A 112,276-nucleotide genomic window follows, 5' to 3' on the forward strand; every position below is an offset into this window, starting at 1 on the left:
CTGCATGATCGTCGCCTGCGGCACGCCGAAGCCACGGAAGGCGCCGGAAATCGGCCCGTGGGTGTGGATGGCGCGGCCTTCGGCGCGGTAGTTCGGCGTCGCATAGGGACCGGAGGCATGCACCGGCACGCGGTTGGCGACGGTCGGGCCCCAGCTGGCATAGGCGCCGGTGTTGAAATCGCCTGTGAAGACCATGCCGGTGACATGGCCCTCGGCATCTACGCCGATGGTCGCCTTCATCTCGGCGGGGTGGCGCTTGGTGGTCGACATCATCGATTCGGTGCGGGTGTAGGCAAGCGCCGCCGGCCGGCCGGTTTTCAGTGCCACAAGGCCGATGAGCGGCTGCAGCGACACGTCGAGCTTCGAGCCGAAGCCGCCGCCGGTCGCGGTCGGCACGATGCGCACCTTGTCGACGGCAAGACCGAGCACCTTTGCCGTTTCGTCACGGTCCATATAGGGGGCCTGGGTGCAGGCGACGACGACCAGCGTGTCGCCGTCCATGTAGGCATGGCCGGCTTCCGGCTCGATATAGGCGTGCTCGACATAGGAGGTGTCGATGGCACCGGACACCGTGTAAGCAGCCTCGCCAAGCGCCGCCTCGGGGTCGCCGCGCTCGACAAAGCCCTTGGTCAACAAATTGGCCGAGCGGTTCGCGTGGATGAGCGCCGCCCCTTCTGCCTGCGCGTCGCCGGGCTGCAGAAAATGCGGCAGCTCGGTCCAGCGGACCGGGAAATCCTGGAGGTCGAGATCGAGCATGGCCTCGCGCTCGCCGGCGACCAGCGCCACTGCCTCGCCGCGCAGCCGCGCAAAGCCTTCGGCCAGCGCCGGCTGGTCGGCAAACGGACCGATGACGCCGAAACAGTTTTTTCCCGGAATGTCGGCGGCGGTGAAGACGCCGACGGTGCCGGGATGCGACTTCACCCAGCCCTCCAGGTCGCCGAAGGCGAAGCCGGCATGATAATGCGGCGAGCGGACCACCAGCACAGCCAGCGCATCGGCGGGAAAGGAATCGCCGCCGAATTTTTCAGCGCCGGTGACTTTTGGCACGCCGTCGAGCCGGACCGGGGAGGCGCCTACAGCATTCCCTGTGGTTGGCATTCTACGTTCAAAGTTGAATTCCAACGAATGACGTTGGCGCTGCCCCTCACCCTTACCCTCTCCCCGTGAAGAACGGGGAGCGGGGAGCGTCGGCGCTGGAGCACTTCCCTTCTCCCCGTCACTATACGGGGTGAGGGTGCCGGCAGGCGGATGAGGGGCAGCGCCGTCGGTCGACGTCTCGAACCGTCCCGCATCCATCACTGCCGCGATGATCTTTCTGTAGCCGGTGCAACGGCAGAGGATGCCGCCCAGCGCATCCTGCACCTCGGTCTCGGTCGGATTCGGCGTGCCATCCAGCAGCGCCGTTGCCGCGACCAGCAGCGCCGGCGTGCAGATGCCGCATTGCGCGGCGCCATGCGCCAGGAAAGACGCCTGCAGCGCCGACAGCCGGCGATCGGCGAGGCCTTCGACGGTCGTTACGGACGTCCCGGCTGCGGAGGCCGCCGGCATCAGGCAGGCGCAGACGGCGTCGCCGTCGACCAGCACTGTGCAGGCGCCGCAATCGCCGGCATCGCAGCCAACCTTGGTGCCCGTCAGCTGCAATTCGTCGCGCAAAACCTGCGACAGCCGGCGCAGCGGCGGCACATTGACCGAGACGGCGGCGCCATTGACGGCGAAGGCGATCTCGGCGCGATCGAGGCCGACGCCCGGCACGAGGTCGGGCAGGGCTTCAATCATCTCGGAGTGGCTCATGCCGCCACCATGCTGTTGTCGTTCGTCAGTCCGCAAGCCCTCAGCACGGCGCGGGCGACAAGCTCGCGCGCTGCGTCGAGCCGGTATTCGGCGCTGCCGCGCACGTCGGCAATCGGCGAGAGCTCGGCCATCGGCGCGGACAGGAGAGCATCGGCGAGTGCCGGGCCGACAGGCTTGCCCACCAGCACGGCTTCGACAGCGGCGAGCCGCCTGGCGACGGCCGAGCAGGACCCGACCGCGACAGCGGCTTCCATGACCATGCCATTCTCGGCAACGAGGCGCGCCGCCACCATGGCGATGGAGATGACGAGGTAGCGCCGCGCACCGAGCTTGACGAAGGCCGACGTGCCGGCGGCCCTGGGCTTCGGCACCCGGATGGCGGTGACCAGCTCGCCCGGTAGCAGCGCGGTGCGGCGGTTGCCGAGAATGAACTCCTGCAGCGGCAGATTACGCGTCGCGGCTGCAGAGCGCAGCTCGACCTCGGCGTCCAGCACCAGCAGTCCCGGAACGCCATCGGCGGCAGGCGAAGCATTGCAGAGATTGCCGGCGATCGAGGCGACATTCTGGATCTGCAGGGAGCCCACTTCGCGCGCGGCCTGCTTCAGCGCATCGAAAGCCGCCGGCAATGGATGGCGGACAAGGTCGGTCCAGGTGGTGCGGGCGCCCAAAACCCAATGAGTTTCGGTCTCGGCAATGCCGCGCAGCGAGACCAGGCCGTTAATATCGAGAACATTGTCGCGGAACGGTTTGGCGCCCTGCGCCGGATAGAAATCGGTGCCGCCGGCAAGCACGCGCCAGGCGCCCTCGCCCAGCAGAGCGAGCGCCTCGTCGAGCGTGGTGGGTTTCGCGTAACGGATCACGCTTTGCCTTCCAAAAAAATCGGCCTTCCCATTGGGGCCTTCAAGGGTGGGGTCTTCCCGAACCCGCCAGTGTCTGATCAGGCCAAATTCATTCGTATGCAAATGATATCAAGCTGGCGGAAATTGTCAAAGCCGGAGTTTAAGGGAACCCGGCCGCCACGCATTTGTTACGTCCGCGCACGATCCCCAAAAATCGGAATCGATTTTCGGAAAGGATCCTGCGCAAGGTAAAGTGCTACAGCGTCCTTTGCGCGTCCGAAGGGGACGCGCGGCGCTGTAGGAGGTTGACGCAGGCGGCCATCCGGTCAAGTTTCTGCATCCGGTCGCATCAGCGGCGTATTTCACTCGATCCCCCGTTCGAGACGTAGAAGAGGAGAGGCGCCATGGCCGACGAAGCGCTTGTTGTCATCGACCTGCAAAACGACTTCTGCCCCGGCGGCGCACTGGCGGTTGCCGGCGGCGACGAAATCGTGCCGCTGGTCAACGATCTGATTCGGCATGCCGAGCATGTCGTGCTGACGCAGGACTGGCACCCGGCCGGACATTCGAGCTTTGCCTCCAGCCATCCGGGGGCGCAGCCCTTCAGCGCAATCGAGATGCCCTATGGGCCGCAGACTCTGTGGCCCGACCATTGCATCCAGGGCAGCCTCGGCTCGGATTTTCACTCGGGGCTCGCCTGGACCAAGGCCGAGCTGGTGATCCGCAAGGGGTTCCGCCCCGATATCGACAGCTACTCCGCCTTCTTCGAGAACGACCACAAGACGCCGACCGGGCTCGCCGGCTACCTCAAGGAGCGCGGCATCGGCACCGTGACCCTGGTTGGTCTGGCGACCGACTTCTGCATCGCCTTCTCGGCCCTCGACGCGGTCAAGCAAGGCTTCACGACGACGGTGCGGCTCGACGCCTGCCGCGGCATCGATCTCAACGGGTCGGTCGAGGCGATGCTGAAGCGGATGCGCGATGCCGGGGTGAGGCTCGAAGACCCGATCTCGGAGTGACTGGATCGTGGGGCATCGAGGGGGCTGCACACAGTTGGGGAAGGCTTTGGCGGCAGGTGTACTCGCTTCCGCTGCGTCTCCGCAAATGGCCTTCGCGGCCGAGGCCCGCGGCCTGCCCGATGCTGCCATGTCGCTGTGGTGGGCGCTGCCTTTCGCCGGCCTGCTGCTCTCGATCGCCACCGGACCGCTGCTGTTCCATCATGTCTGGGAGCATCACTACGGCAAGATCGCCGCCGGCTGGGCAGCGCTGGCGGTCATCCCCCTGATGGTTGCATTCGGCGTTCCGGTAGCCGGTGAAGCCGTGCTGCACACGCTGCTCACCGAATACATGTCGTTCATTATCCTGCTGTTCGCGCTCTACACCATTTCGGGCGGCATCCTTGTCGCCGGCAACATCCATGGCACGCCGCTGGTCAATGCCGGGCTGCTGCTCGTCGGGGCGATGCTGGCCTCGGTGATCGGCACCACCGGCGCCTCGATGATCCTGATCCGGCCGATGCTGCGCGCCAACGACAACCGGCAGTTCAACGCCCATGTCGTCATCTTCTTCATCTTCCTGGTGTCTAACATCGGCGGCTCGTTGACGCCCTTGGGCGACCCGCCATTGTTCGTCGGCTTCCTGCGCGGCGTCGACTTCTTCTGGACGTCGGCGAACCTCTGGCGCGAGACGCTGTTTACCGGTGGCCTGGTGCTGCTTGTCTTCCTGGCCATCGACATCATGCTGCATCGCCGCGAAGGCGGCGCGCCGAAGATCAAGGATCCGACGCCGGATACGAAGGTGCGCCTTCGCGGCCTGGCCAATCTGCCGTTGCTGGCCGGCGTCATTGCCGCGATCCTGCTTTCAGCTGCCTGGAAGCCGGGCGTGACTTTCTCTATCCTCGGCGTCGGCCTCGAACTGCAGAACCTGGTGCGCGATGCCATCATCCTGGCGCTCGCCGGGCTGTCGCTTGTCGTTTCCCTCAAGAGCCATCGCGAGGCCAACGGCTTCACTTGGGGCCCGATCGCGGAGGTGGCAAAACTGTTTGCCGGCATCTTCATCTGCATCGTGCCGGTCATTGCCATCCTTCGCGCCGGCCATGACGGCGCGCTGGCGCCGCTGGTGGCGCTGGTGACGTCACCCACCGGCCAGCCCAATGATCTCGCCTATTTCTGGCTGACCGGCGGGCTGTCGTCCTTCCTCGACAATGCGCCGACCTATCTGGTGTTTTTCGAACTCGCAGGCGGCGACGCGCGGCACCTGATGACGGAGGCGGCCTCGACGCTGGCCGCGATCTCGGCCGGCGCGGTGTTCATGGGCGCCAACACCTATATCGGCAATGCACCCAACTTCATGGTCTACGCCATCGCCCGACACCGCGGTGTGAAGATGCCGGGCTTCTTCGGCTACATGGCGTGGTCGGGCGTGGTGCTGATCCCGATATTTCTGATTACAGGTTTTGTCTTCTTTGCGTGATGCGAAGGGCGCTGGGCCCTTACCTCCCCCGTGTGGGGAGGTCGGACCGAAGGTCCGGGTGGGGGTCGGCGCCGCTCCCACCCGGCTGCTTCGCAGCCACTTGCCGGGGCGAGCCACGGGTCTCGCCCGTCCTTCGGACCCTCACAAGGGGGAGGGTAATCTTAGCCGACGCTTACATATCGGCGCACCGCCGACGGATCGGCGCGAAGCTGTTCGACATCCACCGTCTCGCGGTTACGGCCGTTTTCGATGAAGCAGACGCGGTCGGCGACCGACAGCACGGCATCGACGCGCTGTTCGACCAGAATGGTGGAGACACCAAGCTCACGCAGCTTGACCACCGTCTCGCGGATCTTGGCGATCATCGACGGCATCAGCCCTTCGGTCGGCTCGTCGAGCAGCAGAACCTGCGGCTCAAGGCAAAGCGCACGGGCCATGGCCAGCATCTGCTGCTCGCCGCCGGACAAGGTGCCGGAGCGCTGGCGCAGCCGCTGGCGCAGCAGCGGGAAGAGGTCGAGCACGCTCTCACGCGTCGCTCTTCCCTTGCCGCGCGCCATCAGGCCGATCTCGATGTTTTCCGCCACCGTCATCTCGGCGAACAGCCGCCTGCCCTGCGGTACATAGGCGACGCCGGCCTTGGGCACCTCGTGCGCCGGCAGGCCGGTCAACTCCTTGCCGGCGAGCCGGATCGAACCGGCGCTCGAGCGAACCAGCCCCATGATCGCTTTCAGCGTCGTCGTCTTGCCGGCGCCGTTGCGACCGAACAGGCACAGCACCTCGCCCTTGTTGAGCACTAGGTCGAGCCCATAGAGCACCTGAACCTCGCCATAGAAGCAGTCGAGCCTGGAGATGGTCAGCGCTTCAGTCTCGTGGGCCTCAGTCTCGTGGGCTTCAGTCTTGGGGGCCTCAGTCTTGGGGGCCTCAGTCTTGGGGGCTTCGCTCATGGCGCCGTCCCCAGATAGGCTTCCTGCACCTGTGTGTTGGCGCGAACCTGTTCGGGCGTGCCTTCGGCCAGGATCCTGCCGGCGTTGAAGACCGTGATGCGGTCGGCCAGCTGCATGACGACCGGCATGTTGTGCTCGATCAGGAGCACGGTGGCGCTCTTGGCAATCTCGCGCACCAGTCCGATGAAATTGTCGATCTCGCTGTCGGCCAGCCCCTGCGTCGGCTCGTCGAGGATCAAAAGCCGCGGCTTAAGCGCCAGGCCCATCGCGACTTCCAGCAGGCGCTGGTGGCCGTAGGAAAGCTGGCCGGCCGGCATATGGGCGCGGCCGGCCAGTCCGGTGCGTTCCAGCGCGGCCATGACGCCGGTGCGCACCGCACCTTTCGAGCGGGCATCGGTCAGCGTGCGCTGCACCGGCAGCGCGACATTATCGTAGGCAGAGAGGTTGGCGAAGACGCTGGTGATCTGGAAGGTGTAGGCGATGCCCCGGCGCACCCTGAGATAAGCCGGCTGGCTGGTGATGTCGGCGCCGTCGAAGACGATCATGCCGGACGATGGCTGAATGCGGCCGCTGACCAGACTCACGAAGGTGGTTTTGCCAGCGCCATTGGGACCGATGACGGCGCGGATCTCGCCCGGCATCAGCTGAAAATCGACACCGTCGACGGCACGCAGGCCGCCGAAACTGCGCGCCAGGCCTTTGGTGGTCAGCAACGGCATCATGGGAGCCACCCGAGCCAGCGCTGGCGGATGGTGCCCAGAATGCCTTTGGGGAAAAACAGCACCAGAAGGATGAGCGCAATACCGACGATCACGAGATAGGCGGAGGTGTAACCGCTGGCGGTGTCGATGACATAGTACATGAACACAGTGCCAAGCAGCGCACCCAGCGTCGTGGCGGCGCCGCCGAGCAGCACCCAGAGCAGCGGCAGGATGGAATACTGCACCGAGGCAAAGCTCGAGCCGACATAGCCGAACAGCAGCGCATAGGCCGCACCCGAGGCGGCGCAAATGGTGCCGGAGACGACGACGGCGATCAGCTTGTTGGAGAAGGTGTCGTAGCCCAGCATTTTCGTGCGCTCCTCGTTCTCGCGCACCGCGACCAGCACGCGGCCATAGCGGGAGCGGACGAGGGCGAGGGTGATCAGCAGCACGACCGAGAACAGCGCCAGCGCGCTCATGTAGCGCACGGTCGGGTTGGTTAGGTCGAGCGATGTCGCGCCGAAGGCCAGAACCCGCGCGGGCTGCGGCACCACCAGACCCTGGTCGCCGCCGGTCCAGGCGGCGAAATAGAGGATGACGAGGTAAAACACCTGCGCGAACATCATGGTGACGATCATGAAGGCGACGCCGGTGGTGCGCAGCGCCAGCAGGCCGATCACAACTGCCAGCAGCGCGCCGCAGGCGATGCCGGCGAGGAAAGCCAAAGGCACGCTCCAGCCGAGATGGATGACGGCGAGACCAGCGCCATAGAGCCCGGCGGCGAAGAACATGGCGTGGCCGAGGCTGAGCAGGCCGACATAGCCGAACAGCATGTTGTAGCCCATGGCGAACACCGCCAGCACCATGATGCGGGCGAGCAGGCCGTGATGATAATCCGGCAGGACGAAGCTCAGGGCGAACAGCAGCGCGATGGCGCCGATATGCAGAGCATAGGCTTTCGCCGGCGAAGCTTCGCTCATCGCGGCGCCTGCCCGAACAGGCCTTGCGGCCTGAACACCAGCACCATGGCCACCAGCAGCGTGGCGATGATCTTGGCCAAAGTCGGCGAGAAGAACACCGAGATGATGCCGTCGGACAGCCCGATCAGCACGGCGGCGACGACCGTGCCGCGCAGCGAGCCGAGGCCGCCGATGATGACGACGATGAAGGACAACAGCAGCGGGTCCTGCCCCATCAGGTAGTGCGCCTGACTGATCGGCACGATCAGCACGGCGGCGATGGCCGCCAGCATGGCGCCGAGCGCGAAGACGCCGGCATAGACGCGGGCGACCGGAATGCCGAAGGCCTGCGCCGTTTCGCTGTCATATTGGGTGGCGCGCATGATGAGGCCGATCTTGGTGCGCGTCAGCACCAGCCAGGTGGCGATGAGCAGAAGGGCCGAAGCGGCAATGATCGACAGCTTGTAGCCGGAATAGCCGAACCAGGGCAAAAGGATGCGGTAGCTGAAGGGCGGCTCCACCGGGCGCGCTTCCGGGCCATAGAAGCTCAACGCCAGCTGCTGGATGATGTAGAGCATGCCGATCGTGGCGACGATGGTGGCTTCCGGATTGTAATTGAGCCGGCGCAGCACAAGCCGCTCGGCTACCAGCGCAATGGCGCCGACAATCAGCGGCGCAATCACCAGCGCCGCCAGGAAGCCGAGCGTGGGATGGCCGGGTATCGCCGTCGAGATCGCCCAGGCCAGCACCGCGCCCAGCATGAAGAACTCGCCATGGGCGACGTTGACGACGCGCATGACGCCGAACACCAGCGACAGCCCAAGCGCCGTCAGCGCCAACACGGCGGAGGTGACAAGGCCTTCGAGGGCGGCGAGGAGGAGGTGGGGTCCGAAATGCATTCAGGGCGCCCTTACCCTCCCCTTGTGGGGAGGGTGACCGCGCAGCGGTCGGGTGGGGGTTGGGCACGGGCCGTCGCGACCCCCACCCCGTCTCGCAAGCTTCGCAAAAGTGCGAAGCTTGCGTGCCGACCCTCCCCACAAGGGGGAGGGTAAGGCGCCTCACAGCGCCTGCGTCGTATAATCCCCTTCGGCCTCGTAAAGCCCGTCCTCGATCTTGGTCTTGTGGACGACCTTCATCTTGCCGCCTTCGACCTTGGAGATGTTCTGGATGCCAAAACACTGGTGGATCTTGCCGTTGAAGGTCTTGGGGCCTTGCGGATGCTCCGGGCCTTCGGCGAATTCGGTCAGAGCCTCGGTCGCCTCGACCAGCTTGGCGCGGTCTTCCGGGCCCTTGTAGCCGGCGTCTTCCATCGCCTTCTTGACGACATAGAGCGTCTCCCAGCAGCCGAACATGTGGGCGGCGGTGGAGACGTCCTTGGGGTCGCCGACGGCAGCCCCATTGTCGTCGATGCCGACAGCGGCGCGGTAGGCTTTCTGGGCGGCCGAGTCATTGGCCTGCGCATAGCGCGGCGAACCTTCCCAGAAATGGCTGCCGTGCAAAAATTCGAGGCCGGGGCTGTTGATGTCGGTGGCTTCGAGCGAATCGATGAAGCCGAACAGTTGCGGCCGGTTGGAGCCGTAGAACTCGCCGAGTTCCTTGACGAAGGTGAGCACGGCCGGGCCGACCATCACGTGGTAGATGACTTCGGTCTCGGCGGGTATCTGCGGGAAGTATTTCGTGAAAGACGACTCTGTCGGCGGGATGGCGATCTGGGCGATGACCTCGGCGCCTTGCGCCTTCAGCGCCGGCGGCAGGTAGTCGCGATGGTCGTAGCCGAAGGCGAAATCCGGGAAGATCTGCGTCACCTTCTTGCCGGCATTGGCCGCGATCCACGGCGCCATCGACTGGATCTGGCTCTTCACATCGGTGATGCCAGGCTGGAAGACGTAGCGGTTGAGCTTGGTCGAAGCGACGTGGTGGCCTTCGCTGACGACGAAATACGGGATCTTGTTTTCGCCGGCGGCCGGCGCCGAGCCGATCACCACATGCGAGAACAGCGTGCCGAAGACGATGTCGGTCTTGTGCTGGGTGGCGAACTTGCCGACCACCTCGGCGCCACGGCCGGGATCGGTGCCGTCATCCTCGATCACCAGTTCGACAGGTCGGCCATTGATGCCGCCGGCGTCGTTGATCGCCTTGACCGCGGCGGCACTGGTCTTTTCATACCAGCGGCCATAGGCGGCGCCGATGCCGGTGCGGTGCGACTGGAAGCCGATCTTGATTGGCGCCGAACTCTGCGCCTGGCTGTAGCGGACGAAGCCGGGCGCGAGCGTCAGCCCGGCGCCGGCGGCGAGACCTTTCAGCGCGGTGCGGCGGCTAAGGGTGGATTTGGAGAGATCGAAAAACCCATTCTTGTCAGTCACGGCAGTTCCCCTGTTTTTGAGTTTTGACTGGCTGTAACGAGGCAAGGCCACTCCCTTGCAGGAGGGGCAGAAATTGCATGTGTACAAACTAAATCACCAAAGCACAGAGCTTGCAAGCGGGCTTTCCGCAAAGGCATGTGGATCAGCTTGTCTCATCCGGCCGTCGGCGTGGCAAGCAACCACAGGCCGAAGATCGTGTAGGCAATCATCAGCATGGTGAGCGGCAACTGGCTGAGGGCGGCGCGCGATGGCACCTGGTGCAGTCGCCAGGCCAGTCCATGGGCAACGAGCACCGCCAGCATGTGCCCGGCGATGATGATGCCGGCCTGCAGGTTCCACAGCCACCAGGCGGAGTGGGCCCCGGCGACGATGCCGGCCTCGATCTGCATGTCGGCGGCGCCGAACAGGTTCCATCCCAGCGCGAACGGGTCGGACAAAGCGGCAATCGCATACTGGCCGTCGACCAGCAGCGCCGTCAGATAGTGCGCGACATGATAGGCGAGCGCGATCGGTACGATCGACCAGACCAGCAGCCCGGCGGCCTCGCCGTGGGAATGTCGGCTGCCGGCAAGGCGCTGGCCGAGTATGACGGCCAGCAGGAATGCCGCCGCGAGCAGGACGAAGGTCAGCACGAGGCCAAAGCTGCTTATGCCGATGAGCGCGGTGCGGCCGGGATATTCCAGCGGGTTGATGCCGAACAGGCCGAGCCAGAAGAAGGTTTTCGACAGGCCGTCGAAGGACACCGATGACAGGCTGAGCAGCAGGAAAGCGATGCCGCTTGCCGGCAGGGGCGCTGCGCCGAGCAGTTGTGAGCCCGGCCAGCAGAGAGCGAGCCGCCCGTGTTCATCGCGCTCAACAAGGGCGAAGCGCGCCACCATGGCGAAGAACACCGTCAGGAATTCGCCGCGCCGGCTCCAATCGCGGTAGCCAAAGGCGAGCATGGCGATGAAGGTAAGCAACCAGTAGAGGCCGGCGACATAGGCAAGCCGCGCCGGGTCGTCGGGCGCCGGGTAGATCAGCTCGAACCAGGCGAAGGCGAAGAACAGGATAACGGCCGGCCAGCAGCCGAGCCATGAAGGCAAACGCGATTCCTGTCCCTCACGGCCACGAAACTTGAACAGGCGGCTTTCGATCCGCCGCGGGCCATACCATGGATTCAGCCACGACCAGAGATCGCCGAGCAGGCCTTGCGCGATGGCAAGGCCGACCCAGAGCAGCGTCCAGATGGTTAGCGACAGCGGATTGGAGAGCGGGTCGCGGCTGCCGAACAGGCCGGCGGCGATGAGCGTTGCGAAGCCGGCAAAGGAGATGAGGCTGATGATTGTGCGGGCGGTGTCGCTGAAGGTGAAAAGTTGTAAGCGGCGGCGCCAGAAGCGGTCGAGGGCGTCGGGTGGCAGCAGGGCGAGGACGAGAAAGCTGACCGCGACGGCAAGCGCGCCGCCGGCGATGTAGTAGCCGGTGGGAAGCAGGAGGACGTGGCCGCGGTCGGAGGCGTGGGCGAAGGCGGGGGTGGGGAGGAGTGTGAGGGTGGGGGAGCAGGCGACATATGTCAGCCTGACGCGATCCTTCACACCCCCCTCTGGCCTGCCGGCCATCTCCCCCGCAAGGGGGGAGATTGGATGTCGCCGGGGCTTTCGCCAACTTTCAAGGGTAAAGAAAGAGGCGCGGTACTCGACGCTGCCAATCTCCCCCCTTGCGGGGGAGATGTCCGGCAGGACAGAGGGGGGTGGTCGGGAACTCACGCTATCGCGATTTCCATTTCGTCCAGCAAGGCACCCGCCGACCCTCAAACCTTGACCAGCTGCTCCACGCGGTCCTTCGCCCCAAAAATCCGGAGATAGCGCTCGATCTCCTTCTTGTCGCCCGTCGCTTTCGCCGGATTGTCCGACAGCTTCACCGCCGGCCGGCCATTGGCCTCCGTCACCTTGCAGACCAGCGATATCGCATCCAGGCTGTTGGTTTCGGTCGGCGCGCAGCCTTCGAAATCGTTGGTGAGGTTGGTGCCCCAGCCGAAGGACATGCGCACCTTGCCCTTGAAGTGCCTGTAGGTCTCCTCGATGGTTTCGACCTCGAGACCGTCGGAGAAGATCAGCAGCTTCTGCCTGGGGTCCTTGCCCTTCTCGCGCCACCAGTCGATGATTTTTTCGCCGCCTTCGATCGGCGGCGCGCTGTCGGGGCGGAAGCCGGTCCAGTCGGCGACCCAGTCCGGGGCGTCGCGCAGGAAGGATGCGGTGCCGAAAGCGTCGGGCAGCACGATCAGCAGGTTGCCGCCGTAATAGCGCTGCCAGTCCTGCAGCACCTTGTAGGGTGATTCCTTCAATTCCTTTTCCGACTTGGCGAGGGCGGCAAAAACCATCGGCAATTCATGCGCGTTGGTGCCGAGCGCTTCGAGGTCGTTGTCCATCGCCAGCAGCACGTTCGAGGTGCCGGTGAAGGCTTCGCCAATGCCTTCCTTGAGCGCCTCGACGCACCAGCGCTGCCACAGGAAGGAATGGCGGCGGCGGGTGCCGAAATCGGAGATGCGGATGCCGGGCAGCGCCTTCAAGCGTTCGGTCTTGGCCCACATCTTCCCCTTGGCGCGTGCATAGAGCACGTCAAGCGCGAAGGGACCGAAGGCGCGCATGGCGGCGCGGGAACGAAGCTCATTGATGATCGCCAGCGCCGGGATTTCCCACAGGGTGGTGTACATCCAGGGACCGCTGAAGGAGAGCTCGTACTGACCGTCGCGCTTGGAGAGCTCGTAGTCGGGCAGCCGAAAACCTTCCAGCCAGGCGAGGAATTCCGGCTCGAAGATCTGCTTGCGGCCATAGAAATTGTTACCGCCAAGCCAGATCATCTCCTTCTTGGAGAAGCGCAGCGTGCGGGCATGGTCGAGCTGGTCGCGCAATTCGCCTTCGTCGATGTCGTCGGCAAGCCGCACCGAGGTAGTGCGGTTGATCAGTGAAAAGGTGGCGTCGACCTTGGGGTACATGCCCCAGATCATCTGCAGCATCAGAAGCTTGTAGAAATCGGTGTCGAGCAGGCTGCGGACGATCGGGTCCAGCTTCCAGGTGTGGTTGTAGACGCGCCGCGCTATATCGGTTCTTGCCATGTCCTGCCGTCGCCCTCGCTGCTCACGTCCTTCTTACGCAATTCCGGACGGGAAACCGCCGCACAGTTTTCCTGGAATTGCCCGGCAAGAGCTTATTAGCATTGAATTTTTGAAAGCGCCTCCCGCTTTCCGGGCTGGCCCGACAAAAAGCAGTCGCTCCGGTCCAGCCTCAACTCTTGGCGCCCACCACCCGCAGCGCCGGACGCTTCCGGCGGCTGCCGATGCGGCCGGCCACCGGCGCGTCGGCGCGGCTGTCGGCTTGTTCCTTTTCGGCAAACAGCCAGTCGACGAACAATTGCACGATCGGCGCCGAACGCATCTCGTTGCGGCAGACGACATAGAAATCGTCGACCGCCGGCACCGACAGGCTGAACGGCGCCACCAGCAGGCCCCTGGCGAGCAGCATGCTGGCGGTGACGGAATCGCCGAGCGCCACGCCATGGCCGTGCACCGCGGCTTCGATCGCGGTGCGGGCGTCGCCGAGATGGTGGCGGCGGCCACGTTCGAGGTCGAGCCCATCGGCGGCGGCCAGCCAGGTGTGCCATTCGCGGCCATCATCGCCATGCAGGATGACATGGCCAGCAAGATCCCGGCAGATGCGGAGCGGCCGGTTGTTGATCAGCGTCGGGCTGACCACCGGGAACAGTTCGAGGCCCGACCATTTGCGCATCCAGCAATCGGTCCAGCTGCCGTCGCCATAGAGCACGCAGACATCGACCTGTGGGGCGCGGATGTCCTTGGGGTCGTTGGACGGGATCAGCGTCAACCTGATATCAGGATATTGCGCCATGAAGCTGCCGAGCCGCGGCGTCATCCACAGAAGCAGCAGCGCCGGCACGCAGGAGACCGACAGCGTACCGGCGCTGGCTGGCCTGGTCATGCGCTGGGTGGCGGCGGCGATGCCGTCGAAGGCGGTCGAGACCGCCGGCAGCAATTCGGCGCCGTGCGGGGTGAGCTTTACCCGCTGTCCGGTGCGTTCGAACAGTTTTACGCCGAGTGATTGCTCGAGCGCCTTGATCTGGTGGCTGATTGCGCCGTGGGTGACGTTGAGCTCACTCGCCGCCTTGGTCAGCGAGGCATGCCGCGCCGTCGCCTCGAAGGCGCGCAAGGGATTCAAGGGGGGCAGACGCTTGGCCATGAGCAACCGGATACTCTGTGAGATTTTCTCACAATCAGCACCGTAACAATATCAATTGATTTTTCAATGCGGCTGCCGGACACTTTGGCAGGTCAACAGCATCAATGACGTGAAATCTACAGGCAGCCAGCGGGACAGCGACCCGGCCGGATGATGGTCAGTTCGCAGATGTCGCCACGGCCGCATGCATCAGCCCGCAGGAGGAGACCGACATGGGTTATGACAGAGGCAAGCTGGAAGCCTTGCGCCGCAAGTATGGCGAGAGCCATGGCGGCGAGATGTTCGACCCGAAGTTCCGCAAGGTCGCCGACAAGATCTTCTCCAAGAGCGGCACCCGACTCGCGCCCTACGCCGGCATCCCCACCTTCCTCGCCGCGCCCTATCGCGAAATCGCAGCCGACAATCCCGATTTCGGCGATTTGCAGGTGGCGATCATCGGCGTGCCGATGGATCTCGGCGTCACCAACCGGCCCGGCTCGCGCTTTGGACCCAGGGCGCTGCGCGCCATCGAGCGCATAGGCCCCTACAATCATGTGCTGGAATGCGCGCCGACGCATGAGCTTCGCGTCGCCGACATCGGCGATACGCCGTTCCGCAGCCGTTACCGGCTGGAGATCAGCCACGAAGACATCGAGCGCCGCACCAACCAGATCGTCGATGCCGGCGTGCTGCCGCTTTCGGTCGGCGGCGACCACTCGATCAGCCATCCGATCCTGAAGGCGGTCGGCAAGAAGGCGCCGGTCGGCATGATCCACATCGATGCCCATTGCGACACAAGCGGGCTGTTCGACATGACCAAGTTCCACCATGGCGGCCCGTTCCGCAACGCGGTGCTGGACGGCGTCCTCGACCCCACCCGCACCATCCAGATCGGCATCCGCGGCTCGGCCGAATATCTGTGGGAGTTCACCTACGAATCCGGCATGACGGTCGTGCATGCCGAAGAGGTGACGGGTCTCGGCATCCCCGCCATCATCGAGAGGGCGCGCAAAATCGTCGGCGACGGCCCGACCTACATTTCCTTCGACGTCGACAGTGTCGATCCGGCCTTCGCGCCAGGCACCGGCACGCCGGAGATCGGCGGCCTGACGACGCGCGAGGTGCTCGAACTGCTGCGCGGCTTGAAAGGCCTCAACATTGTCGGCGGCGACGTCGTCGAGGTGGCGCCGCAATATGACGCGACCACCAACACCGCCCATGTCGGCGCCCAGGTCCTGTTCGAGATCCTGAGCCTGATGGTGTTCAGCCCGGCGATCACCGGCAAGGGGGCCTGACGGATTTCACATGCAAAGGCGGCCGCCGCGCTGGAGCCGGCGGCCGTTTCCAAAACAAACAAGCTTCCAGAAGGGGAATACCAATGACAATCCATATGAAATCAACCATCGCCGCTGCGCTGATGCTCGCCGGCCTCGGCTTCGCCTCCCAGGCCAATGCCGACGCCGTCGACGACATCACCAAGGCCGGCGCCATCAATGTCGGCATCTTCTCCGACTTTCCGCCCTTCTCCTCGGCCAGCGCCGATATGAGCATCAAGGGTTACGACGTCGACGTCGCGCAGGCGATCGCCGATTCACTCAAGGTGAAGCTCAATCTGGTCAGCGTCACCGGCCAGAACCGCATCCCGTATCTCACCGACAAGCGCGTCGATATCCTGATGAGCGTCGGCTATTCCAAGGAGCGCGAGGAGGTGATCGATTTCGCCGCCGCCTATGCGCCCTACTACATCGCCGTCATCGGTCCGGCAGCGCTTTCGGTCAAAGGCAAGGAAGATCTCGCCGACAAGTCGATCGCCGTCAATCGAGGCACGCTGGAGGATACGTCGCTGACCGAAGCGGCGCCGGCATCGGCCGACATCAAGCGCTTCGACAACTACAACTCCGTCATCCAGGCCTTCATCTCCGGCCAGACCCAGCTGATGGTGGTCGGCAATGATGTCGGCGCCCAGGTGCTGGCCAAGCAGGACGCGCTGAAGCCGGAGCAGAAGTTCCAGCTCTTGACCTCGCCTTCGCATATCGGCCTCAACAAGAAAGAGGACCGGCTGAAGACGGCGGTCAACGACGCGGTTGCCAAGATGCTGGCCAACGGCAAGCTCGATGAGAGCTCGAAGGCCTGGCTGAAGACGCCGCTCAATCCCGACAACCTCAAGGATTGAGTTCTCGTGGCCTTTGCCTGGCTCCCAGGCGCTGTGGGCGACATCGCGCGCGGCGCGGCCACGACGATCCTGTTGATCGTCGTGACCACGCTCGTGGGCACGCTGCTCAGCATCCTGGGCGCTGCCGGCCGGCGCAACGGCCCGGTATTCGTGAAGCGCGCCATCGCGGTCTATGTCGAGGTGATGCGCAACACGCCGTTCCTGGTGCAGCTGTTCTTCATCTTCTTCGGCCTGCCCAGCCTCGGCATAAGGCTCGACCCGATCCTGGCCGCCATGCTGGCAATGACGCTCAACATGGCGGCCTACACCATTGAAATCGTCGGCGCCGGTCTCGATGCCGTGCCCGGCGGACAGACGGAAGCAGCGCTTTCACTGGGCTTGAGACCGCGCCAGGTCTTCATCAAGATCGTGCTGCCGCAGGCGCTCAAGGTGATCTACCCGGCGCTGACCAGCCAGATCGTCATCATGATGCTGGAATCTGCCGTGGTGTCGCAGATCGCCGTGCGCGAGCTGACCTATGAGGCCGACATGCTGCAAGCCCGCACCTTCCGGTCCTTCGAAACCTATTTTGTCGTGACCCTGGTCTACCTCGTCCTGTCCATGGCCTTGCGCCGGCTGCTGGTCACAGGCGGGCGCCGCGTATTGGGGGCAGGTGTCACATGATCGAATTCACCCTCTGGGACATCGTTCGCAATCTGCTGCTCGCCGCCCGCTGGACGGTGCTGTTGTCGCTGGCGGCCTTTGTCGGCGGCGCGCTGGTCGGGCTGATCGTGCTGTTCTTCAGGATCGCAGAGAATAAATGGAGCCAGCGGGTCGCTTCCGGCTACATCGCCCTGTTCCAGGGAACGCCGCTGTTGATGCAGCTGTTCCTGATGTTCTTCGGTCTGCCGATGCTCGGCCTGCGCATCGAGCCATGGACGGCAGCGGTGCTCGGCCTGACCTTCTTCGCCAGCGCCTATCTGGCCGAGATCTGGCGCAGCGGCGTCGATGCGCTGCCGCTGGGACAGTGGGATGCCGGCGCCAGCCTCGGCCTGCACCGCCTGCAGGAGCTCAGGCTGATCATCCTACCGCAGGCGTTCTCGATCACAAGGGCGCCGATCGTCGGCTTCCTGGTGCAGTTGATCAAATCGACGGCGCTGACCTCGATCATCGGCTTCGAGGAGCTGGTCAGAACCTCCAACGCCATCAACAACGCCACCTTCGAACCGTTCAAGGTCTACGGGCTGGTGGCGCTGATCTTCTTCGTCATGTGCTTTCCACTGACGCAATACGCCCGTACGCTCGAACAACGAGCGGCGGCCCACTGACGCCAGGCGGCGACAGTGCGTGAAGGGAACCTGCCGGAATAGAACGGCATCAACTGAGGAGAAACCAGATGAACAGACTGATTGGAAAATCCCTGACACGGCGCGGCGTGCTTGGTGCGGGCCTCGCTACAGCCGGCGTGCTCGCCATGCCGTCGATCCTGCGCGCGCAGGACAAGTCGCTGAAGGTCGGCGTCTATGGCGGCTATTTCAAGAAATCCTTTGACGAGCACGTCTTCCCAGATTTTACCAAGGCCACCGGCATTGCAGTGGAATCGGTCGCCGAGCCGACCGGCGAAGCCTGGCTGGTGCAGCTCGAACAGGCGTCCAAGGCAGGCCAGGCGCCGGCCGACCTTTCGATGATGTCGCAGACCTCGACGCTGAAGGGCCAGTCGACCGAATTATGGACGCCGCTCGATACGTCGAAGTTCAAGCACTACAACGACCTCTTGCCGCGCTTCGTCAACAAATATCCGGATGGCCGTGTTGCTGGCATCGGCGCCGTCGCCTGGTGGATCACGCTGGTCTCCAACACCGACGTCTACAAGGATGCGCCGACCTCATGGGAGACGCTGTGGGACAAGGCCAATGAGGACAAGCTTGGCCTGCTGGCGCTTGCCTCGAACTCGTTCCTGCTCGAAGTGACGGCCAAGACCTTCATGGGCGGCACCAATGCGCTCGACACCGAGGACGGACTGAACAAGGCATTCGAAAAGCTCGCCGAGCTCAAGCCGAATGTCCGGCTGTGGTATCGCGACGAGGCGCAGTTCGAGCAGGCGCTGAAGTCGGGCGAGATCCCGATGGGCCAGTATTATCACGACGTCACCGGCCTCGCGGTCGCCGACGGCTTCCATGTCCGCTCGACCTTCCCGAAGGAAGGCGGCATCCAGGATTCCGGCAATTGGGTGCTGTCGCGCGCCTCGACCAAGGTCGACGAGGCGCATGCCTTCATCGACTATATGAGCCAGCCGTCGATGCAGGGCCTGATGTCGCGCAGGGTCGGAACCACGCCGACGCTGAAGAAAGAGGTGCTCGACCTCAAGCCGGAAGAGTTCGCAGCCGTGTCGTCGGATATCGATCCGATCATCCCGCGCTACGACCTCTATACATCGAAGGCCGACTGGATCAACCAGAAGTGGACCGAGCTGATCGTCGGCTGAGCCGTTCGATCCGTCTGAACCACAGCGGCCGCCGGCATAGTCCGGCGGCCCCTTAGCAAACCCTCCAAGGGATGAGCATGTCCGGACTAGACATCAACGCCGTCACCAAAAAATTCGGCAACTTCGCCGCCGTCGACAATGTCCAGCTCAACGTGCCGCATGGCACGTTCGTGTGTCTGCTCGGCCCGTCGGGCTGCGGCAAGACCACGCTGCTGCGCATGATTGCCGGACTGGAGGAGCCGACCAGCGGCGCCATCGTGCTCGACGGCGAGGACATCACGCCTTTGCCGACGCACAAGCGCAATCTCGGCATGGTGTTCCAGTCGCTGGCGCTGTTTCCGCATCTCTCCGTCGGCGACAACATCGCCTATGCGCTGCGCATTCGCGGCGCCTCGAAGGAGGAGCAGAAGAAACGCGTCGACGAGTTGCTGGGCCTCATCCATCTGACCGGCTTTGCCGACCGTCCGGTGGCCAAACTATCGGGCGGTCAGCGCCAGCGCGTGGCAATTGCGCGGGCCTTGGCGCTGTCGCCGAAACTGTTCCTGCTCGACGAGCCGCTGTCGGCGCTCGACGCCAAACTGCGCGAGGCCATGCAGGTAGAACTGCGCCAGTTGCAGCAGCGGTTGGGCATCACCACCATCGTCGTCACCCACGACCAGCGCGAAGCCATGACCATGGCCGACCTGGTCGTCGTCATGGGCCACGGCAGGATCCTGCAGGCGGCGCCGCCAATCGAGATCTACCGCAAGCCGGCCGACGCCTTCGTCGCGGACTTCATCGGCATCACCAATCTGCTGCCGGCCGAGATCGACAGCACCGGGCGCACCACCATTCTGGGCACAGCCATTCCAGGTCTTGCCATGCCGGCGGGTCAGACTAAAGCGTCTGTATCGGTCCGCCCCGAGGATGTGCATCTCGGCAGCCCCGGCGGCTCGGCCATCACCGGCGAGGTGAGTTTCGTGCGCGATCTCGGCGGCACCATCGAGACCTTCGTCGACGTCGGCGGCACCAGCATCATTGCGGTGACGACGCCGCGCGAGCGGCATGACGTGCCGGTCGGCGCCAAGGTCGGCGTCACACTGCCGCCGGCAAGCTGCGTGGTGCTCGGCGCATGAGACGCGAAGCGCCGAAGTCGATAGCCGACTACACGCCGCTGTTCTTTTCGGCGCTGATGCTGATCGTCTTCTTCGTCGTGCCGTTCTCGACGATGATCGCGGTGAGCTTCTTCAAGCGCAACCCGTCCGGTTTCTACACGCCGGATTTCGTGTTCGACAATTACGCCCGCTTCCTGTCGGTGTTCTTCGGCGGCGTGCTCGGCTTTTCGCTGCTGCTGGCGGTGCTGGTCGCCGTCTGCTGCGTGGCCATCGCCTTTCCCTTCACCTACCTTTTGACCCGTCGGCCGCGCCGCGTGCAGACGCTGTGGCTGGTCGGCCTCCTGTCGGTGCTGTCGCTGTCGGAAGTCATTATCGGCTTTGCCTGGTCGACGCTGTTTTCGCGCACCGCCGGCATCACCAATTTGTTCGTGGCGATCGGGCTGATGGACAAGCCGGTGGCGCTGCTGCCGACCTTTGGCGCGGTGCTGACCGGCATGGTCTACCAGGCGCTGCCCTATACGATCCTGGTGCTGTACCCCGCCCTCGTGCGCCTCGACCCGACATTGCTCGAGGCAGCGCGCACGCTCGGCGCCTCGCCGATCCGCGCCTTCTTCAACGTCGTCGCGCCGGCGCTCCGCAACACCATCGTGGCGACGCTGATCATGGTCTTCGTGTTCGCCCTCGGCTCCTATCTGCTGCCGCAGATTCTGGGACGGCCTCAACACTGGACGCTGTCGGTGTTGATCACCGACCAGGCGATCTACCAGTCCAACATGCCGTTCGCGGCCGCAATGGCGGTGTTCCTGGTGCTGATCTCGCTGGCGCTGGTCGGATTGACACTGCTCGTCGGACGAAGGGAGAACGCCCTATGACCGCGACCTTGCTGCGCCGTGTCTATTTCACCATCGTCGCGCTGTTCCTGGCGGCGCCGCTGATCGTCGTCGCCGGCGTGTCGGTCAATTCGCGCCAGGAGCTCTCCTTCCCGCCGGTCGGTTTCTCGCTCGCCTGGTACGCCCAGATCTTCACCGATCCGGAATGGCGGCTGGCGCTGATCCATTCGGTGACGCTGGCCGTCTGCTCGGCGGCCATTGCCGTGGCGGTCGCGCTGCCGCTGGCTTGGTTCCTGTGGCGGCGCATCGCGCCATGGGCGAACATTTTTCAGGTGCTGGGCCTCGCGCCCTTCATCCTGCCGCCGGTCATCACCGCGCTCGGCTTCCTCTCCTTCTGGGCGACGGTCGGGCTGTTCGGCCAGTTCTTCACCGCCATAATCAGCCACGCCATCTTCTTCGTGACGCTGCCGCTGGTGACGCTGTCGCTCGGCTTTGCCTCGATCGACCGCTCGCTGGTCGAGGCCGCGGCGACCATGGGCGCGGATGACCGCACAGTGCTGAAAACCGTGGTGCTGCCGTTGATCCTGCCCTACCTCGTCTCGGGCTACGCCTTCGCCTTCGTCTTGTCGCTCAACGAATACATCGTCGCCTACATGACGATCGGCTTCACCACCGAGACGCTGCCCATCAAGATCTTCAACGCGCTGCGCTACGGCTACACACCGACCATGGCTTCGGTGTCGGTGTTCTTCGTCGCGGTGGCGGCACTGGTGTTCGGCTCGATCGCCAGGTTCGGCGATATACGCAGGCTGCTCGGCGCGATGTCGTCGGACGGGAGCTGAGCGCAATCATTCTAAGTAACAGCACCAGTACAGCACCCCTCGATCGCTGCTCAGACCACCAATGCCATGAAGGTGCTGAGTGCACCCTATGCACTCGCGCAGGCGGCAGCTTCGCGCCTCATCTCGGACTCAGGGGTGAACCTAAGTGCTCCTCGAAAGCGGACAACTGACTTCTTCGCCCGACTATTCGCCAGGGTCGAACTCACCTTTGAACAAGACTGTCTCCACCGGCCCGAGGGGATTGACGATCCGGCTCTCCAGGACTTCGACAAGTTTGCGTCCGACACCCGCTATGTCCACGAAATGAACGCCGATCTTCGCAGGCAAGAAGCGTGACAGCCGCGTGCTGTCCCGAGTGACAATGTGGATGTCACTCCCTGGCGCGAGACCTCTTCTGCCAAGAGCGTGTAGTGCCCCCAAAAGGCCCAGTTCGTTGGCGCAAGCCAAGCCCGTCGGCGGATCTGACCAGGCCAGCATGCGATCGAACCAGGCTGCGCTCGATTCCATGGTGAACATTCCATGACCGATCAGCGACTGGTCGATCGGAATACCAGCCTCGGCCATTGCCCTTCCATACCCGGAAAGACGCATGGCACTCGCCTGGTCGCCCGGAACGAGAAGTTGCAGCGCAATGCGTCGGCAGCCCTTGTCCATGAGCCGCCGGGTCGCCTCGTAGGCAATCTGTTCATTGTCGATGTCGACATAAGGATATGCTGTATCCAGGTCAGTTCTTCCAAACGCGACGAATGGCATGCCTCTATCCAGCAATAGCTTAACGCGCGGATCACCCGAGACCATGCGCGTGATAATCAGTCCGTCTGTGCTGCCCGCCTGAAGCTGTCGCTGCACACTCTCGATGGGGTCATCATCGGGCGTGGTGGAGTAGATGGATAGACTATAACCCGCTTGCCGCGCCGCCAGCGTCATGCCTTCGATTAACGGAAGCTTCAACAGATCGGACAGATGATCTTGTGTTTCCATCGGGTAGATTGCTGTCATCGTCAGCGTGCGGCCAGTTTTGAGCGCGAAGCCATGATGATTTGGTACATAGCCGACCCGCTGCGCCACTTCCTTGACGCGAGCGATGGTGGCGGGATGAACCTCCGGCCCATCCTTCAGCGCGCGGGATACGGTGGTCACCGAAAGGGAAAGTTCCGCCGCGATCTGTTTCAGGTTGGTCATGTCGCCCGACCTCATTTGCGAAAGCGCCGGCTGATTTGCTGACTTCCACTACGTGACCGAATTCCACCTCACGGTCAATCCAAGCTCTCGCTAAAGCAGCTTGACTCTCCTGCAATTGGATGCAATCGTAACGTTACGATTGGCGATAATTGGCCATTTTTAGCGCGTCTCAACAAATTCTAGGGAGGAGAACCTATGTCTTGGTTACGCATTTCATTGACGGCATTCGCATTCTCGGCCGCCGTGCCGGTCTATGCCCAATCAGTCACCATCACGACCGCGGGCGGCGATTATGGCAACGCCATGAAGGAAGCCATGTGGGCCCCCGCTGCAAAAGAGCTTGGCTATGCTGTCCGCGAGGAGACCCTCAGCGACGGCTTGGCCGCCCTGAAGATGCAGGTTACCTCGGGCGCGGTCACAACCGACGTCATTCACCTGGGCTCACCGGAGGGCGCGCAGGCCGCCGCACAGTCGCTGCTGGAGCCGCTCGACTACACGATCATCGACCCAAAGGCCGTGCCGGACGGCGCAAAGTCCGACTACTGCTATCCATTCGACTCCTATGGCACCGTCTTGTCGTGGAACACCAAGACCTATGGCGAAAACCCGCCGAAGACATGGGCGGAGTTCTGGGACGTTGCCAAATTCCCCGGCCGTCGTGCGCTGCGTGCCAATGCCCAGGACTCGATCGAGATCGCGCTGCTCTCCGATGGCGTAGCACCGGCGGACGTCTATCCCGTTCTCAGCACGCCAGAGGGTCTGGATCGCGCTATCAAGCGGCTCGAAGCACTCAAGCCAAATGTCGCCATTTGGTGGACCTCGGGAGCGCAGTCGGCGCAGTTGCTGAAAGATGGTGAGGCGGATTTGGTCGTTACCTGGAACGGGCGGGCCCAAACCGTAAAAGCAGATGGCGGCGCGGCCGACTACACGTTCAAGGGTTCCGTCATTGGCACCGACTGTCTTGCGGTGCCGAAAGGGGCGCCGAACAAGGAAGCAGCTATGAAGCTCATCGCAGCGATGACACAGCCCGCGCGCGTGGCGAAGCTGACCGACTTCATAGCCTATGGCCCGGTCAATCCTGCTGGCTATGAGGGTGGCCTTATCCCCGAGGACCGTCTCAAGACGCTGGCGACCGCGCCTGAAAATGCCGGCACTTCGGTGTTTTCGAATTCAGAATGGTGGGTCAGGAATGGCGAGGCTGCCCAAAAAGCCTTCGATGAGATGATGGCCCGCTGAGTCTTAGCTCTAAGGCTGAAGCACATGATGAAGTCGCTCCCGATCACCATCGACAGCGTGCGCAAGACCTATGGATCTTACGTCGCGCTGGACGATGTCTCGCTCGACATTCGGGCTGGCGAATTCCTCACGCTGCTGGGGCCATCGGGATCGGGCAAGACCACGCTGCTCATGGCGCTGGCCGGTTTTGTCCGGCCGGAGTCCGGTAAACTTTTGTTGGACAATCGGGACATTACCCGCCTGGCCCCCAACAAGCGCGACATCGGCATAGTCTTCCAGAACTACGCCCTGTTTCCCCACATGAACGTTCTCGCAAATGTCGAGTATCCGCTGGTGCTGCGCAAGACGCCGAAAGCCGAGGCCCGCCAGAGGGCACTCGACACTTTGGCCCGCGTGAAGCTCGAAGGTTTGGCGGAGCGCAACATTGCCGCTTTATCCGGCGGTCAGCGCCAGCGGGTGGCGCTGGCACGCGCAATCGTCTTCGAACCACGCGTGATGCTGATGGACGAGCCGCTGTCGGCGCTCGACAAGAATTTGCGCGAAACCATGCAGTATGAGATCCGGCGTCTGCACGATGATCTGGGGATTACTACGATCTATGTGACGCATGACCAGCGCGAAGCACTGATCATGTCAGATCGGATTGCGGTGATGAATTCCGGCCGTATTCAGCAGATCGACACGCCACAGCGGATTTATGATCGTCCATCGACCCGCTTTGTCGCGGAGTTCATGGGTGAGGCCAACATTGTGGCCCCGGGCGCGGCGCGCAGAATAGACGGCGCCGATGCATCAAGCGAAGCTCTGATGATCCGCGCCGAAAGCTTCCATCTTGATGCGAAGCTCGTCGGGCGAGACGGGGTGGCGCTCGAGGGAACGCTGCGCGCCAAGGCGTTTCGCGGCGAGAACTGGCTTTTGACGCTGGCGCTTGACGGCGGGCAAGAGATTCTTGTCTGCGTTCCGGCGGCGATGGCCAGCGGCTGCGGCGAGCTTGCGACCGGTCAGCGAGTGACCGCATATGCACCGGCAGCGAAAGTTCACGCGATACCGGGAGCAGGAGCGTGACCGTCATCGCCGATCCTGCGCTCGCGGCAGACGCACGACGCGAGCGGCGGTTCTTCCTGTCGCTTTCAGTGCCCGCGCTTTTGATCGTTGGGCTGGCGGCGATCCTGCCCATCGTCTGGATTATCCGGCAATCCTTCCTCACCACAGCGGGTGAATACACCGTCGGCAACTACGAGAAAGTGCTTTCGAGCGGACTGACATGGTCGGCACTCGTCACCACCCTTGAGCTGTCCGTGGGCACGCTGGCGATCTGCATTCTACTCGGTACCCCCTTGGCGCTCGCCCTGGCCAGCACCAGACCAAGGGTGGCCAATTTGCTGATGGCCTTCGTCATGCTGCCGTTGTGGACCTCCATTCTGGTGCGCACCTATGGCTGGCTCGTTCTGTTGCGACGCGATGGCCTGATCAACGCGGCTTTGACCGGTTCAGGCCTGACAGCTGAGCCCTTGCCGCTGGTCTACAACTTAACGGGAACGCTCATCGGCATGGTTCACTACATGCTGCCGCTCTTCCTGCTGCCCGTTTATGCGGCGATGCGCGATATCGATGCAAACCTCGTCCGCGCGTCGGCGAGCATGGGCGCCACTCTCGGGCAAACGATCCGCACGGTCATTCTGCCGCTTTCGGCCGGCGGCATCTTCTCGGGTTCGATCATCGTCTTCATTTACACCATAGGGTTCTTCATCACGCCCGCGGTGCTTGGCGGCGGCAAGGTAAACCCTCTTTCCACCCGGATCGAGCGCACGCTATCGACCTTCCAGGATTGGGGCTCGGCGAGCGTCCTGGGCATCCTGCTCCTCGTACTAATGGCGTTGGTGGGGGTGATGTTCCTGGCTGCGCGGCGGCTGATTGCCGGACGCAGCATCGGCACAGCCCATGCTTGAAGCCTATCCAGATAGCAGGCTGGCCCGCATCCTCCTGTGGAGCTTTTGCGCGCTCGTTATGGCGTTCCTGATGCTGCCGACGCTCGTCGTCGTGCCGCTCTCTTTTTCGGCGTCCAATCTTTTGGAGTTCCCGCCGCGCGCATACTCGTTGCGCTGGTACGAGGCTTTCTTCGGTTCGGCGGCATGGATGGCCGCACTCAGGACGAGCCTGATCCTTGGCACATTGACGGCGATGATCGCAGTGCCCCTGGGGCTGCTGGCCTGCATTTCGATAAATCGGCTCGGCGGAAAGGCCGCCATTGCCATTCAGGGTATTCTGCTAACCCCTTCTATCGTGCCGGGAATCCTGCTCGCGATTGGTCTCTTCTTTGTTCTGGCGGCCCAACGTCTGGTCGGAACGCTGTTCGGTGTCCTGGTCGGACATGTGGTGCTGGCCATTCCGGTCGCCTGCATTGTGTTGGTGCCCGCCTTGGCCCGCTTTGACTGGAACCAGGTTCAGGCGGCGCGCAGCCTGGGCGCAAACTGGGCAAGAGCCATTGGCGGAATAATTGTCCCCCAACTTCGGATAAGTCTGTTGTCGGCCACGCTGATGGCCTTCCTGACCTCGCTCGATGAATCCGTCATTTCGATCTTCGTCGCGAGTGGTCAAAACAGCACGCTGCCGAAGCTCATGTTCCTGTCGCTGCGCGATCAGATCGACCCGACCATTGCGGCGATCTCGACCTTGTGGACCGTCATCGTCGTGGTCGTTGTCCTCGTCGTGACCCTTCGCCAAAAATCCTGACCGAGATTGGAAACATGCCCAACAATCATCATGCAGCCGACGATCTGGCGGATCATTCAACGGACATACCCCAGGTGGGGTTGGCGATCATCACCGGCTCGGCGAATTGGGGTCTCGCCTTTCCGGAAGATGTCGAAGTCGATGGCGTCCGCACCTTGCAACGAGACATGAGTTTCGAAACCCCTTTCGGTCCCAGCGACAATTGGAAACTGCTCGAATTCGACGCATCTATTACCGTCGAGGGCAAAACGAAACGTGCCCTGTGCATGTATTCGCACGGCAATCCCCGAGACCATATCGACCATTCCTGTCATCGCCGCGCGTTCTGGGTCTTGATGAAAGCGGGTGTAAGGCAAGTGCTGGCCTGCTCGACCGTTGGCGCCGTCAACAAGGCGATCCAGCCCGGCGACATAGTCGTAAACGCCGATATCATCGAACTGTCGCAGACCCCGTTTTCACTTCTGCCTGGCCGCCAGAGCTTCGACTGCTCGGGCAAGCAGATCGTATGTCCAAGATGTGCGGCATTGTTGGCCGAGACCGCCCGGCGCCATTGGCCAGCCGGATGCCGCGTCCATGGCATCGAGCAGCAGCTGGTGGCTGCCCACTGCTACGGGCCGCGACTGACAACTCCCGCCGAAGCTCTGGCGTATCGAAACATGGGAGCGGACGTGCTCAACCACTCGATCGCCCCTGAGGCCACCTTATCGCGCGAGATCGGCGCCTGTTTCGTGCCCCTGGCGTTCGTCACGGCCGGCTTCAACGACTATATGGACCGCGAGCGCCAGAAATTGCTGCAGGAGCACGTGCTGCCGAGCCTCTCTATGACAGCCTCGCGGGTTGCGCTGGAGACCGCGGCGCGACTTCCGGCCAATCCGGAATGCTCTTGCCACGGCTTGAAGTCGCCCCAACCGGCAGAGCGTTCTACCCGGTTCTGAAAAGCAGCGAGAGTCTGGGATCGTTCACTCGCAACGATGCTCGCGTCGAACTGAGAGTCCGCTTTTGAAGATCCCACGCCCGAAGCGTTCGGCCGCTTCCGGTCCAAAAGGCGACAACCAGACATCTGCTCTGCAGTGACTGCTTCGGGCAGTTGGCGGACCGCTTGGTGCGTCTTCAATGGCTGAAGACGAGCGGCGGTGCGATGCGGTCCCGCCGCAGCCAGCGCGCGAGCAGCAGCACCGCCACCACGGCCAGACCCGACGCCAGGCCGATCCAAATGCCGACGCCGTGCAGGCCGAAATGGAAGGCGAGCAGCACGCCGAGCGGCAGGCCGATGCCCCAATAGCCGATGGCGGCATAGATCATCGGCAGCTTGGTGTCGTGCAGGCCGCGCAGCATGCCGGCGGCAACGGCCTGCGCGCCGTCGAAGATCTGAAACAGCGCGGCAAAGGCCAGGAACGACACGGCCAGCGCGATCACTCTGGCGTTCGCCGGATCGGTCATGTCGATGAAGGCGCTGATCAACAGATGCGGCCACAGCACCATCACCAGCGCCATCAGCGCCATGGACGAGACGCCGATGACGAAGGCGGTCCAGCCGGCGCGCGAAACGCCTGCCGGATCGCCGGCGCCGTGGGCCAGCCCGACGCGCACGGTGACGGCCTGGTTGAGACCGAGCGGCACCATGAAGGAGATCGAGGCGATCTGGATTGCGATAGCGTGCGCGGCGAGCGAATCCGCATCGATCAGGCCCATCAGCAAGGCTGCTGCATTGAAGATCGTCACCTCGAAGGCGAGGATGCCGGCGATCGGCATGCCGAGCCGCAGCAGACCCTTGAAACGCGGCCAGTCGGAGCGCCAGAAGCGACCAAACAGGCGGTAGCGGCGGAACTTCTTCTCCAGCATCACCACGGCTGCCAGGCCGCAGAACATCAGCGTGCTCGACAGGGTGGTCGCCAGCCCCGAACCGGCAATGCCCATTGAGGTGACGCCGAGATTGCCAAACATGAACACCCAGTTGAAGAAGGCGTTGCAGGCGACGGCGACGAAGACGATGATCAGCGCCCAGCCCGGCCGCTCCAGCGCCGAGATGAAGGAACGCAGCACGATATAGCCGTAGAAGGGCAGCACCGCCCATTCCAGCCAGCGCAGATAGATGCCGGCCTGATGTGCCAATGCCGGCTCCTGGCCCATGGCCAGCAGAATGGCCTCGCCATGCCACAGCACCATCCAGATCGGGATCGAGATCAGGATCGCCAGCCACAGCCCTTGCCGCACGGTGCGGCGCAAATCGCGCACCGAATAGCGGCGGCGGCCAAGCTCGGTGGCGATCATCGGCGAGGTCGCCAGCATCAGGCCGAGGCCGAAGATCAGCGGCATGAAATAGAGGTTGGCGCCGAGCGCGCCGCTGGCCAGCGTGTCCGCGCCTAGACGCCCCATCATCATGACGTCTGTGGCGGTCATCGCGGTCTGGCCGAGATTGGTGAGCACCATCGGCCAGGCCAGCGCCAGCGTCGCCCTGATTTCCTGACGCCAAAGATTTTCCGGCGCACGAGCGCCGGCTTCGATCGCAGACATTGTCCTGCTCTTTCCGATTGCGGCGCGTCGGCAACGAGGCCGGAAGCCGCACTTCCAAACGGCAAAACCTTCGGTTTCGCAGCGTTTGCGTCGTTCTATTGGACGAAATGCGGCATGAAGGCAAGGGAGGACGGGCAGCCGGCGATTGAGCCAGAGGCGGGAACCATTCCTGCCGACGGCCCTTGGATCAGCCGATGCTTTCGCCGCCGTCGATCACCAGCGCCTGGCCGGTCATGAAGGATGAGCGGTCGGAGACGAGGAACAGGATCGCTTCGGCGATCTCTTCGGCGCTCGCCCAGCGCCCCATCGGGATCTTGGTGCGGACATAGGTCTCGATCGCCTCGCGGCCGCCCATTTGGGCGATGAACGGCTCGTTGAAGGGGGTGTCGACCCAGCCGGGGCAGAGCGCGTTGACGCGCACATTGTGCCGGGCATAGTCGAGCGACATCTGCCTGGTCATCGCCACCACGGCATGTTTGGACGTGGCATAGGCGATCATCTCGCGGTCGTAGAAGACGCCCGAATTCGAAGCCGTGTTGAGGATGACGCCGCCGCCTTGCGCGACCATTGCCGGCATGACCAGCCGCGCGGCCAGAAACTGCGCCCGTACATTGATGCGCCATGACGCATCCATACCATCGACCTCGACCTCGGTCAGCGTGCCGCCGACCTGGATGCCGGCGTGATTGTGCAGAACGTCGATGCGGCCATACTTGCCGAGCGTGCCGGTGATGAGCTGCCCGACCGCGGCGTCGTCAGAGACGTCGGTGACAACGGCCTCGGCCTGCCCGCCCACTGCCCGGATGTCCGCCGCTGTCGTCTCGCCGCTGGTCTTATCCCGGTCGGCGATGACCACCACAGCGCCTTCCCTGGCCATGATCATGGCGCCGGCGCGGCCGATGCCGGAACCGGCGCCCGTCACCACGGCGATGCGGTCTCTAAGGATCATGAATTTGTCTTTCAGCTGGATGGCTTGTTCAGTTTGACGGCTGGCGCTGGCGCAGCTGCCATTGGGCAAGCACCACCAGAAGAACCGAGGCGACGAGCACGATGGTGGCGATGGCGTTGATTTCCGGCGTCACGCCGCGCCGGATCGAGGCGAAGACATAGATCGGCAGCGTCGTCTGCGCGCCGGCGACGAAGAAGGCGACGATGAAATCGTCGAAGGAGAAGGTGAAGGCGAGCAGGAAGCCGGCGATCACCGCCGGCATGATCTGCGGCAGCACGATCGAGCGAAACGTCGTCAGCGGCGTGGCGTAGAGATCGCTCGAGGCCTCGACCAGGTTGCGGTCGAGGCTGGCGAGACGCGTGCCGACGATTATCGTCACCAACGCCATCGAAAACAGGCCGTGGGCGGCGATGATCGATCCATAGCCGAGCGACAGGCGCGGCGGCTGGTCGTTTGGCCAGATCGAGGCGAGGAACGGGTTGAGCACGCCAAACAGCTGGACCAGCGCGACAAGCGTCGAGATGCCGATGACGACGCCGGGAACGACGATCGCGGCACCCATCAGCGCGTCGAAGACGGCGCGGGTTCTGGGCCCGACCCGCGCGAGGCCGAGCGCTGCTGCCGTGCCGCACACCGCCGCCAGAAGCGCGCTGGTGGTGGCGATGAACAGGCTGTTCTTCAGCGCCTCGACCAGGAACGGGTTCGACAGCGCGGTGCCGTACCACTGCACCGAAAAGCCCGTGAACTCGCTGGCATGGCGGCCGGCGTTGAAGGAAAACAGCACGACCAACGCAATCGGCAGATAGAGGAAGGCGAAGACGGCTGTGACGAAGGCGCGCATCAGATCAGATCCACCCTGCGGGCGCCCGACACCCGTGTCGAGATACGGTTTGCCGCGATCAGCACCACCACCGAAACCGCCACCAGCGTGATGGCGATGGCCGATCCGAACGGCCAGTTGCGCGACTGCAGGAACAGGTCGACCAGCGCATTGCCGATGAAGAACACCTTGCCGCCGCCAAGCAGCGTCGGGATCAGGTATTCTCCGAGCAGCAGGATCATGACCAGCGAGAAGCCGGTCATCACGCCCGGCAGCGACAGCTTCAGCGTCACCCCCAGAAAGGTTGAGAGCGGGGCCGCGCCGAGATCGGCGGAGGCTTCCAGCAGCCTTCGGTCGAGCCGCTCGAGACTGACATAGATCGGCAGGGTCATGAGGGGCAAATAGCCATAGACGATACCGAGCAGCACGGCGCCTGGCGTGTTGATCAACCTGACATCCTCGATGCCGACAAAGGCCAGCAGTGCGGGAATGCCGCGTCCGCCCAGAATGTACATCCAGGCGTAGGTGCGCATCAAAAGGCTGGTCCAGAACGGAATGACGACGAGCGCAAGCAGGATCAGCCGCCAGCGCTCCGGCGCCTTCAGGGCGAGATAGTAGGCAACCGGGTAGGCGACGAGCAGGCAGGCAAGCGCGCCCACAGGCGCCAGCATCATCGTGTTCCAGAAGGCGGTCGCCCTTGCCGGGAGATTGGCGTATTGCGCCAGCGTGAAGGCGGCCTGATAGCCGCCCTCCGGCGCCCGCTCGCCGACGCTGAACACGGCAATGGCGACGAACGGCAACACCAGAAACACCACCAGCCACGCTGTAGCCGGAGCGAGCAGCAGCGCTGTCAGGATGTTATGCCGAAATCTGTTGCCGTGCATGGAAACCGCCCCGATGCCGGCGGACCTAGGCCCGCCGGTTTTCCGTTTGCGTCAGGCCAGCCTCAAGCCGACTTGAAGCGCGCCATCAGCTCGGCCCGGCCGGGATCGGTCAGTGTTGCCGCCGCGCCGAACTCGAGCGGCGTCAACAGGTCCGCCGCAGGATAGAGGATCGGATTGTCGAGCACTTCCTTGGGCAGCAGCTTGTTGACGCGTGCGTCGGTCGAGGGCGCGCCATTGGCGAGATGCTCCTTCACCGCGACCTCAGGGGTCATCAGATAGTTGAGCAAGGCATAGCCGGCCGGCTTGTTCGGCGCGTCCTTCGGGATGGCGTAGAAATCGGTCCAGATCTCGCCGCCCTCCTTGCCCAGCACATAGGCGATCTCCGGGATATCGCGATGCAGCTGTGCGCCATCATTCGTCCAGCACATGGTCAGCCAGGCGTCGCCCGCCCGCATGCCCGGCTGGTAGTCGGACGAGACCGCGAACAGATGCGGCTTGACCTTGAGCAGCAGCTCCTCGGCCTTGGCGAGTTCATCCTGCTTCAGCGAGTTGAAGGAATAGCCGTAATATTTCAGCGCGTTGCCGATGGTGGTCAGCTGGTAGTCGTGCACCATGGTGCGGCCATCGCCCTCAGCCATGGCGACGTCCCAGAATTCCTTCCAGCTGGTCATCGGCTTGGCCAGCTTCTTGGTGTTGACGGCAAAGCCCGTGGTGCCCCAGTTCTTCGGCACCGCGTAGGTCGTGCCGTCGATCGTGCCTTCCGAGGTGAAGCGCGGGTCCTCCTGGGAGCTGTCGAAATTCGGCAGCTTGGCCATGTCGAGCGGATCGATGATGCCGAGTTTCTTGTAGGTCGAGATCGTGTAGTTGGTCGGCACGAACAGGCTCCAGCCCGAGGCGCCGGCCTGCAGCTTGGCCAGCATCTCCTCATTGGAGCCGAACACGTTGACCTCGACGGCGACGCCGGTGTCCTTCTTGAAATTCTCGAAGGTCTGCGGGTCGTGATAGTTCGGCCAGGTGGCGATCGACATGCGGTCGCCGAGGTTTTCGGCGGCGAAGGCCGGCGTCGGCATGATGCCGAGCTCGCGCGCCATCACCGCGGTTGCGATGCCCAGGCCGGTGAGGCCGAGGAAATCGCGGCGGCCGATCGAGCCGCGCTTCAGGCGCATCAGCTGGTCGACGAAGTTCTCAGGGCTTATCGGCAGTCCGTCACGATATGATTTCGACATTTTTTGCTACCCTCTGGTTGGTCCCGTTGTTCTTGGTCTCCGGAAACGCCAGCGGCGTCCCGGAGGCAAAGCCGATGGCGACGGGTTCACCCGGCTTGAAGAGATTGCCGTGGCCGATCACATGGTCGGCCTTGGCCAGCAGCGTTCCGATGCCCTGCACCTCGATGGCGTATTCCGCCGTCGAGCCCAAGAAGATCCGGTTGCGCACGATGCCCTTGAAAGGGCTGCCTTTGGTGGCGCCGAGGCTTAGCGATTCAGGACGCAGGCTGACAGACACGGTCTCGCCCTGCTGCAAGGCGGTTCGTTTGCGCGCGGCAATGACGGTTCCGTCCGCCAGCGCCACATTGACAAGATCGCCTGTATGCCCGGCAACCTTGCCGCTCAACAGATTGGTCTTTCCGACGAAGTCGGCGACGAACAGGTCGGCCGGCTCGTCATAGATCTCGCTCGGCTGGCCGAGTTGTACGATGCGGCCGCCATTCATGACGCAGACGAAGTCGCTCATCGACAGCGCTTCCTCCTGGTCGTGGGTGACCAGCACGAAGGTGATGCCGATCTCGCGCTGCAGGTTCTGCAGCTCGATCTGCATATCGGTGCGCAGTTTCTTGTCGAGCGCCGCCAGCGGCTCGTCGAGCAAAAGCACCGCCGGCTTGTTGACCAGTGCGCGCGCCAGCGCGACGCGCTGCTGCTGGCCGCCGGAGAGTTCGTGGATCTTGCGGCGGCCATAGCCGGCGAGCCGCACCATTTCGAGCGCCTCGCCGGCGCGCCGGCCGATTTCCTGCGACGACAGGCGCGGCCGTGCCTGGCGCAACCCGTAGGACACATTGGCTTCCACATCGAGGTGCGGAAACAGCGCGTATTGCTGGAACACCATGTTGACCGGCCGGCGATAGGGCGGCGTTCCGGCCATGTCCCGGCCACGGATGAACACCTGGCCTTCGCTCGGCTGCTCGAAGCCGCCGATCATGCGCAGGCATGTGGTCTTGCCGCAGCCGGACGGTCCGAGAAGGGCGACAAAGGCGGAGGGCGGCACAGCCAGATCGATGCCGCTGACGGCGGTCACAGCGCCATAGCGCTTGGTGACGCCGCGAAACTCGATGTCGGGCACTGCGGTCAAAGTGCTGGCTCCAGCAACAGGGCTATTCCAGGACGCTACCAGAGCCAATGGCGTCTAGTATATACCTCGCTGGTGGTATATCTGATCTATTTTCTCGTTTAAGGGGGTATAGATTGAGTGCGTCCCGCAGCGACGAATACAGCCGGCTCGCAGCCCTTGTCGCGGCGACGCGAGAGATCAGCGGCGACCTGTTCGGCAAGGCAATGGTCGGCTGGTTGAGCCAGCATGTCGGCTTCGACCACTGCGTGATCTTCGGTTACCGCGGCGCCTCGCGGCCGCCGCTGCTGTTCGAAACCTTCTCGCCTGACGAGAGCCATGTCTTCGTCACGCTCTATCAGGAAGGACCTTATCTGCTCGACCCATTTCATCACGCGGCGGTGGAGCGCAAGGAGGGGTTCTGGCGCATGCGCGAACTGGCGCCCGACCGCTTCTATGCCAGCGAGTATTTTCGCACCTACTATAGCCAGACAAGGCTGGCCGAGGAGGTCGGCTTCTTCGTGCCGCTGCCCGGCAAGGATGCGCTGGTGCTGTCGCTGATGCGATTGCACGCCTCGGGTCCCTTCGGCACCGCCGATGCCAGGCTGCTGCGCGACATGGCGCCGGCGGTCATCAACTTCGCCCGGTTGCGCTGGCCCGCACTTGCGGCCGAGGAGCAGGACGAAGCGGAGCAGGGCGAGACGATCGCCGCCGTCAACGAGTTCGACCGCGCCCACATTTGGGAAAGCCTGTCGCTGACCCCGCGCGAAAAGCATGTCGTCGATCTGGTGCTGCAGGGGCATTCCACCGAGTCGATCGCAAGAGCCATGCGCATCGTGCCGGGAACGGTGAAGGTCCATCGCCGCAACATCCATCGCAAACTCGGCATCAAATCCCAGGCCGGGCTGTTCGCCCGCTTCATCGAGATCATCGAGAGCCGGCGTTGAAATCGCTGAGGCAGACATCGTTCACTTGCGGGCAACAGACTGCTACGGATTACCCGAAACCAGTCGCTTCCTCATACGCCCCGGAGAGCAGACGATGGCATTCAGGCGCAGAAAGAACACGGCCGCGATCCCTCGCACGGTGCCGGCTTTCGAGCACATCGTCACCGAGGCGAGCGACAGTTTCCTGTGGCGGCTCGACGACTATCCCTGGGAGCGCAATGTCTGGAATTTTCATCCGGAATACGAGATCCATCTCCTGAGGAAGTCTTCCGGGGTCGCGCTGGTCGGCGATCACATCGGCGAATTCGGGCCGGGCTACCTGAGCATCGTCGGCGGCGGGCTGCCGCATGACTGGGTGACATCGGTGCAACCCGGCGAGCTGATCGAAGGACGCGACATCGTGCTGCAATTCGATCCGCAGCGGCTGCGCGGCTCGGCGGGACTGCTGCCGGAGCTGCGCGAACTAGAACCGTTCCTGGAGCGATCGCTGCGCGGCATCGTCTTCCATGGCCGCGCCGCGCTCGACGGCGCTGCGCTGATGGAAAGGATGGGCACCGTGCACGGGCTCGCCCGGTTTTGCCTCTTCCTCGAACTGGTCGATCTGCTGGCCAGGACAGACGAATACGAGCTTTTGTCCTCGCCGGATTTCTCACCCGCGCTCGACGCAACCTCGCTGGACATCATCCAGCGCACGCTGACCTATCTCTTCCAGCACTTCGCCGAGGACCTGAAGCTGCCGGAGGCGGCGGAGCTGGCGGGGATGAGCGAAAGCACGTTTTCGCGCTTCTTCCAGAAAAACACCGGCAACAGTTTCAGCGACCACATCGCCAAGCTCCGGCTCTGGCAAGCCTGCAAGCTGCTGGCGGACACCGATATTCCGATCACCGACATCTGCTTCCAGGTCGGCTACATGAACATCTCCAACTTCAACCGCGCCTTCCTGCGCAAGCACCGGATGACGCCGTCATCCTACCGCAAGCTGTCGAAGCAGCGGATGACGATGCGCGCCTGAAAACCGGCCTTCCTCACTCCATCGGTACTCATGTGACAGAGGCTGTGCAGGCGGGCCGGATTTTGCAGCGCACAATGCATAAAAGTACAGGTCTGCTGCAACGGGGCTTCTAGCGCGGCCTTTAGCAACTCCTCATTTTGGCGATGGGTGGCTTGTCGCTCGGGCGATGGCGAGGATCGCGCAACCGAAGACTTCCGCTTCCTGCGACTGTTCCTGGAGGAGAAAATCAATGAAACCAATTCGGCTCGCTGCGAGCATAAGCGCAGCTTTCATGCTTACCACGACCCTCTCGACCATGGCGCTGGCGGCGCCGGTCTGCTCGGCGCCGGTCAAGGTGCTGGCGCAACCGCGTGACGGGCTGACGCTGCTGGAGGCGTCCAAGGACGAGTTCCAGAAACTGGCCGGCGCCAGCTTCCAGATCGACTATCTCAACGAGAACGACCGCCGGGCAAAGTCGCGCGCCGATGCGTCCACGGTCGGCAACTACAACGTCTACTATGTCGACGAAGCCAATGTCGCGCTGTTCGCCTCGTCGAAATGGATCGTGCCGCTCACCGACTATTACCCGGCTGACTACGACTACGCCGATTTCGACCCGGGCCGGCAGAAGGTCGCCACCTATGACGGCAAGGTGTGGTTCGCGCCGCTGACCGGCGGCGGCGACCTGATGGTCTACCGCAAGGACATTCTGGAAGCCGCCGGCATCCAGCCGCCGAAGACGCTGGACGAGTTGATCGCCGACGTGCCGAAGCTGACCGATCCCGACAAGGGCATGTACGGCATCGCGCTGCGCGGCGCGCGTGGCTCGGGCGCCAATGTCTGGCGCTGGATGCCGTTCTTCAAGGCCTATGGCGGAAAATGGTTCGACGGTGACAAGCCGGCTTTCAACTCCGAGGCCGCGGTCAAAGCGACCGAGACCTATCTTAAACTGTTCAAGGATTCAGCGCCCGGCACGCAGACCGGCAGCTGGGATGAATCGACCGGCGCCTTCCTGTCGGGCCAGGTTGCCATCTTGGTCGAATCGACGCCGCTGTCGGGCATGGCGGTCGACCCGAAGACCTCGCAAGTGGTCGGCAAGATCGGCTTCCTGCCGCCGCCCTCGCCACTGACCGGCGGCGGCTACGGCCACGGCCTCGCCATCGCCGCCAAGGCCAATGCCGATGACGCCGCGAAGCAATGCGCCGGCCTGTTCATCGCCTGGGCGACGTCGAAGGAGAACGAGAAGCGCCGGCTCGACGCGCACCAATTCGGCGAGCTCAACCGCACCAGCGTGCTGTCCAGCAAGGAGTTCGCCGACATCTATGGCGCCGATCTCGGCCAGGCGCTTGCCGATACCGGCAAGGTGACGGCGGTGAACTTCTGGCAGGATCCGCGCTGGCCGGATCTCGGCGACCGCTGGGGCATCATCCTGGAAGAGCTGGTCACCGGCACGCGCACCGACGTCAAGGGCGGCCTCGACGAACTCGAGGCCTACGCCAACGAGCTGGTGAAGAAGAAGTAATCCTCCCGCCCGCGGCGCGCGGTCCACCGGATTAGACCGGCTGCCGGGGCCAGTGCGCCGCGGGTCTCTCCAAAAAGGCACAGCCCGAGGATAGGCAATGCGCCGACGCTCTTCCCTGCCCGTGACGTTTCTGGTTCCGACGCTCGCCATTCTTCTGGTGCTGTCGATGGTGCCGACGCTGTACGCCATCGTCATTGCGCTGCAGAACCGCGAGCTGAGCTCGTCGGACTATTCCTGGGTCTGGCTGTCGAACTTCATCGACCTGTTCGCCGACCGGCGTTTCCTCAACGCGGTCTGGGTTTCGGTGAAGTGGGAAATCGTCACCGTGGTGGCGACGATGATGGTGGCGATCGGGCTCGGCGTGCTGATGTTCGAAGTAGCGTCGCCGCGGCTGTGCAACATCTACTGCCTGCTGTTCATCATCCCGGTGCTGTTGCCGCGTGTCTCGGCGGCCTTCGTGTGGAAGTTTGCCTATCATCCGCTCTACGGCATCGCCACCTATCCCTACAGACTGATCACCGGCGGGCTGATCTTCGACCCGCTGTCGAAGCCGTCGACGGCCCTGTTTGCCGTCGCCTCGGTCGATGTCTGGCAGTGGGGACTGTTCTTCGCGGTCATCGTGCTGAAGCTTCTGGAGACCTTGCCGCCGCAGCCGATCGAAGCGGCGCGGCTCGACCACGCCAAACGCTGGCAGATCCATGCCTATGTGACCTTGCCTATGCTGAAGGCGCCGCTGATCAGCCTGATGTTCGTCAAGATGATCGAATCGCTGCGCTCCTTCGACCTGATTTATGTGATGACGCGCGGCGGGCCGGGCGTGGCGACCGAGACGCTCGACATGTACGCCTTCTCGCAAGGCTTCATCGAATCCGGCAAGGTGTCCTATGCCTCGGCCATGGCGGTGCTGATGATGATAGCGACTGTCATCACCTTCACCATGCTGTGGAAGCGGGTGCAGGCATGAGGCCGTATCGCATGAGACCGGGCCGCCTCATCGGCAAGATCATCCTGGCCTTCGCCGGCTTCATGGCGGTGTTTCCGCTCGCCTGGACGGCGGTCAATTCGCTGAAGAACAATGTCGACATCATCACCCGCGTGCCGCGCCTGGTGTTTACCCCGACCTTCGACAATATCAGCTACATCATCGGCCGCGACAGCGTCATGACCGGTCTCTATAACTCGGTCATTTCCTGCGGCGTCGCCGTGCTGATCGGCGTCATGCTCGGCCTTCCGGCAGCCTATGCGGTGGCGCGCTATCCCAATCGCTTCGCTGGCGACATCCAGTTCTTCGTGTTGTCGCTGCGCTTCCTGCCCCCGGTGGCAGTCGCCATTCCGCTGATGGTGATCTGGCTGCAGATCGGGCTCTACGACACCTTGCCGGCGCTGATCGTCACCTATTCGCTGCTCACCATCTCGGTGATCATGTGGCTCGCCATTCCCGCCTTCCAGGCCGTGCCGAAGGAAATCGAGGAAGCCGCTTTCGTCGACGGCTGCGGCGCTTACTCGGTGTTCTGGCGCATTGCGCTGCCGGTAGCGGCGCGCTCGCTGATCGGCGCCGTCGCCTTCAGCTTCGTGCTGGTGTGGAACGAATTCCTGATCGCGCTGATGCTGTCCAGTTCCAACGCCAAGACATTGCCGATCGTCGCTTCCGAACTTTCACAGCAAGGCATGAACGTGCCGTGGGGAATCCTCAACGCCTCGGTCGTGCTGTTGTCGCTACCGCCGCTGCTGTTCCTCGGCGTGCTCAGCGGCTTCCTGAATTCCGTTTTCCGGCAAAAAAAGACTTGATGCGAGGACTTACCTATGCGGGCACTGGTGCTTGAGAAAAAAGGCGAACTGTCGCTGCGCGAGATCGCGCTGCCGCTCGACGTCGGACCGGGCGATGTCAAGATCGCCATCCACACGGTCGGCGTCTGCGGCAGCGACGTGCACTATTACACCCATGGCGCCATCGGCAGCTATGTCGTGCGGGCCCCGATGGTGCTCGGCCACGAAGCCGCGGGAACGATCGTCGAGATCGGCGCCAATGTCGGCACGCTGAAGGTCGGCGACCGCGTCTGCATGGAGCCGGGCGTGCCGAACCTGTCGTCGCGCGCGACCAGGCTCGGCATCTACAATGTCGACCCTGACGTCTCCTTCTGGGCGACGCCGCCTGTGCATGGCGTGCTGGCGCCCTATGCCGTGCACCCGGCCGCCTTCACCTACAGACTGCCGGACAATGTCACCTTCGCCGAAGGCGCGATGGTCGAACCCTTTGCCATCGGCATGCAGGCGGCGAGCCGCGCCCGCATCGTGCCTGGCGACGTCGCCGTCGTCGTCGGCTGCGGCCCGATCGGCATCATGATCGCGCTGGCGGCGCTGGCCGGCGGCTGCTCGAAGGTGCTGATCTCCGATTTTTCCGCACCCAAGCTCAAGATTGCCGCGCAATATCCCGGCATCGTGCCGGTCAATATAGGTGAGCAATCGCTGGTCGACGCAGTCTCCGCCGCGACCGACAATTGGGGCGCGGATATCGTGTTCGAGGCGAGCGGCAGCCCGAAGGCATTCGCCGACCTGTTCGATGTCGTGCGGCCGGGCGGCGCGGTGGTGCTGGTCGGACTGCCGGTCGAACCGGTCAGCCTCAACGTTCCGGCGGCGATCTCCAAGGAAGTGCGCATCGAGACGGTGTTCCGTTACGCCAACATCTTCGACCGCGCGCTGCAGCTGATCGCCTCGGGGAAGGTCGACCTCAAGCCGCTGATCACCGGCACTTATGATTTTTCGGACAGCATCGAGGCCTTCGAGCGGGCGGCGCAAGGCAAGCCGCAAGACGTCAAGCTGCAAATCCTTCTTACCGGCGAGAAGGGCTGACCATGTCCGCGATCGTTTGCTCCCATGTCGACAAGGCTTACGGCGCCACCACCGTCATCCGCGACCTCAATCTCTCGATCGAGGAGCACGAATTCGTCGTATTCCTCGGCCCGTCCGGCTGCGGCAAGTCGACCTTGCTCAGGATGCTGGCCGGACTGGAGGATATCAGCGGCGGGGAAGTGTCGATCGGCGGCAAAGTGGTCAACGATCTCGAGCCCGGCGAGCGCGGCATTGCCATGGTTTTCCAGAACTATGCGCTCTACCCTCATATGACGATCTTCGACAACATCGCCTTTGGGCTCAAGCGACAGAAAGTGCCCCCGGCCGAGATCCGGAAGCGGGTCGAGGCGGTGGCAAAGACGCTCGGCCTCGAACCATACCTCGCCCGCAAACCGACCGAGCTTTCCGGCGGGCAGCAGCAGCGCGTGGCGATTGCGCGCGCCATGATCAAGACGCCGAAAGTGTTCCTGTTCGACGAGCCGCTGTCGAATCTCGACGCCAAACTTCGCAACCATATGCGGGTCGAAATCGCCCGCCTGCACCAGTCGCTGAAGACCACTACCGTCTATGTCACCCACGACCAGCTCGAAGCGATGACGCTGGCCGACCGGATCGTGCTGCTCAGGGATGGCGTCATCGAACAGATCGGCTCGCCTGCGGAGATCTATCGCCAGCCGGGCAATCTGTTCGTCGCCGGCTTCATCGGTACGCCGAACATGAATTTCATCGACGTGGCCGTCGGGCGGAAGGACGAACGCTGGACGCTGACAGGCGGCGGCTCGACCTTCTCCATAGAAGGCTCGGGCTTCGATCTGCGCGGCGTCCAGCGCGCCGTGCTTGGAATCCGACCGCCGGACCTGAAGACCGCCGGCGCTCAGAGCATCAATCTTCTGCAAGGCACCGCCGACCTCATCGAGTTCCATGGCAATGACGCGCTGGTGACGTTCGCCTGCGGCGGCAAGGAGGTCGGCGCGTTGGTATCGGCCCGCGAATGCCCGGCGTTGCGCGCGCCTGTGCGCTACACATTCGAGGAGGAGAGCGTGCATCTGTTCGACGCGGCGACCGGCGCATCCTTGCGCCGGCGAGAGGAGGCCTAGATTTGGTACGCAATTCCGGACGGAAAACCGTTTCACGCTTTTCCTGGAATTGCTCTAGCTGATGGCGTCGAGCGCCTGCCGCTGGCGGTGCATTTCGAGGAAGATCCTGTAGTCGCGGTCGAAGCGGCCTGACGCGGTCGGGTTCGAGGTGCGCGCCCTGCCGCCTTGCTGCATGGCGACGCAGGCGGCATTCAGGTCCGGGAACAGGCCAGCGGCGGTGGCGGCGACCATGCCGGTGCCGAGCAGAACGGCTTCGTCGGCCAGCGGCTCGATCACCGCGCAGCCGGTGGCGTCGGCATAAAGCTCCATCAGCAACGGGTTCTTGGTGTGGCCGCCGGTGACATGCAGCGTGTCGATGAGATAGCCGTTCTCGTTCAGCGCCTCCAGCACATGGCGCACGCCGAGCGCGATGCCGACGGCCGTGCGCCAATAGAGCTTGCACAGGCTGTCGAAAGAGGAATCCAGCGTCAGCCCGCTGACCACGCCGACGGCATGCGGGTCGGCAAGCGGCGAGCGGTTGCCGTGAAAATCCGGCAGCACATGCAGCCTCGCCGCCAGCTTGTCGCCTTCGGTGCTGCGCAGTTCAGCGACGCGCCTGGCGATCTTGGCATGCATGGCCGCATCCGGCTCGCCGCCGGCGCCATGCCAGCGGATGATGTGGTCGAGCAAAGCCCCGGTAGCCGACTGGCCGCCTTCCGACAGCCAGAGCTTTGGCAGTGCGGCGCCATAGTATGGACCCCAGACGCCGGCGAAAGGCTGCGGGTCGGGCGACATCGCCATGACGCAGGACGAGGTGCCGGCGATCAATGCCAGATGGCGGCCGATATTCTGCTCGTCGCCAGCAAAGCCGCCGAGCACGCCAAGCGCGCCGGCATAGGCATCGATGACGCCGGCGCCGACCCGACAGTTTTCGCTCAAGCCCAACTCCGCCGCCGCTTCAGGGGTGAGCGTGCCGATGTCTTCGCCGACAGCACTTGCCTTCTCCGGCAGGCTGCCGTGTTCGAACAGATCGCCAAGCCCGACCCTGTCGAAGAAGTCACGGCGCCAGCCGGTTTCCTCATGCGCCAGATAGGTCCATTTGGCGGTCAGCGTGCATTGCGAGCGCGCCAGCGACCCGGTCGCCTTCCAGGTCAGGAAATCGGTGAGGTCGAACAGGTAGCCGGCTTCATGCCAAGTTCCCGGCAGATTGCGCTTCAGCCACATCAGCTTCGGCGTCGCCATTTCCGGCGACATGACGCCACCGATATAGTCGAGTACGGCGTGGCCGCTATCGGTGCATTCATCTGCCTCGGCGATGGCGCGATGGTCGAGCCAGACGATGGTGTCCCAGCGCCGTTCGCCCGTCACCGAGACGCTGAGCTGGCCGGCATTCCTGTCCAGCACCACCAGCGAGCAGGTGGCGTCGAACGACATGCCGACAATATCGTCGGCTGACACACCGGCCTTTTCGCGCGCGGCACGCACCGCGATGCAGACCGCCGACCAGATATCCTGCGAATTGTGCTCGGCGTGATCGGCCTTCGGCTGGTTCATGACGATCGGATGCTCGGCGCGGCCGAGCAAGGTGCCTGACGTATCGAGAATGCCCGCGCGGGCGCTCCCGGTGCCGACATCGACCGCGCAAACGAAGCTTTTCGTCAAGATGCTTTTACTCTCGCTCCCTAGAGCCGGATGATTTCAGGTCTGTTCGACCCGAAATCTGAATCCGTCTCTAAATCAAAGAAGTAGAGCATGATGTCGTTCCGAAAACCGCTTCACACTTTTCGGCATCATGCTCTAGCCTGCAATCAGATCGGGCAATTGCAGCATGTCCGCGAATATAAAGTCCGGTTCACTCGACGCAAGCCGCGCTTTCAAGGCCGGGTTGCCGGCGTGCGAACCGCCGGTGAAAGCAAAGACGCGCATGCCGGCCGCACGCGCCGCGGCGATGCCGGCCGGGCTGTCCTCGACGACAATGCAATTACCGGGATGCGCGCCCATGGCGGCGGCGGCATGGAGAAAAAGATCCGGCGCCGGCTTGCCGCGCGCGACCATGGCGGCGCTGAACAGATGCGGCTCGAGCAGGCCGAGCAGACCGGTGACGTCGAGCGCATAGCGAATGCGGTCGAGCGTGCCGGAGGAAGCGACGCAGCAGGGCACGCCCAGCCTCGGCAGGATGTCGCTGATGCCGGGAATCGGCTTCAGCTCCTCGCGGAATTTACGCATCAGCTCGACGCGCATATCGGTCAGATGCACGTCGGTGATGTCGATGGTGAAATCGCGAAGAAGTATCTCGCGCACGCTCTTCATGCTCTTGCCGAGGAAATGCTCGTAGGCCGCATCCTCGCTGACCGAGCCCCCGGCGGCAGAGATCATGCCGAGCAGAGCCGAAACCGACAGCGCCTCGCTGTCGACCAGCACGCCGTCACAGTCGAAGATGACCAGTTCGGGCGTCATTGCGGCTGGCGTCAGAGCTTGCCGGAGATGTAGCGCGTCAGCGTCGCGCGCGTGCCATTCGCCCACAAGACGTTGAGCGCATGGGCAAAGGCCTCGGCGAACGCCGCCGAGCGGCCGACATCGCCATAGATGTCCTCCATCGCAAGCCAGGCGCCGGGCGCATCCTTCGCCGCCTTGGCGGTTGCCTGCAGCCGGTCCCAGCTGGGATCGTTGGCTTCGATGTCGGCGCCGCTGTCGGTGGTGCCGAAGCAATAGCGGCACCACAGCGCCGATTCCAGCGCGAGACCCGCAACGCTCTTCCCGGCTTTCAGCCGGTCGGCGATGGTCGGGATGATGAATTTCGGCTGCCGGTTGGAACCGTCGAGGCAAAGCCGGCGGATGGTGTCGCCGATCTTGGGGTTGGAAAAGCGGTGCTCGATGAGCTGGTAATAATCCTCCAGCACGGTGTCCGGCACCGGCGGCACGGTCGGGATGATCTCGTCATGCTCGAGCTTGGCGAGGAAGCCGCGCACCAGCGGCTCCTGCATCGCCTCATGGACGAAATGGATGTCCATCAACCCTGCGGGATAAGCGATCGTGGCATGACCGCCATTGAGGATGCGGATCTTCATCAGTTCATAGGGCGCGACATCCCTCACGAATTGCACACCGACCTTTTCCAGCGGCGGGCGGCCGTCGGTGAAACGGTCTTCCAGCACCCATTGCTTGAACGGCTCGCAGAACACCGGCCAGTTGTCCTCGAGGCCGAACTCCGAGGCGAGAATACCGCGCTCGCGGTCGGAGGTGGCGGGCGTGATGCGGTCGACCATGCCGTTGGGAAAGGCGACATTGTCGCTGACCCAGTTTGCCAGATCCTCATCGATCAGCCGGGCGAGGCCGATGACGCCATCCGAGGTAACATGGCCATTATGAGGGATGTTGTCGCAGGACATGACGGTGAACGGCACGATGCCGTCGGCCCGGCGGCGCATCAGGCCCGCAAGGATGAGGCCGAACACCGTCTTCGGCGTTGTGCCTGCCTGTGCGTCGGCGACGATGTCGGGGTGGGTCGGGTTGAACTTGCCGGAGGCCGGATCGATGAAATAACCGCCTTCCGTGATGGTCAGCGAGACGATCTTGATCGCCGGATCGGCGAGCTGGTCGATGATGGCATCGGCATCGCCGGGCGTCAGGAAGTCGATCATGACGCCGGTGACGCGGGCGCTCATATGGTCGGAATCCTGCTCGACCACGGTGGTCAGCCAGTCCTGCTCCTGCAGCTTGGAACGGCCGATTTTTTCGCCCTCGAAGACCCCGGCGCCGACCAGCGCCCAGTCATGGCCGATGCCTGAATTGAAGAGATCGTCGAGGTAGACCGCCTGATGCGAGCGATGGAAATTGCCGACGCCGAAATGGACGATACCGGGTTTGAGCCTGGAGCGATCATATCTGGGACCGGCGACCTTGGCGGGGAGTTCCGAGAGGATCGAGGAGGAGAGTTTCACGGTCATTTTTTTACCCTTTTGGCCGGGCTGCGGCCTTCGTGATCCCGGCCCATCAACTCATCCATTGGCCGCCATCGACATTGTAGGTCTGGGCGACGATGTATTCGGCGTCGTCGCTGGCCAGGAAGACCGCCATGCCGGTCAGGTCCTCCGGCTTGCCCATGCGGCCATAGGGCACGCCCTCGCCGACCAGCCGCTTCTTCTCGCCCTTCGGCCGGTTCTCATATTTGGCAAACAGCGCATCGACCTCATCCCACATATCGCTGTCGACGACGCCGGGCGCGATGCCATTGACGTTGATGCGGTGCTTGATCAGATCGAGCCCGGCGGACTGGGTCAGCGAAATCACCGCGGCCTTGGTGGCGCAATAGACGGCGACCAGCGGCTCGCCGCGGCGTCCTGCCTGGCTGGCGATGTTGATGATCTTGCCGCCCTTGCCCCTTGCGATCATCGAACGCGCCGCTGCCTGCAGCATGAACAAGGTGCCGGCGACGTTGACGGAGAACAATTTGTCGTAGCTCGCTTTGGTGATCTCGACGATCGGCGCCAGGTCGAACAAGGCAGCGTTGTTGATCAGGATGTCGAGGCCGCCCGTCTTTGTTTCGACCGCCTTGACCGCCGCCTGGATCGAAGCGAGGTCGCTGACGTCGAGCCCGACCGGATAGGCGTTGGCGCCGATCTCGGCGGCCGTCTTTTCGGCAGCCGCCAGATTGATATCGGCAATGGCCACCGTGGCACCCTCGCGCGTGTAGGCTTCGGCAAAAGCCCTGCCGATGCCGCGCGCCGAGCCGGTGATCAGCGCCGATTTGCCGTTCAGTCTCACTGCGTCAGCGCCTTTCCATCGGGGCCGAAGCGATGCATCCGGACCTTGTCGGGCGTCAAATAGATGGTGTCGCCGTGACGCACGGCGAGTTCGCCGTCGGCGCGTACCGTCAGCGGACCGGCGCCGTCGGCCTGGACATGCAGGAAGGTGTCGGAGCCCAGATGCTCGGCGACGCCGACAAGGGCTTTCCAGTCACCCGCTGTGGTCGATATCCCCATATGCTCAGGACGAATGCCGATGGTCTTGGCGTTGTATTTGGCCGCCGGCGCACCTTCGATCAGGTTCATTTTCGGCGAACCGATGAAGCCCGCCACGAACAGGTTCTTCGGCGACTTGTAGAGTTCCATCGGCGAGCCGACCTGTTCGATGTTGCCGGCGTTGAGCACGACGATCTTGTCGGCCATGGTCATGGCTTCGATCTGGTCGTGGGTGACGTAGACCATCGTCGTCTTGAGCTGATGGTGCAGCTCGCTGATTTCGAGCCGCATGGTGCCGCGCAGTGCAGCATCGAGGTTGGACAGCGGCTCGTCGAACAGGAATGCCGAGGGCTGGCGCACGATGGCGCGGCCGATGGCGACGCGTTGCCGCTGGCCGCCGGAGAGCTGGCCGGGCCGGCGTTCGAGATAGTTGGTGAGGTTGAGGACCCGGGCTGCGTCCTTCACCTTCTTGTCGATCGTCGCCACATCCTCGCCCGCCATCTTCAGCGGGAAGCCGATGTTCTTGGCCACCGTCATATGCGGATAGAGCGCATAGGACTGGAATACCATGGCCAGCTTGCGCTTGGCCGGCGCCTCGCCGGTGACGTCACGGCCATCGATGTTGATGGTGCCCCCGCTGGTGTCCTCGAGCCCGGCGATGAGGCGCAGCAACGTGGACTTGCCGCAACCCGACGGCCCGACGAAGACGACGAACTCGCCATTCTCGATGACCAGGTCGAGGCCTGGAATGATGACCGTCGATCCGAAATGCTTGGAGACGTTCTTGAGCGTGATGTTTCCCATGGTTTCCTCCCCGAGGGGTTATTTGGCCGGATTGCTTCAGGCAACGTCCGTTATTTTACCGCGCCGAATGTCAGGCCGCGCACCAGCTGCTTCTGGCTGAACCAGCCCATGATCAGGATGGGGGCGATGGCCAGCGTCGAGGCCGCCGAAAGCTTGGCCCAGAACAGGCCTTGCGGGCTCGAGAACGAACTGATGAAGGCCGTCAGCGGCGCTGCCTCGGTGGTGGTCAGGCGGATGGTCCAGAACGCTTCGTTCCACGCCAGGATGATGTTGAGCAGCATGGTCGATGCGATGCCCGGCACGGCCATGGGGGTCAGCACATAGACGATCTCGCCCCACAGGGTGGCGCCGTCCATGCGTGCCGCTTCCAGGATCTCGCCGGGGATTTCGCGGAAGTAGGTGTAGAGCATCCAGATCACGATGGGCAGGTTGATCAGCATCAGCATGATCATCAGGCCGATGCGGCTGTCGAGCAGTCCGGCATCGCGGAAGATGAGATAGATCGGGAACAGCACGGCAACCGCCGGCATCATCTTGGTCGAGAGCATCCACATCAGGATGTCCTTGGTCCACTTGCCCGGCGAGAAGGCCATCGACCAGGCGGCCGGAACCGCGACTATCAGGGCCAGGATGGTCGAGCCGACCGAGAGCAGCACCGAGTTGAAGAAGAACTTGAAGTAGCCGCTCTGCGCCTGGACCTCGGTATAGCTCTCGAACGTCCCCGACGGGATCAGCGCGAAGCCCTGGATGGCCTCCTGCTCCGACTTGAACGAGGTGATGATCGTGTAGAGGATCGGGAAGAAGATCAGCAGCGCGACGATCCAGGCGGCGCCTGTCGCGATGACCTTGTGTTGGGTGGTGACTGCACGTGCCATCGTATCCTCCCTTACTTGTCCAGGTTCTTGCCGACCGCGCGCATGGCGAAGAAGGCGACGATGTTGGCGAGAATGACGGCGATGACACCGCCGGCCGATGCCTGGCCGATTTTGAACTCCAGCAATGCCTTCTGGTAGACGAGGAAGGGCAGGTTGGTGGAGGCATAGCCGGGTCCGCCATTGGTGGTGACCAGGATTTCGGCATAGACCGACAGCAGGAAGATGGTCTGGATCAGGATGACGACGGTGATGGCGCGCGACATGTGCGGCAGCGTCAGATAGATGAAGCGGCTGACGAAGCCGGCGCCGTCCATCTCGGCGGCTTCCTTCTGCTCGCCGTCGAGCGACTGCAGGGCGGTCAAAAGGATCAGCGTTGCGAAGGGCAGCCATTGCCAGGCGACGATGATGATGATGGCCAGCATCGGGTGCTGCCCGAACCAGTCGATTGGCTGGGCGCCGAAAAAACGCGCAATATCGGCAAAGACGCCGTATTGCGGGTGCATGATCATGTTCTTCCAGACCAGTGCCGCCACCGGCGGCATGACGAAGAACGGAGAGATGACGAGGATGCGCACGATCCCCTGTCCCCACATCGGCTGATCGATCAACAGCGCCAGCATGATGCCGCCGATCACGGTGATCAGCAGCACGCTGCCGACCAGGACGAGCGTGTTCAGGATCGATTGCAGGAATGCCGGGTTGGAATAGAACAGCGAGTAGTTCGAGAACCAGACGAAGCCGTCGCGGATCGGGTTCAGCGGATTGTATTGCTGGAAGGAGAACCAGAAGGTGATGACCAGCGGCACGATCATCCAGACGAACAGCAACACGACGGACGGCGCCATCATGAAGCGGGCAAGCGAACGGGTCTGCTGAGTAGCCATGACGGTCACCCTTCACTAGTCGGACTGAATTTTCACAGCGGGGAAAAAGCGGCCGCCCGAACTGGGACTCGGGCGGCCATCGCCGGTCAGGAGGCGACCGGCGTTCGGCACCGGGAGGAGCCTTACTTGATATAGCCGCCTTCGGTCATGGTCGCCGTGGCGGCGTCCTGCGCCTGCTTGAGCGCGTCGTCTACGCTGGTCTGGCCGGCGAGCGCCGCCGAGAACAGCTGGCCAACGGTTGTGCCGAGGCCCTGGAACTCAGGAATGGCGACGAACTGCACACCGACATAGGGCACCGGCTTGACGGTCGGATGCGCCGGATCGGCGGCATCGATCGAGTCCAGCGTCATCTTGGCGAACGGGGCCGCCTTCTGGTACTCGGGATTGGCGTAGAGAGAGGAACGCGTTCCCGGAGGGACGTTGGCCCAGCCTTCCTTGGAAGCGACCAGTTCGGCATAGTGCTTGCTGGTCGCCCATGAGACGAACTTCTGGGCGGATTCCGCCTTCTGCGTGCCTGCGGGGATCGCCAGCGACCATGCCCAGAGCCAGTTGGCGCGCTTGCCGAGGCCATTGTCCGGCGCCAAAGCATAACCGACCTTGTCGGCCACCTTCGAGGCCTTCGGATCCGAGACGAAGGACGCCGCCACGGTGGCGTCGATCCACATGCCGCACTTGCCTTGCTGGAACAGAGCCAGATTCTCGTTGAAGCCGTTGGACGAAGCGCCTTCCGGACCGTCGGCCTTCATCAGGTCGACATAGAACTGCAGTGTGTTCTTCCATTCCGGTTGGTCGAACTGCGGCTTCCAGTTCTCGTCGAACCAGCGGGCGCCAAACGAGTTGGACATGGCCGTCAGGAACGCCGTGTTCTCGCCCCAGCCGGCCTTGCCGCGCAGGCATACGCCGTTCACGCCATTGGCGCGGTCGGTCATCTTGTCGGCCGCCTGCTTGATGAAGTCCCACGTCGGGGCATCGGGCATGGTCAGCCCGGCCTTCTCGATCAGGTCCTTGCGGTACATGACGAAGGAGCTTTCGCCGTAGAAGGGCGCGGCATAGAGCTTGCCGTCGACCGAGAGGCCGCCGGCGATGGCCGGGATGATGTCCTTGGCGTCATAGTCGTCGCCGAGCTTGTCGAGCGGCAACAGCCAGCTCTGCTTGGCCCAGATCGGAACCTCGTAGGTGCCGATCGTCATCACGTCATACTGGCCGCCCTTGGTTGCGATGTCGGTGGTGACGCGCTCGCGCAGCACGTTCTCTTCGAGCGTGACCCAGTTCAGCTGGATGTCGGGGTTCGCCTTGGTGAAGTCGTCCGTCAGCTTTTGCATGCGGACCATGTCGCCATTGTTGACCGTGGCGATGGTGATGGATTCGGCGTGTGCGGCAAAAGCGAAAGCGCTGGCCGACAACAAGCCCAGGGTGAGCGTGCGCAGTTTCATCAAATTCCTCCCATGAACCAAGATGAGCATTTGCCTTGGTAATGGGCAATTACTCACTTGGCATAAATTATGTCAAGCCAGATTCGATGCTGCAGCGCAGCACGCAAGGCGGAGCGCGGCGTTGCGCGCGTAGAGGATATTGAACGGATTTGGGAAGCTGTTTGCAGGGGATGTGAGAGCGCGTTGATGCCGACCCATCGCAACCCAATCGTCGCGCCAGGGGAGCGATAGGGCCGAGTCCATCAGCCGTGGGACGGGTAGCTTCCCACGGAATATTCGAAAACCCTGCCGTCGCGTGTTTGCTTGGCTCTGGTCAGCACTTCCGTCACCTGGATCCAGCTGGGCTCGTCCTTGCGCAGCCTAACTTCCCGGCCGATTGCCTTCACGGCAGCTTGAAACGGCGTAAATGCTTCGATCACCTGCGTCGTGCGCACGGTGTTGCTGTCCATTTCTTCGACACGATAGACTTTCATCAGCCCGCTGATCGACCCTGTTTTCAATCTGCAAAGGATTGATCCCGTTCAATTGGGCCGCCACAAGCACAAGCCTATGCCGGGCGAGTGATATCGACAGCGTTTTTGTCAAGCTTGGTTAACCCGGCGGCCCGATCGGACTGTTGGTCCGCGAAAGCGAGCATTCGTCGCGGATCCATGGCTCGCTTTGCAGATCGATCTCGGAAATCAGTACGCGAATCGCTCGCCCTCAGGCGCAGGCGATCTCGGCCAGGATCCAGTCGCGGAAGGCCTTTATCTTCGGCACGTTGCGACGCGCCGTCGGGTAGACCAGCCAATAGGCGTGGCCGTCGTCGCCGACTAGGTCGAAGGGCTGGATCAGGCGGCCGGCGGCGAGCTCGGTCTTGAACAATGCGGTGGTCAGGATCGCCACACCATGGCCGGCGATGGCCGCGTTCGCCTCATAGGCCTGCGCGCCCATGCTGGTGCCGGTGCGCCTGGCAAGTTCGTCCGCCGGGACGCCGGCAAGGGCGAACCATTCCCGCCACCAGATGTCGCCGGGATCGAGAATGGGCAGCTTGAACAGGTCGGCGGGTTCGTGGACGCCACCTATGGTGGCAGCGAGTGCCGGGCTCAGCACCGGGGTGAAATCGGCCTTGAACAAAAGATGGGTCTCCACTCCAGGCCACTTGCCGCTGCCGGAGCGGATAGCGATGTCCATGTCCTCGCGGGCAAAATCGATCACCCTGTTCGAGGTATCGACGCGCACCGCCAGCGACGGATGCGCGACCTGGAAGGAGCCGAGGTGCTGCGCCAGCCAGTTCGAGGCAAAGGTCAGCAGCGTCGAGACGCACAGCACACCATCGGCGCCCCCACGCGCGGCGGAATAGGCGCTTGAGAGCAGGCTGAACGCCTCGCTGACGGCGGGCGCCAGGCGCTGGCCGGGTTCGGTCAGCACGATCTGGCGCGGCTGGCGCAGGAACAGCGGCGAACCGATGCGCTCTTCCAGAAGCTTGATCTGATAGCTGGCGGCGGCCTGCGTCATGCCGAGTTCCTGCGCGGCCTTGGTGAAGGAGAGATGCCGCGCGACGGCTTCGAACACCCTGATGGCCTGCAGCGGCGGCAACTGGGCGAGCTGTGGTGCCTTGAGATCGGGCATAAGCCCTCCTTATGGGTCGTGATCGACCTTTGATTGGCGGCAAGAGCCAATCAGGCCGATATCTGGTGTCAACGATCAATCAAGTTCAAGCATAGCGGAGGCTGAAGATCATGACCACGGTACAGCAAAAACTCCATTCCACCCCGGCGCAGAGCTGGTTTTCCCTGCTGGCGCATGAATTTTCCCTGCTTGTGCACCGCCGGCGCGGCTACATCGACGTCCGGGAGTTGTCGCCGCATTTGCAGCGCGACATGGGCTTCCTCGACGGCAACGACCCGTCCGGGCGCTGCAAATAAACGTGTTGGATTTTATCGATGGGCCGCTTAATCGGTATCAGGAACCGTCGAGCAAGGCCGTGGCGGTCCGCTCGTCGGTGATGAGGCCATTGACCAGCCGGCGGTTCACCGCGGCCAGGATGCCCGGCAATTTGCGCTCGCCCATGGCGAGCGCAATGACCAGCGACTTTTCGCGTGACGGCAAGGCTGCCGACGATACCCGGTCGTTGGTGATGCCCTCGATCATGCGGCCTTCTCGGTCGAACACCCAGCCGACGATCTCGGCGACGCCGCCAGCCTTTTGCAACGCCTTCAGCTCGCTTTCCGAGATAAAACCGTCCTCGTAGAGCGGCGCCTTCGGGCCGAGATCGCCGATGCCGACAAAGGTGACGTCGGCTTCCGCGGCCAGCGCCAGCGTCGGTTGGATCATCGGCTGGGCAAGCAGCATCTCGCGCTCTTCCGGCGACGAGGCGATGACCGGCAGCGGCATCGGGAACGAGCGCGCCTTGACCCGGTCGGCCATGGTGAAGATGACGTTGTAGAAGGCGGCCGAACCGTCGGGCGAGATGTTGCCGGTCAAGGACACAACCTTGTGCTGCGAGCATTCCATCGGCGGCAATTGCTCGATCGCCGCCTTCAGCGTGCGGCCGGTGCCGATGGCCAAGACGATGGGCGTCGGTGACCGCAGCCGCCGCTCGATCTCGGCCGCGGCCGCCTCGGCAATGCCGATCGTGGTCGAGGATGAGGTTGGATCGCTCGGCACCACTTCGACGAGGTCGAGCGCGTAGCGTGACTTCAGTCTAGCTGCGAGATCAAGGCAATTGGCGATCGGGTGATCGACGCGAACCTTGATCAGCCCCTCCGACACCGCCAGCGACACCAGCCGCTGCGCCGTCTGCCGGGAAATGCCGAGCGTGGCGGCGATCTGGTCCTGGGTGTTGCCGGCAACATAATAAAGCCAGCCGGCGCGCGCTGCCTCGTCCAGCCTGCTGCTGCCGCCATCTTGTCGCGAATTCAAAATGTGCCTCCAGCCCTGCCCCTTTGCGCGCCCTTGGGCGAAGCGTCATAGTCTTGCAGGGAATGTGTCGGCGCGCAATTGTTCAATCGGCAGGGCAATTGCTTGCTGCTTCGATCCGGCCGCCGCGCGGCAACCAACCCAGCGAAAATCGCCAGCGGACGGGCTCGGCGGTTTATCTCCTGATACAAACGCTTTAAGGGGATCGGCAAAAGGAGCCTCGCATGACGCCGAAAGCGGTTTTCTGGGATATGGACGGCACGCTGGTCGACAGCGAGCCGCTGCACGAGGCGGCCTTGGTGGCGGCGCTGCGCAGCGTCGGTATCACGCCGCCGGCCGACCTGCATGAGCGGGTGCTGGGCGTCGCCGCCGCACCGGTCTACGAGATGCTGCGCAGCGAGTTCGGCCTCGACCTGCCCTTCGACGACTGGATCGTGCGCAAATACGATCACTACATGCCGATGGCCGAGACGCTGAAGCCGCGCCCCGGCGCGATCGAAGTGTTCAACGAGTTGCGCGCGCTCGGCGTGCAGCAGGCGGTGGTGTCCAATTCCGACCGGGTGATCGTCGATTCAAATCTGAGCGCCGTCGGCCTGATCTATCCCGGCATGCGCACGATCAGCCGAAACGACGTGCGCGAAGGCAAGCCGCATCCCGAACCGTTCCTGCGCGCCGCATGGCTGGCCGGCGTCGATCCTTCAGACGCGGTGGCCGTCGACGACAGCGTTACCGGCGCCACATCAGGCCTGGCCGCTGGGATGCGGACGATCTTCTGGCCGGAAGCGCCGATGGCAGGACCGAAGGGCGCTGTCGTGATCAACAGTGCGGAAGAGTTGCGGGCTCAGTTGGGACTCTGAGAAGACCCGCGAAGGCCTGCGCTGCCCCTCATCCCTCTGCCGGGACCTTCTCCCCGTGAACGGGGAGAAGGGTGAACTCATTCAGCTCCGGTAAACCGGCTCCTCCTCGTCGAGGATCGCCTTCAGCTCGGCAAGGTGACGCTCCGCCTGGCCGGGATAGTCGTCCATTTCGCTGGCGGCCTTTTCGGCAATGGCGTCGGAGAGCGTGCGCAGCGGACGGCCGGTCCACAGCGCCTTGATGTAGGTCTCGGCGGCACGCTCGAAATAGAACATGCGGTTGAAGGCGTCGGCAACGGTGTCGCCGATGACCATGACGCCGTGATTGCCCATCACCATCACTTTGACCTTCGGGTCGGTGAGCAGTCGCGAGCAGCGCTCGCCCTCTCCCTCGAAGGCCAGCCCGCCATAGTGGGCATCGACGACGTGGCGGTTGAAGAACATGGCCGAGTTCTGGTCGATCGGCGGCAGGGTCGAGTCGGCCAGCGATGCAAGCACGGTGGCATGAATGGAATGCACATGCATGGCGCAGCGCGCATGCGGCACGTTGCGGTGAATGGCGCCGTGCAGGCCCCAGGCAGTCGGGTCGGGCGCGTCGGGGCCGGTCAGCGTCTCGGGATCGTTGGCGTCGATCAGCAAAAGGTCGCTCGCCTTGATGCGCGAGAAATGCACCTGGTTGGGGTTCATCAGGAATTGCTGCCGTCCTCGTTGACCGACAGCGAGAAGTGGTTGGCCACGGCTTCATGCATGTTGAGCCGCGCCGTCCAGCGGAAGGCGGCGGCCAGATCGACGCGCTCCTCATAGTAGGGCAGGTTGGTCAGCGTTTCCTTTTGCAGGCGGGCGATGCTCATCCGAAAAACCTCCGTTTTTAAGAGAATGCCGCGCTCAGCCCTGGCCAGCAACCGCAAACTGGTGGGTCAGGTTGTCCCAAAACCGCTACGCACTTTTGGGCGACATGCATTACGCCGCCGAGCGAGCCGACTGCAGCCCGCCATGTTCGACGATGAAGTCGATGACTTCCTGCAGTCCCTTGCCGCGCGACAGGTCGGTGAAGCCGAACGGGCGCTTGCCCCGCATTCGGGCGGCGTCGCTCTCCATGACATCGAGGTTGACGTTCACATAGGGCGCCAGGTCGCTCTTGTTGATGACCAGGAAATCGGAACGGGTGATCGCCGGCCCGCCCTTCCTGGGGATTTCCTCGCCCTGGCAAACCGAGATGACATAGAGGGTCAGGTCGGCGAGGTCGGGCGAGAAGGTGGCGGCAAGATTGTCGCCGCCGGATTCGATGAAGACGATGTCGAGATCGGGGAATTTCCTGTTCAGCCCGGCGATCGCCTGCAAATTGATCGAGGCGTCCTCACGGATGGCGGTGTGCGGGCAGCCGCCGGTCTCCACGCCGACGATGCGGTCCTCAGGCAGCGCCTGCAGGCGAGCCAGCATCATGGCGTCTTCCTTGGTGTAGATGTCGTTGGTGACGACGGCGATGGAGAAATCGTCGCGCAGCGCCTTGCAGAGCTTTTCGGTTAGCGTCGTCTTGCCGGAGCCGACGGGACCGCCGATGCCGATGCGCAGGGGACCATTGGCCTGAGTCATAGCGAAAAATCCGTCATGCCGAAAACTCCGTGATGGCGAGGATGGTGAAGCTGAGCCCGATCAACAGGCAGAGCGGCGAATAGAAGCTGACATCGAGCCGCGCAAAAGGCTGTTCCGGCGCCAGGCGGCGCCACCACGGCGTGAAGCCGGCAATGCCGCGGCCGAGGAAGACCAGCCCGATGAGCAGCGCTGTGGCGGCAAGGCCGTCCCGTGGAAAGGGGGTGGCGAAGACCCCTGTCAGCGCCAGCGGCCACAGGGTCGCCAGGCACAGGCACGCGGCAACGGCGAAACAGGCAAACGGCGTCGGCATCTCGTCGACGCCGCGAAAGCCGACGACGGCGTGGGCGCAGGAGACGCCGTCCCTGCCCGGCCAGATGCCGCCAAGGCCCCAATAGACATGCAGCGCGGTGATCAGCAGCAGGACGGCCGAGAGGACGAAGGCGAGGACGATCATGAGCGGAACAGCCTGGAATACTGCGTCTCGTGCTTCATCGCCATGATGTCGGAGATGAAGGCGCAGCCGCCGAGATCGTCCAATGTCGAGCCGGCGGCGCGCGCGGCCGTCGACAGCGCCAACGGCTCGAAGCCGGCGAGCAAGGCCATAGCGTCCGTCTGGCCGACGATTCCGAGTCGGATCGCCGCCTGGACGAGGTTGGAGAAGAAGGCCTGCAGGAAGGCCGACATCGCGTCCGGAAGCGCGATGCCGTTGCCGCCGGCAACGGCGCCGACGGCGACACAGTAGGCGCATTCGGCCGGCAGGCGGCCGAACACCGGATTCGCCCACGCCGCTGCCGCTTTCAGGAAGGCGGCGCCTTGCAGCATGGTTTCGGTGTGGCGCTCACGCGAGCCGGCCAGCGCTTCGGCGAGATCGGCAATTTCATGGAGGTCGCCTTCATGGAGGTCGCCGCCGTCGCGGGCGCGGCGCCAGCTTTCCGCGAACAGCACGGCGTCGTTCCAGCCCGAGCCCATCTCGACCAGCGTCTCCAGCCAGAAGGCGAGGCTGGCGGTGTCGGCAACCAGCCCGTCTTGCACGGCACGCTCGAGTCCATGGCTGTAGGCAAAGCCGCCAACGGGAAAGGCCGGCGACAGCCACGCCATGAGCCGCAGCAAAGCGATGCCGGATGGCTGGTCAGTCATGATCGTGATTATGCCCGTCATGGGAATGGCTGTGCGAATGCGACTCGCTGTGTGCGTGGGAACGTCCATCATGGGAATGCGCTTCGGCGTGCGCATGCGCATGGCCATGATCGTGACCATGCGCACCTTGGGCGGAATAGGCGCCGCGCACCGGCTTGAACGGTTCGGAGACTTCGCGCACCGTGGCGCCCAGCCCTTCCAGCATAGCCTTGATGACATGGTCGCGCAAAATCAGGATGCGGCTGGGCTCAATCGCAGCCGCCAGATGCCGGTTGCCGATATGCCAGGCGAGTTCGGTCAGATGCACGGCGTGGCGGGCGCGGATGTCGTAGACCTCTTCGGGTGCCGCGGTGATCTCGACCTGGCCGCCATCCTCCAGCACCAGCCGGTCGCCATCGTTCAAGGTCACGGGTTCGGGCAGGTCGACCAGCACCTTGCTGCCGTCGGCAAGCTCGATGGCGCGGCGGCGCAAATGACGCTCGTCATGGGGCAGGACGGCACGGCCGGATGGGGCCGTGGTTCCGGCAGTGCCGGCAGCCACGACCGAGACGGCGCGCGGGAACTTGGTGAAGTCGGTGTTCAGGTTGAGTTTCATCGCATGGCTCCACCGTTAGCCTGGGCTCTCGCACGGGCAGGCCGCGCCAGGACGCGGTCGAAATACGCGTTGACGCGCTCGGATTCGATCGGAAATTTTCCGGCGCGGGCCCAGCCGCCCATGTCGCCCAACAGCACGTCGACGGCGGAAAACCGGTCGCCCAGCGCAAACTCCCGATCCCCCAGCCGGCCGTCGAGCGCCTTGGCCTCCGAGGCGAAATCGTAGGCAGCGGCGGGGCCGACATCGACCCGCACGTCCTTCGGCAACAGGAAGCGGTGGCGCAGCTTGTTCCACAGCGGCGCTTCGAACTCGGACTGGGCAAAATGCATCCAGGAATCCATTTCGGCGCGTCCGGCCACACCTGGATTGGCGCCCATGCCTTTGTCGGCGTGCTTGTCGGCGAGATAGACGCAGATTGCCGCCGAATCGGTCACCGTCAGTTCGCCATCGATCAGGATCGGCACCTTGCCCGACGGGTTGAGCGCATAGGCTTCGGGCGAACGCAATTTGACCTCGACGAATTCATAGGGCTGCCCGAGTTCCTCGAGCATCCACAGAACGCGGCTGACGCGGGATCCACGCGATCCGATGGCCTTGTACATGGTTGAACCCTCTTTCCTGCGACCCTAAACCATAGCCACTGTTCAGACGATGGTGTCGAAGAGCCGCAGGATGAACGATATTTGGTAAATCAGCGTGCCCACGACGAAGGCGATGTGGAAACGGCGGTCACGCACCAGTATGGCGGCAATGCACAACACCACGAAAACCGGCGTTCGGAACAGATATTCATTGCCGTAGCGGGCGAAATGCTCGGGACCTTTCAGCAGCGTATCGACGACATCGAGCAGATAGGTCGTCGCCAGCAGGCCGAAGAACCAGCCGCGACGCGAATAGAAGAAATCCTCATAGCTGGTGTAGTCGAGCATCGAATCCGGAAACAGCAGCGCGCACAGCAGGAACAGCGTGATGGCGTAGAAGATCAGGAACAGGTACTTGCCGAAAGTCCAGACCTCTATGGTGTAGAGGCCGAACTCCCACCACCAGAAATGCACCAGCAGCAACAGCATGGAGGCGACCCAGCCGAGGTGCACGGGATAGAGCCTGTACTGGCCCGGATGCTGAACGATCCGCGCCACCCCCGACAGCAGGCGAGCGACGCCAAGTCCGATCACCATGCCCATGACGATGCGGATATGCGGGAAGATGTCGTGGGCGGAGGCTATTTCGGTGGCCATGACCTGCTACGCGGTTTCTTTGAGCCGCATATTGCGGCGGGACCGACCGGGTCGCAACGGAATTTGCCGGGTCGATCAAATCGCCCCTCGCCTCAAAACAGAAAATACCGCTGCGCCATCGGCAGCACGGTTGCCGGCTCGCAGGTCAGTAGCTCGCCATCGGCGCGCACCTCGTAAGTCTCCGGATCGACCTCGATATGCGGCGTAGCGTCGTTGAGCACCATCGAATGCTTGCCGATGCCGCCACGGGTGTTTTCCACCGCGACGAACTGCTTGTCGACGCCAAGACGGCCATGCAGGCCGGACTCCAGCGCGGCCTTCGAAACGAAGGTCACCGACGAGTTGGTCCTGGCCTTGCCATAGGCGCCGAACATCGGGCGGTAGTGCATCGGCTGCGGTGTCGGGATAGAGGCGTTTGGGTCGCCCATCGGGGCTGCGGCTATCATGCCGCCGATCAGCACCATGTCCGGTTTGACGCCGAAGAAGGCTGGGTTCCACAGCACCAGATCGGCGCGCTTGCCGACCGCGATCGAACCGATGTCCCTGGACAGGCCATGCGCGATTGCCGGGTTGATGGTGTATTTGGCGATGTAGCGGCGGACGCGGAAATTGTCGTTGTTGCCGGTCTCCTGCGGCAATGACCCGCGCTGGCGCTTCATCTTGTCGGCGGTCTGCCAGGTGCGGATCGCCACCTCGCCGACGCGGCCCATTGCCTGCGAGTCCGACGAGATGATCGAGAAGGCGCCGATGTCATGCAGAATGTCTTCCGCCGCGATGGTCTCCTTGCGGATGCGGCTTTCGGCAAAGGCGATGTCTTCGGGGATCGACGGCGACAGATGATGGCAGACCATCAGCATGTCGAGATGCTCGGCCAGCGTGTTGACGGTGTAGGGCCGGGTCGGGTTGGTCGAGGACGGGATGACGTTGGGCAGGCCGCAAACCTTGATGATGTCAGGCGCATGGCCGCCGCCGGCACCCTCGGTGTGGAAGGCGTGGATGGTGCGGCCCTTGATGGCGGCGACGGTGTTCTCGACGAAGCCGGATTCGTTCAGCGTGTCGGTGTGGATCATCACCTGCACGTCGTAATCGTCGGCAACCGACAGGCAGCAGTCGATGGCCGCCGGCGTCGTGCCCCAGTCCTCGTGCAGCTTCAGCGAGCAGGCGCCGCCCAGCACCATTTCCTCGAGCGCCGCCGGCAGCGAGGCATTGCCCTTGCCGGACAGGCCGATGTTCATCGGGAAAGCGTCGAAGGACTGGATCATGCGCGCCATGTGCCAGGGTCCCGGCGTGCAGGTGGTGGCCAGCGTGCCATGCGCCGGGCCGGTGCCGCCGCCGAGCATGGTGGTGATGCCCGACATCAGCGCTTCGTCGATCTGCTGCGGGCAGATGAAGTGGATGTGCGCGTCGAAGCCGCCGGCGGTCAGGATCTTGCCCTCGCCGGCGATGATCTCGGTACCGGGGCCGATGATGATGGTGACACCGTCCTGCGTGTCGGGATTGCCGGCCTTGCCGATCGCCGCGATGCGGCCGTCCCTGAGACCTATATCGGCCTTGAAGATGCCGGCAGTGGCATCGACCACCAGCGCGTTGGTGATGACCGTGTCGACCGCGCCGCCGGCGCGCGACACCTGGCTCTGGCCCATGCCGTCGCGGATGACCTTGCCGCCGCCGAATTTCACCTCCTCGCCATGGACGGTGAGGTCCTTTTCGACCTCGATAAACAGCTCGGTATCGGCCAGGCGCACTCTGTCGCCGACCGTCGGGCCATACATCTGCGCGTAGGCGGCGCGGGTAATTCTAGCCATCAGTCAATGCTCCCCAAACGAGAGTCCGGCCGCAGCCGAACTCCACATCGTCGCCATCCAATGGTCATGCAATGACCCGCTCGGCGACACCTTCTGATCCCATTTGGCCGTTGAGGTGGCCGTGCCACCCCAAACCGCCCGTTTGCCAAACCCTTGGCCAAATCGATGAAAGGAAAATACATGCGCAAAATCATCGTTCTTGCAGCCGCCGCCACGCTGGCCTCCGCAACCGTAGCCGGCGCCCAGCAGCAGCCCACGCCGCAACCGAAGCCGGCGGCGCCCAGCGCTCAGCCGGCGGCGCCGGCGATCCAGAAGGTCAACATCGTCGATATCAGCGAATTGCCCAAGGCCACCCAGACGCAGGTCAATCAGGTGATCGCCCAGCGTGGCGATGCCGGGCTGCAGAAACTGCGCTCTTCGATCGACGCGACGCCGCAGATCAAGTCGGCGCTCGAAGCCAAGGGGCTCACCTCGGCACAGGTGGTCGCCGCCAGCATGACCACCGATGGCGCGCTGACCCTTGTCACCAAGAAGGCAAGCTGAAAGAAGCGCTTGGCGGGCCGGCACCCGGCCCGCCAGCCCACAGGGAACCTTCGCCCGACAGGAGGCGTTTCGTTCCTTTGGCGCCGAACGGCGTTGCACAGAAAAGTCCACCAGGAGCGAGCAATGCCTGTCTTTGCCGACACCAGATGGCTCCAGAGCCTTGCTGCCTGCACATTTCTCGCAGCTTTCGGCCCGCAAGCCGCGCAAGGTCTTGAAAGCGCTGACGCCGTCAACCGGGCCGACACCGTCAACAGGATCGTCGGCTCCGATGTCCGGCAGGAGGAGGCGCGGACGGAACCACAGACCAACAAGATCATCACCGCGATCGAGCGGACGCGTGAGAACATCGGCGCCGTGCGCAAGACGTCCAAGCTCGATACTGTGGATATCGTCTTCCTCACCGACGCGGCGCGCAGCGAAGGCGGCCCGCCGCCGGCGGTAGAGAGCAAGGTCGAACAGCATCAGGATGACATTGCGGAACTGCGCAAGGAGATCGACGCCAACGCCTTGCTGTTCAACGCCATCGATTCGCGGCGCGTGCTTACGGAAGACGTCCTTGCGGTGGAATTCGACGGCTCGGCAAGAATCGTCATCTACGCGGCGGCCAGGCCGTCGAACTGACCTCAGGGCGCCCGACCCCGTCGATCTCACAGCCTGCCCATGATCTTCTGCTGAAAACCGTAGACCTCGCGTTTTCCTCCGAACGGCACCAGCGTGACGTCCCGCTCTTGTCCCGGTTCGAAGCGCATCGCGGTGCCGGCGGCAATGTCCAGACGCCTGCCGCGCGCTTTGTCGCGATCGAATTTCAACCCCTCATTGGTCTCGAAGAAATGGTAGTGGCTGCCGACCTGGATCGGCCGGTCGCCGCTGTTGGCCACCTTCAGCGTCACCGTCGGCAGCCCCTTGTTGAGCTCGATGTCGCCGCTTGCCGTGATGATTTCGCCGGGAATCATCGTTAGCCTCACAAAACGCCGAAGACCAGGCCGACGGCGACTGCAGCACAAGCGGCGCCAGCGGCGCGGGCAAGCCCGCGAAAGCGCATGCCGAGGCCAAGGCCGGCAGCGATGCCCATGGCATGGAGAAGTGCGGTGGCAACGGCAAAGCCGGCCATATAGTCAAGTCCACCGGCATTTTCCGGCACTTCGGTGCCGTGGGCATGGCCATGGAACAGCGCGAACAGGCCGATGATGGCGACTCCGGCCGAGACCGGCAGATCGACCGCCAACGCCACCAGCAAGCCAAGCGCGACGACGGAGGCAAGGATGCCCGGTTCGACGAAAGGCACCGGCACGTGGAGCATGCCGAGCGCGCCGCCGACCAGCATGACGCCGACAAAGGCCAGCGGCCAGGCCCAGATTGCCTTGCCGCCCTTGAGCGCCGCCCACAGGCCGACGGCTACCATGACGGTCATATGGTCGAGGCCGGACAGCGGATGCGCGAAGCCCGCCGCGAAGGACGAGGTCGTGCCGATGCCGACATGGGCATAGGCGGGCATCGCCGCCGCCAGCAGCAGGATCGCTGCAAGCGTGGTGCGTTTGGTTGAAGCAGAGATCATCGGTCTTCCCTTCGAAGTCACGAAAACAATCACGCAGCCTTGCGCGGGCCGCAGCCCTCGGCCTTGAGCACGCGTTGGGTCGAGGCCGGATATTTCACCAGTTTCTCCACTGGGCGGATCGGGCGTGCGGAAAAATTGCCGCCGCAGTTCGGGCAGACGCCGCCCAGCACATGTTCAGCGCAGTCAGCGCAGAAGGTGCATTCAAAGGTGCAGATCAGCGCGTCCGCCGCTTCCGGCGGCAGGTCCTTGTCGCAGCATTCGCAATTCGGTCGCAGCTCCAGCATCGTTTTCTCCTCACCTGATCGGTTCGTGAACGGTCACCAGCTTGGTGCCGTCGGGAAAGGTCGCCTCGACCTGCACGTCGTGGATCATCTCGGCGATGCCTTCCATCACCTGCGCGCGGGTGATGACATGGGCGCCGGCCTCCATCAGTTCGGCGACCGGGCGGCCGTCGCGGGCGCCCTCGACGACGAAATCGGTGATCAGCGCGATCGCTTCGGGGTGATTGAGCTTGACGCCGCGTTCCAGCCGCTTGCGCGCCACGATCGCCGCCATGGCGATGAGCAGCTTGTCCTTTTCACGCGGCGTCAGGTTCATGCGCTTTCCTGGATTTGGCCTGTATTTGGCTCAGAGTGACCATAATTTGGGCAGACCCGCCCGCCCGTTGAGCAGTTCGACGAGCGGAACCAGCCGCTTGCGCAGCTGATAGCCGTCCTCGGCAAACAGCCTCGCAAGAAGCTTGCCAGATTTTTTGACGCTCCAGGCGCTGGCATCGCCGTCGGCGCCGACGATGTCGCGGGCCGGATCGAGCAAGGCTTCGGCCTGCGGCGAGACCATCAGCAGCGTCGCAGCGGCAATGGCGCCGCCGGCGACCGCCGGGCGGCCAAGTGCCGCCGCGATAGCCGGCCCGATGCGGAAATCCTCGGCATGAACGAGCGCACCATCCTGGCGGACACGCCAACGGTCGTGGAAATGGCCGTGCGCGGCCTCTTCGCCCATGGCGAGGCGGCCGAATATGGTGGCTTCAAGCAGCAATGCCTCGGCGCCTGCGGCAAGCTCGACCTCGAGCGTGCGGGCAAAGGCCGAGCGGTCGAAGACGATGGTTTCCTGGGGCAGCCAGGCGATACGCCCGCCCGCGCCGACGCTGAGCTTCACCCGAACTTCGGCGCGGTCGCTAGCGGCACGATAGATCTTTTCGCAGGCCTGGGTGGTTATCGAGGCGGAGGCACCTGGCCCGACATCGATTTCCCAGCCGAGCCGATCGCCGCCGGTCAGACCGCCGGCGGTGTTGATGAGCACGGCTTCGAGCGGATCGGCCGCAACGGCCGGCATGCGGATTTTGGCCGAGCCGTCCTGATAGAGGCGCAAAAGCCGGGTGCGTCCATCCCTGACGCCGCACGCAAGCCGGGCCGCCCCGGCCGCGCGCTGGGCCGGAAGAGCTGGGATCAAGACATGCTGCAACGTATCCACGGCGCTAACGTTAAGCACTCCCGGCGCTTTGTCGATATGGTGCTTGTTGATATAGCTTGTTGCTTGACAGCGTTTCCGTTTCTATAGAGGGAGCCTCTTTGGAACGGTCATGCTGCGCCTGGCGGGTTTTTGAAGGCGACGGCGATTTCAGTCCAGGCAACAGGGGCGCCAACCAATCGGCACCGCGACGTTATAAAATTGGGGAAGGAATCGAATGGCTGACGAGCTGGCAACGGAAATCATCGCCAAGATCAGGGCACATGCGGAGCCCGGTGGCGAAGAGATCACCACCAATACGGAATTGACCGCGCTTGGCATCCATTCCCTGGAACTGACCGAGATCATCTTCGATCTCGAGGAGCAGTACGGCATCGAGATCGAGATGAACACGGTCGATGCCTGGAGCAATCTCAAGAATGTCGGCGATATGGTTGAGGCTGTTCGCGCGCTGATTGCGAAAAAAGCCTGAGCTGAATGCAAAAGCGCGTCGTCATTACCGGCATCGGCGGCATATGCGGGCTCGGCGCCAATGCGCCTGCAATCTGGAACGAAATGCGGGCCGGCCGATCGGCCATCGGTCAAATCAGCAATCCCGGTTTGCATGATTTGAAGGTCAAGGTCGGCTGCGAAATCAAGACGCTGCCCGACCATGGCATCAGCCACAAGCAGACCGTGTCGATGGACCGCTTCAGCCTTTTGGCGACGATTGCCGCGCGCGAAGCCATGCAGCATGCCGGCCTGACATCGACTGAAGCAACCACCTACCGGATGGGCGCGGTTGTCGGCGTCGGCGTCTGCGGCTGGGAGGCGATCGAGGAGAACTATCGCGCCATCCTGGTCGACGGCAAGAACCGGGCCGGCATCTTCACCGTGCCGAAAGTGATGCCGAGTGCGGCATCCGGCCATGTCAGCATGAATCTCGGCCTGCGCGGGCCGGTGTTCGGCGTCACTTCGGCCTGCTCCTCGTCCAATCACGCCTTTGCCTCGGCGGTCGACCAGATCCGGCTCGGCCGCGCTGATGTCATGGTCGCCGGCGGCACCGACGCGCCGCTGCTTTGGGGCATCCTGAAGGGCTGGGAGGCCCTGCGGGTGCTGGCGCCCGATACCTGCCGGCCGTTCTCGGCCGATCGCCAAGGCCTGTCGCTCGGCGAAGGTGCTGGAATGGCGGTGCTGGAAACGTATGAACACGCCATGGCGCGCGGCGCGACCATTCTGGCCGAATTTGCCGGAGCCGGCCTTTCCGCCGACGCTTCCGATATCGTCGCGCCGACTGTCGAGGGACCGACGGCGGCGATGCGCGCCTGCCTGGCGGACGCCGGGCTCAATCCCGAGGACGTCGACTATCTCAACGCCCACGGCACCGGCACCAAGGCCAACGACCAGATCGAGACGGCGGCAATCAAGCGCGTCTTCGGCGACCATGCCTATAAGCTGTCGGTGTCGTCGACCAAGTCGATGCATGCCCATTGCCTCGGCGCCTCGGGCGGCCTGGAAATGATCGCCTGCGTGATGGCGATCCGCGAAGGCATCGTGCCGCCGACGGCCAATTTCCGGCAGGCCGACCCCGACTGCGATCTCGACATCACGCCGAATGTGGCGCGCGAGCGCAAGGTGCGCGCGGCGATCAGCAACGGTTTTGCCTTCGGCGGCACCAATGCCGTGGTGGCGTTCAAGGCGGTCTGACGGCAAGCGACTGGCCTGAGCGACTGGCCCTGAATGACTGCGAAGACGGTGTGTGCACCTTCGACCGGTTGATCGGCAAAGAAGCCGAGGATAATCCTTCGCAACTCGCCAGACGGCGCGATACCGCGCCAAATTCCCGACCGGAGCTTTCGATGACCGACCTGTCCGCCTTTCCGATCACCAAGCGCTGGCCGGCCAGCCACCCCGACCGCCTGCAGCTCTATTCCGCGACGACGCCGAATGGGGTGAAAGTCTCGATCGCGCTGGAAGAACTCGGCCTCCCCTACGAGGCGCATCTGGTGGATATCGGCAAGGACCAGAGCTGGACGCCGGAATTCCTGTCGCTGAACCCGAACGGCAAGATACCCGCGATCATCGACCCCGACGGGCCGGGCGGCAGGCCATTCGGCCTGTTCGAATCCGGCGCCATCCTGCTCTACCTCACCGACAAGACCGGCAAGCTGATCCCTGCCGATCCGGCGCGGCGCTACGAGACCATCCAATGGGTGTTCTTCCAGATGGCGGCGATCGGGCCGATTTTCGGACAGGTCGGGTTTTTCAACAAATTCGCCGGACGCGAGATCGCCGACAAGCGGCCGCTGGATCGCTACCGCAATGAATCGCGGCGGCTGATCGGGGTGCTGGAGACGCGGCTGAAGGGTCGAACCTGGATCATGGACGACGACTATACCATCGCCGACATTTCGATGCTGGGCTGGGTGCGCAATCTGATCGGCTTCTACGAGGCGCGCGAACTCGTCGGCTTCGACGACTTCCCCACCGTCGCGGCATGGCTGGAGCGCGGGCTGGCGCGGCCCGCGGTGCAGCGCAGCCTGACCATTCCCGCCAGGAATTGACCTCGGCCGGCCGAAGCAACCAGGTCTATTTCGCCTTGGCCTTGCTTTTCGAGCCGCCCTTGCCGATGACGGACGCAGCGAGCGACGCGGCGCCCCTGGCTGTCGCCGCCACCGCACCAGCGGCGACATTGGCGGTCGCCTTGACCGTGCGCATGGCCCCGCCGGCCATCGAGCCGCGGCTTGCCGGCTTCTTGGGTTTGGCTGTTTTCGCCGCCACCTTCGCCGTCGCGACCGGTTCTACCTTCTTTGGCGCCGCTTTGCCGAAAGCCGGCTTTGCGTCCTTGGACCGCTCGGCGATCGCCGGGCCGGCGCCTGCCTTGGCCTGCGTGGCCTTTGCCTGCCTGGCTTTGGGTTGAGCGGTCTTGCTCTTGGCGGGTGTTTTTGCCTTGGTTGCCATCTGACGGTTCCCTCACGGCGGCACGATTGCCGATGAGAGATAACGACCTGAAAGTCTTAAGGTTCCCGTTCCGAAGTCCAGTGAACTATGCGGGATCGCCAACAACCAGGTCGGCGGACCTGCGGCGGCCGAGCACGCGATCGATGTTGGGCATGTCGTTGGAAGCGATCCAGGCGCGGGCGTCTTCGTCGGAGCGGCCATGCTCGTGCCAGCGCACCAGAAGGCGGCGCTCGAGTTCGGCACGCGGCACATCGACAAAGATGGTGAAGTCGAACAGCGGCGCCAGCCGCGACCACGGCTCCTCGTCGAGCAGGAGGTAATTGCCTTCGACCAGGATGAACTTGGTCTCGGCGGCAACGATGGAGGCGGCGGCGCGCGACAATTCCATGCTGCGGTCGAACACCGGAATGGCGATGTCTGGCTCGCCCGAACGGATGCGCTTCAACAGCGTCTCGAAGCCGGCGAAGTCGAAAGTCTCCGGCGCGCCCTTTCTTGGCCGCAGGCCGCGCTGGTCGAGCACGATGTCGTCATAGTGGAAGCCGTCCATCGGCACGACTTCAGCCGCGCCCTCCGGCAGCAGATCATGCAGCCCGGCCGAGAGCGTCGACTTGCCGGCGCCGGGCGGGCCGGCAATGGCGACGATGAAGCGTTTCGCCTTGCCGGCGCGCTTGAAGATGGTGGCGGCGAGATGGGCGATTTCGGACATTGGGCGCTTCCAGTTATGCTTTGCATCTTGTCGGCAGTTTGAGGAAATTTCAAACCGCGATTTGGGCAATCTCACGACATCCGCCACGTCAGCGCTGCCCCTCGTCGCCCTGCCGGTGTCCAGCCGATAGATGGGTAACACTTCTCCCCCTATGCGTCCGCCGCAGCGCCAAGCAGATTGGTTGGCGCGGCGGTGCGGCGGACAAGCTCCATGTGCCGTGTGTCGAGGATGCCGGCAGGCAGGTGAGGGGCAGGGCCAGCGTTCGAAAATCAGCCGGGCTGGCCGATCCGCAGGAAATCGCTGTCGAACCTGACATCGCGGGTCGAACCATCGGCTCCGGTGAGACGCATGTGACCTGAGGCTGTCCCGATAGCGCGCGGCGGCTCGCCGCTCGTCAGCGGCAGCGTGCCGATGACATGGCGGAAGGAGACTTCGCCGCCGAGGGTAAAAGCGGTCGCGACCCCTTCGCGCTTCAGCCAATTGTCTTCGATCGATGCGGCATGGCCGATGGCGGCGCGGCCGTCCTCGATGCCGAGCACGCCGCGATGGCGGCTGCTCCACGGCGCGTAGTCGCGGCCGCCATTGCTGAACCACAGCATGGTGACCGGAAGCTCCGCCGGGTTCTTCAGCACCAGCACCAGATCCTGTTCGGCCCGGCGCGCCAGCGCCGTCCAGCCCGGACCGTCATGATCGGCTTCGACCAGGGTGATGAAATCCTCGCGCTCATCCTCCATGCGGTAGTCGGTGAGATCGAGCGTGCCGCCGCCAGTGGCTGGAAAGCGCGTCAGATCGGTCGAGCGGGCGGGATAGGAAAGCTTGAAGCGGCCGCGGGCCGGATCGGGCTCCAGCGGTGCGTCCAGTGTCCCGGCAAAGCGCTTCGGCGAGAAGGCGAGCCGGCCGCCATCGCGCATCGCCGCCATCGGATGGTGGGCGGCGGAGACCGCGCCGGAACCGCCGGAAAAGACATGCTCCTGATAGAGAAAGGGATGACTGTTGCGGAGCGTGAAGATCTTGTCGACCGTCGCGCCCATCACCGTGCGGCGCAACCGGAAGACGGCCCGCCAGCCGTCGGATGTCGCTTCGCTGGCGGTGACATCCCAGGCGCTGTTGGCCGGCCAGCCATGCAGCGGTGCGGCCTCGATGTCGCTGGCCGAAAACGGTGCGCATAGGAAATCGCCCGACAGCCGCACCGTGCCTTGAGGCAGATCCGGCGGCAGCGTCTCGCCGGCATCGATCCAGGGCGCGCGGTGCAGCGGCTTCAGCTGGCGGCCATCGCTGTCGACCGTCATGTCGGCGATATGGCCGACAGTGAGATCGAGCGTGACCGAAATGCCCTTTGCCTTGATCGTGACCGTATCCATCCGCGCACCTGCTGATTCTGATGGCAGCGAACAAACCCGCTCCGCGAGGGATGCGCAAGCACAGCGACCGGCATTTTGCATCAGGGCGATTTTTACCCTCCCCCTTGTGGGGAGGGTCGGCGAGCGATCGGAGCGAAGCGGAGATCGATCGACGGGGTGGGGGTAGCGCCCTACGAGGAGGGGCGCCCCCCCCCCCGCACGGGGGGGGGCGCGCCCCCCCCCCGGTGGGGGGGGGGGGGCGGCCGGGGGGGCGGGACGGCGGTGCCGCGGCGCGGGGGGGGGGGGGCCGCGGCGGGCGCGCCGCCCCCCCCGAGGCGGCGGGGGGGGCCGCCGCCCCCCCCCGGGCGGGGGGGGGGTGCCGGCGTGCTATCGGGGCCACGCGGTGATGGATGGACGGGGGGGTGCTAGCCCCCTACGAAGACCCCCACCCCGATCCGCTACGCGGATCGACCCTCCCCACATGGGGGAGGGTGGGCGCCTACTGCCGCTTATACTCGCGCACCGGCGACTTGGTGCCATCGGTGTAGGTGACCTGCACCGCCATCGATGTCACGTTGTCGGGGACCTTGAAGTAAGGCTGGTAGTCATAAGGAATGGCGTACGGGTCCTTCTTGTCGCAAGGCGGCAGCTTGATCTCCCTGTCGAGCGCCGTGCCGTTCAGGCTGTAGCGCACCTCCTTGATGCCGCAGCGGAACGACAGCATCTGGGAGAAATAGACCAGGCCGTGATTGCCGCTGGCGTCGAAGGCGATCCACGACGTCCAGAACTGGTCGAGGATCTGTTTGTTGCCCTGTTGCAGCGCTGCGTCCGGATCGAAACTTATGTTGAACGGCCCGGTCTCGCGGCCCCTGAGATCGAGATACTTGACCCCGATGGTGGTGGCCGTGGTGCTGTCGGGCAATTCGAAGCTCGGATTGGGCATCGGCTTGCCGGTGCGCTGGTCGTTCATCGCCATCAGCCCGGTGTCGGTGAACGGACCTGACACACCCATGCGCCAGGAAATGCCGGTCGCGGCCTCGGGCAGCGAGATGGAGATCGTCCAGCCGGCATTGGAGCGCATCGGCGTCAGCGTCGGGGCAAAGCGTGCTGGGTCGAGCACGTCGCCAAGCGCCGTCAGGCGGGTACGGCTGCGGTCGAGCCAGTCGGCGAGCTGCGTCTGGTCGACGAAATATTTGAGCAGCCCGCCTTCCTTTTCATAGGAGACGAACCTGGTCAGCGCCTCGGCCTCGCTGCGCTTGTCGGACAGCGACTGGACGCCGAGGCGATCCTCGGAAAACTCCTGCGCGAGCAGATAATAGGCCGGTGCGAAATCCGGATTGGCCGCGATGAAGGCGTTGAGCTTGTCGAGACGCTGGGCATCGTCGAACTGCAGGATATGGACCAGCTTGATCGACAGCGCCTTGGCCTTGTCGGCCAGGGCGCCGAACACTTCGCGGGCGCCGGCCTTGCCGTCCTGCACGCGCAGCAGGGTGGCGAAGCGTGTGTAGGGATCGACGGCGTCGACGTCGAAACCGGCGAAAGCGAGATAGGAGCGCCGCGCATTCAGCATGTCGCCGGAAAGTTCGTAGACGCGGGCATTGTGATAGAATTCGTCCGGCCGCTTCGGCTCGGCGATCGTCCCGCCCTGCGCGGCCAATGCGGCAAAGCCCTTGGCGATGGTGTCGATCGAGGCGGCGATCTGCTCGGTGGTCGCCTGAAGCTTATCCGCCTGCTCGGCCTGTTTCTGCTGGCCGGCAGCGAGCGTTTCGGTCGTCTGCTTGACCGCCTCTACCGACTTTTGCGTCTGCGCGCCCTGCTCAGCCTGCTGCTGCTGGGTCGACGCAATTTCCTCGGTCTTCTTCGCCACCGCGTCGGTCGATTGCTTGACCTGGTCGACCGCCAGCTTCGTCTCGGTTACCGTTTGCTCGATCCTGGCCACCCTGGCCGAGACGATGCCCATCTGCTGCTGCAACTGGGCGATGGCCGGCACCAGGCCGGCGATCACACCGTTCTGCGAATTGGACTGCTGCTGCAGGCCATAGACGCCGCCGGCGACGGCGGCAGCGCTGGTGGCAAAGATCAGCGCCGGCAGCGCCTTGGCGGCCAGCACCAGCCGCAGAACGATGGCAATGGCGATGACGGCGGCGGCAACCGAAGCGACCAGCGCGATATAGGCGGCGAACGGCGCCAGCGGATTGAGGATGTCGGATGCGGCGCCGCCGATGAAAGCGACGCTGCCGGCCCATTTGCCGGTGCGGCTGAGCGAAGCCCTGATAAGAGATGGCGCAGCCGCGCCGATGTCACCGGTCATTGTCAAATCCCCCAAGCAATTGCCGCCTCTATAGCAGCACCGCGACCCCGCAGGCAAAACAGGACAGGAAGCAGGCGATTTCGGGAGGTTGCCGTTTCAGCGCCGATGGTTGGCGAAGCCGAAGCGACATCTGATCTCCCCCCTTGCGGGGGAGATTGGCAGCGTCATCGGCAGCTCCGCCGTTAACCAAATGGACGAACAAAATGGGTTAGGCTAGGTTCCGGCCCTCTCAGCAACGCCGGACTTGACTTGCCAAATTTCCATTTCCCCTCCCCCGCCCAGAAATTTCTCGCAGCCCTCCTGCTGCTTGTCTTCGTGGCCGGCTGCAGCACCACCGCACCGCCCGACAGCGTGCTGGCGGTGCCGGCGCCGCAGGAGAAATATGCGGCCATCGTCGTCGATGCCGGCAGTGGCAAGACGCTGTTCGAAGTCAGTTCGAGGGCGCAACGCTATCCGGCGTCGCTGACCAAGATGATGACGCTGTACCTGCTGTTCGAGGCGCTGGAGTCCGGCCGCGTCTCGAAGGAAACGCAGATTCCGGTCTCCGACAATGCCGCCCGGCAGCCGCCGACCAAATTGCGCTTCAAGCGCGGCGAGAGCATCGATGTCGATTCGGCGATCCGGGCGATCGTGGTCAAGTCGGCCAATGACGTGGCGGTGGCGGTGGGCGAATATCTCGGCGGCTCGGAGGACCAGTTCGCCGCCATGATGACGTCCAAGGCGCGCCAGATCGGCATGAGCAGCACCGTCTTCCGCAATGCCTCCGGCCTGCCCGACGATGGCCAGCACACATCGGCGCGCGACATGGCGACGCTGGGGATGGCGCTGCGCGCCCGCTTCCCGCAGCAGTTCCACTATTTCTCCGAAAGCGACTTCATGTTCCGCGGCCGGCTGGTGCGCGGCCACAACGACATGCTCGGCCGGGTGCGCGGCGTCGACGGCATCAAGACCGGCTATATCAGGGCATCCGGTTACAATATCGTCACGTCCTACAATGCCGACGGCCGGCATCTGATCGTGGTGGTGATGGGCGCCGACAGCGCTAGGCAGCGCAACGACCATGTCGAAGCGCTGATCCAGCGCAGTCTGTCGCCCGCCATGGCCGATACGAAGACGCGGCTGATGTTTGCGGGAGATCAGCCGGCCGCGTCGCCCGGCCTGCCGCCGCCTGGTTTGCCGGCGCAGGGGTCGCAGTTGCCTGGTTTACCGCCGCAATAGAACCCGTCGTTGGGTGGAGGAACTCTGAAACGCCGGCGGGACAGCACCCCCCTCTGGCCTGCCGGCCATCTCCCCCTCAAGTGGGGAGATTAGCAGCTTCGGCGTCTCGCCTCTTTTTCGTGTTTGGCGAAGCCATGGCGACATCTGATCTCCCCCCTTGAGGGGGAGATGTCCGGCAGGACAGAGGGGGGTCGTGAAGGATCGCTGCCTCATCTTAACTCTGCAGCAGGCGCGACCTCCGTCGGCAACAGCACTTCGGCGGTCTGGTTGCCGAGCAGCAGGCGAGCGAGGCCCCGGGGGGCTGCGCTGCCACAGGCAATTGCAGCAGGCATTCATCACAAGCGCTTGCACAAGCCCCCAATCTTCACCGCCACAGTGGCTATGCCGCCTCGCCTTGGCGTATCGTGGGCGCGACAGCAGGAGCCGGCATCATGAGCCCAAAACCATCCGAACAGGCCGACAATGAAAACGACAGCGGCGGCGAGTATTTCGAGGCGCCGCCCGCCCACGACGCCGAACTGGTTGCCGACGAGGCGCTGGAAGCGCCCGATGTGCCGGACTCCGAACCCCATGGCCGCCTGAAGCCGAAGCGAAAACCGTCGGCGATATCAGGTAGAAAGTTTCGCAAGCGTGACCTGGTGCGCATCGACGACCTCAGGCCGAGCCTGGCCGACCGCATCCGCTCCGATCATCCCGACCTGCCGCGCGGCGCCCGCATCAGCCGGGAGGAGCTCGGCCGCTACCGCATGCGCTACATGGAGGAGCTGCTGCAGCAGGAGCATGGCGAATTCTCCGAGCTCGACCGCCAGGTGGTCGAATCGATCGCCAGGCAGGACACGATTTCGGAAAACTCGGAAGAGGAGTTCGAGGAGCACCGCTCGTTCGCCGACCGCGTCTCCGACAACATGGCGGCTTTCGGCGGCAGCTGGTGGTTCCTGATCTCGTTCGGCAGCGTGCTTGCGGTGTGGATCGGCATCAATTTGATCGCGGGCGTGAGCAGCGCCTTCGACCCCTACCCCTTCATCCTGCTCAACCTGCTGCTCTCCTGTATCGCCGCCATCCAGGCGCCGATCATCATGATGAGCCAGAGACGGACGGAGGCCAAGGACCGCCTGCGCTCGTTCAACGACTACCGGGTGAACCTGAAAGCCGAGCTGGAAGTGCGCCATTTGCACGAAAAGCTCGACTATCTGATCTCGCGCCAATGGACGCGGCTGGCCGAAATGCAGCAGATGCAGCTGGATGCGATGCACGAACTGACCGGCGCGAAGAAGGCGAAGCGGGCGCCGCGCAGGGTGCGCAGGCGGGTGGCGAAGGTGGAGGTGGCGGGGTGAGTCCCGGGCTGAGGCTGCAAGGCGGACGCGAAGTTGCCGAGCCGCGCGACGTGGCTTCGAAAATATCGCCACGCCAATTGCCCGTTGAAGCCCGGCGCGGCTTCCGCTAAGAAGCCGTGGCTGGCCGGCCTATCGGCTGGTTCGTTTTCAGGTTCCTTGAAGGCACCCGTAGCTCAGCTGGATAGAGCGCTGCCCTCCGAAGGCAGAGGTCACAGGTTCGAATCCTGTCGGGTGCGCCAATCTACCCATGTATTACAATAGCTCAGATAACCCTAAAGCGCGTCACGCTGAACGGATCCATGCGACCCGCTTGAAGTCTTTGTTTTAATGCATGTCGTTGTCCCAGAACCGCGGCTCACTTCTGGGCGACATGCATGAGTGCCCGGTGTAGGCATGGGCGATCAGTCCATATTCGGCGTCATGGCGCGTCGATTACCACTTCCGCCCGTTCAGTCAGACGCTATGCTGCCGACCATGACACCAAGGCGCGCGTTCCGTTCGTGATGAAGCAAAGTCAACACCGCTTGCATGAGCGGATGACCATTCGCGGCCACCTCGAACCCGCGTCCTTCCTGCCCTGGATCATGCGCCATGCGGCCAAGCTCGGTCTCGCGCACCACATCGCTCATGCAAGCACCGATCGCATCGAACTCGATATTGCCGGTGCGGCGGAACTGATCGACATGATGGAGATGGGATGTTCGCTTGGGCCCATTGAAGTCTGGGTCGAGACGATCGACCGCGCGCCTGTCGAGCAAAAAAACATATAGCCTTGCGTGTGGTTACCCTCCGTTTGCACTTAATTTAATCAATATTGCAATTGCGAAATAATTATGCATACGTCAGCCGCATCGAGCGGTTCGCCAACTCCTTGCGCCGGCATCTCTCTGGTCGGGAAACAGTAGTATCAGTACGGAAAGTAAGGTCATGCTGTCCGACAAGACGGACACCTGGGTGCCGGTCGCCCTTTCCCAGGATCTGCCAACAGGACAGGTAATGCCGGCGCGGACGCCCGCCGGTCCCATTGCCCTCTGGCGAAGCCAATCGGGGCGCTTGGCGGCATCGGCCGATCGCTGTCCGCATCGCGGTATGCGCCTCTCCCATGGCTTCGTGCGCGGCGAGGCGCTCTCCTGCATCTATCACGGCTGGACCTATTCGCAGGCCGGTCGGTGCCTGCGCATTCCTGCCCATCCCAGCCTCACGCCGCCGGAGACGATTCGCGTTGCGACCCGGTTGGTCGAAGAGGCCGGCGGGATCATCTGGGTCGCTGATGGAGAGCCTGATGGCAACCCACCCCTTTTTGAGGGTTACGTGCCGCTCCGTTCATTGACGGCCCGTGCCGGACATTCGGCGCTCTCGGTCGCTGCCGGTACGAAGGCCACCGTTGAAGGATACGTCTGGCAGGCACCCGGCGCGCCGGCAATTCGCCTGCTGCCTATCCCGCGGGAAGCCGGCGAGACGCTGATCCACGTCCTTGTTCCAGCCGATTGCGATGCGTCCGAGCGCATCGCCGCCTCGCGAGCCGCCGAGAGCCTTCGGCGCATGGCCGAAGGGATCGAGGCGAAAGGGGCTGTGCCATGATCGACGATGCGATGCGCGACGAATGGTATCCGGTCGGGCTTTTCAGCCGGCTCGACCGCTATGGGCGCGAGACCACCCTGATGGACGAGCGGATCAAGGTTGCGCTCGACGCCAATGGCGCGGCGAAAGTGACAGGCGAAAACGGGCGCGTGCTGCCGGTTTCGGTGCGCTATGGCCATATCTGGTCGTCGCTCGGCGAACCGAAGAAACCGGTCTTTCCGATTCCCGAGGCAGACCAGCCCGGGCGCCGCTTCGTCGATGTCGGCGTGGTGCGGGTGCGCTGCTCGCCGCTCCGCGCCGTCGAGAACTTCCTCGACATCGCACACTTCCCCTTCGTCCATACCGACATCCTCGGCTCGGAGCCACATACCGAGGTCGAAAACTACAAGGTCGATATCCGCGAGGAAGAGGATGAGGTCTGGGCGACCCAGGTGAAGTTCTACCAGCCGCAGGCGGCGAAATCCGCGAGCGGAGGTATCACGACGGAATACATGTACCGCGTGCCGGCTCCGACCTGCTCAGTCCTCTACAAGACCTGCCCGCCGCGCCCGGGCGAATGGGATGTGATTGCGCTATTCGTCCAGCCGCTTGCCGAGGATCTCTGCGACGTCTGGCCGTGGATGGCGCTTTTTGATGACGAGACGCCACAGACCGACCTCATCCATTTCCAGCAGACGATTTTCCTGCAGGACCGCTCGATCCTCGAAAACCAGATCCCGCGTCTTTTGCCGCTCGATCCCGGCATGGAAATCCCGACGCGCGCCGACCTGACCTCGGTCGCCTATCGCCGCTGGCTGAAGCGCCACAATTATACCTACGGCGCGCAATTGGTGGCACAATGAAGCTTTACGACTACATCCTCTCCCCAAGTTGCTACAAGGTGCGCCTGATGGCGACGCTGTCAGGTGTGAAGCTCGAAATCCGCCCGGTCGACTTCCATCCCGGCGCCGAGCATCGTGGCCCCGAGCTTATGGCGCTTAATCCGGGAGGCTCCATCCCGATCCTTGAAGACGGCGACCTGATCCTGACCGAGTCTTCCGCCATGCTTGGCTATCTCGCCGCGAAGGCAGCACCGGCCTGGCTCGGCAGCGGCGCCCCCGAGGAGACGGCGCGCATCCAGCAATGGCTTTCCTTCTCGCACAGGCTGACCGCCAACCTCGGCGGCGCGCGCCTGCATGAGATGCTGCTGCGTCCCGGTGACATCGGTGCGCTTCAGGCCAATGGCATAGCGGCACTACGTGAGCTGGAAGCCGGCCTCTTCGAACAAAAAATGCGTGGCGATCGGTTTCTCGCATCCGACCGGCCGACGATTGCCGACATTGCTTGCTTTCCCTACGTCGCGCTCGCGCCCGACGGCGGCGTTTCCCTCGATCCGTATCCCACGATCCGGCTCTGGTCGCGAGCGCTCCGCAGCCTCGACAATTTCATCGAAATGCCCGGTATCCACCGGCTGCACGAGTTGAAGCCCGAACCGCGACCCATGCTGGACGAGGCGTGAGGTGACCGGCTATCTCCTGAAGAATTGCGCAGCGGTCATCACCGACGAGGGCAGGGGTCCGAGCGTCCGGCGCAATGTCGATGTGCTGACGAATGGCCCGCAGATCGAGGCAATCGGGCAAGGCCTGCACAGAAGCGAGTTGCCGGCCGGTACTATCGTGCAGGACGCCGACGGCTGGTTCGTCTATCCCGGCCTCGTCAACACGCACCATCACTTCTTTCAGTGCTTTGTGCGCAACCGTGCCGAACTCGACTGGACGAAGCTGTCGGTCATCGAATGGCTCGACCGGATCTATCCGATCTTCTCCCGGCTCAACGAGGATTGTTTCTACCACGCCTCGATCACGGCGATGGCAGAGATGATAAAGCACGGTTGCACGACGGCCTTCGACCACCAGTACAATTTTCCGCGCCATGCCGGAAAACGGCTCATCGACCGGCAGTTCGAAGCGGCCGATCTTCTCGGCATGCGTTTCCATGCCGGCCGCGGCGGCAACACGCTGCCAAAATCGGAAGGCTCGACCATTCCAGACGAGATGCTGGAGACCACGGACGAATTCATTGCCGACTGCGCACGCCTCATCGACACTTATCACGACACCAGTCCCTTCAGCATGCGTCAGGTCGTGGTCGCTCCCTGCCAGCCGGTCAACTGCTACCGCGAGACCTTCGTGGAATCGGTTTCGCTGGCGCGTGATCGCGGGGTGCGGATGCACACCCATGTCGGCGAGGGCGAAAGCCCGATCATCGAGGCCCGCCATGGCATGCGTACGGTGGACTATCTCGAGGACCTCGGATTTGCCGGCCGAGACACTTTCTATGCCCATTGCTGGGAGCTGACGCATGACGAACTGCGGCTGATGGCGGCGAGCGGCACCGGTGTCTCGCATTGCCCTGAGCCGGTCTATCTGGTGGGCGCGGAGGTGACTGATATTCCCGCCATGTCCGCCTTTGGCCTGCGCGTCGGTCTCGGCTGCGACGGTGCTGCCTCGAACGACAATTCCAACCTCATGCACTGCATCCATTCCGCCTACATGCTGCAATGCCTGGCGGCCTCGACGCGCGCTCATCCCGTGCCTGCGCCGGTCGATTTCCTCGGCTATGCGACAACGGGCGGGGCCGCGCTTCTGGGCCGCAATGACATCGGCCGACTGTCGCCCGGCATGGCCGCCGACCTCTTCGCGATCGACACGCGCCGCATGGATTATGTCGGCACGCGCCACGATCCATTGAGCCTGATCGCCAAGGTCGGTATCGGCATGCCCACCGACATGACCATGATCAACGGCCGCATCGTCTGGGAGAAGGGTGCGTTTACCGGGCTGAACGAGGCCCGGCTTGCTGCGGACGCGGAAGCCGCCTTTGCCGCGGTGGAATTCTAACAACTTAAGACAGGGGAACTGACATGCTGAACTATCTGACCCGCAGAACTCTGATGAAGGGCCTTGCCGCGACAGGGCTTGCCGGCGCGCTTGGCAGCCGTCCCGCCTTTGCGGCCGACGAGCCGCTCGGTATCACGCTCGTGCTCCCGTCGCCGGTCGGCGATGTCGGCTGGGGCCATGCGCTCGCCGCCGGCCTCGAGCCGGTCAAGGCCGCCTACGGCGACAAGGTGAAGATCACCGTCATCGAGAACATCGCCGAAGGGCCGGACGCCGACCGGATCATGAACAAGACCGTCGCCGACGGTAACAAGTTCCTGATCGCCGGCTCATTCGGCTACCAGAATGGTGCACTACAGATCGCCCGCCGCGATCCTGGGGTCACCGTGCTGCATGCCTCCGGCTTCCAGACCGCGCCGAATTTCTCGCCCTTCGCGGCGAAGTATTTCCAGGGCACTTACCTGCTCGGCATAGCCGCCGCAGCTCTTTCCAAGACCGGCAAGCTCGGCTCCGTCTCGGCCTTCGCCATTCCGGAGCTGATCACCTCGATCAACGCATTCACGCTCGGCGCACAGACTGTAAATCCCGATGTCGAGGTATCGGTCGTCTGGGTGAACTCCTGGTTCGACCCGGCCAAGGAACAGGAAGCCGCCAAGGCGCTGATGGCACAGAACTGCGACGTGATCTTCTCGAACGCGCAGGACACACCCTCCGTGATCTCGGCCTGCGAGGAGGCTGGCGTCTATGCGTTCAACCTCAATTCGTCGATGAAGAAATATGCACCGAAGAAATATCTCGGCTGCATCGCGACGGACTGGTCGCCCTTCTTCAAGGCTTCCGTGGATGCCCATCTCGCCGGAACTTTCAAGGGCGCCAACACCTTCCTCGGCGTCGCGGAAAAGGTGGTGGAGGTCGTGGACTGGAACTCAGATATCCCAGCCGACACGATGACGAAGATCAAGGAAGTGGCGGCGAGGATCGCCGACGGCAGCTTCTCGCCCTTCACAGGTCCAATCACCAAGGCCGACGGCAGCGAAGCCGCCGCCGCCGGTGCGACGATAGCGGATCCCGAGATCGTCGCGATGGACTGGCACGTCAAGGGTGTCACCACACCACTGCCGAAGTAAGTCATGACCCCGCCCCTTCTGTCGCTCCGCGGCATCTCGAAGAGCTACGGCCAGATCCGGGCTAACGAAGCCATCGATCTGGACGTGGCGCCCCAATCGATCCATGCGATCCTCGGGGAGAATGGGGCGGGCAAATCGACGCTGATGAAGCTCATCTATGGCGTTGAACAGCCGGACGAAGGCACCGTCGTCTGGAACGGAGAGCCTCTGCGCCTTGCCTCGCCGGCTGAGGCACGGCGCAGGGGCATCGGCATGGTCTTTCAGCATTTCTCGCTGTTCGAGACGCTGACTGTCGTCGAGAACATCCAGCTCGTCGTCCCCGGCGGCAAGGCGGAGCTGGCCGGGCGCATCCGCAGCCTCGGCCAGGATTTTGGCCTTGAAGTAGATCCTCTCGCCGATGTGCACGCGCTCTCGGTCGGCGAACGGCAGCGGGTGGAGATCATCCGCTGCCTGATGACGGACCCGAAGCTGCTCATTCTCGACGAGCCGACCTCGGTCTTGCCGCCGCAGGCGGTGAAGAAGCTGTTCGACACGCTCAGGCGCCTTCGCGACCGCGGCGTGTCCATCCTGTTCATCTCCCACAAACTGGAGGAAATTCGCACGATCTGTGACCAGGCGACGGTCTTGCGTGGAGGGCGCGTTATCGGCACCGTCGACCCGCGCGACTATGATGCGCACGACCTCGCCCGGATGATGATCGGCCGCGACATGCCCGAGGTGATGCCCGCGTTGGCCATGCCCGAGGGGGAGAAGCGGCTGGAAATAATCGACATGGACTACACGCCGGACGACCCCTTTGCCACGCCGCTCTCCGGCATCAGCCTCACGGTACGATCAGGCGAGATCCTTGGCATAGCCGGAATATCGGGCAATGGCCAAGGCGAGCTTGCCGCGCTCATCTCGGGCGAAGCGATGCTGCTGAAGGAACAACGCGACCGGATCTACATGATGGGCCGCGACGTAGGCACACTCGATGCGGCCGCGCGCAGGAGATTTGGCTTCGCCTTCGTGCCCGAAGACCGGCTGGGACGCGGCGCGGTCCCTGAAATGTCGCTCGTGCTCAACACCGTTCTTACCGCCCATCCTTTCGATCTCGTGAGGCGCGGCCTCATCAACAGCGCCGGAGCGACGGCTTTCACCAGCGAATGCATCCGTCGGTACGACGTCCGCGCCTCCGGCCCGGATGCCGAAGCGGGCTCGCTGTCCGGCGGCAACTTGCAGAAATTCATCGTCGGTCGCGAGATGATGCTGTCGCCAAAACTGCTTTTCGTGGCGCAGCCAACCTGGGGTGTAGACATTGGCGCTGCATCCGCCATCAGAAGGCGGCTCATCGCGTTGCGCAACCTGGGCGTGGCGATCCTCGTAATTTCCGAGGAACTCGAGGAACTTTTCGAACTCTGCGATTTCATCCAGGTGCTCCATCATGGAATGCTGAGTCCGCCTCTGGTCACGCGGGACACGCGCCCCGAAGACATCGGCAGATACATGATCGGAGCACATGCCTCGCCAGAGAAGGTTCCTGCATGAGCGTTTGGGCCGCGCCGTTCCTCCCCGCGCTCGTCCGCCGGGAGCATGCCTCGCACGTCGCGGCCATGCTGGCCCCGGCTGTCGCGCTTGGCATGGCGATCATCCTCAATCTGGGCCTTTATGTGCTGATAGGCCGAGATCCGGCGGCCGTCCTGTACGCGATGCTTCTCGAGCCGTTCCTCTCCTGGGCATCGTTTGCGGAGGTGCTGCTGAAGGCGGGGCCCCTTCTCCTCATTGCTCAGGGGCTGGCGATCGGTTTCCGCGCAAAAGTGTTCAACATCGGCGCGGAGGGCCAGTTTATCCTGGGCGCTATTTTCGCCTCGGCGATCCCCGTCTGGTTTCCGCAGGCGACCGGGCAGTGGATCTGGCCGCTGATGCTGCTTCTCGGTGCCCTCGGCGGTGCACTTTGGGCATCTATCACCGCCTTCTGGCGCGTCAGGCTCAATGCGAACGAGATCCTGGTCTCCTTGATGCTGAGCCTCGTTGCGGCGCAAGTCCTCAACTACCTGCTGCTCGGCCCATGGAAGGACCCGGCCGGCTTCAATTTCCCACAATCCGTCATGTTTCAGAACGACGCGATGGTGCCGACCCTGATCACCGGTACCCGCGTCAACGTCTCGCTGCTCATCACACTTGCGCTCTCGCTGGTGGCCTGGGTTTTCATGCAGCGAAGCTTCATGGGGTATAAGCTCAAGGTCGGCGGCCTTGCCCCGCGCGCGGCCGGTTACGCCGGCTTCAGCGAAGGGCGTGCGATTTGGCTGTCGCTTCTGATCGGTGGCATGGCGGCGGGACTGGCAGGCGCGGCGGAAGTCGCGGGTCCGCTCGGCCAGCTGCAGCGCTCGATCTCGACCGGCTACGGTTATGCGGCCATCATTGTCGCCTATCTCGGCGGCTTGCATCCAGTCGGCATCATCTTTTCCGCGCTCTTTATGGCTGTCCTCTATATCGGCGGCGACAATGCGATGGTGTCGGCAAACCTGCCGATCGCCGCCGTCCGCGTCTTCCAAGGCAGCTTGCTGCTCGCCTATCTCGGCGCTGTGGCCTTCGTGCGCTACCGCATCGAGTGGCGCCGCCCCCATCACCTGAGCCAGCCATGAACGCCGTCGAGTTCATTATTTCGGGCATGCTCGCAGCGGCAACCCCCTTTCTCCTTGCCGCACTCGGCGAGTTGGTGGTCGAGCGCGCCGGTGTTCTTAACCTCGGCGTAGAGGGCCTGATGGCCCTCGGCGCGGTGCTCGCGTTCATCGTCGTCTACCACGGCGGTGGACACCTGCTGGGGTTCGTTGCCGCCGGCCTCGGTAGCGCCGTCCTGTCCCTCGTCTTTGCAGTGCTGGCACTCGGATTCCGGGCAAACCAGGTCGCGACAGGCCTTGCGATCGGCATTCTCGGCCAAGGCCTTTCGGCGCTGTTCGGCAAAAGCTACGAGAGCTTGACGGTCAAGGGGCTCCCGAAACTTGCCTTTCCCGGCCTCTCGGAAATCCCGGTAGTCGGCAGGCTGTTTGTCCAGGACGTCGTCGTATGGCTTTCCCTTGCCGTGACGTTTGCGATCTGGGCGATGTTTGCCTATACGAGAGCCGGCCTTGTCGTGAGGGCAATCGGCGAGAATCCCAAGGCAGCCCACGCCATCGGCCATCCGGTCATCGCTATCCGTGTCGCGGCCATAGCTTTTGGTGGCATGATGGCGGGTTTTGCCGGCGCCTATGCGGCGGCGGTGTACACGCCCCTTTGGGCGGACGGTATGATTGCCGGACGTGGCTGGATCGCGATCGCACTCGTTGTCTTTGGTACGTGGCTCGCTGGCCGCATCTTCCTGGGTGCCTGCCTCTTCGGCGCGGTTTCGCTGATGAGCCTCGCCGCCCAGGCGACCGGTCTGGACTTGCCATCGCAACTGCTTTCCAGCCTTCCCTATCTCGTTACGATCGTCGTGCTCGGTGTCATCTCGGCGGACCGCCGCTTGCTCAGGCTGAACGGTGTCGCCTCGCTTGGCGAACCCTTCGAACGTTAGCCGGGATGAAAGTGGATTTGCGAAACTCGGCGTAAGTTGAAGAGATTCGAAACGCCAGCGGACGATCGGCATCCGATCCAAAGGGCAGAAACGCCAAACGGGGCGAAGGTATGCCCGCAAGGGTAGCGCTGACGCCGTCGACTGCGAGCAGCGGAACGATGTGACGCACAACGCGCCCGACATCGGTGGAGATCGTCGCGGGTTTCTTGGGTCGTCCCCTTTCCCCAGCACGAGCCCATTCTCGAGGGTCCATTCTCCACCGCAGCCTAGGGAAGCGGCTTCGCAAGACGGCCTGAGGCATGCGCCCGGCAAATTCCCGCATGCGAGCACTCGTCCTGCCTGTCTAAGGTTCCGAGTCTAACCGCAAATCCTCGATTTTTTCCGCCAATTCCAAAATATATATTCCGATCGCCGCAAGCAGCCATAACAACGATTTCCAATACTACCTATTCTCGCAGAAACTAAAAACGCTACACTCGCGTAATCATATTGGTAACGGATGCTGTTCAACCTGCGTACAGGCAACCAACACGGGGAGCGTCATTATGGATTTCTTTAAAAGTTTAACAAAGGCCTTGGCCGGTGGCGCTGTTGCCGTGGCTTTGTGCTTTCCGGCTGGCGCGGGCGGGCTCAGTGTGGGCATCGGCGGCAGCGGTGGGGTGGGCGTCTCGGTCGGCGGCAGTGGCGGCGGGCTTGGCGTCGGCGTCTCGGTCGGCGGCAGCAAGGGCGCCAATGTCGGCGCAACGGTCGGCGGCACCAGCGGCACCACCGCCAGTGTCGGCGCTACGGTTGGCGGCACCAGCGGCGTTGCGGCCGGCGTCGGCGCATCGGTGGGCACGGGCGTCGGGGTCGGGGTCGGCGCAACCGTCGGCAGCGGTGTCGGGGTCGGCGCCGGTGTCGGGGTGGGCAATGGGGTGACGGCCGGGGTCGGCGTCGGCATTGGCGCACCGACCGCGCCCACCAGCCCTCGGGATCCCAACACGCCGGTGGTGCCGACGCGACCGGCGGTGGTTGCCATCAGCGCCATGTCGGCCGGCCAGATCGCCAAGATGAAGAAACGCTGCGCCAGCGTGCTCAGCGGCAAGGGCACCTACGACCGGGACCTGAAGGAGCTCTGCCGGATATTGGCGCGGCGCTGAGTACCGCAACATCGCATCTGCCGTGGGGCGTCAGTCTCTCAGCCAGCCCCAATGCCGCAAGGTGGCGGGCATTCTTAGGGAGAGAGCTTTGCCGAGCGGTTCAGCGTTTCGCGGAAAGGCGGAACCGCTCAGGCTGTGCGCTTTCATCGGCGGCATTCCGCATGGCTTGGTCGCCGAGCCGAAGGAAGCGCGCCGCCCGGTTGCGGCCTTAATCTGACCTCTGCCGTCCGTCCGATCACCCGTTTGGGCCGGCTCGAAGATTCGCCTCTGGCCTTTTGTATCACCCGCTCTAGCTGCTTTGTGTTAGGCTCGTCATGTTAGCCTTGTCTTGCTGATGGAGGTTTTGATGGATCGGCGATCATTCTTGACAGCATTGTTCGGCGTTGCGGGGGCCGCGGCGCTTGCTACCGCGGTTCGGCCTCTCGAGGCCGTGGCCGGGGTTCCCAATGTCGGCAACGGCATTCTCGATGAACTCGACAAGCAGGATGCCAATTCGTTTGATGACGACGAAGGCCCGGGCGATGTCGAGCAGATATCGCATCGGCGATGGCACCATCGTCGCCACCACAGGCGGCATGTCTGGAGACGGCACTGCCGCACGTTCTGGCGGCATGGCCGGTTGCGCCGGCGCTGCTATCGCAGGCGCTCCTTTGTCGTCTTGCGGTTCTAACCGCGGCACGTTCCCGGATAGACCCTGCCCTGAGGCGCAAACACCAAACAGACCCATCCCGATTTGCATCGGGATGGGCTGGTTCAACTTTATCCAGCCACAGCTGCCACCGACTCCCGCTGCACCAGCGGGCATTCCAGCTTGGTGATGGGATAGCGGCCGCGGCCGGCAGGCGGCACTTCGAGCTGTTCGATCGCCCATTGGCCCATCGCCATGTGCGGCAGGATCGATGTCGTCAGCGGCGGGAACAGATGGCGGGCGATCTCCTCGTCGTCATAGCCGACGACGGAGATGTCCTGCGGGATGTGCAGGCCCGCCTCCTTCAGCGCTTCGTAGCAGCCGATGGCCGTGCGGTCGTTCTGGCAGAAGATGGCGGTCGGGCGCTCTTTCAGCGCCAAAAGCTCCACGGTCGCGGCATAGCCGGCGCTCGCCGACCAGTCGCCCTCGACCACCAGTTCGGGATCGAACGGGATGTCGGCGGTGGCGAGCGCCCTGCGGTAGCCTTTCAGCCGGTCCTGCGCGGCCTGCATCCACGGCTCGCCGGTGATGGTGGCGATGCGGCGGTGGCCGTGGCCGATCAGATGCCGGGTCGAGTTCTGGCCGCCGGCGATCTCGGACGGCACCACGGCCGGGAAGGCATAATCGGCCGTGTAGCAGTTGAGCAGGATGACCGGGATGTCGAGGCCGTAGAGGAAGTCCGGCGCCGTGATCTCGCGGGTGAAGATGGTCATGTAGATCAGCGCCGAGATGCCGCGCCTGGTGAGCGCCGCAACGGCGCGCGGCTCCATGACGGCGTCGCCCATCGTCTGCGCCACGAGCAACACATTGCCGGCGTTCCACGACGCCTGGCGCGCGCCCTCGATGGCGACAACGGCTTCCGGGCTTGTCGCCAGCTGGTCGACAGCGAAACCGATGACACCGTCAAGTCCATCGAAGGCGGGAACAGGTTTGCGCAGCGCCGAGAAGGCGGGTGCTGCGTAGCCGAGCGCACGCGCGGCGTCGATCACCCGCTCGCGCGTCTGCTGCGACAGCCGGATGCCGGGCGAATCGTTGAGCACGAAAGAGACGGTCGCCTGCGAGCAACCGGCTGCCCTGGCAATGTCGGTCATGGTGACGCGGCCGCCCTTGGCAGCTCTCGCCGGCGCCTTGCGCCGCTTCGCCGTGTCGTCCGGATCCCTCGTCTCGCTCATGGCATTGCGTCCCAATCCCCAGCCTGTCTAGTCGCAAGCCTGCCACACCGACAAGATGGTGTCGCGCCGTCGACCAATGGAAATAGTCGAAGGCGATTATCTTTATTAGCAGTTTTGAAGTTCCCCGCCATGCCGCTGCGGGCTGCGTGAAATTCAAGGACTGCAAGGCATCTGCTTGCGCGAAGCCGTGCTGCACCTGTTCGGGCAAACTAGACCTAGGGCCCCCGCCGAGTGTCCGCGCGAGACCTCTGCTAATAGTGTTTACTAATACAAAACGACGCTGTAACGTCAATCCGCCGTGTCCGGTCAGGTGGGACCCGTGCGGCGAGAAGTGCACGTGAATGGCCCGATGGCGAGCGGGGTTTGCCTCCGCAAGCTTGGTCTCGGACATGTGATATGTCAGACAAATCAGACTATTTACGAGCACGGGATGAGTCTCTAAAGTCCGTGATCGCGACCGACGACGCCATTCTTCAGCGCCGGGAACCCCTGAGGAGGAGGGCGTCCAAATCGCGAGCGGCAAGTCAGTGAATGCAAGATCGGTTCAGTCCGACGACTGAGCCAAAACGGGAGGTTGAACATGAAATCCTTGATACGACATGCATCCGTGGCCACCGCAGCCCTGCTGCTTGGCCTGACCGCGACAGCCATTGCGCGCGCCGACGACAAGCCGACGCTTGCCTTCGTCGTCAACGGCGCTTCCGATTTCTGGAAGGCCGCCGAAGCCGGCGTCAAGAAGGCGCAGGCCGAATTGCCCGACTACAATCTCGAACTCAAATATCCCGAGCAGTCCTCGGTCGCCATCCAGCAGCGGCTGATGGACGATCTGGTGACCGCCGGCGTCAAGGGCATCATGGTCTCGGCCGTCGACCCCAAGACCTCGACCGACGGCCTGAACAAGATCGCGTCGGAAACGGCGCTGTTCACCACCGACTCCGATGCCCCGCAGACCAAGCGCGTCGCCTATATCGGCTCGTCCAATGTCGACGCCGGCAAGCAGGCGGCCGAGATCGCCAAGAAGGCGATGCCGGACGGCGGCAAGTGCCTCGGCTTCGTCGGCCTGCTCGGCGCCGACAATGCCAAGGAACGCATCCAGGGCATGAAGGACGGCCTCGCCGGCAGCAAGATCGAACTGGTGGACGTGCGCGGCGACGACATCGACCAGGCGCGCGCCAAGAAGAATGTCGAGGACGCGCTGGTCGCCAGCCCCGACATCACCTGCATGGTCGGCTTCTATTCCTACAACACGCCGCGCATCTATGAAGCGCTGCGCGACGCCGGCAAGCTCGGCTCGATCACCGTCGTCGGCTTCGATGACGATCCGATCACGCTGGGCGGCGTCAAGGAAGGCACCGTGGCGGCGACCGTCGTGCAGCAGCCCTTCGAGTGGGCCTATCAGGGCATGAAGCTGATGGCCGCCTATCTCAAGGGCGACAAATCAGGCATTCCGGAAGGCGGCCTGATCATCATCCCGACCAAGATCATCGGTAAGGACGATGTCGACACCTATGCCGCCAATCTGAAGGCGATGTCCGGAAACTGAGACCACGAGCAGTTGCGCCGGCTCAGGGTTCGCCTTGAGCCGGCGATCGTGTTGACGGGTCGGCCAAGGCCCGTCAGTCTGTAGCCCACCGGCTGCTGGCAAGCCTGATCAAATATGGCGTGATGAATTATTCCGACCCATCTATCGTCGCAACCACCCCGTTCCTCGGCCTCGAGAACGTGCGCAAGACCTATCCGGGCGTGGTGGCGCTGGACGGCTTTTCCATGGAAGTCAGGCCGGGCGAGGTGATCGGCCTGGTCGGTGAAAACGGCGCCGGCAAGTCGACCTTGATGAAGATCCTCGGCGGCGTCACCAGGCCGGACAGCGGCGCCATCACCGTCGACGGCGTTGCGCATGACGGGCTCACCGTCGAAGGCAGCCTGGGGTCGGGCATCGCCTTCGTCCACCAGGAACTCAATCTGTTCGAAAACCTCGATGTTGCCGCCAATATCTTCTTCGGCCGCGAGCCGTTGCGCGGCGGGCCGCTGAGATTGGTCGACCGCGCCAAGCTGCGCGAAATGGTGGCGCCGCTGCTGAAGCGTGTCGGCGCCAACTTTTCCGCCGATACGCCGGTTGCCTCGCTGTCGCTTGCCCAGCAGCAGATGGTCGAGATCGCCAAGGCGCTGTCGATCAAGGCCCGGCTGGTCATCCTCGACGAGCCGACATCGAGCCTGCCGCTTGCCGAAACCGACAAGCTGCTCGACGTCATCAAGGCGCTGAAGGCCGATGGCATCAGCGTCATCTTCATTTCGCACCGGCTGCATGAGGTCGAGCGCGTCGCCGACCGCGTCGTGGTGCTGCGCGACGGCATGCTGGCCGGCACCTTGCCGAAGAGCGCCATCAACCACGACCAGATGGTCAAGCTGATGATCGGCCGCATGCTGAAGGAGCGCGAGAAGGCCTCCGAGGCGGCTCGGGCGCCGGGCGCCACGGCTCTCTCGGCCAAAGCCATCCGCACCCCCGCCTACCCTGCCCGGCCGGTCGACCTCGACATCAGGCGCGGTGAAATCCTCGGCCTTGCCGGTCTTGTCGGTTCCGGCCGCACCGAACTGGCGCGGGTGTTCTTCGGCATCGACAGCACGCTTGGCGGTGGGCTCGAACTCGACGGCAAGCCGCTCGTGCTGGGTTCGGCGGCCGATGCGGTCGCGCATGGCATTTTTCTCGTCCCGGAAGACCGCAAGCTGACCGGCATTTTGCTTGACCTGTCGATCGCGCAGAACATCTCGCTGCCCAACCTGCCGGGGCATGCTAAGCGTAAGCTGGTGTCGGCAAGCTCCGAGGCCGCCACCGCAGAGAAGCAGAAGGCGAATCTCGGCATCAAAGCGCCGTCGGTGCAGACGCGCACCGGTACGCTGTCGGGCGGCAACCAGCAAAAGGTGGTGCTGGGCAAATGGCTGGCGATGAACCCGAAGGTGATGATCCTCGATGAGCCTACGCGCGGCATCGATATCGGCGCCAAGGCCGAGATTTACGGGCTGATGCGAGCCTTGGCCGATGCCGGCGTCGCCGTGCTGATGATCTCCAGCGACATGGAAGAGGTGATCGGCGTGTCCGACCGCATCGCCGTCATGCATGAGGGCCAGATCTCGGGCATTCTCGACAAGGAACAATTCAGCCAGGAAAACGTGCTGTTGCTGGCGGTCGGCAAGCCGGCAAACTAGCGGGCTTCAGGCGATTGCCGGTCCGGCGCATTGGGGAGAAGACGATGAGCAAAAAAGATCTCGGCCTGCTGATCCTGATCCTGGTGGTCGGCGCCGTGGTGACCGCCATCAACCCGCGCTTCCTTTTACCGATCAACCTCGCCAACACCTCGAACCTGATCGGCCTGTTCGGGATCCTCGCCATCGGCCAGGCCTTCGTCATCATCACCGGCGGCATCGAATTGTCGGTGGGATCGCTGGTGGCGCTGCTCGGCACGCTGTTCATCGATTTCATCGCCGTGCGCGACATGCCATGGCCGGTGGCGCTGCCGCTGATCCTAGTGCTGGGCGGCATCATCGGGCTGGCGCATGGCTGGCTGATCACAAGGCTGAAATTGCAGCCCTTCGTGGTGACGCTGTGCGGCCTTTTGATCTATCGCGGGGTCGCCCGTTTCTATACCGCCGACGGCACCGCCGGCTTCGCCTTCGGCCAGAATTTTCCCGAGCTCGAATTCCTCACTGCGGGCCGCAGCTATGGCGTGCCCAACAGCTTCATCGCACTGATCGTCATTTCGATCGTCATGTGGGTGGTGCTGCACCGCTCGGTGTTCGGACGCTACCTCTATGCCATCGGCAAGAACGAAGAGGCGGCGAAATATTCAGGAATTCGCACCGGCCGTGTCGTCATGGCCGCCTATGTCATCTGCGGCGTGCTGACGGCGCTGTCGGCGATCTATTTCGCCATGTACACGCGCTCGATCTCGCCGGCCAGCCACGGCCAGTTCTACGAACTCTACGCCATTGCCGCCGCCGTTCTCGGCGGCTTCTCGCTGCGCGGCGGCGAAGGCTCGCTGGTCGGCGTCATCCTGGGCACCGTGCTGCTGCAGGAGTTGCAGAACCTGGTCAATCTGCTCGGCATTCCGTCCTCGCTCAACTTCGCGGTGATGGGCGGCGTGATCCTGATCGGCGTGCTGGTCGACCAGCAATGGGGCGTGTTCCGCGCAAGGCGGCTGATGCTCGATGCCAGCCGCAAGACTGTCGCGGCCGAGTAGCGCTACATCACGCCGGATATATCCGAGAAGGCCATCGCCTTGCGCAGCACCTCGGCGAAGCGTTCTCCGGCGGCTTCGCGCCGGCCGCCATTGTCGATCGAGGTGACGCCGGAGCCGGACAAAGCGATATTGGCGCTGCGGGCGAGCCGAGCCAGCACTTCGCCGCGCGATTCGCGGCCGCGCTGGGCGAGACGCACGGCGAGGATTTCCGGCGAGGCGGTGATCTCGACGACAGCCAGATTGGCATAGCGCTCCCGCAGCACCGGGATGACTGCGCGCGAGACATTGGCCACCGCGACATGGCCATTGGCGATGGACCAGTCGACATCGGCCGGAATGCCGTAGCGCAGGCCGTGCGCCTCCCAGGAAATGGCGAAAGCGCCGTCGGCCTGGGCCTCGGCAAAGGCCGCGTCAGCCAGCGTGTCGTGATCCTCGCTTGCCGCATCGCTCGGCCTGGTGATGACCCGGCGGACGAACTCCAGCCTCGTCTCGTCGGCAAACAAGGTGCGGGCATAGCCGATTACCGTGTCCTTGCCGGCGCCGCTCGGGCCGACGACGGCGACAAACACGCCGTTGCGGAGCGGAAAGGCCTCGCTGCTGAGTTCGCGCTCGATCGACGCCGAGACCATCAGGCGACCCGGCGCCCTTGGCGCCAGACAGTGCGCACGACCGGCACATGGTCGTCGACGCGCACACGCACCAGATCGGCGCGGCGGCCCTGTTCGATGACGCCGCGGTCGTTGAGGCCGATCGCCTCGGCCGGATTCTTCGACACCATCGCAACCGCCTGCGGTAGGGAAATGCCCTCGACGACGTCGCCGAGGAAGAAGGCCGACTGGATCAGGCTGAAGGGAATGTAGTCGGACGACAGTATGTCGAGCAGGCCGTCGCCGGCCAGCGTGCGAGCCGAGACATTGCCCGAATGCGAGGAGCCGCGCATGACGTTGGGCGCGCCCATCAGTACGCCGAGCCCGGCATCCTTCGAGGCCTTGGCGGCTTCCAGCGTGGTCGGGAATTCCGCGACGCGCACGCCCTGCTCGATCGCCTCGTTGACATGGCCTGATGTGGCGTCGTCATGGCTCGCCAGCACAATGCCCCGCTCGTTGCAGGCGGCTGATATCGCCACCCGGTTCGGTCCCGAATTCTTCGCCGATTCCGACATCCGCTTTTCGCAGAACAATTGGAAGTCGCGATCGGTCAATTTCAGCTTGCGCTGATAGTAATGGGCGTAGGTCTCGAGATTGACGAACTGACGCTGTCCCGGCGCATGGTCCATCAGCGAGGCCAGCTTGACCCGCTCGTCGCCATCGAAATTGGCGAAAGCCCGCAAGCAATCCGGCGCCGAGACCTCGCAGCGCAGGTGCAGGAAATGGTCGGCCCGCAACCGGTCTTTCGCGACGCTGTCCTCGATCGCGCCGGCGAGCTTGCGGATGTCGTCGGAGGTAATATCCGCGTCCTCGTCCATGCCGACACGCAAAGCGTCGAGCACGGTGGTGATGCCGGCGGTGGCCACCTGCGCGTCATGGGCAAGGACGGCGGCGATCGGGTTCCAGCGCACTTTCGGGCGCGGCGCATAGTGGCCTTCGAGATGGTCAGTGTGCAGCTCGACCAGGCCGGGAATGATGTAGTCGCCGCCCATGTCCTCGCCGCCCATGCTCCCGCCGGTGTGGCCGGTGCCGGCGTCGACGCCGGAGATAAAACCGTCGCGCAGCACGAGCGACCCTTCGACGATCTCGTCGGCAAGCACGATGCGGGCGTTGTGGAGAACAGTTTCGGCGGTCATTCAGGCAGTCCTTGCTTACTCGGACGAATTGCGGTCAGGCGGTTTTTCGGGCAGCGCGGCGGACGAGCGCATGATGCGAAAGCACCATGAACGGAGCGCCCGGTTCGGTTTCGATGAACAGCGTCAGCGCATCCACCAGCACCGGCTGCTGCAGCACATCGGCGAACAGGCTGTCAATTGCCGCGCGCAGACGTTGGCTTTCCTGCGGCCCGGCCCGGCCGGACAGTGTCATGTGGAAGCGAAAGGTCTCAAACACATAGGGATAGCCCCACTGGCAGAGATTGCGGAACTCGGCCGGCTTCAGCGAATCCGGGCTGCGCCGCTCGATCTCGGCCTCGGTGAGCGGCGCGCGAAAACGGTCGAAGCTAAGCACGACATCATCGGCGAAACGGTGGAGCGGCGGCAGCGGGCCTTCCGGCATCAAAGCGAAGAAACCATCGATCTGGCTGACGACCAGGCGCGGGATGGTGACCGTCGGCGTTGCTTCGGCAAAGGCGTCCAGCGCCGCGCGCAACGAGCTTTCGGTTTCGTTGGCGGCCAACCGGAAGGGCGCTTTCAGCGTCGCATGAAAACCGTAGCGCCGCGCCGATGCGGTGTGAAAGGCGACTTCGGCCGCCGACAGCTCGCCCACCGCCTCGACCGGCCTGGTGGCGGCGCCAAAGGGGTCGCGGCCCAGCCAGTTGGCGGCGATCCGCGCCAACGGCTCGTCCTGCCTTGGGGTGAAATAGATGGCGTAGCGCATCGAAAAAATCCTCGTCAGCCCGCTGCCATAGGTGATTTCCATGACGGATTGACGAAGCTTATGCGGGTTTTCGAAGGCAAATCGACCCCATGGATCGTTAGCCGACGATTTTTTGCTGCTGGACCAACCGCTTCCGGCGCAAGCGAAGGCCGATCAGGCCTTCGTCAGCCACTCGTGCTCGGGCGCGTTGTGGAACTTCCACGTCCGCTTCGGCCCGGCCATGACGTTGAGGTAATAGAGGTCGTAGCCGTGGCAGGCGGCGCAGGGGTGATAGCCCTTGGGCACCAGCACAACATCGCCGTCCTCGATCGCCATGGCTTCGTCCAGCTCGCGGGCGCCGGTCTTGTCGGCGTCGGTGTAGACGCGCTGGAAGGCAAAACCCTGCGGCGGGTTGAGGCGGTGGTAGTAGGTTTCCTCGAGATAGGATTCGGCAGGCAGATTGTCCTGGTCGTGCTTGTGCGGCGGGTAGCTCGATGTGTGGCCGCCGGGCGTGATGACCTCGACCACCAGCAGCGAGTCGGCCGGCTTACCCTCGGGCAATATGTTGGTGACGTAGCGCGTGTTGGTGCCTTTGCCCCGAGTCTCCTGGCCGAGGTCGTCGGGTGCGATGACGCGAACGGGCAAGCCGCCGCCCAGGCCCGGCGCCGAGCAAACCGCGAGCTCGAGATCGGTGTCGGCGGTGACCGACCAGTCCGAACCCTCCGGAATATAGACCGACCACGGCTTGCCCTCGAAGGGCGACATGCGCTCGCCGAGCAGGCCGAGTTCCTGGCCGCCCGCCTTTGCCGTGCCCTTGCCGGTGACGAACACCAGGCACACTTCGCGATCCTGCGTCTTGCCGGATGCGGTCTCGCCCGGCTTCAGCCGGTGCAGGTCGAAGCCGACATAGGTCCATCCGGCGCTTTTGGGCGTGACATGCGCGACGCGGCCATGGCCCTTGTCGGCTTTGACGAGCAGTTTCGACATGTTTTGTCTCTCCTATCGCAAGTCTTCGAGGTCGGCCTCTCAACTTCGTCATCCTAGGGCGAAGCAGGAGCGAAGCTCCGTCGCGAAGACCCTAGGATGACGAAGCGAGGGACGTTCCGGCCAATCACCGACGTAGGCGATACGCCAGGTGTCCAGTGTCCGACCCGCAAGCCCTTCCGAGCCACGGCCGCTTCATTCCTTCGGTTCGGCGTCCGCCTTCGCTTCGCCGGTCTTCGGTCGATCAGGCGCAGCCTTGCTCTCCTCCACCGGCTTGTAAAGATAGAAGAACTGCCAGACGGCGTAGGCGGCAAAGCCGAGCGCAATGATGCCCCAGAATGGGGTGCCGGAGGCGAATTCTATTCCGGCCCAGATCACGCAGACGGCGACGACGGCAACGCGCCGCCACAGCGGCCGGAAGAACGGGTGCTCGTAATCCTTCATCGGATCGCCTCAGGCATTGGGAAAACCCTGCGTTTCCACCGTGTAGCCGGCCGCCGTCATCACCCGCATCAATTCCTTGTGGCCGACCTGCGCCATCTTGAGCGGCGGGTTCTTCTTCGGGTCCTGCTCGGCCTCGACGACGAACCAGCCTTCATAGCCATGGTCGGCGAAGCGCTGCACGATGGCGCCGAAATCGAGCGAACCGTCGCCAGGCACCGTGAAGGCACCGAGCGCCACGGCGTCGAGAAAGGACTGCTTTGTGCGGTCGAGCCCGTCGATCACGCCCATGCGCACATCCTTCACATGGACATGGCTGATCCGCTTGTGGTGGTTGTCGATGGCGCGCAGCACGTCGCCGCCGGCAAAGGCGAGATGCCCTGCATCGAGCAGCAACGGAATGCCTTCGCCGGAATGGCGCATGAAGGCATCGAGCTCCGGCTCAGTCTCGACCACTGCCGCCATGTGATGGTGATAGGACAGCGGCATGCCTTGCTCGGCGCACCATTCGCCGAATTCGGTGAGGCGCCTGGCATAGGCCCTCATCTCGTCGTTCGACAATTTCGGCTTGGTGGCGAGAGGCCTGGAGCGATCGCCCTGGATCGAGCGGCCGACCTCGCCATAGACGATGCAAGGCGCATTCACCGCCTTGAACAGGTCGATCATCGGCTGGATGCGATCCTTGTTCCTGCCCATGTCCTCATCAACCAGGGTGCCGGAGAACCAGCCGCCGCACAGCGTCACGTCGGCCTGCTTCAGGATCGGCAGCATGATTTCGGGGTCGTTTGGGAAACGCCGGCCCATTTCCATGCCGGTGAAACCTGCCGAGCGCGACTGGCGCAGGCACTCTTCCAGCGAGACGTCGTCGCTGAGTTCGGCAAGATCATCGTTCCACCACGCAATGGGGGACATGCCCAGTTTGGCTTTCAAGTTTTAGCTCCGGTTTCTTGTTCACCCTCCCCCTTGTGGGGAGGGTCGCTGCGAAGCAGCGGGGTGGGGTGCGGCGCCAGACCCCCACCCGGACCTTCGGTCCGACCTCCCCACAAGGGGGAGGTAGGGGGCAGCGCTGACTTAGCATCAATCGCCAATAGTCTGCATCTGCCGCTTTTCGTCATAGGCCTTGCGGGCTGCGTTGACCTGCGGCCGTGCGGAGACTTCCGGCACCGCGACATCCCACCAATGGCCGCCGGCATCGGTGGAAATCAGCGGGTCGGTGTCGATGACCAGCACGGTGGTGCGGTCGTTGGTTTTCGACTTTTGCAGCGCGGTCTCCAGGCCGGTGATCGACGGCACCTTCTCGGCAATAGCGCCCATGCTGGCCGCATGCGCCGCGAAGTCGATGTCGGGCAAGATCTCGTGGCGCGCGTCCTTCAGGAGGTTGTTGAAGTTGGCGCCGCCGGTGGCCATCTGCAGCCGGTTGATGCAGCCATAACCCCTGTTGTCGAGCACCACGATGGTCAGCTTCAGGCCAAGCATCACCGACGTGGCGATTTCGGAATTCATCATGAGGTAGGAGCCGTCCCCGACCATTACGACGACCTCCTGGTCGGGCTTGGCCATCTTGGCGCCGAGCCCGCCGGCAATCTCGTAGCCCATGGTCGAGAAGCCATATTCGCCATGGTACGAGCCGGGCGCGCCCGCCTGCCAGAGTTTATGCAGTTCGCCCGGCAGGCCCCCCGACGCATTCAGCAAGGTCACGCCGGACCCCAGCGCGCGCTGCACGGCGCCGATCACCTGCGCATCCGAGGGGAAGGCGGCGTTGGTCGACGCCGTCACCTTGGAGGCTTCGGCCTGCCAGGCCTTCTTGCCCCGGGTCGCATTGTCGGTCCATGTCGCCGGTGCTTTCCAGCCCCCCAGCGCCGCACCGAGTTCGACAAGCCCTTCGGCCGCGTCGGCGACCAGCGGCAGCGCACGATGCTTGCCGGCATCGAAAGGCTGCACGTTGAGTCCGATGATGGTCTTGCCGGAATTCTTGAACAGCGCCCATGAGCCGGTGGTGAAATCCTGCAGGCGGGTGCCGATCGCCAGCACGACATCGGCCTCTTCCGCCAGCCGGTTGGCCGCGGACGTGCCGGTGACGCCGACTGCCGCCATGTTGAGCGGATGTGTGTCGGGCAGCGAGGATTTGCCGCCTTGCGTCTCGCAGACCGGAATGCCGGCGCTCTCGGCCAATTTCGCCAGTTCATCCGAAGCCTGCGAATACAGCACGCCGCCGCCGGCGATGATCAGCGGTTTTTTCGCACCCTTCAGCGCGGTGACCGCCGCCGCCAATTCATGCCGGTCCGGACGCGGCCGGCGCTGGTGCCAGACGCGCTCGGCGAAAAAGCTCTCGGGATAGTCATAGGCCTCGGCCTGCACGTCCTGGCAGAGCGACAGCGTCACCGGGCCGCATTCCGCGGGATCGGTCAGCACCTGCATGGTCCGCGCCAATGCCGGGATGATCTGCTCGGGACGGGTGATGCGGTCGAAATAGCGCGACACCGGACGGAAGCAGTCATTGACCGTCGCGGTGCCGTCGGAAAAGTCCTCGGCCTGCTGCAGCACCGGATCGGGGATGCGGTTGGCGAAGACATCGCCCGGCAAAAACAGGACGGGCAACCTGTTTACGTGGGCGAGCGCCGCCGCCGTCACCATGTTGAGCGCACCGGGGCCGATCGAAGAGGTCGCGGCCATGAAGCGGCGGCGGAAATTGGCCTTGCCATAGGCGATCGCCGCATGCGCCATCGCCTGCTCATTGTGGGCGCGGAAGGTCGGCAATTCGTCGCGCAGCTGGTACAGCGCCTCGCCGATGCCGGCGACATTGCCGTGACCGAAGATCGCCCACACACCGCCGAAGATGGGCACTCTTCTGCCGTCGATCTCGGTCATCTGCTTGCTCAGAAAGCGGGTCAGCGCCTGCGCCATGGTCAGGCGGATTGTCTTGCTCATGGTGTTTTCCTCCGCAGTCCTCTTGCCGCGCCTTTATGCTGCTTTACGGCCACGCGCGGCAAGCCACGCTTCGGTCAACTGTTCGAAGCGCGCGGCCATGTCGGCGATAGCCTCGTCATCCGTCATCTTGCCGGCCAGCCATTGTTCCGCGGCGTGGACGAAGATGGTGCGGCCGACGGCAAAGCCCTTGACGATCGGCGCCTTGGCGGTGGCGGCAAAGGCCGCTTCCAGTTCGTCCTGCGGCGCTTCGAGGCCCAGCAGCACGACGCCGCGGCACCACGGATCATGCTTCAGGATCACCGCTTCGATCTTGGCCCAGGCGCCGGCCGACGCCTGCGGTTCGAGCTTCCACCAGTCCGGCTTGATGCCAAGCGCATAGAGTTCTTCCAGGGCGCGCGGGATCGTCGTGTCATCGAGCTTGCCGTGCTTGCCGGCGATGATCTCGACCAGAAGCTCCCGGCCGACCTTCCGCGCGGCTTCGAACAGCGAGCGCAGCTTCTGCTGCTGCTCTTCCTTGAGCGCTGCCGGATCGTCGGGGTGATAGAAGCACAGGCATTTGATGCAGTGGTCGACCGGCCATTCCACCAGTTGCGAGCCGATGTCCTGCGAGAACTCGAAGCGCAGCGGCCGCGAGCCCGGCAGTTCGACGGGACGGCCGAGCCAGGCAAAGGGGTGGCGGGCGAATTCGAACATCGCTTCGCGGCCATGCTTCTCGTCGATCAGCATGCCATAGCCGTCGCGGCCGGCGGCGACTTTCGCCGCAGCCTTGACCGCCAGCACCTTGAAATCGCGGATGCGCGCCGGATCGGCGCCGGTCTTTGCCGCGACGTCCTCAAGCTGCACACGGTGGTCGCAGGCGAGCGCCATCATCGAGGGGATATCGCGGCGGCGGGTCGTCGCCCAATGGATGTGGTTGATCGCCTCGTCCTTGCGCAGAGCGAGGTGCTTGCTGCCGTTCCTGAGGAAGAACTGCAATTCCTCGAAGGTCGGATATTCCGGCGCGCAGAGCAGCCGCGACACGGCGAAAGCGCCGCAGGCATTGGCCCAGGTCGCCGCCGTTGCCAGGTTTTCGCCACCGAGCCAGCCGCGCAGAAAACCGGACATGAAGGCATCGCCCGCGCCGAGCACATTATAGATCTCGATCGGAAAGCCCTTGCCGACGATACCGTCTTCCAGATCGTCGCTGACCGGCCCGTCATAGACGATGCAGCCCATGGCGCCGCGCTTCAGTACGATGGTTGCCTTGGACAGCGCGCGGATCGTCTTCAGCGCGCTCAGGCAATCGTCGGCGCCCGAGGCGATCATGATCTCTTCCTCGGTGCCGACGATGAGGTCGCAATCGGGCAGCACCGTCTTCAGCTGGGCTGAGACGCGGTCGGATTTGACATAGCGCTCAAAACCTTCGGCATGGCCGGCGAGCCCCCAGAGGTTGGGGCGGTAGTCGATGTCGAACACCACCTTGCCGCCCCTGGCCTTGATGATGCGGATCGCCTTGCGCTGGGCGGCGTCGCTGTTGGGCCGGGAAAAATGCGTGCCGGTGACGACGATCGAGCGGGCCGAGGCGATGAAGGCTTCATCGATATCTTCTTCGGCGAGCGCCATGTCGGCGCAGTCGCTGCGATAAAAGATCATCGGCGAGACGCCTTCGCTCTCGACCGAAAGCAGCACCAGAGCCGTCAGCCGTTCCTTGTCGGTCTTCAGCCCATCGACATTGACGCCTTCGCGCCGCAGCTGCTCGCGGATGAAGCGGCCCATCTGCTCGTCGCCGACGCGGGTGAGCAGCGCCGAGCGCAGGCCTAGTCTCGCCGTGCCAACCGAGATGTTGGCCGGGCAGCCGCCGACCGATTTGGCAAAGGAGGTGATGTCCTCCAGCCGCGAGCCGATCTGCTGGCCGTAAAGGTCCACGGAAGCGCGACCGATGGTGATGACATCGAGCGTCGCCTGTTTGGCGTCCACGGCTTCGCTCATTGGAACCTCCCGTCGGTCTTGTTGTCTTGAGCAACGTAGTTGGGGGACACGCGCGAGCGGCAGCGTGGCGCCGGGAATATGAAATAATAATTCCAATCCATAGTCAATATGGAATGAGCATTCCTTCCGGGAATTCGAGCGCCCGGCGCCGGCCTAGGCTTTGCGCTTCTTGCCCGTGCTGCGCCGCTTCTCGCCGACGCCGACGGTGAGCGCCATGGCCAGCGCCATGGTGGCCGACAGCGAGCGGAAGCCGGCGAAATCGGCCTCGGCGACCTCGAACCAGACCTTGGCGAACTGGGCGAGTGGCGAAAACGAACTGTCGGTGATGGCGACGATCGGCACGCCCTGTTCGGAAATGGTGCGGGCTTCCTCGATGGTGGCCGGTGCGTAGGGCGAGAAGCTGATGGCGATGACGGCGTCCGCCGGGGTGGCGAAGGCGACCATTTCGGCATTGAGGCCGGCGGCGGATTCGATCAGCTGGTTGCGGATCTTCAGTTTGCCCAAGGCATAGGCGATATAGCTTGCCACCGGGTAGGAGCGCCGCTTGGCCAGGACATAGATGGTCTCGGCCTTGGCCAGCAGCGAGATCGCGTCTTCCAGATGCGCCTCGTCGAGCGTTCGCGAAATATCGTTGAGCGAAGTGCTGGCGGCGGCGACGAAGCCGTCGAAGATGGCTCGGTGTCCAGCACCCGCATCGGCCTTGGCGCGCAACGCCTGCAGGCGTTCGTCATAAGAGGAATTGCGCTCGCGCAGCCGCTCGCGAAACACCTGCTGCAGGCTGGTGAAGCCGTCGAAGCCTAGTTGCTGGGCAAAGCGGATCAAGGTGGACGGCTGCACGCCCGCCGAAGCGGCGATGCTGGCGGCGGTGCCGAAGGCGATGTCATCGGGATTGTCGAGCGCATAGGCGGCGATCTGGGCGATGCGCTTGGGCAAGGTTTCACGGCGATCGAGGATCGTGGCGCGCAGCGTCTCGAAGTCGCGAGGTACCCGTTCGTCCATCGTCGCCCCGTCCAAGCTCATCTAGAGCATGATGCCGAAAAGTGTGCAGCGGTTTTCGGACGACATCATGCTCTCTTTAACTCAAGTGACGTCCTCTCTGCCCCATCATAGCGAGCCTGCGCAAGAAGGCCATAAAAAATGAGGCAGACATTCCATTCGGAGAAGAAATGGACTAATTCATCCATCGATCGCTTCAGGTATTGGGAGAAAGAAATGGTCGGCGTTGGTCTTATCGGCACGGGTTTCATGGGCAAATGCCACGCCATTGCGTGGAGCGCCGTCGGGGCCGTCTTTCCCTATGTCGCCAAGCCGAAGCTGGTCCATCTCGGCGAGGTCAACGAGGAGCTGGCCAAGCGCAAGGCCGGCGAGTTCGGCTTCGCCAAGGCGTCCGGCGACTGGCGCGCGGTCGTCAACGACCCCGAGGTCGACATCGTCTCCTTGACCACGCCCAACCAGTTCCATCCGGAAATGGCCATCGCCATTCTCGAAGCCGGCAAGCATCTGTGGTGCGAAAAGCCGATGGCGCCGAGCTTTGCCGAAGCAGCGGCGATGGCGGCCGCGGCGAAGAAGTCCGGCAAGGTCGCAGCCCTTGGCTACAACTACATACAGAGCCCGGCCATCCGCCACATCGGCGCGCTGCTCGAGGAAAAGATCATCGGCGAGGTCAACCATCTGCGCATCGAGATGGACGAGGACTTCATGGCCGACCCCGAAGCGCTGTTCTTCTGGAAGCATGAGGCCGCATCCGGCTATGGCGCGCTCGACGATTTCGCCGTGCATCCGCTGTCGCTGGTCTCGACGCTGTTCGGCCGCGTCGCAAAAGTCATCTGTGACATGGCCAAGCCGTATGCCGACCGCAAGCTGGCCGCCGGCGGCCGCCGCGCCGTCGAGACCTACGACATCGCCAGCGTGCTGATGCATCTGGAAAACGGCATTGCCGGCACGCTGCTGGTCAACCGCTCGGCCTGGGGCCGCAAGGGCCGCATCGCCATCCAGATTTTCGGCTCCAAGGGATCGATCCTGTTCGACCAGGAGCGGATGAACGAAATCCAGCTCTATGTCACCGCCGATCGCCCGACCGAACAGGGCTACCGCACCATACTGGTCGCGCCGCACCACAAGCCTTACGACGCCTTCCTCCCGGCGCCTGGCCATGGCCTCGGTTTCAACGACCTCAAGATCATCGAGTGCCACGAATTGCTGACGCGGCTTGCCGGCAAGCCGGCACGGGTCATCGAATTTGCCGAAGGGCTGGAGATCGAGCGCACCGTGCATGCGATGGCGAGGTCGTTCGAGGAGAAGCGCTGGGTGGATGTGCGGTAAGATCCGCTTCAGCCGCCAGCGACAGCGTTCGCCTCCCAGCCACTGACCCAGACCTGCCGCAGGCGATCGCCTTCGCCCTTGAAGCGCAGCCCGGTCGCCCGGCAATCCGCGATGCGGTCGCTGCGGAAATTGCGGATGGCCTGGCGCAATTCGCACCAGGCGACGATGTTGGCGGTCTCTGAATAGTAGATCAGCGCGATCGGACGGATCAGCCGCTCGGAGGCGCGGCCGATTTCGTCGCGATAGGACAGGTCGAGCTTTTCCTCGTCGCGGATTGCGCGGCGCACCAGCGCCAGATCGATGGTGCCGATTGCCGGTGCAGCGAACCCCCAGACATGCAGTGCGTTGGCGTCGAACGCCTGGCGCAACGGCGGCGGCACGGCGCCGGCGATCTTGGCGCTGACGCGCTTGGCCGCCTGCTTGAGCTCGCTGTCTCCCGTGCGCTCCAGCAGCGCCAGCGACAGGACGATCGCCTCCATCTCCTCGATCGAAAACATCAGCGGCGGCAGGTCGAAGCCGGGCCGCAATATATAACCGATACCGCGCCCGCCTTCGATCGGCACGCGCATCGCCTGCAGTGCGGCGATGTCGCGATAGATCGAACGCATCGTGACTTCCAGCTGCCCGGCGATCATGGCTGCCGTCACCGGCTGCCGCGCCAGCCGCAGGATCTGGATAATCTCGAACAGCCGCGACGCCTTGCGCATTTCCTCTCCCTGATGAACGCTACTGACACATCCCCGTCAGTTGGGATGATTTATTGGACTGCCTATCGGGTTGAAAATCAACAAATTCCTCCACGGCACCCCAGCAGGAAGCGACAGGCAACTGACATGAGCTACACGGAAAATCTCTGGCTGTTCTTTATCCTGCTGTCCGGCATCATCATCGTACCCGGCATGGACATGCTGTTCGTGCTTGCCAATGCGCTCACCGGCGGCCGCGACCGGGGCCTCGCCGCCACCGGTGGCATCATGGTCGGCGGCATCGTGCACACGCTGAACGGCGCCATCGGCGTCGGCCTGCTGATGCATTTCGTACCGATCCTGTACAAGCCGCTGCTGATAGCCGGCGCCGCCTACATGGCCTTCATCGGCATCTCGCTGATGCGCAGTTCCATCACCGTCGGCCACGACGGGCCCGCCGGCAGCCGTACGGCCTGGAAGGCCTTTCGCCAGGGACTGGTGACCTGCCTGATCAACCCGAAGGCCTATCTCTTCATATTTGCCGTCTATCCGCAGTTCCTGAAGCCGGATTACGGCCCGATCTGGATGCAGGCGACGGTCATGGGCTTGCTGACGATGCTGACGCAGGCCGCCATCTATGGCGGGCTCGCCATCACCGCCGGCCGCAGCCGCAATCTGCTGGTGGCCAATCCGCGGGCGACCGCTTTTGCGGGCCGGGCGGCCGGACTGCTGCTGTTTGCGGTCTCGGTGTTTACGGCATGGGAAGGGTTGAGGGCAGCGTGATCCCGATCAAGCGATGACGCCGCGTTTCTTCGCCTCGGCGCGGCGCTTGCGGATCACTGTCCCGGTCTTTTCGTCGTCGAGGGCGGCAGCTACCCCGTCCGCGAGACCGATGACGTCATGACCGCCTCACGCCCTCGCCCAAGACGACGAGAAGCTCGTCCAATTGCTCGAACGTCTCGCCCATCGCATCCGCCGCCCCGGTACCGGCCGCGTCGAGAGCCTCCTTCGAGGGATAGAGTTCGTGCATGACCAGCAGCGTCTTGCCACCCTTTTCCTCGAAGGTCAGCGTGGTGACGGGTCCACCGTCACCACCTTCCTCATTGGTCCAGACCAGGCGTGAGTGGGGTGTCACTTCGATATACCTGCCGAAGAATTCGTGAAGGTCCGAGTCGTCGTGGCCGAACACCAGGCGGTACCTGCCTCCGGTACGAGCATCCATCTCGCATGAACGCAGGAACATGCCCATCGACTTCGGCACCCACCACTGCTTGAACAGCTCGGGCTTGGTCCACGCCTCGAACACGATGCGCGCCGGACCGTTGACCGTTCGCGTGACGACCAGCTCCCGTTCGGACTTCCGTTCGACCGTGGTGCGGCTGTTCGTGGGCTCACTCTCGGTTCTTTGGCGCATCGGCTTTCTCCTTCCGTTTCAATTCCTCGACAACCTTGTCCAACTCGTTGAAGCGTGCGTCCCAGAGCAGGCGGTGCCGCTCGATCCAGGCCGCCTCTTCCTCCAGTCCGCGCAGGCCGAGCTTGCAGGTCCGCACGCGGCCAACCTTCTGCGTGGTGACGAGCCCCGCCTGCTCCAGGACGCCGACGTGCTTCTTCATGCCCGTGAGGGTCATTTGGAATTTTCCGGCAAGCTCGGTGATCGAAGCATCTGCGCGTCCGAGCTGCTCCAGAACGCCACGCCGGGTGGCGTCCGAGAGCGCGGCGAACGAGGAGTCCAAGTCGGTATACTGAACCATGTGGTTCAGTATTTAGCAGACCGGTTGCCGGGGTGCAAGGGGAGCCGCAGTGCGCGCTGCGTTGCCGAACGCCGCAAATCGACTTCGTTTCGATGCAGATCGACTCGGCGATCCTCAGACCCTAAAGCCTTTGTTTGATGCATGTCGTTGTCCCCAGAACCGCGGCACACTTCTGGGCGACATGCATTTTGGGGCGGCGCAATCCTGGCTGGATTTCGAACCGCCGCCCTCCCCGCATCGCCTCGTATCAGGCGGCGCCCGGCCGGCTCTCCATCATGGCGCGGCGGGCTGAGCGGCGCCATTCTACGGCGCCGGCGAGGCCGTGCAGCACCGTCTCTGTGGTCGCCCAGTCGATGCAGCCATCTGTGATGCTCTGGCCATAGACCAGCGGCTTGCCTGATACCACGTCCTGCCGGCCGGCGACGAGATTGCTCTCGATCATGACGCCGATGATACGCTCGTCCCCTGCTGCCACCTGGCCGGCGACATCGGCCGCCACCTTCGGCTGGTTCTCCGGCTTCTTGCTCGAGTTGGCGTGGCTGACATCGATCATCAGACGGGGGGCGACGCCGATGCGGGCAAGTTCGACCGAGGCCGCCTCGCCGCTCGCCGCATCGTAATTCGGCTGAACGCCGCCGCGCAGGATGACGTGGCAGTCCTCATTGCCGGTAGTAGTCGCAATGCCGCTGCGTCCGCCCTTGGTGACCGCCATGAAATGATGCGGCTGGGCGGCGGATTTCACCGCCTCGGCCGCGATCCTCAGATTGCCGTCGGTGCCGTTCTTGAAGCCGACCGGGCAGGACAGGCCGGAAGCCAGTTCGCGGTGGATCTGGCTCTCGGTGGTGCGCGCGCCGATGGCGCCCCAGGCGACGAGGTCGGCAATGTATTGCGGCGTCGTCATGTCGAGAAATTCGGTGGCCGAGGGCAGGCCGAGATTGTTGACCGCCGACAGCACGTTGCGCGCCATCCGCAGCCCCTTGTCGATGTTGAAGCTGCCGTCGAGATCGGGATCGTTGATAAGGCCCTTCCAGCCGACAGTCGTGCGCGGCTTTTCGAAATAGACCCGCATGACGATCTCCAACCGGTCGGACAGGGTCTCGCGCAGCGCCACTAGCCGGCTGGCATAGTCAACGGCCGCGACCGGGTCGTGGATCGAACACGGGCCGACGATGACAAGCAGCCGGTCGTCGGTGCCGTTCAAGATGGCATGGGTGGCGTTGCGTGATGCGCTCACGGTGCGCGTTGCCGTCAGCGTGCGCGGGATCTCCCGCATCACCTGGTCCGGCGTGCTCAATTCTCGGATTTCCTTGACCCGAAGATCGTCTGTGGTGGTCAACACGGCTTTCTGCTCCTGTTTTTAGGGAGACCTGCCGGCTGATACAAAAAAGCCGCCAGGTCTGGCGGCTGTTCGGACTTGTTGCTGCAATCTTCAGATCGAGCGCAATCCTCCCGCCGCCAGCGAGCTCGTAAAGTACCAATAGGTGGCGGTCAGGTTGATCATGAGGTTCATATAGTCGATGCCGAGGCGCTTGTCACGTGGGGTATGCGGAGACAATTCGGGATGGGCCGAATCCTCGCGATTTCGTCATCCCTGGGCGGAGCAGGAGCGAAGCTCCGTCGCGGAGACCCTGGGATCCATTCCGTGACCTGGGCCGTGGAGTGCGGCGGAGCAGAATTCTGGACCGTAGCAGCGCTCTGAAGTCGCGGCATGGATCCTCGGGTCTGCGCTGCGTCGCCACGCTCCTTGCTCCGCCCGTGGATGACGAAGTGCCGGCGGTTCGCCAATCGCCAACACGTATAACGCGGAGCGGCTCATGCCGTCCATGGATCGAAGAGTTCAAGCCCAAAGCCTTGGAAATCTTTCGTATTGCACGTTGCCAAGGTGAGCTCGTGCGCAATCGCAGTGGCTGCGATCAGGCCGTCCATCGACGACAGACCACGACCGCGGCGCTTCGCAAGACCCATCAGGTCGCCCCAGGCCAAGGCAACCGCATCGTTCACCGGCAAAACCCGCTGTTCGAAGCGCTGGGGCAGGTCCCGGGCGAGCCATTCGGCCAGCGCCTCGCGTTTGCGGCCCTCATCCATCAGAGAGACGCCGCGCCGGATCTCGGCGATCGACACTACGCTGATGAAGGAGCGGTCCTCATCAAGCTCGTCCAGCCAGCCCAGGACACGTGCGTCAGGCGCTGGCCTCGTCACCTCGGACAGGACACTCGTGTCGAGCAGCAGTCTCACAGCGGCAGGTCACGCGGTTCGTCGCGCTGACGTTCAAGCTCGAGATCGGCGCCGCGCAGCGGCGAGTCCAGCAGGAACTCGGCAAGCGTACCCTTGCGTGCGATCTTGCGCTGCCATTCCTCGGCCGAGACGACAACCACGCTTGGTTTGCCGTTCTTGGTGATCGTCTGCGGCGAGGACTGTGCGCGCTCGATGACCTCGGAGAGCCGGGCTTTTGCCCCGGCAACCGTCCAGTTGGTGTCTTTGGATGACGTTAGCATCGCATCCCTCGTGACTATCATGACTATCATGACTATCATGACTATGTGACTATATGGGAATGGCAATGTTGCCGCAACCGGGTTTGAAGCTACTCCGGCGAGGTCCCCGCGACGTTCTGGTCATAGTCGACCAGCGAGCCGGTCATGACGCCGGATTGCGGGCTGGCCATGTAGCTGATCAGCCGCGCCAACTGATCCGGCTTCACCAGTTGGCCCATCGGCTGGCCGGCCTCTGCCTTTGCCAGCCAGTCGTCGGAGGCGCCGTGCCATTTCTTCTGCACGATGTCCTCACCCTCGGTGTCCATCCAGCCCGGCAGCACGGCGTTGCAGCGGACGCGGTTGAAACGATAGGCGTTGGCGACGTTCTTGGTCAGTGTCGCCAGCGCGCCCTTGCTCGATGAATAGGGCGCCAGGAACGACTGGCCGCAATGCGCCGACATAGAGAGCACGTTGACGATCGAGCCCGGCGCCTTCTTGTCCAGCAGATGCGCCACCACGCCCTGCATCAGGAAGAAGGGACCACGCACATTGGTGTGGAAAATCTGGTCGAACACCTCTTCCGAAGTTTCGACAAGTGAACCACGCGCGGACGTGGCGGCGGCGTTGACCAGCGCGTTGATGGTGCCGAAATGCGAGATCGCGGTTGCCACCGCACGCTTGCAGTCCGCCACTTTCGAGACGTCGGCGCTGATGAAGATCGCATCGACGCCTGCCTTCTTGAAGTGGGCGACAGCCTTGTCGCCCTTCTCCTGCGAACGGCCGACGAGCGCCAGCGCCTTGCAGCCCTCGTCGGTCAGCGCTTCGGCGACGGCAAAGCCGATGCCTTGCGCGCCGCCGGTGACGATGGCGCGCGTGTTCGAATTGCGATCGGCGGATGTGCTCATCGCTCTGCTCCTGTGCCTTGGTTCCGGTTCTTACTTGTCGAGACGGACGGTCTTGCCTGATGTCGCCGACTTCAGCGCGGCATCGGCCAGCTTCAGCGCCACGAGGCCGTCGGCGCCGCTCGGCGATGCCTTCTTGCCCGAGGTTGCAGCAGTGATGAAAGCGGCAATCTCGATGGCGTAGGCGTCGAGATAGCGGGTCATGAAGAAGTCGTGCAGCGGCGGGCGCGTATAGCCCTTCTCATTGGCGACCTCGATCGACACCGGCCGCTGGTTCTCGGCGGCGACCATGCCCTTGGAGCCATGCACCTCGATGCGCTGGTCGTAGCCATAGGTGGCGCGGCGCGAATTGGAGATGACGGCCTGCTTGCCGGATGCGGTTTCGAGGATGACGCTGACCGAATCGAAATCGCCGGCCTCACCGATCTTCTTGTCGACCAGAACCGAGGCATGGGCGCTGACCGCGACCACCTCTTCGCCGAGCAGGAAGCGCGCCATGTCGAAATCGTGGATGGTCATGTCGCGAAAGATGCCGCCCGAACGCTTGATGTAGTCGACCGGCGGCGCACCTGGATCGCGCGAAGTGATGGTGACCATCTCCACCTTGCCGATGGCGCCGTCGTCGATCGCCTTGCGTACGGCGGCGAAGTGCGGATCGAAGCGGCGGTTGAAACCGACCATCAGCGTCGCCTTGGCCTTGTCGACCACGGCCAGGCATTTCTCGACACGCTTGACGTTGAGATCGATGGGCTTCTCGCAGAAGATCGCCTTGCCGGCCTTGGCGAAACGCTCGATCAGATCGGCATGGGTGTCGGTCGGCGTGCAGATGACCACGGCGTCGATGTCCTTGGCCTTCTCGATCGCGTCGATGGTGCGCACTTCGGCGCCATAGGCGGTTGCCAGTTCGGTCGCCGCCTTCTCAAAGGCATCGGCAACGGCCACCAGTCTGGCCTGCGGGTTGGAGCCGACGGCGCGGGCATGGACCTTGCCGATGCGGCCGGCGCCGAGGAGAGCGAAACGAACAGTCATGGGTATTTCCTCTAGGGGATGGGTTCGAGAGAGTTGTGTCGGCACCTTCCCGTGAGGGAAAGGGGCAAGGGTACTTTTCGAGCGCACCAGAAAACAGGGTGACCACCCTGTTCAGGCCGCGAGTTCCGCCTCCCCGGTCTTGGCGCCGGTGATGTAGGAGACGATGTCGTTGCCGTCGGTGTTTTCCTTGCGCAGATTGGCGACGATGCGGCCGCGCCGGAAGACGACGATGCGGTCGCACAGGTCGAACACCTGGCGCATGTTGTGGCTGATCAGGATCAGCGGCTCGCCATTGTCCTTCAGCGTGCGGATGATGTTCTCGACCTGCGCCGTCTCCTGCACGCCAAGGGCTGCCGTCGGCTCGTCCATGATGATCAGCTTGGAGGCGAAGGTCGCGGTCCGGGCGATGGCAACGCACTGGCGCTGGCCGCCCGACATGTGGCGGATGGTGTTGGAGAGGTTGGGGATTTTCACTGCCGTGCGGATCAGCGCCGCCTCGGTCGCCTTGCGCATGTATTTGCGGTCGAGGATCGAGAACGGCCCGAGATTGAACAGCACCTTTTCGCGGCCGAGGAACAGGTTCGACGGCACGTCGAGATCGTCGGCCAGCGCCAGATTCTGGAACACGGTCTCGATGCCCGCCGTGCGCGCTTCGATCGGCCCGGCAAAATTCACTTCCCTGCCGTCGAACCAGATCTGGCCGCTGGTGCGCTGCTCGACGGCGGTGATCTGGCGCACGAAGGTGGATTTGCCGGCGCCATTGTCGCCCATGATGGCGACATGCTCGCCCTTGCGCAGCTCGAAATTCGCGCCTTCCAGCGCATGGACGCCGCCATAGCGTTTGGTCAGGTTTTCGGTCTTCAGGACGATGTCTGTCGTGGAGATATCTGGCATGGTCAAGCCCTCAATGCCCGCATGCGCTGGCGCCATTGGTCGAGAACGACCGCGCCGACGATGATCACGCCCTTGACCATCTCCTGATAGTAGGCGTCGAGGCGCAGGAAGGTGAAGCCGGAAATGATGACGCCGAAGATCAGCGAGCCGATCACGGTGCCGACGATCGAGCCGCGGCCGCCCGACAAAGAGACGCCGCCGATGACCGCCATGGCGATGGCGTCGAGCTCGTACATGACGCCCATGCCGGACTGTGCTGTCAGGTTCTTGGAGGAGAGCACGACGGCGGCCAGCGCGGCGAGGATGCCGGCAATGACATAGACGAGGATCTTGTGGTTGGCGATCTTGATGCCCGACATGCGCGCGGCATCCTCGTTGGAGCCGATGGCGTAGCAGTGCTTGCCGTAGCGTGTGTAGGTCATGATCAGCTGGAACAGCACCGCCAGCGACAGGAAGATGATGACCGGCATCAGGCCCTTGCCGATACCAGCGAAACTTTCGGTCGGAAACGAGATCGGCTGACCCTTGGACCACCATTTGGCAATGCCGCGCGCGGTCACCATCATGCCGAGCGTGGCGATGAACGGCGGAATGCGCGTGTATGCAATCAAGGAGCCGTTGACGAGACCGGCGAGCAGACCGCAGCCGATGGCGACTAGTACCGGCACGATGACCGGCAGGTCGGTCCAGCCTTGCGCCAGGAACATCGCCTTGGGGTTGGGGTTACCGTTGACCGTCGCCACCTGGGCAAAACTCATGGCGATCATGGCGGTGGCGCCGACGATCGAGCCCGAGGACAAGTCGATGCCGCCGCAAATGATCACCTGCGTGACGCCGATGGCGATGATGCCGACGATCGACACCTGCAGGATGATGATCTGCAGGCGGGCCTCATTGAAGATCCCGGCGACGTTGTCGCGCGTGTTGAACAGGAAGCTGTCGCCAAGAAAGATGCGGCCGATCATTTCGAAGATGACGACCAGAATGACCAGCGCCAGGAAGACGTTGAATTCGGCCGGCCATGTCCGCCTCTTCGCGTCATAGCTGACCCCGCCGACGCCATGAGATGTCTGTGACATGTCTGTCCTCCGTGAGGCGGCATTTGCCCTCCCGCACGTAAGGGCGGTGAGGGAAACGGGAGCGGCGCGATTGATGCGCCGCTCCGTTAGTCGAACGAGTCGCCGGCTCAGTTCTTCTTCAGGAACTTGTCGATGTTGGCTGGCGTCACGAGTTGGAAGGGCACGTAGACCTTGTGCTCGACCTTCTCGCCCTTGGCGAGCTTCAGCGCTGCGTCCAGAGCGCCGGCGCCCTGGCCGGCCGCATCCTGGAACACGGTGGCATCGAGGTCGCCGGCCTGCATGGCGGCAAGCGCGTCCTGCGTGGCGTCGACACCGCCGACGACGACCGTCTTCATATCGATGTTGGCGGCCTTCATCGCCTGGATGGCGCCGATGGCGCTTTCGTCATTGTTGGCGATGACGCCGTCGAACGGCTTGCCGGTCGACAGCCAGTTGGTCATCAGGTTCTGCGCTTCGTCCCGGTTCCAGTTCGAAGTCTGCTTGTCGATGATCTTGATGAAGCTGCACTCCGGCGTGGCGATCACCTCTTCGATGTCCTTGGTGCGCTGCACGGCGGCCTGGTTGGAAAGCTCGCCCATGATGACATAGACATTGGCTTCCTTCTTGCCGGCCTCGGTGAACAGGCGGCAGACTTCCTTGGTCTCGAGCGTGCCGGAATCGGCCTCGTTCGACGCGACGAAGGCCTGGTTGTCAGGCAGCGTGTCGACATTGACCGGCTGGCGGTTGACATAGACCAACGGGATCTTGGCGGCTGCGGCGGCGTCCGACATCGCCTGCGTGGCCGAGGTATCGACCGGGTTGACGATGATGGCGTCGACGCCCGAGGCGGCGAAGTTCTTGATCTGGTCGAGCTGCTTGGCGACGTCGTTCTGCGCGTCCTCGACCTGCAGTTCCACGCCGCTCATGCCCTTGGCCTGCTCGATCATGCCGTTGCGCAGCACGGTGAGGAAGTTGTCGTCGAACTTGGCCATCGACACGCCGACCTTGGCGGCAAAAGCGGACGAACTCATCAGCGCCGCAAAGGCGACGCCCAAAATCAGTTTCTTCATTGTGTTTCTCCTCCACATTGGTGTCCGGCTGCACCGATCTACCCGGAATCCCCGATAGCCCGAGGAATCTCTCCCTGATGCCTTCCTGTTCCGTATGGCGTTTTGTCCAAGGGATGGAACGCCAGGCTCCCAGTTTGAAACAGATGTTCCGGAACGAAAGAACCAAAATACCAATCTGATGAAATATTTATTCCATTTTTTCGCGAGACGTCAAGAGCGATTCCTAAGTCGGAAAGCGGATTTTCGGTCGCCGCGCCGCAATTTCACGTCGAATCAAGGCCGACAGCGGCCCAGGCCGAGTCTGAAGGCAGAATTGATAGATTCTATCATCGCCGGAGAGCCCACGCCGAACGGGTCAGCGCGGCAACGCGTTAGATATTTTCCGGCAGATAGATGTCGAAGGGCAGAAAGGTCTGGCCCGGCGCGTTGGCGGCGCCGGCCTCGATGGAATGCGCCATCAGGTCGACAAGCTCGCGGCACAAGGCGGCGAGCGGCGTCGAGATCACCATTGTCAGGATGTTGTCGGCGAGTGCCGCGCGCGATTCGGCGTTGATCTCGTTGCAGACGACCACCGGCATGTTTGCGGGCTTCGCTGCGCGCAGCGCCGAGACCGCGCCTTCCATGCCGCCGCCGGCGACATAGCAGCCGGCAAGATCCGGATACCGCACCAGGAGATCGATCATCGCATCGTGGGTGACCTGGTTGGCTTCCAGATTGA

At 63.6% G+C, this 112,276-nt stretch carries 114 protein-coding genes, 1 tRNA gene and 1 pseudogene (2 of these 116 running past the window's edge); 47 read left to right on the top strand and 69 right to left on the bottom strand.

Annotated elements, in window-relative coordinates:
* Positions 1-1,776, bottom strand: partial view of a molybdopterin-dependent oxidoreductase gene (locus NKJ76_RS18015; protein ID WP_352538014.1) — the 5' portion only. 1,170 nt of this gene lie to the left of the window's left edge; only the first 1,776 of its 2,946 coding nucleotides appear in the window; its start codon is at positions 1,774-1,776; its stop codon lies beyond the left edge, outside the window.
* 11 nt (positions 1,777-1,787) lie between these two features.
* The gene (locus tag NKJ76_RS18020) at positions 1,788-2,651 is read right to left on the bottom strand and encodes an FAD binding domain-containing protein (RefSeq protein ID WP_352538015.1); all 864 of its coding nucleotides are present in this window, start codon (positions 2,649-2,651) and stop codon (positions 1,788-1,790) included.
* Between the two features lie 383 nt (positions 2,652-3,034).
* On the opposite strand from NKJ76_RS18020, the gene pncA reads away from it, so the two are divergent.
* Both pncA and NKJ76_RS18030 read left to right on the top strand, forming a co-directional pair.
* Complete coding sequence (gene pncA, locus NKJ76_RS18025; protein WP_352538016.1) at positions 3,035-3,649, top strand: bifunctional nicotinamidase/pyrazinamidase; 615 nt, start codon at positions 3,035-3,037, stop codon at positions 3,647-3,649.
* Positions 3,650-3,734: 85 nt separating this feature from the next.
* The gene (locus tag NKJ76_RS18030) at positions 3,735-5,102 is read left to right on the top strand and encodes a sodium:proton antiporter (RefSeq protein ID WP_352538017.1); all 1,368 of its coding nucleotides are present in this window, start codon (positions 3,735-3,737) and stop codon (positions 5,100-5,102) included.
* 161 nt (positions 5,103-5,263) lie between these two features.
* On the opposite strand, the gene NKJ76_RS18035 is transcribed toward NKJ76_RS18030, so the two are convergent.
* The 8 genes from NKJ76_RS18035 to gcvA all read right to left on the bottom strand — a co-directional run bounded on the left by NKJ76_RS18035 (position 5,264) and on the right by gcvA (position 14,298).
* Positions 5,264-6,046 (bottom strand): ABC transporter ATP-binding protein, encoded by a 783-nt coding sequence (locus NKJ76_RS18035; RefSeq protein ID WP_352538018.1) that lies wholly within the window; start codon positions 6,044-6,046, stop codon positions 5,264-5,266.
* The gene (locus tag NKJ76_RS18040) at positions 6,043-6,768 is read right to left on the bottom strand and encodes an ABC transporter ATP-binding protein (RefSeq protein ID WP_352538019.1); all 726 of its coding nucleotides are present in this window, start codon (positions 6,766-6,768) and stop codon (positions 6,043-6,045) included. The genes NKJ76_RS18035 and NKJ76_RS18040 overlap by 4 nt, the downstream gene beginning before the upstream one ends.
* The gene (locus tag NKJ76_RS18045) at positions 6,765-7,727 is read right to left on the bottom strand and encodes a branched-chain amino acid ABC transporter permease (protein WP_352538020.1); all 963 of its coding nucleotides are present in this window, start codon (positions 7,725-7,727) and stop codon (positions 6,765-6,767) included. The genes NKJ76_RS18040 and NKJ76_RS18045 overlap by 4 nt, the downstream gene beginning before the upstream one ends.
* Positions 7,724-8,605: a branched-chain amino acid ABC transporter permease gene (locus tag NKJ76_RS18050; protein WP_023683565.1), complete on the bottom strand. Its 882-nt coding sequence runs from the start codon at positions 8,603-8,605 to the stop codon at positions 7,724-7,726. The genes NKJ76_RS18045 and NKJ76_RS18050 overlap by 4 nt, the downstream gene beginning before the upstream one ends.
* Positions 8,606-8,764: 159 nt before the next feature.
* The gene (locus NKJ76_RS18055; protein WP_352538021.1) at positions 8,765-10,069 is read right to left on the bottom strand and encodes an ABC transporter substrate-binding protein; all 1,305 of its coding nucleotides are present in this window, start codon (positions 10,067-10,069) and stop codon (positions 8,765-8,767) included.
* Between the two features lie 152 nt (positions 10,070-10,221).
* Entirely contained in the window at positions 10,222-11,664 is a 1,443-nt protein-coding gene (locus NKJ76_RS18060) for a hypothetical protein (RefSeq protein WP_352538022.1), read from the bottom strand.
* 191 nt (positions 11,665-11,855) lie between these two features.
* Positions 11,856-13,160: a nicotinate phosphoribosyltransferase gene (pncB, locus tag NKJ76_RS18065; protein WP_023683568.1), complete on the bottom strand. Its 1,305-nt coding sequence runs from the start codon at positions 13,158-13,160 to the stop codon at positions 11,856-11,858.
* A 169-nt stretch (positions 13,161-13,329) separates the two neighbouring features.
* Positions 13,330-14,298, bottom strand: coding sequence for a transcriptional regulator GcvA (gene gcvA, locus NKJ76_RS18070; RefSeq protein ID WP_023671280.1), 969 nt, complete (start codon positions 14,296-14,298; stop codon positions 13,330-13,332).
* A gap of 212 nt (positions 14,299-14,510) precedes the next feature.
* Between gcvA and speB the strand changes: the two genes are divergently transcribed.
* The 8 genes from speB to NKJ76_RS18110 all read left to right on the top strand — a co-directional run bounded on the left by speB (position 14,511) and on the right by NKJ76_RS18110 (position 21,680).
* Positions 14,511-15,572 carry an agmatinase gene (gene speB, locus NKJ76_RS18075; RefSeq protein WP_023729761.1) on the top strand — a complete coding sequence of 354 codons (1,062 nt, stop codon included), beginning with the start codon at positions 14,511-14,513 and terminating at the stop codon, positions 15,570-15,572.
* Between the two features lie 83 nt (positions 15,573-15,655).
* On the top strand, positions 15,656-16,450 hold the full coding sequence (locus tag NKJ76_RS18080; protein WP_352538023.1) for a transporter substrate-binding domain-containing protein: 795 nt from the start codon (positions 15,656-15,658) through the stop codon (positions 16,448-16,450).
* Between the two features lie 6 nt (positions 16,451-16,456).
* A complete protein-coding gene (locus NKJ76_RS18085) occupies positions 16,457-17,113 on the top strand; it encodes an amino acid ABC transporter permease (RefSeq protein ID WP_352538024.1) in 657 nt (218 codons plus the stop codon).
* The gene (locus NKJ76_RS18090) at positions 17,110-17,757 is read left to right on the top strand and encodes an amino acid ABC transporter permease (RefSeq protein ID WP_023711356.1); all 648 of its coding nucleotides are present in this window, start codon (positions 17,110-17,112) and stop codon (positions 17,755-17,757) included. Before NKJ76_RS18085 ends, NKJ76_RS18090 begins: the two co-directional genes overlap by 4 nt.
* 68 nt (positions 17,758-17,825) lie before the next feature.
* Complete coding sequence (locus tag NKJ76_RS18095) at positions 17,826-18,914, top strand: ABC transporter substrate-binding protein (protein WP_502902315.1); 1,089 nt, start codon at positions 17,826-17,828, stop codon at positions 18,912-18,914.
* A gap of 77 nt (positions 18,915-18,991) precedes the next feature.
* Positions 18,992-20,029: an ABC transporter ATP-binding protein gene (locus NKJ76_RS18100; RefSeq protein WP_023671274.1), complete on the top strand. Its 1,038-nt coding sequence runs from the start codon at positions 18,992-18,994 to the stop codon at positions 20,027-20,029.
* The gene (locus NKJ76_RS18105) at positions 20,026-20,880 is read left to right on the top strand and encodes an ABC transporter permease (protein WP_352538025.1); all 855 of its coding nucleotides are present in this window, start codon (positions 20,026-20,028) and stop codon (positions 20,878-20,880) included. The genes NKJ76_RS18100 and NKJ76_RS18105 overlap by 4 nt, the downstream gene beginning before the upstream one ends.
* Positions 20,877-21,680, top strand: a complete 804-nt coding sequence (locus NKJ76_RS18110; RefSeq protein ID WP_023671272.1) for an ABC transporter permease — start codon at positions 20,877-20,879, stop codon at positions 21,678-21,680. The genes NKJ76_RS18105 and NKJ76_RS18110 overlap by 4 nt, the downstream gene beginning before the upstream one ends.
* A 183-nt stretch (positions 21,681-21,863) precedes the next feature.
* Here the strand turns inward: NKJ76_RS18110 and NKJ76_RS18115 are convergent, their stop codons facing one another.
* Positions 21,864-22,862, bottom strand: coding sequence for a LacI family DNA-binding transcriptional regulator (locus NKJ76_RS18115; protein WP_023815995.1), 999 nt, complete (start codon positions 22,860-22,862; stop codon positions 21,864-21,866).
* A gap of 195 nt (positions 22,863-23,057) precedes the next feature.
* Here NKJ76_RS18115 and NKJ76_RS18120 point away from each other — a divergent pair, with 195 nt between their 5' ends.
* From NKJ76_RS18120 to NKJ76_RS18140, 5 genes are read left to right on the top strand one after another with little or no spacing between them, the layout of a single operon-like run.
* On the top strand, positions 23,058-24,098 hold the full coding sequence (locus NKJ76_RS18120) for an ABC transporter substrate-binding protein (protein WP_352538026.1): 1,041 nt from the start codon (positions 23,058-23,060) through the stop codon (positions 24,096-24,098).
* Between the two features lie 27 nt (positions 24,099-24,125).
* Positions 24,126-25,163 (top strand): ABC transporter ATP-binding protein, encoded by a 1,038-nt coding sequence (locus NKJ76_RS18125; protein ID WP_352538059.1) that lies wholly within the window; start codon positions 24,126-24,128, stop codon positions 25,161-25,163.
* Positions 25,160-26,047, top strand: a complete 888-nt coding sequence (locus tag NKJ76_RS18130; protein ID WP_023703702.1) for an ABC transporter permease — start codon at positions 25,160-25,162, stop codon at positions 26,045-26,047. Before NKJ76_RS18125 ends, NKJ76_RS18130 begins: the two co-directional genes overlap by 4 nt.
* Positions 26,040-26,831 (top strand): ABC transporter permease, encoded by a 792-nt coding sequence (locus NKJ76_RS18135; RefSeq protein ID WP_023703703.1) that lies wholly within the window; start codon positions 26,040-26,042, stop codon positions 26,829-26,831. Before NKJ76_RS18130 ends, NKJ76_RS18135 begins: the two co-directional genes overlap by 8 nt.
* Entirely contained in the window at positions 26,774-27,766 is a 993-nt protein-coding gene (locus NKJ76_RS18140) for a phosphorylase family protein (protein WP_352538027.1), read from the top strand. The genes NKJ76_RS18135 and NKJ76_RS18140 overlap by 58 nt, the downstream gene beginning before the upstream one ends.
* Positions 27,767-27,941: 175 nt before the next feature.
* Here NKJ76_RS18140 and NKJ76_RS18145 read toward each other — a convergent pair whose 3' ends face one another.
* The 6 genes from NKJ76_RS18145 to NKJ76_RS18170 form a co-directional block, all read right to left on the bottom strand.
* Complete coding sequence (locus tag NKJ76_RS18145) at positions 27,942-29,345, bottom strand: MATE family efflux transporter (RefSeq protein ID WP_352538028.1); 1,404 nt, start codon at positions 29,343-29,345, stop codon at positions 27,942-27,944.
* 187 nt (positions 29,346-29,532) lie between these two features.
* Positions 29,533-30,294, bottom strand: a complete 762-nt coding sequence (locus NKJ76_RS18150; RefSeq protein WP_023700449.1) for an SDR family NAD(P)-dependent oxidoreductase — start codon at positions 30,292-30,294, stop codon at positions 29,533-29,535.
* Positions 30,295-30,322: 28 nt separating this feature from the next.
* Entirely contained in the window at positions 30,323-31,135 is an 813-nt protein-coding gene (locus NKJ76_RS18155; RefSeq protein ID WP_352510621.1) for an ABC transporter permease, read from the bottom strand.
* Entirely contained in the window at positions 31,135-31,998 is an 864-nt protein-coding gene (locus NKJ76_RS18160; RefSeq protein WP_352538029.1) for an ABC transporter permease, read from the bottom strand. Before NKJ76_RS18160 ends, NKJ76_RS18155 begins: the two co-directional genes overlap by 1 nt.
* A 62-nt stretch (positions 31,999-32,060) precedes the next feature.
* On the bottom strand, positions 32,061-33,224 hold the full coding sequence (locus NKJ76_RS18165) for an ABC transporter substrate-binding protein (RefSeq protein ID WP_023819731.1): 1,164 nt from the start codon (positions 33,222-33,224) through the stop codon (positions 32,061-32,063).
* A complete protein-coding gene (locus NKJ76_RS18170) occupies positions 33,205-34,341 on the bottom strand; it encodes an ABC transporter ATP-binding protein (RefSeq protein ID WP_023700452.1) in 1,137 nt (378 codons plus the stop codon). The genes NKJ76_RS18165 and NKJ76_RS18170 overlap by 20 nt, the downstream gene beginning before the upstream one ends.
* A 113-nt stretch (positions 34,342-34,454) precedes the next feature.
* Here NKJ76_RS18170 and NKJ76_RS18175 point away from each other — a divergent pair, with 113 nt between their 5' ends.
* The 7 genes from NKJ76_RS18175 (at position 34,455) to NKJ76_RS18205 (ending at position 41,724) form a co-directional block, all read left to right on the top strand.
* Positions 34,455-35,264, top strand: coding sequence for a helix-turn-helix transcriptional regulator (locus NKJ76_RS18175; RefSeq protein ID WP_352538030.1), 810 nt, complete (start codon positions 34,455-34,457; stop codon positions 35,262-35,264).
* A gap of 94 nt (positions 35,265-35,358) precedes the next feature.
* Positions 35,359-36,276, top strand: coding sequence for an AraC family transcriptional regulator (locus NKJ76_RS18180; protein WP_023671262.1), 918 nt, complete (start codon positions 35,359-35,361; stop codon positions 36,274-36,276).
* 229 nt (positions 36,277-36,505) lie between these two features.
* Complete coding sequence (locus NKJ76_RS18185) at positions 36,506-37,777, top strand: ABC transporter substrate-binding protein (protein ID WP_023693095.1); 1,272 nt, start codon at positions 36,506-36,508, stop codon at positions 37,775-37,777.
* Positions 37,778-37,874: 97 nt separating this feature from the next.
* Positions 37,875-38,741, top strand: a complete 867-nt coding sequence (locus NKJ76_RS18190; protein ID WP_352538031.1) for a carbohydrate ABC transporter permease — start codon at positions 37,875-37,877, stop codon at positions 38,739-38,741.
* Between the two features lie 11 nt (positions 38,742-38,752).
* On the top strand, positions 38,753-39,565 hold the full coding sequence (locus NKJ76_RS18195; protein ID WP_352538032.1) for a carbohydrate ABC transporter permease: 813 nt from the start codon (positions 38,753-38,755) through the stop codon (positions 39,563-39,565).
* A gap of 15 nt (positions 39,566-39,580) precedes the next feature.
* The gene (locus NKJ76_RS18200; RefSeq protein WP_023683584.1) at positions 39,581-40,627 is read left to right on the top strand and encodes an NAD(P)-dependent alcohol dehydrogenase; all 1,047 of its coding nucleotides are present in this window, start codon (positions 39,581-39,583) and stop codon (positions 40,625-40,627) included.
* A gap of 2 nt (positions 40,628-40,629) precedes the next feature.
* On the top strand, positions 40,630-41,724 hold the full coding sequence (locus NKJ76_RS18205) for an ABC transporter ATP-binding protein (RefSeq protein WP_352538033.1): 1,095 nt from the start codon (positions 40,630-40,632) through the stop codon (positions 41,722-41,724).
* Positions 41,725-41,778: 54 nt separating this feature from the next.
* On the opposite strand, the gene NKJ76_RS18210 is transcribed toward NKJ76_RS18205, so the two are convergent.
* The 10 genes from NKJ76_RS18210 to NKJ76_RS18255 all read right to left on the bottom strand — a co-directional run bounded on the left by NKJ76_RS18210 (position 41,779) and on the right by NKJ76_RS18255 (position 52,271).
* Positions 41,779-43,365 (bottom strand): FGGY-family carbohydrate kinase, encoded by a 1,587-nt coding sequence (locus NKJ76_RS18210; protein WP_352538034.1) that lies wholly within the window; start codon positions 43,363-43,365, stop codon positions 41,779-41,781.
* Positions 43,366-43,500: 135 nt separating this feature from the next.
* Positions 43,501-44,160, bottom strand: coding sequence for an HAD family hydrolase (locus NKJ76_RS18215; RefSeq protein WP_352538035.1), 660 nt, complete (start codon positions 44,158-44,160; stop codon positions 43,501-43,503).
* Positions 44,161-44,171: 11 nt separating this feature from the next.
* Positions 44,172-45,650, bottom strand: coding sequence for a mannitol dehydrogenase family protein (locus tag NKJ76_RS18220; RefSeq protein ID WP_352538036.1), 1,479 nt, complete (start codon positions 45,648-45,650; stop codon positions 44,172-44,174).
* 46 nt (positions 45,651-45,696) lie between these two features.
* A complete protein-coding gene (locus NKJ76_RS18225) occupies positions 45,697-46,467 on the bottom strand; it encodes an L-iditol 2-dehydrogenase (RefSeq protein WP_352538037.1) in 771 nt (256 codons plus the stop codon).
* Positions 46,464-47,468 carry an ABC transporter ATP-binding protein gene (locus NKJ76_RS18230; RefSeq protein ID WP_023826627.1) on the bottom strand — a complete coding sequence of 335 codons (1,005 nt, stop codon included), beginning with the start codon at positions 47,466-47,468 and terminating at the stop codon, positions 46,464-46,466. Before NKJ76_RS18230 ends, NKJ76_RS18225 begins: the two co-directional genes overlap by 4 nt.
* A 50-nt stretch (positions 47,469-47,518) precedes the next feature.
* Complete coding sequence (locus NKJ76_RS18235; RefSeq protein WP_023671250.1) at positions 47,519-48,343, bottom strand: carbohydrate ABC transporter permease; 825 nt, start codon at positions 48,341-48,343, stop codon at positions 47,519-47,521.
* Between the two features lie 11 nt (positions 48,344-48,354).
* On the bottom strand, positions 48,355-49,227 hold the full coding sequence (locus NKJ76_RS18240; RefSeq protein WP_023711367.1) for a carbohydrate ABC transporter permease: 873 nt from the start codon (positions 49,225-49,227) through the stop codon (positions 48,355-48,357).
* A 122-nt stretch (positions 49,228-49,349) separates the two neighbouring features.
* Positions 49,350-50,660, bottom strand: coding sequence for an ABC transporter substrate-binding protein (locus NKJ76_RS18245; protein ID WP_352538038.1), 1,311 nt, complete (start codon positions 50,658-50,660; stop codon positions 49,350-49,352).
* Between the two features lie 242 nt (positions 50,661-50,902).
* Entirely contained in the window at positions 50,903-51,133 is a 231-nt protein-coding gene (locus NKJ76_RS18250) for a hypothetical protein (protein ID WP_352538039.1), read from the bottom strand.
* A 229-nt stretch (positions 51,134-51,362) separates the two neighbouring features.
* Entirely contained in the window at positions 51,363-52,271 is a 909-nt protein-coding gene (locus NKJ76_RS18255; protein WP_023671245.1) for a LysR substrate-binding domain-containing protein, read from the bottom strand.
* 110 nt (positions 52,272-52,381) lie between these two features.
* Between NKJ76_RS18255 and NKJ76_RS18260 the strand changes: the two genes are divergently transcribed.
* On the top strand, positions 52,382-52,567 hold the full coding sequence (locus NKJ76_RS18260; RefSeq protein ID WP_023745868.1) for a hypothetical protein: 186 nt from the start codon (positions 52,382-52,384) through the stop codon (positions 52,565-52,567).
* 37 nt (positions 52,568-52,604) lie between these two features.
* Here the strand turns inward: NKJ76_RS18260 and NKJ76_RS18265 are convergent, their stop codons facing one another.
* Positions 52,605-53,564 carry a sugar-binding transcriptional regulator gene (locus NKJ76_RS18265; protein WP_352538040.1) on the bottom strand — a complete coding sequence of 320 codons (960 nt, stop codon included), beginning with the start codon at positions 53,562-53,564 and terminating at the stop codon, positions 52,605-52,607.
* 221 nt (positions 53,565-53,785) lie between these two features.
* On the opposite strand from NKJ76_RS18265, the gene NKJ76_RS18270 reads away from it, so the two are divergent.
* Positions 53,786-54,418: an HAD family hydrolase gene (locus tag NKJ76_RS18270; RefSeq protein WP_352538041.1), complete on the top strand. Its 633-nt coding sequence runs from the start codon at positions 53,786-53,788 to the stop codon at positions 54,416-54,418.
* A gap of 81 nt (positions 54,419-54,499) precedes the next feature.
* On the opposite strand, the pseudogene NKJ76_RS18275 reads toward NKJ76_RS18270, so the two are convergent.
* The 8 genes and pseudogenes from NKJ76_RS18275 to ureC all read right to left on the bottom strand — a co-directional run bounded on the left by NKJ76_RS18275 (position 54,500) and on the right by ureC (position 60,783).
* Positions 54,500-55,266, bottom strand: a pseudogene (locus NKJ76_RS18275) (class II aldolase and adducin N-terminal domain-containing protein).
* Positions 55,267-55,375: 109 nt separating this feature from the next.
* Entirely contained in the window at positions 55,376-56,008 is a 633-nt protein-coding gene (gene ureG, locus NKJ76_RS18280; RefSeq protein WP_023671240.1) for an urease accessory protein UreG, read from the bottom strand.
* Between the two features lie 13 nt (positions 56,009-56,021).
* Positions 56,022-56,462 carry a DUF3995 domain-containing protein gene (locus NKJ76_RS18285; protein WP_352538042.1) on the bottom strand — a complete coding sequence of 147 codons (441 nt, stop codon included), beginning with the start codon at positions 56,460-56,462 and terminating at the stop codon, positions 56,022-56,024.
* Positions 56,459-57,145, bottom strand: coding sequence for an urease accessory protein UreF (locus NKJ76_RS18290; RefSeq protein ID WP_352538043.1), 687 nt, complete (start codon positions 57,143-57,145; stop codon positions 56,459-56,461). The genes NKJ76_RS18285 and NKJ76_RS18290 overlap by 4 nt, the downstream gene beginning before the upstream one ends.
* The gene (locus NKJ76_RS18295) at positions 57,138-57,740 is read right to left on the bottom strand and encodes an urease accessory protein UreE (RefSeq protein ID WP_352538044.1); all 603 of its coding nucleotides are present in this window, start codon (positions 57,738-57,740) and stop codon (positions 57,138-57,140) included. Before NKJ76_RS18295 ends, NKJ76_RS18290 begins: the two co-directional genes overlap by 8 nt.
* On the bottom strand, positions 57,737-58,342 hold the full coding sequence (locus NKJ76_RS18300) for a glutathione S-transferase family protein (protein WP_023683600.1): 606 nt from the start codon (positions 58,340-58,342) through the stop codon (positions 57,737-57,739). Before NKJ76_RS18300 ends, NKJ76_RS18295 begins: the two co-directional genes overlap by 4 nt.
* A 42-nt stretch (positions 58,343-58,384) precedes the next feature.
* Positions 58,385-58,978 (bottom strand): hypothetical protein, encoded by a 594-nt coding sequence (locus NKJ76_RS18305; RefSeq protein ID WP_023732688.1) that lies wholly within the window; start codon positions 58,976-58,978, stop codon positions 58,385-58,387.
* A gap of 92 nt (positions 58,979-59,070) precedes the next feature.
* The gene (gene ureC, locus NKJ76_RS18310; protein ID WP_502902316.1) at positions 59,071-60,783 is read right to left on the bottom strand and encodes an urease subunit alpha; all 1,713 of its coding nucleotides are present in this window, start codon (positions 60,781-60,783) and stop codon (positions 59,071-59,073) included.
* A gap of 180 nt (positions 60,784-60,963) precedes the next feature.
* On the opposite strand from ureC, the gene NKJ76_RS18315 reads away from it, so the two are divergent.
* Positions 60,964-61,326 carry a hypothetical protein gene (locus NKJ76_RS18315; protein WP_023671233.1) on the top strand — a complete coding sequence of 121 codons (363 nt, stop codon included), beginning with the start codon at positions 60,964-60,966 and terminating at the stop codon, positions 61,324-61,326.
* 123 nt (positions 61,327-61,449) lie between these two features.
* Positions 61,450-61,947, top strand: coding sequence for a hypothetical protein (locus NKJ76_RS18320; protein WP_023689155.1), 498 nt, complete (start codon positions 61,450-61,452; stop codon positions 61,945-61,947).
* 26 nt (positions 61,948-61,973) lie between these two features.
* On the opposite strand, the gene NKJ76_RS18325 is transcribed toward NKJ76_RS18320, so the two are convergent.
* Genes NKJ76_RS18325 through NKJ76_RS18345 form a run of 5 tightly spaced genes read right to left on the bottom strand, consistent with a single transcriptional unit; the run spans position 61,974 to position 64,330 of the window.
* Complete coding sequence (locus tag NKJ76_RS18325; RefSeq protein ID WP_023729012.1) at positions 61,974-62,279, bottom strand: urease subunit beta; 306 nt, start codon at positions 62,277-62,279, stop codon at positions 61,974-61,976.
* Positions 62,280-62,287: 8 nt separating this feature from the next.
* Positions 62,288-62,881 (bottom strand): HupE/UreJ family protein, encoded by a 594-nt coding sequence (locus tag NKJ76_RS18330; RefSeq protein WP_023689154.1) that lies wholly within the window; start codon positions 62,879-62,881, stop codon positions 62,288-62,290.
* Positions 62,882-62,910: 29 nt separating this feature from the next.
* Positions 62,911-63,165 carry a DUF1272 domain-containing protein gene (locus tag NKJ76_RS18335; protein WP_023671229.1) on the bottom strand — a complete coding sequence of 85 codons (255 nt, stop codon included), beginning with the start codon at positions 63,163-63,165 and terminating at the stop codon, positions 62,911-62,913.
* A 10-nt stretch (positions 63,166-63,175) separates the two neighbouring features.
* Positions 63,176-63,478: an urease subunit gamma gene (locus NKJ76_RS18340; protein WP_023671228.1), complete on the bottom strand. Its 303-nt coding sequence runs from the start codon at positions 63,476-63,478 to the stop codon at positions 63,176-63,178.
* Between the two features lie 30 nt (positions 63,479-63,508).
* The gene (locus NKJ76_RS18345; RefSeq protein ID WP_081726189.1) at positions 63,509-64,330 is read right to left on the bottom strand and encodes an urease accessory protein UreD; all 822 of its coding nucleotides are present in this window, start codon (positions 64,328-64,330) and stop codon (positions 63,509-63,511) included.
* Positions 64,331-64,565: 235 nt separating this feature from the next.
* Here NKJ76_RS18345 and NKJ76_RS18350 point away from each other — a divergent pair, with 235 nt between their 5' ends.
* The 3 genes from NKJ76_RS18350 (at position 64,566) to NKJ76_RS18360 (ending at position 66,891) form a co-directional block, all read left to right on the top strand.
* Complete coding sequence (locus NKJ76_RS18350; protein WP_023671226.1) at positions 64,566-64,820, top strand: acyl carrier protein; 255 nt, start codon at positions 64,566-64,568, stop codon at positions 64,818-64,820.
* Positions 64,821-64,825: 5 nt separating this feature from the next.
* Positions 64,826-66,034, top strand: a complete 1,209-nt coding sequence (locus NKJ76_RS18355) for a beta-ketoacyl-[acyl-carrier-protein] synthase family protein (RefSeq protein ID WP_023671225.1) — start codon at positions 64,826-64,828, stop codon at positions 66,032-66,034.
* A 152-nt stretch (positions 66,035-66,186) separates the two neighbouring features.
* Positions 66,187-66,891, top strand: a complete 705-nt coding sequence (locus NKJ76_RS18360) for a glutathione S-transferase family protein (protein WP_352538045.1) — start codon at positions 66,187-66,189, stop codon at positions 66,889-66,891.
* Between the two features lie 25 nt (positions 66,892-66,916).
* On the opposite strand, the gene NKJ76_RS18365 is transcribed toward NKJ76_RS18360, so the two are convergent.
* The 4 genes from NKJ76_RS18365 to NKJ76_RS18380 all read right to left on the bottom strand — a co-directional run bounded on the left by NKJ76_RS18365 (position 66,917) and on the right by NKJ76_RS18380 (position 71,645).
* Positions 66,917-67,288, bottom strand: coding sequence for a hypothetical protein (locus NKJ76_RS18365; RefSeq protein WP_023671223.1), 372 nt, complete (start codon positions 67,286-67,288; stop codon positions 66,917-66,919).
* A gap of 85 nt (positions 67,289-67,373) precedes the next feature.
* Positions 67,374-67,994, bottom strand: coding sequence for a nucleoside triphosphate hydrolase (locus tag NKJ76_RS18370; protein ID WP_023689152.1), 621 nt, complete (start codon positions 67,992-67,994; stop codon positions 67,374-67,376).
* A gap of 269 nt (positions 67,995-68,263) precedes the next feature.
* Complete coding sequence (locus NKJ76_RS18375) at positions 68,264-69,355, bottom strand: hypothetical protein (protein ID WP_352538046.1); 1,092 nt, start codon at positions 69,353-69,355, stop codon at positions 68,264-68,266.
* Positions 69,356-69,833: 478 nt separating this feature from the next.
* Entirely contained in the window at positions 69,834-71,645 is a 1,812-nt protein-coding gene (locus tag NKJ76_RS18380) for a methyl-accepting chemotaxis protein (RefSeq protein WP_352538047.1), read from the bottom strand.
* 249 nt (positions 71,646-71,894) lie between these two features.
* Between NKJ76_RS18380 and NKJ76_RS18385 the strand changes: the two genes are divergently transcribed.
* From NKJ76_RS18385 to NKJ76_RS18445, 13 genes are all read left to right on the top strand, one after another.
* Positions 71,895-72,863, top strand: coding sequence for a D-alanyl-D-alanine carboxypeptidase family protein (locus NKJ76_RS18385; protein ID WP_023689149.1), 969 nt, complete (start codon positions 71,895-71,897; stop codon positions 72,861-72,863).
* A gap of 431 nt (positions 72,864-73,294) precedes the next feature.
* Positions 73,295-74,197: a DUF1003 domain-containing protein gene (locus NKJ76_RS18390; protein WP_023703727.1), complete on the top strand. Its 903-nt coding sequence runs from the start codon at positions 73,295-73,297 to the stop codon at positions 74,195-74,197.
* Between the two features lie 162 nt (positions 74,198-74,359).
* Positions 74,360-74,436: transfer RNA gene (locus NKJ76_RS18395), tRNA-Arg, on the top strand.
* Positions 74,437-74,733: 297 nt separating this feature from the next.
* A complete protein-coding gene (locus NKJ76_RS18400) occupies positions 74,734-74,967 on the top strand; it encodes an acylphosphatase (RefSeq protein WP_023727819.1) in 234 nt (77 codons plus the stop codon).
* A gap of 157 nt (positions 74,968-75,124) precedes the next feature.
* Positions 75,125-75,778: a Rieske 2Fe-2S domain-containing protein gene (locus NKJ76_RS18405; protein ID WP_352538048.1), complete on the top strand. Its 654-nt coding sequence runs from the start codon at positions 75,125-75,127 to the stop codon at positions 75,776-75,778.
* Positions 75,775-76,620 (top strand): aromatic ring-hydroxylating oxygenase subunit alpha, encoded by an 846-nt coding sequence (locus NKJ76_RS18410; protein WP_023699367.1) that lies wholly within the window; start codon positions 75,775-75,777, stop codon positions 76,618-76,620. Before NKJ76_RS18405 ends, NKJ76_RS18410 begins: the two co-directional genes overlap by 4 nt.
* Entirely contained in the window at positions 76,617-77,276 is a 660-nt protein-coding gene (locus NKJ76_RS18415) for a glutathione S-transferase family protein (protein WP_023699368.1), read from the top strand. Before NKJ76_RS18410 ends, NKJ76_RS18415 begins: the two co-directional genes overlap by 4 nt.
* Before the next feature lies 1 nt (position 77,277).
* The gene (locus tag NKJ76_RS18420) at positions 77,278-78,657 is read left to right on the top strand and encodes an amidohydrolase (RefSeq protein WP_023689144.1); all 1,380 of its coding nucleotides are present in this window, start codon (positions 77,278-77,280) and stop codon (positions 78,655-78,657) included.
* A 26-nt stretch (positions 78,658-78,683) separates the two neighbouring features.
* Positions 78,684-79,781 (top strand): BMP family ABC transporter substrate-binding protein, encoded by a 1,098-nt coding sequence (locus NKJ76_RS18425; protein WP_196813867.1) that lies wholly within the window; start codon positions 78,684-78,686, stop codon positions 79,779-79,781.
* Positions 79,782-79,784: 3 nt separating this feature from the next.
* Positions 79,785-81,308, top strand: coding sequence for an ABC transporter ATP-binding protein (locus NKJ76_RS18430; RefSeq protein ID WP_023699370.1), 1,524 nt, complete (start codon positions 79,785-79,787; stop codon positions 81,306-81,308).
* Complete coding sequence (locus tag NKJ76_RS18435; RefSeq protein WP_023816009.1) at positions 81,305-82,405, top strand: ABC transporter permease; 1,101 nt, start codon at positions 81,305-81,307, stop codon at positions 82,403-82,405. Before NKJ76_RS18430 ends, NKJ76_RS18435 begins: the two co-directional genes overlap by 4 nt.
* Complete coding sequence (locus NKJ76_RS18440) at positions 82,402-83,313, top strand: ABC transporter permease (RefSeq protein WP_352538049.1); 912 nt, start codon at positions 82,402-82,404, stop codon at positions 83,311-83,313. Before NKJ76_RS18435 ends, NKJ76_RS18440 begins: the two co-directional genes overlap by 4 nt.
* A gap of 545 nt (positions 83,314-83,858) precedes the next feature.
* Positions 83,859-84,452 (top strand): hypothetical protein, encoded by a 594-nt coding sequence (locus tag NKJ76_RS18445; protein WP_352538050.1) that lies wholly within the window; start codon positions 83,859-83,861, stop codon positions 84,450-84,452.
* 358 nt (positions 84,453-84,810) lie between these two features.
* On the opposite strand, the gene NKJ76_RS18450 is transcribed toward NKJ76_RS18445, so the two are convergent.
* Both NKJ76_RS18450 and NKJ76_RS18455 read right to left on the bottom strand, forming a co-directional pair.
* Positions 84,811-84,993, bottom strand: coding sequence for a hypothetical protein (locus NKJ76_RS18450; RefSeq protein ID WP_031205052.1), 183 nt, complete (start codon positions 84,991-84,993; stop codon positions 84,811-84,813).
* A gap of 218 nt (positions 84,994-85,211) precedes the next feature.
* Entirely contained in the window at positions 85,212-86,312 is a 1,101-nt protein-coding gene (locus NKJ76_RS18455; RefSeq protein ID WP_352538051.1) for a LacI family DNA-binding transcriptional regulator, read from the bottom strand.
* Between the two features lie 580 nt (positions 86,313-86,892).
* Here NKJ76_RS18455 and NKJ76_RS18460 point away from each other — a divergent pair.
* From NKJ76_RS18460 to NKJ76_RS18470, 3 genes are all read left to right on the top strand, one after another.
* Positions 86,893-87,855, top strand: coding sequence for a sugar-binding protein (locus NKJ76_RS18460; RefSeq protein WP_023672352.1), 963 nt, complete (start codon positions 86,893-86,895; stop codon positions 87,853-87,855).
* A gap of 122 nt (positions 87,856-87,977) precedes the next feature.
* Positions 87,978-89,516: a sugar ABC transporter ATP-binding protein gene (locus NKJ76_RS18465; RefSeq protein WP_023752310.1), complete on the top strand. Its 1,539-nt coding sequence runs from the start codon at positions 87,978-87,980 to the stop codon at positions 89,514-89,516.
* 44 nt (positions 89,517-89,560) lie between these two features.
* A complete protein-coding gene (locus tag NKJ76_RS18470; protein WP_023684050.1) occupies positions 89,561-90,547 on the top strand; it encodes an ABC transporter permease in 987 nt (328 codons plus the stop codon).
* Positions 90,548-90,549: 2 nt separating this feature from the next.
* Here NKJ76_RS18470 and phnN read toward each other — a convergent pair whose 3' ends face one another.
* The 9 genes from phnN to NKJ76_RS18515 form a co-directional block, all read right to left on the bottom strand.
* Positions 90,550-91,179, bottom strand: coding sequence for a phosphonate metabolism protein/1,5-bisphosphokinase (PRPP-forming) PhnN (gene phnN / locus NKJ76_RS18475; RefSeq protein ID WP_023752311.1), 630 nt, complete (start codon positions 91,177-91,179; stop codon positions 90,550-90,552).
* Positions 91,176-92,330: an alpha-D-ribose 1-methylphosphonate 5-triphosphate diphosphatase gene (locus NKJ76_RS18480; protein WP_023752312.1), complete on the bottom strand. Its 1,155-nt coding sequence runs from the start codon at positions 92,328-92,330 to the stop codon at positions 91,176-91,178. Before NKJ76_RS18480 ends, phnN begins: the two co-directional genes overlap by 4 nt.
* Positions 92,331-92,364: 34 nt before the next feature.
* On the bottom strand, positions 92,365-93,072 hold the full coding sequence (locus NKJ76_RS18485; RefSeq protein WP_352538052.1) for a DUF1045 domain-containing protein: 708 nt from the start codon (positions 93,070-93,072) through the stop codon (positions 92,365-92,367).
* Between the two features lie 153 nt (positions 93,073-93,225).
* Complete coding sequence (gene iolB / locus NKJ76_RS18490) at positions 93,226-94,038, bottom strand: 5-deoxy-glucuronate isomerase (RefSeq protein ID WP_352538053.1); 813 nt, start codon at positions 94,036-94,038, stop codon at positions 93,226-93,228.
* Positions 94,039-94,230: 192 nt separating this feature from the next.
* Complete coding sequence (locus NKJ76_RS18495; RefSeq protein ID WP_023672345.1) at positions 94,231-94,479, bottom strand: hypothetical protein; 249 nt, start codon at positions 94,477-94,479, stop codon at positions 94,231-94,233.
* A 9-nt stretch (positions 94,480-94,488) separates the two neighbouring features.
* Positions 94,489-95,406, bottom strand: a complete 918-nt coding sequence (iolE, locus tag NKJ76_RS18500; RefSeq protein ID WP_023710450.1) for a myo-inosose-2 dehydratase — start codon at positions 95,404-95,406, stop codon at positions 94,489-94,491.
* 147 nt (positions 95,407-95,553) lie between these two features.
* Positions 95,554-97,404, bottom strand: coding sequence for a 3D-(3,5/4)-trihydroxycyclohexane-1,2-dione acylhydrolase (decyclizing) (iolD, locus tag NKJ76_RS18505; RefSeq protein WP_352459962.1), 1,851 nt, complete (start codon positions 97,402-97,404; stop codon positions 95,554-95,556).
* 33 nt (positions 97,405-97,437) lie between these two features.
* Positions 97,438-99,372 (bottom strand): bifunctional 5-dehydro-2-deoxygluconokinase/5-dehydro-2-deoxyphosphogluconate aldolase, encoded by a 1,935-nt coding sequence (locus tag NKJ76_RS18510; RefSeq protein WP_352538054.1) that lies wholly within the window; start codon positions 99,370-99,372, stop codon positions 97,438-97,440.
* Between the two features lie 153 nt (positions 99,373-99,525).
* Positions 99,526-100,371, bottom strand: a complete 846-nt coding sequence (locus tag NKJ76_RS18515; protein WP_352463458.1) for a MurR/RpiR family transcriptional regulator — start codon at positions 100,369-100,371, stop codon at positions 99,526-99,528.
* Positions 100,372-100,584: 213 nt separating this feature from the next.
* Here NKJ76_RS18515 and NKJ76_RS18520 point away from each other — a divergent pair, with 213 nt between their 5' ends.
* Positions 100,585-101,694: a Gfo/Idh/MocA family protein gene (locus tag NKJ76_RS18520; RefSeq protein WP_023741268.1), complete on the top strand. Its 1,110-nt coding sequence runs from the start codon at positions 100,585-100,587 to the stop codon at positions 101,692-101,694.
* Between the two features lie 8 nt (positions 101,695-101,702).
* On the opposite strand, the gene NKJ76_RS18525 is transcribed toward NKJ76_RS18520, so the two are convergent.
* On the bottom strand, positions 101,703-102,401 hold the full coding sequence (locus tag NKJ76_RS18525; RefSeq protein WP_023687404.1) for a helix-turn-helix transcriptional regulator: 699 nt from the start codon (positions 102,399-102,401) through the stop codon (positions 101,703-101,705).
* Positions 102,402-102,527: 126 nt separating this feature from the next.
* Between NKJ76_RS18525 and NKJ76_RS18530 the strand changes: the two genes are divergently transcribed.
* Positions 102,528-103,163, top strand: a complete 636-nt coding sequence (locus tag NKJ76_RS18530) for a LysE family translocator (RefSeq protein ID WP_023741269.1) — start codon at positions 102,528-102,530, stop codon at positions 103,161-103,163.
* A 115-nt stretch (positions 103,164-103,278) separates the two neighbouring features.
* Here NKJ76_RS18530 and NKJ76_RS18535 read toward each other — a convergent pair whose 3' ends face one another.
* The 12 genes from NKJ76_RS18535 to NKJ76_RS18590 form a co-directional block, all read right to left on the bottom strand.
* Positions 103,279-103,794, bottom strand: coding sequence for an SRPBCC domain-containing protein (locus NKJ76_RS18535; RefSeq protein ID WP_023741270.1), 516 nt, complete (start codon positions 103,792-103,794; stop codon positions 103,279-103,281).
* Entirely contained in the window at positions 103,772-104,131 is a 360-nt protein-coding gene (locus NKJ76_RS18540; RefSeq protein WP_352538055.1) for an ArsR/SmtB family transcription factor, read from the bottom strand. Before NKJ76_RS18540 ends, NKJ76_RS18535 begins: the two co-directional genes overlap by 23 nt.
* A 247-nt stretch (positions 104,132-104,378) precedes the next feature.
* A complete protein-coding gene (locus NKJ76_RS18545) occupies positions 104,379-105,470 on the bottom strand; it encodes a 3-deoxy-7-phosphoheptulonate synthase (RefSeq protein WP_352538056.1) in 1,092 nt (363 codons plus the stop codon).
* A 90-nt stretch (positions 105,471-105,560) separates the two neighbouring features.
* Positions 105,561-105,686, bottom strand: a complete 126-nt coding sequence (locus NKJ76_RS18550) for a hypothetical protein (protein ID WP_280800225.1) — start codon at positions 105,684-105,686, stop codon at positions 105,561-105,563.
* A 257-nt stretch (positions 105,687-105,943) separates the two neighbouring features.
* Positions 105,944-106,366, bottom strand: coding sequence for a type II toxin-antitoxin system VapC family toxin (locus NKJ76_RS18555; RefSeq protein ID WP_352500109.1), 423 nt, complete (start codon positions 106,364-106,366; stop codon positions 105,944-105,946).
* On the bottom strand, positions 106,363-106,626 hold the full coding sequence (locus tag NKJ76_RS18560; RefSeq protein WP_023741275.1) for a type II toxin-antitoxin system Phd/YefM family antitoxin: 264 nt from the start codon (positions 106,624-106,626) through the stop codon (positions 106,363-106,365). Before NKJ76_RS18560 ends, NKJ76_RS18555 begins: the two co-directional genes overlap by 4 nt.
* An 89-nt stretch (positions 106,627-106,715) precedes the next feature.
* The gene (locus NKJ76_RS18565; RefSeq protein ID WP_352500110.1) at positions 106,716-107,510 is read right to left on the bottom strand and encodes an SDR family oxidoreductase; all 795 of its coding nucleotides are present in this window, start codon (positions 107,508-107,510) and stop codon (positions 106,716-106,718) included.
* 30 nt (positions 107,511-107,540) lie between these two features.
* A complete protein-coding gene (iolG, locus tag NKJ76_RS18570) occupies positions 107,541-108,536 on the bottom strand; it encodes an inositol 2-dehydrogenase (protein ID WP_023744929.1) in 996 nt (331 codons plus the stop codon).
* Between the two features lie 111 nt (positions 108,537-108,647).
* On the bottom strand, positions 108,648-109,430 hold the full coding sequence (locus NKJ76_RS18575; RefSeq protein WP_027049093.1) for an ATP-binding cassette domain-containing protein: 783 nt from the start codon (positions 109,428-109,430) through the stop codon (positions 108,648-108,650).
* 2 nt (positions 109,431-109,432) lie between these two features.
* Positions 109,433-110,509, bottom strand: a complete 1,077-nt coding sequence (locus NKJ76_RS18580) for an ABC transporter permease (RefSeq protein WP_023687413.1) — start codon at positions 110,507-110,509, stop codon at positions 109,433-109,435.
* 107 nt (positions 110,510-110,616) lie between these two features.
* Positions 110,617-111,558, bottom strand: coding sequence for a sugar ABC transporter substrate-binding protein (locus tag NKJ76_RS18585; protein ID WP_023684065.1), 942 nt, complete (start codon positions 111,556-111,558; stop codon positions 110,617-110,619).
* A gap of 371 nt (positions 111,559-111,929) precedes the next feature.
* Positions 111,930-112,276 carry the end of a LacI family DNA-binding transcriptional regulator gene (locus NKJ76_RS18590; RefSeq protein ID WP_023684066.1) on the bottom strand. 685 nt of this gene lie beyond the right edge of the window, so only the last 347 of its 1,032 coding nucleotides appear in the window; the start codon falls outside the window, past its right edge; the stop codon is at positions 111,930-111,932.

Source organism: Mesorhizobium sp. M0029 (genome assembly GCF_040323735.1).
GTDB lineage: Bacteria > Pseudomonadota > Alphaproteobacteria > Rhizobiales > Rhizobiaceae > Mesorhizobium.

Bases quoted from the DNA above. Each gene is read 5' to 3' on its own strand.
- pncA (WP_352538016.1), top strand. From the start codon at position 3,035: ATGGCCGACGAAGCGCTTGTTGTCATCGACCTGCAAAACGACTTCTGC.
- NKJ76_RS18030 (WP_352538017.1), top strand. From the start codon at position 3,735: ATGGCCTTCGCGGCCGAGGCCCGCGGCCTGCCCGATGCTGCCATGTCG.
- NKJ76_RS18035 (WP_352538018.1), bottom strand. From the start codon at position 6,046: ATGAGCGAAGCCCCCAAGACTGAGGCCCCCAAGACTGAGGCCCCCAAG.
- NKJ76_RS18040 (WP_352538019.1), bottom strand. From the start codon at position 6,768: ATGATGCCGTTGCTGACCACCAAAGGCCTGGCGCGCAGTTTCGGCGGC.
- NKJ76_RS18045 (WP_352538020.1), bottom strand. From the start codon at position 7,727: ATGAGCGAAGCTTCGCCGGCGAAAGCCTATGCTCTGCATATCGGCGCC.
- NKJ76_RS18050 (WP_023683565.1), bottom strand. From the start codon at position 8,605: ATGCATTTCGGACCCCACCTCCTCCTCGCCGCCCTCGAAGGCCTTGTC.
- NKJ76_RS18060 (WP_352538022.1), bottom strand. From the start codon at position 11,664: ATGGCCGGCAGGCCAGAGGGGGGTGTGAAGGATCGCGTCAGGCTGACA.
- pncB (WP_023683568.1), bottom strand. From the start codon at position 13,160: ATGGCAAGAACCGATATAGCGCGGCGCGTCTACAACCACACCTGGAAG.
- gcvA (WP_023671280.1), bottom strand. From the start codon at position 14,298: ATGGCCAAGCGTCTGCCCCCCTTGAATCCCTTGCGCGCCTTCGAGGCG.
- speB (WP_023729761.1), top strand. From the start codon at position 14,511: ATGGGTTATGACAGAGGCAAGCTGGAAGCCTTGCGCCGCAAGTATGGC.
- NKJ76_RS18080 (WP_352538023.1), top strand. From the start codon at position 15,656: ATGACAATCCATATGAAATCAACCATCGCCGCTGCGCTGATGCTCGCC.
- NKJ76_RS18090 (WP_023711356.1), top strand. From the start codon at position 17,110: ATGATCGAATTCACCCTCTGGGACATCGTTCGCAATCTGCTGCTCGCC.
- NKJ76_RS18095 (WP_502902315.1), top strand. From the start codon at position 17,826: ATGAACAGACTGATTGGAAAATCCCTGACACGGCGCGGCGTGCTTGGT.
- NKJ76_RS18100 (WP_023671274.1), top strand. From the start codon at position 18,992: ATGTCCGGACTAGACATCAACGCCGTCACCAAAAAATTCGGCAACTTC.
- NKJ76_RS18105 (WP_352538025.1), top strand. From the start codon at position 20,026: ATGAGACGCGAAGCGCCGAAGTCGATAGCCGACTACACGCCGCTGTTC.
- NKJ76_RS18110 (WP_023671272.1), top strand. From the start codon at position 20,877: ATGACCGCGACCTTGCTGCGCCGTGTCTATTTCACCATCGTCGCGCTG.
- NKJ76_RS18115 (WP_023815995.1), bottom strand. From the start codon at position 22,862: ATGACCAACCTGAAACAGATCGCGGCGGAACTTTCCCTTTCGGTGACC.
- NKJ76_RS18120 (WP_352538026.1), top strand. From the start codon at position 23,058: ATGTCTTGGTTACGCATTTCATTGACGGCATTCGCATTCTCGGCCGCC.
- NKJ76_RS18125 (WP_352538059.1), top strand. From the start codon at position 24,126: ATGAAGTCGCTCCCGATCACCATCGACAGCGTGCGCAAGACCTATGGA.
- NKJ76_RS18135 (WP_023703703.1), top strand. From the start codon at position 26,040: ATGCTTGAAGCCTATCCAGATAGCAGGCTGGCCCGCATCCTCCTGTGG.
- NKJ76_RS18145 (WP_352538028.1), bottom strand. From the start codon at position 29,345: ATGTCTGCGATCGAAGCCGGCGCTCGTGCGCCGGAAAATCTTTGGCGT.
- NKJ76_RS18150 (WP_023700449.1), bottom strand. From the start codon at position 30,294: ATGATCCTTAGAGACCGCATCGCCGTGGTGACGGGCGCCGGTTCCGGC.
- NKJ76_RS18155 (WP_352510621.1), bottom strand. From the start codon at position 31,135: ATGCGCGCCTTCGTCACAGCCGTCTTCGCCTTCCTCTATCTGCCGATT.
- NKJ76_RS18160 (WP_352538029.1), bottom strand. From the start codon at position 31,998: ATGCACGGCAACAGATTTCGGCATAACATCCTGACAGCGCTGCTGCTC.
- NKJ76_RS18165 (WP_023819731.1), bottom strand. From the start codon at position 33,224: ATGTCGAAATCATATCGTGACGGACTGCCGATAAGCCCTGAGAACTTC.
- NKJ76_RS18180 (WP_023671262.1), top strand. From the start codon at position 35,359: ATGGCATTCAGGCGCAGAAAGAACACGGCCGCGATCCCTCGCACGGTG.
- NKJ76_RS18185 (WP_023693095.1), top strand. From the start codon at position 36,506: ATGAAACCAATTCGGCTCGCTGCGAGCATAAGCGCAGCTTTCATGCTT.
- NKJ76_RS18190 (WP_352538031.1), top strand. From the start codon at position 37,875: ATGCGCCGACGCTCTTCCCTGCCCGTGACGTTTCTGGTTCCGACGCTC.
- NKJ76_RS18195 (WP_352538032.1), top strand. From the start codon at position 38,753: ATGAGACCGGGCCGCCTCATCGGCAAGATCATCCTGGCCTTCGCCGGC.
- NKJ76_RS18200 (WP_023683584.1), top strand. From the start codon at position 39,581: ATGCGGGCACTGGTGCTTGAGAAAAAAGGCGAACTGTCGCTGCGCGAG.
- NKJ76_RS18205 (WP_352538033.1), top strand. From the start codon at position 40,630: ATGTCCGCGATCGTTTGCTCCCATGTCGACAAGGCTTACGGCGCCACC.
- NKJ76_RS18215 (WP_352538035.1), bottom strand. From the start codon at position 44,160: ATGACGCCCGAACTGGTCATCTTCGACTGTGACGGCGTGCTGGTCGAC.
- NKJ76_RS18220 (WP_352538036.1), bottom strand. From the start codon at position 45,650: ATGACCGTGAAACTCTCCTCCTCGATCCTCTCGGAACTCCCCGCCAAG.
- NKJ76_RS18230 (WP_023826627.1), bottom strand. From the start codon at position 47,468: ATGGGAAACATCACGCTCAAGAACGTCTCCAAGCATTTCGGATCGACG.
- NKJ76_RS18235 (WP_023671250.1), bottom strand. From the start codon at position 48,343: ATGGCACGTGCAGTCACCACCCAACACAAGGTCATCGCGACAGGCGCC.
- NKJ76_RS18240 (WP_023711367.1), bottom strand. From the start codon at position 49,227: ATGGCTACTCAGCAGACCCGTTCGCTTGCCCGCTTCATGATGGCGCCG.
- NKJ76_RS18245 (WP_352538038.1), bottom strand. From the start codon at position 50,660: ATGAAACTGCGCACGCTCACCCTGGGCTTGTTGTCGGCCAGCGCTTTC.
- NKJ76_RS18250 (WP_352538039.1), bottom strand. From the start codon at position 51,133: ATGAAAGTCTATCGTGTCGAAGAAATGGACAGCAACACCGTGCGCACG.
- NKJ76_RS18255 (WP_023671245.1), bottom strand. From the start codon at position 52,271: ATGCCCGATCTCAAGGCACCACAGCTCGCCCAGTTGCCGCCGCTGCAG.
- NKJ76_RS18260 (WP_023745868.1), top strand. From the start codon at position 52,382: ATGACCACGGTACAGCAAAAACTCCATTCCACCCCGGCGCAGAGCTGG.
- NKJ76_RS18270 (WP_352538041.1), top strand. From the start codon at position 53,786: ATGACGCCGAAAGCGGTTTTCTGGGATATGGACGGCACGCTGGTCGAC.
- ureG (WP_023671240.1), bottom strand. From the start codon at position 56,008: ATGACTCAGGCCAATGGTCCCCTGCGCATCGGCATCGGCGGTCCCGTC.
- NKJ76_RS18285 (WP_352538042.1), bottom strand. From the start codon at position 56,462: ATGATCGTCCTCGCCTTCGTCCTCTCGGCCGTCCTGCTGCTGATCACC.
- NKJ76_RS18290 (WP_352538043.1), bottom strand. From the start codon at position 57,145: ATGACTGACCAGCCATCCGGCATCGCTTTGCTGCGGCTCATGGCGTGG.
- NKJ76_RS18295 (WP_352538044.1), bottom strand. From the start codon at position 57,740: ATGAAACTCAACCTGAACACCGACTTCACCAAGTTCCCGCGCGCCGTC.
- NKJ76_RS18300 (WP_023683600.1), bottom strand. From the start codon at position 58,342: ATGTACAAGGCCATCGGATCGCGTGGATCCCGCGTCAGCCGCGTTCTG.
- NKJ76_RS18305 (WP_023732688.1), bottom strand. From the start codon at position 58,978: ATGGCCACCGAAATAGCCTCCGCCCACGACATCTTCCCGCATATCCGC.
- ureC (WP_502902316.1), bottom strand. From the start codon at position 60,783: ATGGCTAGAATTACCCGCGCCGCCTACGCGCAGATGTATGGCCCGACG.
- NKJ76_RS18315 (WP_023671233.1), top strand. From the start codon at position 60,964: ATGCGCAAAATCATCGTTCTTGCAGCCGCCGCCACGCTGGCCTCCGCA.
- NKJ76_RS18320 (WP_023689155.1), top strand. From the start codon at position 61,450: ATGCCTGTCTTTGCCGACACCAGATGGCTCCAGAGCCTTGCTGCCTGC.
- NKJ76_RS18325 (WP_023729012.1), bottom strand. From the start codon at position 62,279: ATGATTCCCGGCGAAATCATCACGGCAAGCGGCGACATCGAGCTCAAC.
- NKJ76_RS18330 (WP_023689154.1), bottom strand. From the start codon at position 62,881: ATGATCTCTGCTTCAACCAAACGCACCACGCTTGCAGCGATCCTGCTG.
- NKJ76_RS18335 (WP_023671229.1), bottom strand. From the start codon at position 63,165: ATGCTGGAGCTGCGACCGAATTGCGAATGCTGCGACAAGGACCTGCCG.
- NKJ76_RS18340 (WP_023671228.1), bottom strand. From the start codon at position 63,478: ATGAACCTGACGCCGCGTGAAAAGGACAAGCTGCTCATCGCCATGGCG.
- NKJ76_RS18350 (WP_023671226.1), top strand. From the start codon at position 64,566: ATGGCTGACGAGCTGGCAACGGAAATCATCGCCAAGATCAGGGCACAT.
- NKJ76_RS18355 (WP_023671225.1), top strand. From the start codon at position 64,826: ATGCAAAAGCGCGTCGTCATTACCGGCATCGGCGGCATATGCGGGCTC.
- NKJ76_RS18360 (WP_352538045.1), top strand. From the start codon at position 66,187: ATGACCGACCTGTCCGCCTTTCCGATCACCAAGCGCTGGCCGGCCAGC.
- NKJ76_RS18365 (WP_023671223.1), bottom strand. From the start codon at position 67,288: ATGGCAACCAAGGCAAAAACACCCGCCAAGAGCAAGACCGCTCAACCC.
- NKJ76_RS18370 (WP_023689152.1), bottom strand. From the start codon at position 67,994: ATGTCCGAAATCGCCCATCTCGCCGCCACCATCTTCAAGCGCGCCGGC.
- NKJ76_RS18375 (WP_352538046.1), bottom strand. From the start codon at position 69,355: ATGGATACGGTCACGATCAAGGCAAAGGGCATTTCGGTCACGCTCGAT.
- NKJ76_RS18380 (WP_352538047.1), bottom strand. From the start codon at position 71,645: ATGACCGGTGACATCGGCGCGGCTGCGCCATCTCTTATCAGGGCTTCG.
- NKJ76_RS18390 (WP_023703727.1), top strand. From the start codon at position 73,295: ATGAGCCCAAAACCATCCGAACAGGCCGACAATGAAAACGACAGCGGC.
- NKJ76_RS18400 (WP_023727819.1), top strand. From the start codon at position 74,734: ATGACCATTCGCGGCCACCTCGAACCCGCGTCCTTCCTGCCCTGGATC.
- NKJ76_RS18405 (WP_352538048.1), top strand. From the start codon at position 75,125: ATGCTGTCCGACAAGACGGACACCTGGGTGCCGGTCGCCCTTTCCCAG.
- NKJ76_RS18410 (WP_023699367.1), top strand. From the start codon at position 75,775: ATGATCGACGATGCGATGCGCGACGAATGGTATCCGGTCGGGCTTTTC.
- NKJ76_RS18415 (WP_023699368.1), top strand. From the start codon at position 76,617: ATGAAGCTTTACGACTACATCCTCTCCCCAAGTTGCTACAAGGTGCGC.
- NKJ76_RS18430 (WP_023699370.1), top strand. From the start codon at position 79,785: ATGACCCCGCCCCTTCTGTCGCTCCGCGGCATCTCGAAGAGCTACGGC.
- NKJ76_RS18435 (WP_023816009.1), top strand. From the start codon at position 81,305: ATGAGCGTTTGGGCCGCGCCGTTCCTCCCCGCGCTCGTCCGCCGGGAG.
- NKJ76_RS18440 (WP_352538049.1), top strand. From the start codon at position 82,402: ATGAACGCCGTCGAGTTCATTATTTCGGGCATGCTCGCAGCGGCAACC.
- NKJ76_RS18445 (WP_352538050.1), top strand. From the start codon at position 83,859: ATGGATTTCTTTAAAAGTTTAACAAAGGCCTTGGCCGGTGGCGCTGTT.
- NKJ76_RS18450 (WP_031205052.1), bottom strand. From the start codon at position 84,993: ATGCGATATCTGCTCGACATCGCCCGGGCCTTCGTCGTCATCAAACGA.
- NKJ76_RS18455 (WP_352538051.1), bottom strand. From the start codon at position 86,312: ATGAGCGAGACGAGGGATCCGGACGACACGGCGAAGCGGCGCAAGGCG.
- NKJ76_RS18460 (WP_023672352.1), top strand. From the start codon at position 86,893: ATGAAATCCTTGATACGACATGCATCCGTGGCCACCGCAGCCCTGCTG.
- NKJ76_RS18465 (WP_023752310.1), top strand. From the start codon at position 87,978: ATGAATTATTCCGACCCATCTATCGTCGCAACCACCCCGTTCCTCGGC.
- NKJ76_RS18470 (WP_023684050.1), top strand. From the start codon at position 89,561: ATGAGCAAAAAAGATCTCGGCCTGCTGATCCTGATCCTGGTGGTCGGC.
- NKJ76_RS18480 (WP_023752312.1), bottom strand. From the start codon at position 92,330: ATGACCGCCGAAACTGTTCTCCACAACGCCCGCATCGTGCTTGCCGAC.
- NKJ76_RS18485 (WP_352538052.1), bottom strand. From the start codon at position 93,072: ATGCGCTACGCCATCTATTTCACCCCAAGGCAGGACGAGCCGTTGGCG.
- iolB (WP_352538053.1), bottom strand. From the start codon at position 94,038: ATGTCGAAACTGCTCGTCAAAGCCGACAAGGGCCATGGCCGCGTCGCG.
- NKJ76_RS18495 (WP_023672345.1), bottom strand. From the start codon at position 94,479: ATGAAGGATTACGAGCACCCGTTCTTCCGGCCGCTGTGGCGGCGCGTT.
- iolD (WP_352459962.1), bottom strand. From the start codon at position 97,404: ATGAGCAAGACAATCCGCCTGACCATGGCGCAGGCGCTGACCCGCTTT.
- NKJ76_RS18510 (WP_352538054.1), bottom strand. From the start codon at position 99,372: ATGAGCGAAGCCGTGGACGCCAAACAGGCGACGCTCGATGTCATCACC.
- NKJ76_RS18515 (WP_352463458.1), bottom strand. From the start codon at position 100,371: ATGGACGAACGGGTACCTCGCGACTTCGAGACGCTGCGCGCCACGATC.
- NKJ76_RS18520 (WP_023741268.1), top strand. From the start codon at position 100,585: ATGGTCGGCGTTGGTCTTATCGGCACGGGTTTCATGGGCAAATGCCAC.
- NKJ76_RS18525 (WP_023687404.1), bottom strand. From the start codon at position 102,401: ATGCGCAAGGCGTCGCGGCTGTTCGAGATTATCCAGATCCTGCGGCTG.
- NKJ76_RS18530 (WP_023741269.1), top strand. From the start codon at position 102,528: ATGAGCTACACGGAAAATCTCTGGCTGTTCTTTATCCTGCTGTCCGGC.
- NKJ76_RS18535 (WP_023741270.1), bottom strand. From the start codon at position 103,794: ATGCGCCAAAGAACCGAGAGTGAGCCCACGAACAGCCGCACCACGGTC.
- NKJ76_RS18540 (WP_352538055.1), bottom strand. From the start codon at position 104,131: ATGGTTCAGTATACCGACTTGGACTCCTCGTTCGCCGCGCTCTCGGAC.
- NKJ76_RS18560 (WP_023741275.1), bottom strand. From the start codon at position 106,626: ATGCTAACGTCATCCAAAGACACCAACTGGACGGTTGCCGGGGCAAAA.
- NKJ76_RS18565 (WP_352500110.1), bottom strand. From the start codon at position 107,510: ATGAGCACATCCGCCGATCGCAATTCGAACACGCGCGCCATCGTCACC.
- iolG (WP_023744929.1), bottom strand. From the start codon at position 108,536: ATGACTGTTCGTTTCGCTCTCCTCGGCGCCGGCCGCATCGGCAAGGTC.
- NKJ76_RS18575 (WP_027049093.1), bottom strand. From the start codon at position 109,430: ATGCCAGATATCTCCACGACAGACATCGTCCTGAAGACCGAAAACCTG.
- NKJ76_RS18580 (WP_023687413.1), bottom strand. From the start codon at position 110,509: ATGTCACAGACATCTCATGGCGTCGGCGGGGTCAGCTATGACGCGAAG.
- NKJ76_RS18585 (WP_023684065.1), bottom strand. From the start codon at position 111,558: ATGAAGAAACTGATTTTGGGCGTCGCCTTTGCGGCGCTGATGAGTTCG.